This window comes from Pseudahrensia aquimaris (genome assembly GCF_042676045.1).
GTDB lineage: Bacteria > Pseudomonadota > Alphaproteobacteria > Rhizobiales > Rhizobiaceae > Pseudahrensia > Pseudahrensia aquimaris.
On the sequence record NZ_JBHTJV010000010.1, the window covers coordinates 1 to 115,343 of the forward strand.

The 115,343-nt window shown below is 54.8% G+C and carries 99 protein-coding genes and 2 pseudogenes (1 of these 101 running past the window's edge); 49 read left to right on the plus strand and 52 right to left on the minus strand.

All coding sequences use genetic code 11. From position 1 onward, the window contains the following. Positions 1-410 precede the first annotated feature (410 nt). Positions 411-953, plus strand: a complete 543-nt coding sequence (locus tag ACFQ14_RS11830) for a tetratricopeptide repeat protein (protein ID WP_377212962.1) — start codon at positions 411-413, stop codon at positions 951-953. 118 nt (positions 954-1,071) lie between these two features. Here the strand turns inward: ACFQ14_RS11830 and ACFQ14_RS11835 are convergent, their stop codons facing one another. Then, positions 1,072-2,235 carry a S8 family serine peptidase gene (locus tag ACFQ14_RS11835; RefSeq protein ID WP_377212963.1) on the minus strand — a complete coding sequence of 388 codons (1,164 nt, stop codon included), beginning with the start codon at positions 2,233-2,235 and terminating at the stop codon, positions 1,072-1,074. 179 nt (positions 2,236-2,414) lie between these two features. Here ACFQ14_RS11835 and ACFQ14_RS11840 point away from each other — a divergent pair, with 179 nt between their 5' ends. After that, complete coding sequence (locus tag ACFQ14_RS11840) at positions 2,415-2,984, plus strand: hypothetical protein (protein WP_377212964.1); 570 nt, start codon at positions 2,415-2,417, stop codon at positions 2,982-2,984. A gap of 7 nt (positions 2,985-2,991) precedes the next feature. On the opposite strand, the gene ACFQ14_RS11845 is transcribed toward ACFQ14_RS11840, so the two are convergent. After that, positions 2,992-3,525 carry an RNA polymerase sigma factor gene (locus ACFQ14_RS11845; RefSeq protein WP_377212965.1) on the minus strand — a complete coding sequence of 178 codons (534 nt, stop codon included), beginning with the start codon at positions 3,523-3,525 and terminating at the stop codon, positions 2,992-2,994. 178 nt (positions 3,526-3,703) lie between these two features. Between ACFQ14_RS11845 and ACFQ14_RS11850 the strand changes: the two genes are divergently transcribed. The 3 genes from ACFQ14_RS11850 to ACFQ14_RS11860 all read left to right on the plus strand — a co-directional run bounded on the left by ACFQ14_RS11850 (position 3,704) and on the right by ACFQ14_RS11860 (position 7,496). Continuing rightward, positions 3,704-3,850: a hypothetical protein gene (locus ACFQ14_RS11850; protein ID WP_377212966.1), complete on the plus strand. Its 147-nt coding sequence runs from the start codon at positions 3,704-3,706 to the stop codon at positions 3,848-3,850. 72 nt (positions 3,851-3,922) lie between these two features. Beyond that, positions 3,923-5,173, plus strand: a complete 1,251-nt coding sequence (locus tag ACFQ14_RS11855) for a calcium-binding protein (protein WP_377212967.1) — start codon at positions 3,923-3,925, stop codon at positions 5,171-5,173. A gap of 175 nt (positions 5,174-5,348) precedes the next feature. Further along, a complete protein-coding gene (locus ACFQ14_RS11860) occupies positions 5,349-7,496 on the plus strand; it encodes a calcium-binding protein (protein ID WP_377212968.1) in 2,148 nt (715 codons plus the stop codon). Positions 7,497-7,717: 221 nt separating this feature from the next. Here ACFQ14_RS11860 and ACFQ14_RS11865 read toward each other — a convergent pair whose 3' ends face one another. The 8 genes and pseudogenes from ACFQ14_RS11865 to hydA all read right to left on the minus strand — a co-directional run bounded on the left by ACFQ14_RS11865 (position 7,718) and on the right by hydA (position 16,116). Then, positions 7,718-8,431 carry a tyrosine-type recombinase/integrase gene (locus ACFQ14_RS11865; protein ID WP_377213136.1) on the minus strand — a complete coding sequence of 238 codons (714 nt, stop codon included), beginning with the start codon at positions 8,429-8,431 and terminating at the stop codon, positions 7,718-7,720. 21 nt (positions 8,432-8,452) lie between these two features. Beyond that, positions 8,453-8,749, minus strand: a pseudogene (locus ACFQ14_RS11870) (phage integrase central domain-containing protein); the annotation flags it as partial. Between the two features lie 553 nt (positions 8,750-9,302). Further along, positions 9,303-10,145 carry an agmatinase gene (speB, locus tag ACFQ14_RS11875; RefSeq protein ID WP_377212969.1) on the minus strand — a complete coding sequence of 281 codons (843 nt, stop codon included), beginning with the start codon at positions 10,143-10,145 and terminating at the stop codon, positions 9,303-9,305. Next, positions 10,142-11,311, minus strand: coding sequence for a carboxynorspermidine decarboxylase (gene nspC, locus ACFQ14_RS11880; RefSeq protein WP_377212970.1), 1,170 nt, complete (start codon positions 11,309-11,311; stop codon positions 10,142-10,144). The genes speB and nspC overlap by 4 nt, the downstream gene beginning before the upstream one ends. 46 nt (positions 11,312-11,357) lie before the next feature. After that, positions 11,358-12,572 (minus strand): saccharopine dehydrogenase family protein, encoded by a 1,215-nt coding sequence (locus ACFQ14_RS11885; protein WP_377212971.1) that lies wholly within the window; start codon positions 12,570-12,572, stop codon positions 11,358-11,360. Between the two features lie 52 nt (positions 12,573-12,624). Beyond that, positions 12,625-14,514: a biosynthetic arginine decarboxylase gene (gene speA, locus ACFQ14_RS11890; RefSeq protein WP_377212972.1), complete on the minus strand. Its 1,890-nt coding sequence runs from the start codon at positions 14,512-14,514 to the stop codon at positions 12,625-12,627. An 11-nt stretch (positions 14,515-14,525) separates the two neighbouring features. Further along, positions 14,526-14,693 carry a hypothetical protein gene (locus ACFQ14_RS11895; protein WP_377212973.1) on the minus strand — a complete coding sequence of 56 codons (168 nt, stop codon included), beginning with the start codon at positions 14,691-14,693 and terminating at the stop codon, positions 14,526-14,528. Positions 14,694-14,721: 28 nt separating this feature from the next. Beyond that, positions 14,722-16,116: a dihydropyrimidinase gene (hydA, locus tag ACFQ14_RS11900; RefSeq protein ID WP_377212974.1), complete on the minus strand. Its 1,395-nt coding sequence runs from the start codon at positions 16,114-16,116 to the stop codon at positions 14,722-14,724. A gap of 133 nt (positions 16,117-16,249) precedes the next feature. Here hydA and ACFQ14_RS11905 point away from each other — a divergent pair, with 133 nt between their 5' ends. The 3 genes from ACFQ14_RS11905 to ACFQ14_RS11915 are packed head-to-tail and all read left to right on the plus strand — an operon-like array spanning position 16,250 to position 18,614. Then, positions 16,250-16,918 (plus strand): aspartate/glutamate racemase family protein, encoded by a 669-nt coding sequence (locus tag ACFQ14_RS11905; RefSeq protein WP_377212975.1) that lies wholly within the window; start codon positions 16,250-16,252, stop codon positions 16,916-16,918. A 2-nt stretch (positions 16,919-16,920) separates the two neighbouring features. Further along, positions 16,921-17,844: a dihydrodipicolinate synthase family protein gene (locus tag ACFQ14_RS11910; RefSeq protein ID WP_377212976.1), complete on the plus strand. Its 924-nt coding sequence runs from the start codon at positions 16,921-16,923 to the stop codon at positions 17,842-17,844. Next, positions 17,844-18,614, plus strand: coding sequence for an SDR family oxidoreductase (locus ACFQ14_RS11915; RefSeq protein WP_377212977.1), 771 nt, complete (start codon positions 17,844-17,846; stop codon positions 18,612-18,614). Before ACFQ14_RS11910 ends, ACFQ14_RS11915 begins: the two co-directional genes overlap by 1 nt. 76 nt (positions 18,615-18,690) lie before the next feature. Here ACFQ14_RS11915 and ACFQ14_RS11920 read toward each other — a convergent pair whose 3' ends face one another. Both ACFQ14_RS11920 and ACFQ14_RS11925 read right to left on the minus strand, forming a co-directional pair. Further along, on the minus strand, positions 18,691-20,304 hold the full coding sequence (locus ACFQ14_RS11920; protein ID WP_377212978.1) for a calcium-binding protein: 1,614 nt from the start codon (positions 20,302-20,304) through the stop codon (positions 18,691-18,693). 39 nt (positions 20,305-20,343) lie between these two features. After that, positions 20,344-20,994, minus strand: coding sequence for a hypothetical protein (locus ACFQ14_RS11925; RefSeq protein ID WP_377212979.1), 651 nt, complete (start codon positions 20,992-20,994; stop codon positions 20,344-20,346). Between the two features lie 429 nt (positions 20,995-21,423). Between ACFQ14_RS11925 and ACFQ14_RS11930 the strand changes: the two genes are divergently transcribed. Both ACFQ14_RS11930 and ACFQ14_RS11935 read left to right on the plus strand, forming a co-directional pair. Continuing rightward, entirely contained in the window at positions 21,424-23,064 is a 1,641-nt protein-coding gene (locus ACFQ14_RS11930) for an ABC transporter substrate-binding protein (RefSeq protein WP_377212980.1), read from the plus strand. 132 nt (positions 23,065-23,196) lie between these two features. Beyond that, positions 23,197-26,427, plus strand: coding sequence for a bifunctional cytochrome P450/NADPH--P450 reductase (locus ACFQ14_RS11935; protein WP_377212981.1), 3,231 nt, complete (start codon positions 23,197-23,199; stop codon positions 26,425-26,427). A 120-nt stretch (positions 26,428-26,547) separates the two neighbouring features. Here the strand turns inward: ACFQ14_RS11935 and ACFQ14_RS11940 are convergent, their stop codons facing one another. After that, entirely contained in the window at positions 26,548-27,024 is a 477-nt protein-coding gene (locus tag ACFQ14_RS11940) for a phasin family protein (RefSeq protein ID WP_377212982.1), read from the minus strand. Between the two features lie 281 nt (positions 27,025-27,305). Between ACFQ14_RS11940 and ACFQ14_RS11945 the strand changes: the two genes are divergently transcribed. Then, positions 27,306-28,580 carry a DUF445 domain-containing protein gene (locus ACFQ14_RS11945; protein WP_377212983.1) on the plus strand — a complete coding sequence of 425 codons (1,275 nt, stop codon included), beginning with the start codon at positions 27,306-27,308 and terminating at the stop codon, positions 28,578-28,580. Positions 28,581-28,647: 67 nt separating this feature from the next. Continuing rightward, positions 28,648-29,136 (plus strand): phasin family protein, encoded by a 489-nt coding sequence (locus ACFQ14_RS11950; protein WP_377212984.1) that lies wholly within the window; start codon positions 28,648-28,650, stop codon positions 29,134-29,136. A gap of 25 nt (positions 29,137-29,161) precedes the next feature. Here the strand turns inward: ACFQ14_RS11950 and ACFQ14_RS11955 are convergent, their stop codons facing one another. Together ACFQ14_RS11955 and ACFQ14_RS11960 are read right to left on the minus strand one after the other, a co-directional pair. Next, on the minus strand, positions 29,162-29,980 hold the full coding sequence (locus tag ACFQ14_RS11955) for an esterase/lipase family protein (RefSeq protein ID WP_377212985.1): 819 nt from the start codon (positions 29,978-29,980) through the stop codon (positions 29,162-29,164). 151 nt (positions 29,981-30,131) lie between these two features. Further along, positions 30,132-31,565 carry a WS/DGAT/MGAT family O-acyltransferase gene (locus ACFQ14_RS11960; RefSeq protein WP_377212986.1) on the minus strand — a complete coding sequence of 478 codons (1,434 nt, stop codon included), beginning with the start codon at positions 31,563-31,565 and terminating at the stop codon, positions 30,132-30,134. 161 nt (positions 31,566-31,726) lie between these two features. Here ACFQ14_RS11960 and ACFQ14_RS11965 point away from each other — a divergent pair, with 161 nt between their 5' ends. The 6 genes from ACFQ14_RS11965 (at position 31,727) to ACFQ14_RS11990 (ending at position 40,374) form a co-directional block, all read left to right on the plus strand. After that, positions 31,727-33,406, plus strand: coding sequence for a long-chain-fatty-acid--CoA ligase (locus ACFQ14_RS11965; protein WP_377212987.1), 1,680 nt, complete (start codon positions 31,727-31,729; stop codon positions 33,404-33,406). A gap of 29 nt (positions 33,407-33,435) precedes the next feature. Further along, complete coding sequence (locus ACFQ14_RS11970) at positions 33,436-33,915, plus strand: MaoC family dehydratase (RefSeq protein ID WP_377212988.1); 480 nt, start codon at positions 33,436-33,438, stop codon at positions 33,913-33,915. Positions 33,916-33,928: 13 nt separating this feature from the next. After that, positions 33,929-35,641: an alpha/beta fold hydrolase gene (locus tag ACFQ14_RS11975; protein WP_377212989.1), complete on the plus strand. Its 1,713-nt coding sequence runs from the start codon at positions 33,929-33,931 to the stop codon at positions 35,639-35,641. A 61-nt stretch (positions 35,642-35,702) separates the two neighbouring features. Continuing rightward, positions 35,703-36,623: a poly(3-hydroxyalkanoate) depolymerase gene (gene phaZ, locus ACFQ14_RS11980; protein ID WP_377212990.1), complete on the plus strand. Its 921-nt coding sequence runs from the start codon at positions 35,703-35,705 to the stop codon at positions 36,621-36,623. Between the two features lie 156 nt (positions 36,624-36,779). Then, the gene (locus tag ACFQ14_RS11985) at positions 36,780-37,175 is read left to right on the plus strand and encodes a hypothetical protein (RefSeq protein WP_377212991.1); all 396 of its coding nucleotides are present in this window, start codon (positions 36,780-36,782) and stop codon (positions 37,173-37,175) included. A gap of 1 nt (position 37,176) precedes the next feature. Next, positions 37,177-40,374 (plus strand): DUF4132 domain-containing protein, encoded by a 3,198-nt coding sequence (locus ACFQ14_RS11990; RefSeq protein ID WP_377212992.1) that lies wholly within the window; start codon positions 37,177-37,179, stop codon positions 40,372-40,374. Between the two features lie 39 nt (positions 40,375-40,413). On the opposite strand, the gene ACFQ14_RS11995 is transcribed toward ACFQ14_RS11990, so the two are convergent. Continuing rightward, entirely contained in the window at positions 40,414-41,052 is a 639-nt protein-coding gene (locus ACFQ14_RS11995) for a 2-hydroxychromene-2-carboxylate isomerase (protein WP_377212993.1), read from the minus strand. Positions 41,053-41,202: 150 nt separating this feature from the next. On the opposite strand from ACFQ14_RS11995, the gene ACFQ14_RS12000 reads away from it, so the two are divergent. The 3 genes from ACFQ14_RS12000 to ACFQ14_RS12010 are packed head-to-tail and all read left to right on the plus strand — an operon-like array spanning position 41,203 to position 45,375. Next, positions 41,203-41,859: an ABC transporter ATP-binding protein gene (locus tag ACFQ14_RS12000; protein WP_377212994.1), complete on the plus strand. Its 657-nt coding sequence runs from the start codon at positions 41,203-41,205 to the stop codon at positions 41,857-41,859. After that, positions 41,856-44,312, plus strand: coding sequence for an ABC transporter permease (locus tag ACFQ14_RS12005; protein ID WP_377212995.1), 2,457 nt, complete (start codon positions 41,856-41,858; stop codon positions 44,310-44,312). Before ACFQ14_RS12000 ends, ACFQ14_RS12005 begins: the two co-directional genes overlap by 4 nt. Continuing rightward, a complete protein-coding gene (locus ACFQ14_RS12010; protein WP_377212996.1) occupies positions 44,302-45,375 on the plus strand; it encodes a lipocalin-like domain-containing protein in 1,074 nt (357 codons plus the stop codon). Before ACFQ14_RS12005 ends, ACFQ14_RS12010 begins: the two co-directional genes overlap by 11 nt. Before the next feature lie 21 nt (positions 45,376-45,396). Here the strand turns inward: ACFQ14_RS12010 and ACFQ14_RS12015 are convergent, their stop codons facing one another. Next, on the minus strand, positions 45,397-46,317 hold the full coding sequence (locus ACFQ14_RS12015) for a helix-turn-helix domain-containing protein (protein ID WP_377212997.1): 921 nt from the start codon (positions 46,315-46,317) through the stop codon (positions 45,397-45,399). Between the two features lie 140 nt (positions 46,318-46,457). Here ACFQ14_RS12015 and ACFQ14_RS12020 point away from each other — a divergent pair, with 140 nt between their 5' ends. The 10 genes from ACFQ14_RS12020 (at position 46,458) to pobA (ending at position 57,955) form a co-directional block, all read left to right on the plus strand. Then, positions 46,458-47,858, plus strand: coding sequence for an aldehyde dehydrogenase family protein (locus tag ACFQ14_RS12020; RefSeq protein WP_377212998.1), 1,401 nt, complete (start codon positions 46,458-46,460; stop codon positions 47,856-47,858). A 61-nt stretch (positions 47,859-47,919) separates the two neighbouring features. After that, on the plus strand, positions 47,920-49,119 hold the full coding sequence (locus tag ACFQ14_RS12025; protein ID WP_377212999.1) for an amino acid ABC transporter substrate-binding protein: 1,200 nt from the start codon (positions 47,920-47,922) through the stop codon (positions 49,117-49,119). A gap of 55 nt (positions 49,120-49,174) precedes the next feature. Further along, positions 49,175-50,041, plus strand: coding sequence for a branched-chain amino acid ABC transporter permease (locus ACFQ14_RS12030; protein WP_377213000.1), 867 nt, complete (start codon positions 49,175-49,177; stop codon positions 50,039-50,041). Continuing rightward, a complete protein-coding gene (locus ACFQ14_RS12035; RefSeq protein ID WP_377213001.1) occupies positions 50,038-50,970 on the plus strand; it encodes a branched-chain amino acid ABC transporter permease in 933 nt (310 codons plus the stop codon). Before ACFQ14_RS12030 ends, ACFQ14_RS12035 begins: the two co-directional genes overlap by 4 nt. Continuing rightward, complete coding sequence (locus ACFQ14_RS12040; protein ID WP_377213002.1) at positions 50,967-51,698, plus strand: ABC transporter ATP-binding protein; 732 nt, start codon at positions 50,967-50,969, stop codon at positions 51,696-51,698. The genes ACFQ14_RS12035 and ACFQ14_RS12040 overlap by 4 nt, the downstream gene beginning before the upstream one ends. After that, entirely contained in the window at positions 51,691-52,857 is a 1,167-nt protein-coding gene (locus ACFQ14_RS12045) for an ABC transporter ATP-binding protein (protein ID WP_377213003.1), read from the plus strand. The genes ACFQ14_RS12040 and ACFQ14_RS12045 overlap by 8 nt, the downstream gene beginning before the upstream one ends. Positions 52,858-52,868: 11 nt before the next feature. Next, positions 52,869-54,344 (plus strand): aldehyde dehydrogenase family protein, encoded by a 1,476-nt coding sequence (locus ACFQ14_RS12050; RefSeq protein WP_377213004.1) that lies wholly within the window; start codon positions 52,869-52,871, stop codon positions 54,342-54,344. Next, the gene (locus tag ACFQ14_RS12055) at positions 54,344-55,150 is read left to right on the plus strand and encodes a coniferyl-alcohol dehydrogenase (RefSeq protein ID WP_377213005.1); all 807 of its coding nucleotides are present in this window, start codon (positions 54,344-54,346) and stop codon (positions 55,148-55,150) included. Before ACFQ14_RS12050 ends, ACFQ14_RS12055 begins: the two co-directional genes overlap by 1 nt. Positions 55,151-55,161: 11 nt before the next feature. Further along, a complete protein-coding gene (locus ACFQ14_RS12060) occupies positions 55,162-56,730 on the plus strand; it encodes a flotillin family protein (protein WP_377213006.1) in 1,569 nt (522 codons plus the stop codon). A 40-nt stretch (positions 56,731-56,770) separates the two neighbouring features. Beyond that, positions 56,771-57,955 carry a 4-hydroxybenzoate 3-monooxygenase gene (gene pobA, locus ACFQ14_RS12065; protein WP_377213007.1) on the plus strand — a complete coding sequence of 395 codons (1,185 nt, stop codon included), beginning with the start codon at positions 56,771-56,773 and terminating at the stop codon, positions 57,953-57,955. Positions 57,956-58,014: 59 nt separating this feature from the next. On the opposite strand, the gene ACFQ14_RS12070 is transcribed toward pobA, so the two are convergent. From ACFQ14_RS12070 to ACFQ14_RS12105, 8 genes and pseudogenes are all read right to left on the minus strand, one after another. Next, entirely contained in the window at positions 58,015-58,959 is a 945-nt protein-coding gene (locus ACFQ14_RS12070) for an acyl-CoA desaturase (protein WP_377213008.1), read from the minus strand. Continuing rightward, positions 58,952-59,965: an SRPBCC family protein gene (locus ACFQ14_RS12075; protein WP_377213009.1), complete on the minus strand. Its 1,014-nt coding sequence runs from the start codon at positions 59,963-59,965 to the stop codon at positions 58,952-58,954. The genes ACFQ14_RS12070 and ACFQ14_RS12075 overlap by 8 nt, the downstream gene beginning before the upstream one ends. A 150-nt stretch (positions 59,966-60,115) precedes the next feature. Next, positions 60,116-61,063 carry a Gfo/Idh/MocA family oxidoreductase gene (locus ACFQ14_RS12080; RefSeq protein WP_377213010.1) on the minus strand — a complete coding sequence of 316 codons (948 nt, stop codon included), beginning with the start codon at positions 61,061-61,063 and terminating at the stop codon, positions 60,116-60,118. 13 nt (positions 61,064-61,076) lie between these two features. Beyond that, positions 61,077-61,931 carry a class III extradiol dioxygenase subunit beta gene (locus tag ACFQ14_RS12085; protein ID WP_377213011.1) on the minus strand — a complete coding sequence of 285 codons (855 nt, stop codon included), beginning with the start codon at positions 61,929-61,931 and terminating at the stop codon, positions 61,077-61,079. Then, positions 61,931-62,335 carry a protocatechuate 4,5-dioxygenase subunit alpha gene (gene ligA / locus ACFQ14_RS12090; protein ID WP_377213012.1) on the minus strand — a complete coding sequence of 135 codons (405 nt, stop codon included), beginning with the start codon at positions 62,333-62,335 and terminating at the stop codon, positions 61,931-61,933. Before ligA ends, ACFQ14_RS12085 begins: the two co-directional genes overlap by 1 nt. A 21-nt stretch (positions 62,336-62,356) precedes the next feature. After that, positions 62,357-63,244, minus strand: a complete 888-nt coding sequence (locus ACFQ14_RS12095; RefSeq protein WP_377213013.1) for an NAD(P)-dependent oxidoreductase — start codon at positions 63,242-63,244, stop codon at positions 62,357-62,359. Positions 63,245-63,359: 115 nt separating this feature from the next. Beyond that, the gene (locus tag ACFQ14_RS12100) at positions 63,360-64,010 is read right to left on the minus strand and encodes a LysR substrate-binding domain-containing protein (RefSeq protein ID WP_377213137.1); all 651 of its coding nucleotides are present in this window, start codon (positions 64,008-64,010) and stop codon (positions 63,360-63,362) included. 81 nt (positions 64,011-64,091) lie between these two features. After that, positions 64,092-64,577, minus strand: a pseudogene (locus tag ACFQ14_RS12105) (LysR family transcriptional regulator); the annotation flags it as partial. Positions 64,578-64,691: 114 nt separating this feature from the next. Between ACFQ14_RS12105 and ACFQ14_RS12110 the strand changes: the two are divergent. Genes ACFQ14_RS12110 through ACFQ14_RS12125 form a run of 4 tightly spaced genes read left to right on the plus strand, consistent with a single transcriptional unit; the run spans position 64,692 to position 68,091 of the window. Further along, on the plus strand, positions 64,692-65,429 hold the full coding sequence (locus tag ACFQ14_RS12110) for a PIG-L deacetylase family protein (protein WP_377213014.1): 738 nt from the start codon (positions 64,692-64,694) through the stop codon (positions 65,427-65,429). Next, positions 65,426-66,118 carry a 4-carboxy-4-hydroxy-2-oxoadipate aldolase/oxaloacetate decarboxylase gene (gene ligK / locus ACFQ14_RS12115; protein WP_377213015.1) on the plus strand — a complete coding sequence of 231 codons (693 nt, stop codon included), beginning with the start codon at positions 65,426-65,428 and terminating at the stop codon, positions 66,116-66,118. Before ACFQ14_RS12110 ends, ligK begins: the two co-directional genes overlap by 4 nt. A gap of 22 nt (positions 66,119-66,140) precedes the next feature. After that, the gene (locus ACFQ14_RS12120) at positions 66,141-67,199 is read left to right on the plus strand and encodes a 4-oxalomesaconate tautomerase (protein WP_377213016.1); all 1,059 of its coding nucleotides are present in this window, start codon (positions 66,141-66,143) and stop codon (positions 67,197-67,199) included. Positions 67,200-67,203: 4 nt separating this feature from the next. Continuing rightward, complete coding sequence (locus ACFQ14_RS12125; protein WP_377213017.1) at positions 67,204-68,091, plus strand: amidohydrolase family protein; 888 nt, start codon at positions 67,204-67,206, stop codon at positions 68,089-68,091. A gap of 15 nt (positions 68,092-68,106) precedes the next feature. On the opposite strand, the gene ACFQ14_RS12130 is transcribed toward ACFQ14_RS12125, so the two are convergent. Next, positions 68,107-69,075 carry an aldo/keto reductase gene (locus ACFQ14_RS12130; protein ID WP_377213018.1) on the minus strand — a complete coding sequence of 323 codons (969 nt, stop codon included), beginning with the start codon at positions 69,073-69,075 and terminating at the stop codon, positions 68,107-68,109. Positions 69,076-69,366: 291 nt separating this feature from the next. On the opposite strand from ACFQ14_RS12130, the gene ACFQ14_RS12135 reads away from it, so the two are divergent. The 3 genes from ACFQ14_RS12135 (at position 69,367) to ACFQ14_RS12145 (ending at position 76,883) form a co-directional block, all read left to right on the plus strand. After that, complete coding sequence (locus ACFQ14_RS12135; protein WP_377213019.1) at positions 69,367-70,494, plus strand: alpha/beta hydrolase; 1,128 nt, start codon at positions 69,367-69,369, stop codon at positions 70,492-70,494. Positions 70,495-70,671: 177 nt separating this feature from the next. Continuing rightward, a complete protein-coding gene (locus ACFQ14_RS12140; protein WP_377213020.1) occupies positions 70,672-72,600 on the plus strand; it encodes an autotransporter assembly complex protein TamA in 1,929 nt (642 codons plus the stop codon). Further along, positions 72,600-76,883 carry a translocation/assembly module TamB domain-containing protein gene (locus ACFQ14_RS12145; RefSeq protein ID WP_377213021.1) on the plus strand — a complete coding sequence of 1,428 codons (4,284 nt, stop codon included), beginning with the start codon at positions 72,600-72,602 and terminating at the stop codon, positions 76,881-76,883. The genes ACFQ14_RS12140 and ACFQ14_RS12145 overlap by 1 nt, the downstream gene beginning before the upstream one ends. Here ACFQ14_RS12145 and ACFQ14_RS12150 read toward each other — a convergent pair. From ACFQ14_RS12150 to ACFQ14_RS12225, 16 genes are all read right to left on the minus strand, one after another. Beyond that, entirely contained in the window at positions 76,877-77,818 is a 942-nt protein-coding gene (locus tag ACFQ14_RS12150; protein ID WP_377213022.1) for a LysR family transcriptional regulator, read from the minus strand. The two genes, ACFQ14_RS12145 and ACFQ14_RS12150, sit on opposite strands and share 7 nt — an antisense overlap. Positions 77,819-77,840: 22 nt before the next feature. Next, positions 77,841-78,818, minus strand: coding sequence for an SMP-30/gluconolactonase/LRE family protein (locus ACFQ14_RS12155; RefSeq protein ID WP_377213023.1), 978 nt, complete (start codon positions 78,816-78,818; stop codon positions 77,841-77,843). After that, positions 78,815-80,149 (minus strand): NAD(P)H-dependent oxidoreductase, encoded by a 1,335-nt coding sequence (locus ACFQ14_RS12160; RefSeq protein WP_377213024.1) that lies wholly within the window; start codon positions 80,147-80,149, stop codon positions 78,815-78,817. Before ACFQ14_RS12160 ends, ACFQ14_RS12155 begins: the two co-directional genes overlap by 4 nt. After that, positions 80,146-81,876 (minus strand): dihydroxy-acid dehydratase, encoded by a 1,731-nt coding sequence (locus ACFQ14_RS12165; protein ID WP_377213025.1) that lies wholly within the window; start codon positions 81,874-81,876, stop codon positions 80,146-80,148. Before ACFQ14_RS12165 ends, ACFQ14_RS12160 begins: the two co-directional genes overlap by 4 nt. Further along, the gene (locus tag ACFQ14_RS12170) at positions 81,869-82,762 is read right to left on the minus strand and encodes an NAD(P)-dependent oxidoreductase (RefSeq protein ID WP_377213026.1); all 894 of its coding nucleotides are present in this window, start codon (positions 82,760-82,762) and stop codon (positions 81,869-81,871) included. The genes ACFQ14_RS12165 and ACFQ14_RS12170 overlap by 8 nt, the downstream gene beginning before the upstream one ends. After that, complete coding sequence (locus tag ACFQ14_RS12175; protein ID WP_377213027.1) at positions 82,759-84,267, minus strand: tripartite tricarboxylate transporter permease; 1,509 nt, start codon at positions 84,265-84,267, stop codon at positions 82,759-82,761. Before ACFQ14_RS12175 ends, ACFQ14_RS12170 begins: the two co-directional genes overlap by 4 nt. Positions 84,268-84,321: 54 nt before the next feature. Continuing rightward, positions 84,322-84,753, minus strand: coding sequence for a tripartite tricarboxylate transporter TctB family protein (locus tag ACFQ14_RS12180; protein ID WP_377213028.1), 432 nt, complete (start codon positions 84,751-84,753; stop codon positions 84,322-84,324). Further along, positions 84,750-85,742 carry a Bug family tripartite tricarboxylate transporter substrate binding protein gene (locus ACFQ14_RS12185; protein WP_377213029.1) on the minus strand — a complete coding sequence of 331 codons (993 nt, stop codon included), beginning with the start codon at positions 85,740-85,742 and terminating at the stop codon, positions 84,750-84,752. Before ACFQ14_RS12185 ends, ACFQ14_RS12180 begins: the two co-directional genes overlap by 4 nt. Positions 85,743-85,921: 179 nt before the next feature. Next, entirely contained in the window at positions 85,922-86,758 is an 837-nt protein-coding gene (locus ACFQ14_RS12190; RefSeq protein WP_377213030.1) for a DUF1963 domain-containing protein, read from the minus strand. A 12-nt stretch (positions 86,759-86,770) separates the two neighbouring features. After that, positions 86,771-87,961, minus strand: coding sequence for an acyl-CoA dehydrogenase family protein (locus tag ACFQ14_RS12195; protein WP_377213031.1), 1,191 nt, complete (start codon positions 87,959-87,961; stop codon positions 86,771-86,773). A gap of 17 nt (positions 87,962-87,978) precedes the next feature. Continuing rightward, positions 87,979-89,172, minus strand: coding sequence for a CaiB/BaiF CoA transferase family protein (locus ACFQ14_RS12200; RefSeq protein ID WP_377213032.1), 1,194 nt, complete (start codon positions 89,170-89,172; stop codon positions 87,979-87,981). Then, complete coding sequence (locus tag ACFQ14_RS12205; protein WP_377213033.1) at positions 89,169-90,086, minus strand: polysaccharide deacetylase family protein; 918 nt, start codon at positions 90,084-90,086, stop codon at positions 89,169-89,171. Before ACFQ14_RS12205 ends, ACFQ14_RS12200 begins: the two co-directional genes overlap by 4 nt. Positions 90,087-90,122: 36 nt before the next feature. After that, positions 90,123-91,247, minus strand: a complete 1,125-nt coding sequence (locus tag ACFQ14_RS12210) for an ABC transporter ATP-binding protein (RefSeq protein ID WP_377213034.1) — start codon at positions 91,245-91,247, stop codon at positions 90,123-90,125. A gap of 19 nt (positions 91,248-91,266) precedes the next feature. Continuing rightward, positions 91,267-92,154, minus strand: a complete 888-nt coding sequence (locus ACFQ14_RS12215) for an ABC transporter permease (RefSeq protein ID WP_377213035.1) — start codon at positions 92,152-92,154, stop codon at positions 91,267-91,269. Between the two features lie 25 nt (positions 92,155-92,179). Then, positions 92,180-93,091: an ABC transporter permease gene (locus ACFQ14_RS12220; RefSeq protein ID WP_377213036.1), complete on the minus strand. Its 912-nt coding sequence runs from the start codon at positions 93,089-93,091 to the stop codon at positions 92,180-92,182. 14 nt (positions 93,092-93,105) lie between these two features. After that, positions 93,106-94,269, minus strand: a complete 1,164-nt coding sequence (locus ACFQ14_RS12225) for an ABC transporter substrate-binding protein (protein ID WP_377213037.1) — start codon at positions 94,267-94,269, stop codon at positions 93,106-93,108. A 419-nt stretch (positions 94,270-94,688) separates the two neighbouring features. Between ACFQ14_RS12225 and ACFQ14_RS12230 the strand changes: the two genes are divergently transcribed. The 6 genes from ACFQ14_RS12230 to ACFQ14_RS12255 are packed head-to-tail and all read left to right on the plus strand — an operon-like array spanning position 94,689 to position 100,520. Continuing rightward, positions 94,689-96,098: an MmgE/PrpD family protein gene (locus ACFQ14_RS12230; RefSeq protein WP_377213038.1), complete on the plus strand. Its 1,410-nt coding sequence runs from the start codon at positions 94,689-94,691 to the stop codon at positions 96,096-96,098. Further along, complete coding sequence (locus ACFQ14_RS12235) at positions 96,091-96,453, plus strand: cupin domain-containing protein (RefSeq protein ID WP_377213039.1); 363 nt, start codon at positions 96,091-96,093, stop codon at positions 96,451-96,453. Before ACFQ14_RS12230 ends, ACFQ14_RS12235 begins: the two co-directional genes overlap by 8 nt. 20 nt (positions 96,454-96,473) lie before the next feature. After that, positions 96,474-97,253: a short-chain dehydrogenase/reductase gene (locus tag ACFQ14_RS12240; protein WP_377213040.1), complete on the plus strand. Its 780-nt coding sequence runs from the start codon at positions 96,474-96,476 to the stop codon at positions 97,251-97,253. Between the two features lie 28 nt (positions 97,254-97,281). After that, a complete protein-coding gene (locus tag ACFQ14_RS12245; RefSeq protein ID WP_377213041.1) occupies positions 97,282-98,094 on the plus strand; it encodes an enoyl-CoA hydratase in 813 nt (270 codons plus the stop codon). Between the two features lie 4 nt (positions 98,095-98,098). Beyond that, on the plus strand, positions 98,099-98,983 hold the full coding sequence (locus tag ACFQ14_RS12250) for an FAS1-like dehydratase domain-containing protein (RefSeq protein ID WP_377213042.1): 885 nt from the start codon (positions 98,099-98,101) through the stop codon (positions 98,981-98,983). Positions 98,984-98,987: 4 nt separating this feature from the next. Beyond that, the gene (locus ACFQ14_RS12255; protein WP_377213043.1) at positions 98,988-100,520 is read left to right on the plus strand and encodes a malonate--CoA ligase; all 1,533 of its coding nucleotides are present in this window, start codon (positions 98,988-98,990) and stop codon (positions 100,518-100,520) included. Position 100,521: 1 nt separating this feature from the next. Here the strand turns inward: ACFQ14_RS12255 and ACFQ14_RS12260 are convergent, their stop codons facing one another. Next, positions 100,522-101,787 (minus strand): amidase, encoded by a 1,266-nt coding sequence (locus ACFQ14_RS12260; RefSeq protein WP_377213044.1) that lies wholly within the window; start codon positions 101,785-101,787, stop codon positions 100,522-100,524. Beyond that, on the minus strand, positions 101,784-102,470 hold the full coding sequence (locus ACFQ14_RS12265) for a GntR family transcriptional regulator (protein ID WP_377213045.1): 687 nt from the start codon (positions 102,468-102,470) through the stop codon (positions 101,784-101,786). Before ACFQ14_RS12265 ends, ACFQ14_RS12260 begins: the two co-directional genes overlap by 4 nt. A 289-nt stretch (positions 102,471-102,759) precedes the next feature. On the opposite strand from ACFQ14_RS12265, the gene ACFQ14_RS12270 reads away from it, so the two are divergent. Both ACFQ14_RS12270 and ACFQ14_RS12275 read left to right on the plus strand, forming a co-directional pair. Further along, positions 102,760-103,923, plus strand: a complete 1,164-nt coding sequence (locus ACFQ14_RS12270; protein WP_377213046.1) for an amidohydrolase — start codon at positions 102,760-102,762, stop codon at positions 103,921-103,923. After that, positions 103,916-104,815, plus strand: coding sequence for a sugar kinase (locus ACFQ14_RS12275; RefSeq protein WP_377213047.1), 900 nt, complete (start codon positions 103,916-103,918; stop codon positions 104,813-104,815). Before ACFQ14_RS12270 ends, ACFQ14_RS12275 begins: the two co-directional genes overlap by 8 nt. Here ACFQ14_RS12275 and ACFQ14_RS12280 read toward each other — a convergent pair. From ACFQ14_RS12280 to ACFQ14_RS12315, 8 genes are all read right to left on the minus strand, one after another. Beyond that, positions 104,802-105,716 carry a DMT family transporter gene (locus ACFQ14_RS12280; protein ID WP_377213048.1) on the minus strand — a complete coding sequence of 305 codons (915 nt, stop codon included), beginning with the start codon at positions 105,714-105,716 and terminating at the stop codon, positions 104,802-104,804. The genes ACFQ14_RS12275 and ACFQ14_RS12280 overlap by 14 nt on opposite strands. Positions 105,717-105,720: 4 nt before the next feature. After that, complete coding sequence (locus tag ACFQ14_RS12285) at positions 105,721-106,617, minus strand: NAD(P)-dependent oxidoreductase (protein ID WP_377213049.1); 897 nt, start codon at positions 106,615-106,617, stop codon at positions 105,721-105,723. 39 nt (positions 106,618-106,656) lie between these two features. Next, the gene (locus ACFQ14_RS12290) at positions 106,657-107,730 is read right to left on the minus strand and encodes a Gfo/Idh/MocA family protein (RefSeq protein ID WP_377213050.1); all 1,074 of its coding nucleotides are present in this window, start codon (positions 107,728-107,730) and stop codon (positions 106,657-106,659) included. Then, positions 107,731-108,681 carry a phytanoyl-CoA dioxygenase family protein gene (locus tag ACFQ14_RS12295; protein ID WP_377213051.1) on the minus strand — a complete coding sequence of 317 codons (951 nt, stop codon included), beginning with the start codon at positions 108,679-108,681 and terminating at the stop codon, positions 107,731-107,733. An 8-nt stretch (positions 108,682-108,689) separates the two neighbouring features. Beyond that, positions 108,690-110,345 carry a TRAP transporter large permease gene (locus ACFQ14_RS12300; protein WP_377213052.1) on the minus strand — a complete coding sequence of 552 codons (1,656 nt, stop codon included), beginning with the start codon at positions 110,343-110,345 and terminating at the stop codon, positions 108,690-108,692. Positions 110,346-110,355: 10 nt separating this feature from the next. Then, positions 110,356-111,159, minus strand: coding sequence for a TRAP transporter small permease subunit (locus ACFQ14_RS12305; RefSeq protein ID WP_377213053.1), 804 nt, complete (start codon positions 111,157-111,159; stop codon positions 110,356-110,358). An 80-nt stretch (positions 111,160-111,239) separates the two neighbouring features. Next, entirely contained in the window at positions 111,240-112,406 is a 1,167-nt protein-coding gene (locus ACFQ14_RS12310; RefSeq protein WP_377213054.1) for a mandelate racemase/muconate lactonizing enzyme family protein, read from the minus strand. Positions 112,407-112,473: 67 nt separating this feature from the next. Beyond that, positions 112,474-113,502, minus strand: coding sequence for a TRAP transporter substrate-binding protein (locus ACFQ14_RS12315; RefSeq protein WP_377213055.1), 1,029 nt, complete (start codon positions 113,500-113,502; stop codon positions 112,474-112,476). Between the two features lie 277 nt (positions 113,503-113,779). Between ACFQ14_RS12315 and ACFQ14_RS12320 the strand changes: the two genes are divergently transcribed. The 3 genes in view from ACFQ14_RS12320 to ACFQ14_RS12330 are tightly spaced (at most 27 nt apart) and all read left to right on the plus strand, a layout consistent with a single transcriptional unit that may run on beyond the window. After that, a complete protein-coding gene (locus ACFQ14_RS12320) occupies positions 113,780-114,553 on the plus strand; it encodes an SDR family oxidoreductase (RefSeq protein WP_377213056.1) in 774 nt (257 codons plus the stop codon). Between the two features lie 27 nt (positions 114,554-114,580). After that, on the plus strand, positions 114,581-115,051 hold the full coding sequence (locus tag ACFQ14_RS12325) for a gluconokinase (protein WP_377213138.1): 471 nt from the start codon (positions 114,581-114,583) through the stop codon (positions 115,049-115,051). Continuing rightward, positions 115,048-115,343, plus strand: the start of a protein-coding gene (locus ACFQ14_RS12330; protein WP_377213057.1) for an L-idonate 5-dehydrogenase. Its footprint extends 736 nt past the window's final position; 296 of the gene's 1,032 nt are visible here — the first part of the coding sequence; the start codon lies at positions 115,048-115,050; its stop codon lies off the right edge, out of view. Before ACFQ14_RS12325 ends, ACFQ14_RS12330 begins: the two co-directional genes overlap by 4 nt.

Genomic DNA, 115,343 nt, shown 5'->3' on the forward strand with positions numbered 1-115,343 from the left:
CCAATCGTGATAATCTGCATGAGGTGGCTCCTTCATAACAGTGATGAAAACTGCACTATGGCGAATTAGACGCCGCGGTGGAGGAGCCATCCACACCATCCGCTTCCCCCCATACTGTCACCTAGTTGCGCCAAGTCGATGTCTAAGTCTGATGGGAATTGTAACGATCCTATCAGACATCATGAACGGCCGCTCTGAATTCATTTTGAACCCTTCTGTTCCTTCATACGACCAATCTTCGAAGCGGGCGTAGTGCTCGATTTCCGAACTTGGAACATACCACCGCTCGGCCCGCTTTAGATGAATGCTTGCTCCGCCGATGAAGCGTGACGATTTTGTCACTGAGATACTAACGCACCCTCATTGTGAACGAGGCAAGCACTGAAGCTAAGAAACTAAGGAGAACGACTATGAGAATTTTGAATGTTTGCCTCACAGCTCTTGCAGCATCCGCCATTACGTTCAGCAGTTTTGCTGCTGGCTCTGACAGCACCAAACCGCCGACCAAAACCCAGACGACTAAAGTGTGCAAGAAGGGTCAAGTTTGGAACAAAAAAAGAAAGAAGTGTGTCAATCCGCAAAGTGGTATGCTGTCCGATGACGAGGTTTACACCGCTGCACGCGAGCTTGCCTATGACGGACAATTCGACAATGCGCTGAAAGTACTCGCCGTTGCCGCCAATCCGAATGACCCGCGCATCCTGAATTATAAAGGTTTTGCCAACCGCAAGGCAGGACGTGTTGCGGAAGGAATGTCCTATTATCAGGCGGCGTTGAAAATCGACCCAGACTACATTCTTGTTCGATCCTATATGGGACAGGCTTTCATTTCGTCCGGTGATGTTACGAGTGCAAAAAACCAGCTTGCTGAAATCGAAAAACGCGGCGGCAGCGATACCTGGGCCTACGCATCGCTGGCCAAGGCGATCAGCGGAGAAGCGACCGAATACTAAGACGCGAGCGCACCAAGCGCTCTCAAACCAGAGCCCCACAAGCTGGTTGAGCTTGCGGGGCTTTTTTTGTTCTGTGTTAGATTGAGGTGCTCTCGTCGGTGCTGCAGACCCGTTAGGTTCAGCCCAATGTGCAAAGGCTGTCAGCTTGAAGCAAACCGTGGCCGAAAACCTGATCCTTTCCCTGGGAGCCAAGGTCTTCGCTGCCGCTCGATAAGGCTGATGGCGTTGCCCCGCGCATGACGGCGAGACTGGCCGTGACAAACGGGGCGGCGATCGATGTTCCCGACACATACCGTCCGCCGGAGCCGGAAGAAACGAACACATCAACCCCTGGTGCAGCAATGTCGATATGGGCGCCCCGCACCGCTCTACGGTAGGCCCGCTTTTTGGCATCGACTGCTGTTACGGCGATGACTTGAGAGAACGCAGCAGGAAATTGCGGTGGTGCAGTTCGGCCCTGATTGCCCGCAGCTGCAATGAGTATCGCACCTCTGCTATTGGCGTTATTGACGGCGAGATTGAGCAACTTGTTTCGTGGTCCAGCTAACGAGACGTTTATCAGCTTGACGTCTTGTTGGGTTAGCCAGTCAATTGCTTGAACAATGGCGGCCGCGCCAGCTGCATCCTGACCGGTTGTATCCTGTGAAATTACGTTGGCGCTGTAGAGCCTGAGGTTTCGCAGACGCGACGGGTCTGCAAGCACGCTTGCCACATCCGTCCCGTGGCGGCGGCTTTGCTCGCTCCCCGACCCGAAATTACGATTTGTTACGCGCGCTGAAGAAAGGGCGGGGGCGTTCTCATCCACACCGCCGTCGATAATTCCAACAGGCCGCAAAGCAGGGCATCCACCGGCAGGCCATTTCAGCATAGCGTTGGCAAAATTGCGCCGGTTGTTTGCCGGTGGCTCGTTTTGCAAGCGATAAGCGTGGTTCACGCCCACCGTCGATGCTGGGTCCGCAGCTTCCAAAGCTGCAATTGCCTGCGCGCCCGTAACATCATCTGGCAGATCGAAACGTACCATAACCAGGTTTAAGCCGTTCAGAGGGATGTCTTCGCCGGCCGTATAGTTGAGTTCTGCTGCAGCCCGGCGCAGTCTCGCGGTTCCTTCCGCCGTTGCTATGAGTGAGTAGACTCGCCCGTTTTCCTGCAGAGCGGGCGCATTTGAGCCCGATCCAGAATTGCCCACGTCCGCACCCGTACAACCTGACACAACCCCTGACACAACCAATGCCAAACCCAGCGCCAGTTGTGAAACCTGTCGTTTCATGTCCTTACCGATCATGGCCAGCCTCTCTATTCTTGCAGCGTGTTTTTCATTTTGGTCGTATGGAGTCGTAAAAGGGTTCAAATAAATCTTTGAACCCTTTTGCTTCAATTACGTCTAAACCCATGAGAGCGTGGCAGTTGTGGGCAACCGTTTGCAAGGTCATCGTGGAAAAGGGCGATTCTAGAGGTATCGAAATGGATAAAGACGACTTGCTGCTAGCGCATTTTCAGGGGCGGCTTACCACCGATGAAACCAAGAAGTTTCAGGCGTTGGTTGAGAACGATGCGGATTTCGCTGCCGAAGTTGCAGCTCTTTCCGCATCTCGCACTGTGTTCGCCTCTGAACAAGCTGATGGACAGACTGGTGGTTGGAACAAGCTTTCCAGCGCGATTGATGCTGATGCTCGCAAGCCCGCCAACGATAACAAACCGATGCGCCTATCCTTGCTGCAAACCGCCTGCGTGGCGGCAGCGGCTGTCGTGTGCTGGCAGTTTTTCGCATCGCCTTTGTTAACCTCTCAAGAAACGCCCATCACGATGGCGTCGCCGGTTGCAGAAGGGCCGACGCTGCAAGTGGTTTTTGCGGATGGCGCATCGCTCGCACAGGTCAGTGCGGTGTTGTATGAACTTGAGGGCACGATCGTAAACGGCCCTTCAGCGATTGGTGTCTATCGGGTGGAGTTTATCGACGAAAAAGGTCGAGAGGCCGCGCGGGCTGCGCTGCGGCAGCAGCCGAACCTGATCAGTGAAATTCTAAGCGAATAGGCCCAATTCAACGCCTTCCCAAACACCACAGAAGCAGCTTTTTGGCATGGTAGATGCGTGTTTTGATCGTGCCCACTGGCGCGCCCTCGATCTCGCCGATTTCCGCGTAGGACATATCCTCATAGAAGGCGAGGCGGATAGCGGTCAGGTGATCGGGCTTCAACTTGGATAAACAAGTCCGAACGCGCTCGGTGTCTGCAGCCGATATCATGACCGCTTCCGCATCGGGCGTTTCGTCCACGATTTCGGGCACGTCTTCAACAAGGCTCATTCTTGACGATTTGCGCTGGCGGTCGATCAGTTTGTTGCGCGCGATGGCGAAAAGCCAAGTCTTGGCCTTGGATCGTTCGGCGAACTTACTGGCCGAACGCCAAACTTCCAGCATCGCGTCCTGCATCACATCATCAGCCGTCTGAGGATCAGCACCACGCCCTTTCAGAAACGCCAAAAGCGGGCCTTCGTGGCTCTCGAAAAAGACGCGCATCGCGTCTTTGTCACCAGCCGCTATTCGGCCGATCAGGTGCGGATCATCAGTGTGCATCTGGGTTTTGGCAGGACGGGATTTGGTTGGGGCATCTTATTGATAGCCTCTGAATCAAAATCGGGCCAGCCGATTAATTTCGATCAGCATTGATTTTTTTTGAACCTCCGCTTCTCCCACACGACCAAGCATCACAAACGCGGTTCAAAACCGCTTAAAATTGAGCAGGAGAAGCATCATGACAATCAACGTTCCAAAAGTCGCATTCGACCGCCAGCAGGTGAACGCATCTCCTGGGGCCACTAGCAACAGCCAACAGATCACGGAGTTGTCTGATGGCACCTTTGTCATTGTCTGCCGGATCGCGGGTAAGGTGCTTTTTTAGCAATATGATCAGTTTGGAAACACGATCGGGGTCGAAGGGACGCTGGTCACGCCTAATCTTGCGTCAGGAACTGTGCTTGAAATTCAAGCTGTCGAGGACAACAAACTGGTTCTTGCCTACACAGCGACAAACAATACCGTACAGGTGCAATCCTATTCCATTCTGGACGGGGTTGGGGCCACAACCAATGACATCTCGCATGAATTGACGGTCGCAGGTTTTAATGCAGGCAACGTCGCCCCGTCAATCAGCGGGACGACGATAGATGATCTTGCGGTGCATGCGCTTCTTGATGAGGTTGATGAGGGCCCGGCGCGCAGGCTGACGACCTTTACGGAACTTGACACAGCAACGCCGCAAGCCGTTCTGGTCCCCACGAACTTAGACGCTGACAGCTTGCATGACGCGACCTTGTTGGAAAATGGCAATCGCGTGGTCGTACTTGATACAAATGGTCAAGGGGCGTCGTCCGTCGACACAGAGCTGCGGGTTGACATACTGGCACCTGACGGCACCCAAGTGTCGCGGTTCGAAATAGACCCTGAGGGAGGAGAGCTTGTGTCCCAACCGCAGGTGACGGCATTGGTTGGCGGGCGCTTTGTCGTGAGCATGCGGGCCATTGACCCCAATGGCGACCGCGATGTTGTCTATCAGGTTTTTGAGGCCGACGGCACGCCGTTGGATACCCAAACGCGGGTGGTGTTTAATACGCAGGGCGTCATCGATTTCAACGATGAGCCGGAAATACTCGCGCTCGACGATGGTGGCTTTGTCGTTCTTTTTGTCACCGACAATGGCGAAAGCCGCATTCTTGGCCGCCGGTATGATGCCGATGGCGTTGAATTGGGGGATGTCTTTACCGTCGACACCCAGTTCGGCGACGGCATCGGCGTTCCGCAGGCGACGTTGCTGGACGATGGGTTGGTTGCAATCACCTATACCAATGGCGGTAATCTGCAGCTTTCCATCGTCGCGACAGAGGCGCTGGATGTTGTGCTGACGGACGCGGATGAAGCCATCACCGGTACGATTGAGGCGGACATTATTGACGGTGCCGGTGGCGATGACACCATCAATGGCAATGATGGAGACGATATTATCTGCGGCGGGGCGGGCAACGACACCATCACCGGTTCCAGCGGCGCGGACTTTGATGTCGCGATCTATCTGGGTGTGTTTGCTGATTACGACATCACCTTTAACGAAAACGGATCGGTCACCGTGCGCGACATCAATGTGGCCGACGGCGATGAAGGCCGTGATGTGCTCACCAATGTCGAGCAACTCCAGTTCGCAGACACAAAGTTCGATCTTCTGATCTGAGCGCACAAAAGCGGGCCACCGCCTAAGGCGCGGTGGCCCCATCCCGGCTCGCTTATGATGCCTCTCGAAAAAGATCTTCACGTCGGACCAAAAAATTTCTCCAAAAAATGAACCTTTCCAATGCTGGCCCGACCAACCCTTAGAAATCACATCAGATGACACAAGGAAAAGTCCAATGGATCCGATCAATGGCAACAACAACGACAACATTCTAAACGGCACCCCAGAGGATGACATCCTCAACGGGTTGGGCGGCAATGACACGTTGGTGGGCAGCGCAGGCGCCGACGAGATGAATGGCGGCGACGGCTTCGACACGGCGGATTACTCGGGATCAGCAGCAGGGATCGTGGTCGGGACCACGACTGTATCGGGCGGTGATGCCCAAGGCGACACATTGACATCGATTGAACGTATCATCGGCTCCGACTTCGTGGACAGAATTCGGTTTGAACCCGGCACGGTTTTTTCGGAGTTTGACGGAGGCGCGGGCGACGACCGGATTGAAGTGAGGAGTAGTTTCGGCGGGAGTGATAACACCCCCGTGACCATCCTTGGGGGTGCAGGAAACGATAGGATTACGTTCTTCAGAGGTGCCATAAATGATCCAGAACTTGTAGGCTCGATCTTCGATGGGGGCGAAGGCGACCGTGACTCGTTTCAGTTGTTCAGCTCTGGTACCTACGATTTTACCCAAACCGTGATCACAGGTTTCGAGCGGCTCAATTTTGCTGGAAACGTCGACAATTATTTTGTGTCGCTTACCGACGTGCAGATCAGCGAATTCGAATCCGTAGAGACCAGAAGAGCCGGCACGCTTGAGGTCACCATCGAAATGGGTGAACTGGACAGTATCGACCTGACAGGTTTGGGGTTAAACGGCGCGAACGCGACCCCACAGACGTTCTTTATTGTTGGCGATGAAGACGACGAGGTCTTGGTCGGGTCGCGGACCGGGGACCAAATCGAAGGCAACGATGGCGATGACATCATCGACGGCGGCAATGGCCTTGATGTGCTATTCGGCGGCGAGGGCGACGACACCATCACCGGCGGCGCTGGCAACGACATCATCGATGGTGGTGAAGACACCGATACGGCAGTCTTCGCTGGCAACAAAGGCACATTTACCTTCGACCTGAACGCATCGGATGTGTTGAGCGTAACCAGCCTGAACGGCGATGTAGATTTGCTCACAAATATCGAACTCATAGAGTTCGATGACGGAACATTCACAATCGATGAATTGTTCCCATCATCTGTGCCCACAGAAGGTGATGACTTTATCAACGGTAGCGCAGCCGATGATGTCATTGACGCGCTCGGCGGCAATGATGTGGTCAACGGTCTTGCCGGTAATGACATGCTGTTCGGCGGCTTAGGCAACGACACACTGGACGGTGGCGAGGGTGCTGACGAGCTCTACGGTGGCGCGGGCAGAGATGTCCTCATCGGCGGAGAGGGCACAGACACGCTGGTCGGCGGCTCCGGCAACGATAATTACTTCGTCAGCGATGCAAGCGATGTGATCACGGAATTGACGGACGAAGGCTTCGATCAGGTCTTCACCGATCTGGCGAGCTTCACACTCGGTGCCAATCTGGAAAGGCTAAACTTTACCGACACAGGCAACCATACCGGCCGTGGCAACGAGTTGGACAACAGGTTCGCGGGCAATGCCGGGCTGGACAAATTCGTCATTGATGCCGGTGGGGCAGACATTTTCTCCGGCGGTGGGGGCGAAGACTCCTTCGACGCCCGTTCCTCAGCTAACGGAATTGATATCAACCTCGAAACCGGCATACACGGCCGTGATGCCGAAGGTGATACATTCGCCTCCATCGAGAAGTTCTTCGGCTCCAACACGGCAGACGACACGATGATCACCGGTTTAGCTCGCGCCAAGTTCAGCGGGTTCGGCGGAAATGACACCCTTACAGGTGGCTCGTCCATCGACTTCCTTGGCGGTGGTTCTGGCGAGGATGTTCTCAACGGAATGGCTGGTCGAGACACCCTTCAGGGCGATCTGGGCGATGACATCATGACGGGTGGCGATGGTAGGGACCAGTTCCTTTACGTCCGAGCTGCGTTCGGTCAGGACACGATCACCGACTTTCAGGATGAGTTGGACTTCTTCAAGATTTTCACCGGGAACAATCCGACAAATGGCGTGGCGTCGTCACTCGATGACTTCACCATCACCAACAATGGCACAAGCTCGGTCACCCTGTCGCTGGACAGCGACCCGACAAACACCATCACCATCAACGGTGTCAATGGCGACAACGTAATCATCGATGAAGGAGACTTTTTCTTCTTCTAATCCCGGATTGCGAGACGGAAACGACGACCAAACGGCAAGCCGGTGAGGATCTCACCGGCTTGGTGTCAACTAATGAAAACTGAATGGCGGCTTCAAGTGCTGTCAGCCACACAATTAGGTGTTAGCGAACGGCCGCTTACCCAATAGCTGCCAGTTCGACTTTTTTGTTCATATCATGAGCAATTCTGAAGATCTGCTTTCAAGGACCACTGCATTTTCTGTCAGCCGGACTGGCGTCCAACACAGTGATCTGCCCAGTCTGTCATCATGGATCTCCGCTCTTCCAAGAGATCAGTCCTGTGATACGCGGCCTCGGTTGGATTTCGTATGGTATGAGCGATAGCGCGCTCGCACAGCTCTCGAGCAAAGCCTTGTTCTGATGCCCAGTCTCGAAACGATGATCGCATTCCATGGGCGGTGGCCGCGCGGCCAGGAACATCACTGGGCACATCGTGGTCACGCAAGATCTTGGTCAACGTCATATCGCTGATCTGCGAACCGCGTGCTGATGGAAACACCAAGCTATCGTCTTGGTGTTTCTTTCTCCTGTCCAATAGTTCCCATTGCTGTTGCAAGATCGAAATTGCTTGGTGACTTAGAGGTACACGGTGACGTCGATTGGCCTTCATCCGTTCTCGCGGGATGGTCCAAGTGGCGCTGTCGAAATCAATTTCGCTCCAAGTCATGCCGCGAACTTCGCCAGATCGTGCTGCTGTGAGGAGAAGAAACAACAGAGCGCGTTTGCCTAGGCTTGGCAGAAGATGGTTCTGTGGTTTCGACAGCAGAACGTTTTCAACGAACTCGGGAATATTTCTCCAAGGCAGAGCGGGTTGATGCTCGACGCGTTCAGCCTTTCCCGGCTGGGTTGGCAGAAGCGCATCAACAACGGGCAGGGGGCTTGCGATTACATATCCTCGAGCTGCGCACCATTTCATAACTTTGTCACAGCGCTGTCGAACACGGCTGGCGGTTTCCGGCTTTGGCAACCAAATGGGTCGCAAAACATCTGCGAAGTCCGCGGCCGTTAGGCTATCAACCGTCCGCGAACCAATGTGGGGGATGACGTAAGTTCGCAGAGTAGAAATCCATTGGGCGCGATGTTTCGCATTTTTGAACCCTGGCGCAATTTCCAGGAACACCGCTTCAACAGCTTCGGAGAAAGTGGGGCAGGGTGGGCCGGAATGAGACGCACTCGAACTATGCGAGCTGTTGATCTTTCGCTCATCGATCGGATCGAGCCCCCGAGCGATCATCGAGCGCGCTTCTAAGCCAAGAACACGAGCGGCAACGATGGATATTTCGGGATATGTGCCAAGCCCATATCCCTGCGTTTACCGGTCACGGGAGAAACAAACCGGAGGGTCCACTTGCCGTGCCCCTTTCGCTTTGCTGGATGCAACCAGAGGCCACTGACGCCTCCGGCACGCATCGGTTTATCGTCTGGCGAGATGCGCCTCGCTTTGACATCGCTGAGATCCATGATTCTCTCTCACACTCGGGACTAACTGTTTGGGCACATACACCAAACCCACATCCAGCCCCACATTACTCGCGCGATTGGATAGGACGATTTGGAATAGAATGAAACAGGTGCCAAGCAGAAACACTGGAAAACAAAGCTTTCTAGCACATATTTGAGACTAGAGGATATTCTGCGAAATAGGATGAAACATCACAATGGCGGAATGTCTGTCCGCCATTGTGATGTTGTTGATATTGCGAAAAAACTTCGAGTTACAAAATGCGGATCGACTGAATTGCACCGAGTTTTCGAGACACCTTCGGTCTTCACTTTGCATCTCTCGCTTAGCAAAGAGCCATCAGCCGATAGGCGATCTGGGCTGCGGTGAAATCCCAGGCTGGGTTGCCATCGGGTGCCAATTCCACCACGTCCAAACCAACACAGCGACGGCCCTTTAATGCGTGTTCTACCAGATGAAGCGACTGATAATAGCTCAGTCCACCCGGCACAGGTGTGCCAGTTGCAGGCATTTGTGATGGGTCGAGACCATCGACATCGAAACTGACGTAGACGCAACGGGGGAAGTCTTCCGGCAAATCGACAGCATGGAGATTGCCTGTCACCAGCTCTTCGGCGTCCACATGAAACACCTTATTGACGATCCGGCTTTTGGCTTCCTGTTCGCACAGCGCCCGCACGCCAAATTGTGCTAGCCGCACGCCTTGCTCAGCGAGCAAATGCATCACCGAAGCGTGGGAATGGCGCTCGCCCTGATAGGCAATGCGAAGATCAGCGTGCGCGTCTATCTGCACGATGCCGACAGGCTGTCCCAGCGCCCGCATCACGCCCGTCACCGCCCCAAAGCTGAGAGAATGTTCGCCGCCAAGCGTCACGGGAATAGCATCTGCCTTCACCGCCGCTTCCGTGCGCGCTGCCAGACGTTGCATCACGTCAGGCAAGGCGCCCGTGCAATCCACGGCATCTTCGGTGAGGATACCGCGGGCGCAAGGCTCGATGCCCATGCACAGCCGTTCCAACTCGTTTGACGCTTCGATGATCGCATCCGGCCCCTTGGCCGTGCCCGCGCCGTAAGAGACGGTGCGCTCCAGCGGCATTGGTATGACGCGAAACTTCGCATCTGCGCCGCGCTCTTCTACGGTCAGTTCACTGTCCAGAAAAACGCTCACGACAGCCGTTCCTTGAAGTCCTCGTAGCCAAACTGTTTGACAACGCGCAGCGCGTCCGTCTCGCTGTTCCACAACACGATTGAGGGAAGCGCGACGCCGTTGAACGTGTTGGTCTTCACCATCGAATAATGGGCCTGATCGAGAAACGCGAAACGGTCGCCCGCTTTCAGCGCGTTCTTGACCGTGTAGTCACCAATCACGTCGCCTGCCAGACACGACGGCCCGCCAAAACGGTATGTGTGGCCATGCTCCGCCTCGCCCAGCATGGCGGGCCGGTAAGGAGCCTCGATCACGTCGGGCATGTGGCAGGTCGCGGAAATGTCGACGATGGCGAGGTTCACGGAATTCATTGGAAGGTCCAGCACTTCGCCCACCAGAATGCCGGCATCGAGCGCAACCGCTTCGCCGGGTTCAAGATAGACCTCAACGCCATATTTCTCGCGGATGCCATTTAGGAACGCAACCAGCGCGTCGCGATCATAGTCCGACCGTGTGATGTGGTGGCCACCGCCAAAGTTGAGCCATTTCAAGCCGCCGATATAGGGCGCAAGCTGCTCCTCAATGGCCGCCCAAGTGCGCTCCAGCGGCTCAAAACCCTGTTCGCACAGCGTGTGCATGTGCAGGCCGTCGACGCCTTCCATGATGGCGGGCGTCAACTGGCTGACGGGCGAGCCAAGCCGCGAGCACGGCGCGCATGGGTCGTATTTGGGAATCTCGCCCTCGGAATGCTCCGGATTGATGCGCAGCCCGATATGCTTGCCGGCGGCAGCAGCCTTGCCGATAAAACGGTCTTTCTGAGCGGGGCTGTTGAACACGATGTGATCGGAGAGGGCGATGATCTCGTCGATCTCGCTTTCCTTGTATCCGGCGCAGAAAGTTGCGACTTCGCCGCCATATTCCTCTCGCGCCAACCGCGCTTCATACAGCCCGCTGGCGCAAGAGCCGTGCAAATGTTCCCGCACCAGCGGCGCGACCGCAAACATCGAAAACGCCTTCAACGCGCACAGCACTCTCGCGCCTGAGCGTTGCCCGACGTCAGCCAGAATTAGCAAATTGCGCTCGATCGCCTTCTCGTCCACCACGAAAGCGGGCGAAGGAACGCGGTGAAGGTCAAAGCCTTCAAAAGCGCCAGCGTCCCCGGCCTGCGTGGTCATCATCGTTGTCATTGTCTGGTTCCAAACTGCCCGCGCTGGATAGGCCAGCCGCGCTGCATCAAAATTCGACTGGGCCGTTCAGCTCATGCACTTGCCACGGCAGGCCTTGAGTGTTCAGCATGTCCATGAAGTTGTCAGGATCCAGCTGTTCCATGTTCCAAACACCCGGCTCTTTCCACACACCCGTGAGAATCTGCGCCGCGCCGATCATGGCCGGCACGCCCGTTGTGTAGCTAACGGCCTGACTGCCAACCTCGCGGTAGCACTCCTCGTGGTCGCAGATGTTGTAGATGTAAAACGTCTTCTCGCCGGACCCGTCCAAGGCATCACCTGTCGCGATGTCGCCAATGCAAGCCTTGCCCTTCGTCTCCTCGCCCAGGTCGCCCGGATCGGGAAGCAGGGTTTTCAGAAACTGGATTGGGATGATTTCAACGCCGTTGTGCATCACAGGATCGATGCGTGTCATGCCGACATTTTCCAGAACCTTGGCATGGGTGATGTAGGCATCGCCAAATGTCATCCAGAACCGCGCGCGTTCGATTTCGGGGAAGTGCGTGGTCAGGCTTTCCAACTCCTCATGATACATCAGGTACATGTTTTTTGGCCCGATGCCGGGAAAGTCGAACTCCACCTTGTGCGTCATCGCAGGCGATGTTTGCCAATTGCCGCCTTCCCAATGGCGGGCTTCCTGCAACACTTCGCGCAGGTTGATTTCGGGGTTAAAGTTGGTGGCAAAGGTTTGATCGTTTGAACCACCATTGGCGTCCAGAACGTCGATCTGGCGGATGGTCTTCAGCTTGTGCTTCTTCAACCACGTAGCAAAAACGCTCGTCACACCTGGATCAAACCCGGAGCCGAGCACAGCCATCAGCCCGGCTTCCTTGAAACGGTCGCGATAGGCCCATTGCCAATGATACTCGAATTTCGCCTCGTCCTCAGGCTCGTAATTTGCCGTGTCGATATAGTGGCACCCGGCTTCGAGGCAGGCATCCATCAGCACCAGATCTTGATAAGGCAGGGCAAGGTTCACCAGCAATTCCGCGCCCGTTTCTTTGATCAAGGCAACCGTTGCCGCCACGTCCATTGCGTCGAGCGCGGCTGTTTTAATCGTCACGCCCGTGCGCTCCAACACGCTTGCGGCAATCGCATCACATTTCGACTTCGTTCGGCTGGCGAGGGTGATGTCGGTGAAAATCCCGGCGTTCATCGCCATTTTGTGCACTGCTGCGTGGCTCACGCCGCCTGCTCCGACAACAAGAGTTTTTCCCTGCATTTTGCGCTCCTTGGCGTCTGGTTCGTATCAGTTATGTCGGTCGAAAGCCGACTTATTCGTAGTAGGTATAGCCGTTGATTGAATCGCGATACGCGCCCATCAGGGTCTTGCGTTCGCTGGTTTCAACCGATCCATCGGAAATGGCTTCGTCCACCATTTTGCGGAATGCTGCGACACAATCTGATGGATCGTATTCCACATAGGACAAAACTTCTGCAATCGTGTCGCCTTCCTGCTCATGCAGCAGGTCGAAGCCGCCATCATCGCGCAGGTCAATTGTTACAGCGTTCGTATCGCCAAACAAGTTGTGCAGATCGCCCAGTGTTTCCTGATAGGCGCCAATGAAAAACGCGCCCAGATAGTAAGGCTGGTCTTTCGGCAAAGAATGAACGGGCAACGAAGGCGATAAGCCGTCGGCCAGAATGAAACGGTCGAGCTTGCCATCGCTGTCGCAGGTAATGTCCGACAGAATCGCCCGGCGATCTGGCGGAACGTTGAGCATTTGCAGCGGTGCGACCGGATGAATCTGGTCGATGGCCCAAACGTCTGGAAGCGATTGGAACACCGAGAAATTGCAGTGATAGACGTCCGCCACCTGCTCCAATTGCTCTTCCAGTTCGCTCACATCGTCCAGTGTTGCCACCATCTCTTTGATGCGGGCGATGAGCGACAGGTAGATCTGTTCGGCCCTCGCCATCTGGCGCAGATTAACCTGACCCCGGCGGAACAGTGCTCGCAATTCGTCGCGGTAAAATGTGGCATCGTTCCAACACTCCTGCAGCCGATCAGGAACAAGGTAGCCTGAAATGGCTGCCAAGTCGGAAACGAGATGGTTGTCGTCTGGCTGCGGCTCTGGTGCTTCAGGATGGTCATAAAGGGTGCTCTCCAGCACATCAAACAGCAGCATTGCAGACGTTGCTACAACGGCGCGGCCGCTTTCCGTCACCAAAATAGGATGGTCTACCTTCGCCTCGTCCAGCGCGTAGGCGACCGTTTCAACAAGGTTGGAGCAATATTCCTCCACCGTGTAGTTGATCGAATTCTCGTTGGCCCGCTTCTCGCCCGTATAGTCGACACCCAATCCGCCGCCGAGGTCCAAGTGGGTTAGATCAGCGCCTTCGCGGGTAAGCTCAACGAAATAGCGGCAAGCCTCTGCCGCTGCGCGCCGTACGTCGATGATGTCCGGAATCTGGCTGCCCAGATGCGAGTGTTGGAGCTTCAGGCAATGGAGCAGGTCTTCTTCTTTCAGCCGATCAACGACATGCAGCAACTGGTCCGTGTTCATGCCGAACGTCGAGCGGTCGCCGGAGCTTTCCTGCCATTTGCCACCGATCTTGTTGGTCAGTTTCACCCGCACACCGAGCAGCGGCTCAATGCCCAATTCTCTAGTGACCTGCACAACGGTTTCCGCTTCTTTCGGGCTCTCAAGAACGATCACCGTGTTGAAGCCAAGGCGGCGAGAGAGGATAGCGAGCCGCACAAATTCAGCATCTTTCACCCCGTTGCATATGATCAGCGCGTCTTTCGCCAAGCGTTGGGCCAGCGCAATCACCAATTCGGGCTTGGAACCTGCTTCCAGACCAAAATCATAGGGGCGTCCAAACTCAACAATCCGGTCAATCACGTCGGCTTGCTGGTTCACTTTGATCGGGAAAACACCGCGATAGGGCGCCTGGTATCCGGTCTTGTTGATGGCCTCGTTGAAGCTCTCGTTGATGTGACGGATTTCGTTTCCGAGGAACGAATTAACCCGCAGCAAGATCGGCGTCGCGATCCCGCGTTGCTCCAAATTGTTCAAGATTCCCGGCAGACTGACTGCCTTGGACGAAGCCTTGGTGGGATCGCGCAGGGCGATTTCGCCATCAGCAGAAACCGTGATGAGGCCCTTGCCCCAACGGTCAATACCATAAACTTTATCGAAACTGGTAGCGGTGTGGGCCAATGCAACCATCCTCATTTTGGGAAGTAGTCTTTAAAATAGGCGATAAAGCCGATGGGATTACGCTGCCAAAGAAGCGCCGCTTGGTCCTGTCCGACTGAACTGCGCTCCGATACATCCAAACGAGCGCCAACAACAACACTTAATTTGGTCGATGGTTTCAAACGGACAATTTGGCTCATCCGCCATCGCATTGACAACGAGAGATCATCACCGCTGAGCCGCCATTGCAACGCGTTTTCCGCGTCCGGGCGAGCCGATCAAACGACCATCGGTCATGACAACTTCACCTCCTGCGATAGTGGTAACGGGAAAGCCCATGATCGTGGTGCCTTCGTAAGGATTGTAGCCTACATTGTCATGCAGATCGTTCGCACCGTATGTGCGGGTGGCGGTCGGGTTCCAGATCGCTATGTCGGCGTCAAAGCCCACCCCAATACTGCCTTTTTTGCTAAGACCGAACGCTTCTGCTGGCGCGGTTGATGTCCAGTGAACGAAGTCTTGAACGCTGCCACGGCCTCTTGAAACAATTGCATCGAACATCAGCGGCAGGCGTACTTCCAGTCCGGGTTGTCCGTTTGCGATGCGGTTAAATGGGGCGTCAGCTCCGTTGGCGAATTTGCCGGTTTCGTCCATTCGGTAGGGCGCGTGGTCGGACGTTATGAGCTGCAGTGTGCCGTCCGCCAACGCTTCCCAAAGGGCCTCTTGATCGTCAGCGGTTCTCTGCGGGGGTGAGCACATGAACCGCGCCGGGTTTTCCCTCTCAAGAATGTCCACTGTTTGCAGCAGGTAATGAGGGCAAGTCTCAGCCTCGATAGGCACGCCGTTGGCGCGGGCTTTGCGGATGATCTGCGCCCCCTCGCGGGTGGAAACATGAAAGATCATCACCCGTGCCCCTGTGAATTGCGCAAAGCGGCACATTCTATCAATGGCCTCGATTTCTGCCTCGCGGGGGTGGGAAGCTGCGTGATACTTCGGCGCTGTTTTACCCTGTGCCAAAAGCTGGTCCGTCATGTGACGGATCAGACCATCATTCTCGGCGTGGATGCACACGAGTGCCCCTTCGTTGCGGGCGACCGCCATGATGTCGAGGATTGCGTGATCATCCTGTCGAACCTTGTCATATGTCGTGAAAATTTTGATGGAGCGGTGGCCATCCGCGATTAGCTTTGGAATATCTGTCCTGAGGTTTTCGCCGGAAATATCAGCAACAATCATGTGAAAAGCGTAGTCGATCAAAGCGCCTTTCTCAGCGAGTTTGGCGTAGTCCGCTACAACATCGCGCATTCGGTTGCCTGGATGTTGGGCAGCAAAAGAAACCGTGCATGTGGTTCCGCCAAACACGGCTGATCGCGTCGCCGTCTCAAAGGTGTCGGCGTTCATCAGGCCAGCGCCCGAAATCTGCTCGATATGGCAATGGGTATCCACACCACCGGGTAAGACATAGTGGTCGCTGGCATCGATCTGCGAAGGCGCTTTGCCAGCGAGGCTGGGAGCGAGTGCCGCGATTTTACCATTCGAAATGCCAATATCCATGACGCCCATGCCGGAGGCGGCCGCCACGGTGCCGTTGCGGATGATCGTATCGAAACTGTCTTGGGTCATCGGTCCGGTTCTCGTTCGCTGGGCTTTGAAGATGGCATTTGTAAAGGGCTGTGTCATTTTGGAAAGATGCTGGCCGCAGTTGGCTCGCACGCAATAGCGTGGCAAAGGTTTTCAGTGACACAGGAGAGCGGGTATGACGATTTTTGTGGTCAATCCAAACTGCAGCCAGCAAGTAACCGTTGGCATTGACCGTGCCGTTGACCCTATGCGGTCGGCCAGCCCTGTACCCATTGAAACGTGCACGCTTACTGAGGGGCCGCCGGGCATCGAAACGCAGGCGCATGTGGATGGAGTAGTTGCCCTTCTGCTAGCTCATTGCGCGGCGCTGGAGGCTCAGGCTTCGGGCTTCGTAATCGCCTGTTATTCCGACCCTGGCCTTGCTGCGTTGCGAGAGCAATCATCCCATCCAGTGATTGGCATTGCCGAAGCATCGATACTCACTGCAATGATGATGGGGCAAAGGTTCGGCATCATTTCCATTTTGTCCGCCTCAATCCCCCGCCACATGCGCTATGTCGGCGCGATGGGCGTTATGGACCGCTTGGCTGCCGACAGACCCTTGGAGTTGGGTGTTGCAGATTTGGCCAACGAAACGGTCACATGGAAACGCCTCGTTCAAGTTGGCACAAACCTGCGCGATGAAGCGATGGCCAACGTGGTGATCTTGGGATGCGCTGGCATGACAGCTTATCGCGCGAGGCTGGAACAGGAATTGGGCATACCAGTGATAGAGCCGTGTCAGGCAGCCACTGCCATGGCAATCGGACGTGTGGCCTTGCAAAAGGCGCTAGAGGGGAAATGACAATGACAAGACTAACTGAACAGGCCGCTGGCGTTTATGTGATTGCAGTCACGCCTTTCCTTCCCGATGGCGCAATCGATATGGAAAGTTGCGACCGCATGGTCGACTTTTATCTCGATGCCGGTGCCAGTGGACTGACCGTTTTGGGTATGATGGGCGAAGCGCCGAAATTGACGGTGGAGGAATCCGCAGACGTAGTGGGCCGCATTTTGGCACGTGTCAGGGGCCGCGTTCCTGTTGTTGTGGGCGTATCCGCCCCAGGGTTTGCGCAGATTGAAGCGCTAACAAACAGCGTCATGGATTTGGGCGCTGCTGCTGTGATGGTCGCGCCGCCGGGATATTTGAAAACCGACGATGCCATCGTCTCCTATTATCGGCAGATCGCGGAGTTAATCGGCGACGTTCCTTTCGTCCTGCAAGACTTCCCACTCGCCACGAATGTGCAGATTGCGCCAAAGGTGATCGCACAAATCGTCAATGAATTGCCAACCTGTGTTTGCCTGAAACACGAGGACTGGCCAGGCCTGGAGAAGATTTCTTACCTGCGCAAAGAGGGCGTGTTGGATCGCCGCATCTCGATCTTGTGTGGCAATGGCGGGCTTTTCCTGCCCGAAGAAATGGCGCGCGGAGCCAATGGCGCGATGACGGGATTTGCCTATCCCGAAATGATGATTGACGTGGTTAGGCTTTCCCGCGAGGGCAATGCGGAACGCGCACGCGATCTGTTCGATGCTTATCTGCCGCTCGCCCGCTACGAATTACAACCGGGTCTGGGGCTGGCGGTTCGCAAATACACGCTCGCCAAGCGGGGCATCATCGCCCATGACACATTGCGCAAGCCTGGTGCTCAACTGAGTGGCGAGGCGCGCCTCGAAGTTGATCTGTTGATCAAGCGGCAGGAAAAACGATTGAAGGAACTGAACTGATGGATCTCGAACTCACAGGCAAAAGAGCGCTCGTCTTGGGTGCAAGTCGCGGCCTTGGCAAAGCCATCGCGCAAGGGTTGGCTGCGGAAGGCGCAATCGTGTTTGCAGCCGCTCGCAGCGTCGACAAGATCGAAGCGTGGTCCGTTGGTATGGATGGTGTTCATGCGGTGCGGCTTGACCTTAGCAATCTGACTGCCGTGGATAAGACGGTCGATAAGTTGCTGCAAGATGGTGGCGTTGACATAATCGTTAACAATGGTGGCGGTCCACCTCCCGGCACCGCGCAATCAGCTGACCGTGGAGATTGGATTTCGCATTTTGAAGCGATGGCGGCCAACTTATTCCATCTGACAAACCGGCTTCTGCCCGCCATGAAAGAGCGCAAATGGGGGCGGGTGATTTCGATCACCTCTTCGGGCGTAGAGCAGCCGATCCCAAACCTCGCGCTTTCCAATGGAATTCGCTCGGCAATCGTTGGATGGTCTAAGACACTCGCCAACGAAGTCGCAGGCGACGGCATCACCGTCAACGTGGTAATGCCTGGTCGCATTCACACCGAACGGGTGGACGAGTTGGACGCAGCAGCTTCCAAGCGCACCGAGACGCCGGTGGAAGAAGTTGCCAAAAAATCCCGAGCCACGATCCCCGCAGGTCGATACGGAAAGCCTCAGGAATTTGCCGACGTGGTAACGTTCCTCGCTTCCAATCGGGCATCTTATGTCACTGGCTCACGCATCAGGATTGACGGAGGCGCGATCAAGTCAATCTGATCTGGATTGCTCGTTGGCGATGCTTCAGATTGTGCTCAAACGCGGCACTGGTCTGCCTCGACTGATTTCCACGCGTTTAATAAAACAAGAAATCACCCGCATCGATTGTTACATTTGAACCACCGTCACCATTGATCGTAATGGTGTTGTCAGTTGTACCATCGTTGAGAGTGAGCATCACTGACGACGTCCCGTTCCCCGCAATTGTGAAGTCAGAGACTTCATCAGCCACAGCAGAAAACACTCTGAGATAATCGAGACCATCTTGGTAATCAGTGATTGTATCATGGTCGAAACCCGCGAACACGTACTGGAAATAATCGCGATCTGATCCGCCAGTGAGAATGTCATCGCCCGTGAAACCACGAAGACCGTCTCTTGCACCCATGCCGTTAAGAGTGTCGTTCCCGACGCCGCCATCAAGGTAATCGACCGTAGCCCCGCCTGTGAGAATGTCGTCGCCCCGGAAGCCAAAGAACTTTGCGCGCGCCGCGCCCGTCAGCATAACATCGCCTGCGGAGATGCTGTTGGAACCCCAGAACACTTCAATTGATGAGAATGAGTCTCCCGCCGCATCGCCACCATGAGTGCCACTTAGCAAATCGATATTGACACCTTGCGTTCCGGCCCGAGCATCAAAAGTGTCTTGGCCTTGTCCGCCGGAAAACACATCGGCTCCGCCAGCATCAAGAACGAAGATATCATCGCCAGCGTTGCCGTCGAGACGGTTATCCAAAGCATTTCCGGTTGCCGTATGATTGCCGCTGTCTTGGAAAGTCAGGCGTTCGACGTTTTCTGCCAAAGTCCACGATGCCAAACTGTTGGCAAACACGCGGTCATAGCCTTCACCGGCAAGTTCGACCGTCATGTCACCTACGTCATCGACGAAGTACGTATCATTGCCCGCTCCGCCGAACATGGTGTCAGCACCATTTGAGCCAAACATTTCGTCGTCGCCTTCCAGGCCGTAGAGAGTATCATTTGAGGAAGAGCCGACGAGCCGATTGCTTGCGTCGTTGCCAGTGCCAATTCGTGCAGCGCCAGTTAGCTGAAGTTCCTCGAAATGGTCTTCCAAAGTCATGTCAAAAGTCGAAATGACGGAATCGTAGCCTTCGCCTGCCAGTTCGAAAACAACGTCCTGAACAGCATCAACGAAGTAGGTATCGTTACCAAGGCCACCCACCATCATGTCGTAGCCAATACCACCGTCGAGCACGTCATTCCCGGCTCCTCCATCTAGGGAGTCGAAGCCAAGGCCGCCGTATAGGACGTCGTTGCCCGCACCGCCATCAATCGTATCAGCACCGTTGTTGCCGCGCAGAGTATCAGCGCCATTGCCACCATCGATAATGTCGATGCCGTTACCGCCCTCAATCGTGTCGGCACCCTCGCCGCCATCTATAATGTCCAGCCCATCGCCGCCACGGCCCGAGATAAAATCGCGCCCTGCGCTGCCATGAATCTGCGCGATGTTTGCGGACGGATTGTCGAGCAGGAAAATGTCATCACCCAGATTGCCAACCATGATATCAGCACCATCGTAACCCAAGATGATGTCACCAACATTGCTGCCGATCAGAGTGTCCGCACCAAATGTGCCATAAATGCCGACTTCGTCTTGCCCAGCGGTCCAGTTTACAAACTGAAAGCCGGACAGGTCGATGGTCGAACCGAACTGAAAGAACTGCAATTGATTGTCGTAAGCGTCACCGGTGACAGTAGTGGTCAGTCAAAGGTTGTTTCCGTTGGGGCTCAGAGACGCCTCGATGCGCGAATCTAGGGTGCTGTTGTAGATCAGCGCATCGATGTCGGTCACAACAGAGCCATTCAGCGTTAGAAGACGTCCACCGACCAACTCGATCGTGTTGATTTCGCCTGCGCCACCCGAACCATCAGCCGCGCTGCCATGAAATTGACCGCCGTGGCTGGAGTTCATGTTATTGCCGACCACGAAGGTGTCGTTTCCTGCATTGCCAATGTAGATGCCGCTGTTCTCGGGATTGCGGAAAACGTCGTCTCCGGCATTGCCGGTAAAAACTTGCCCATTCAAATTTAGATCGTCGTTCAAACCCGCCGCAGCAAAATTCAGCAGGCTTTGCGAATTCGTACCGAGAAACTCGCCCAATTTTGTCACACCGTCAGCGGCAAACAAGTTCAGCGTGGTGAACGATCCGCCTGTGGGCGTCGTGCCTGAATAGGTAAAATCATTGGCCAAAGAGACGTATTCAACGACGAGCCCTTGGCCCGGCAACCCGTCAAGATTGTACTGGATCGTAAAGCTGCCCGCAGTGGTTGTTAGTACAGTATAAGTGCCACCACGCAGACCGGGAAAAAAGTGATCCGTATCCACGCCGGTGGATGTAAGAATATTGATTGTCATGAATATTTCTCCAATAATTTTCAAAACTGAAAATTGATTATTTTGAAATCGCTGCGCCCGCAGAAAGACTCGTTAGCACGGCCAATACGCAAATACCTAACCAAGCGTAAGTTGACGGAATTTGCGTGGCGAACATCGAAAATTCGGACTGATTGAAAGCCGCTGCAGCGTGGCCGGTCCGGCAATCTCAAGCAACTAACGACAAGTCCAGATGCAAAAATGTTGCAGCGGGGCTGATCCATCCTGGATCGGAGTGCGGCGTTGGGATCGCGCCAAGCGCGGTCTAGCCGACTGGGGCATATTGCCCCGAAAGCGCTGAATTCTCGTCTTGTCCATTGATCGCACGCTCTATCGCCCGTGTAGTGCGTGAACACTTGCCCGAAGCTGCACAGGCTTCGCCCAAATCACCCAACCGGAACTGAGACACTTATGATCTTTGGCAAAACCGTCCACCCAGCCGCTCACGCTTACGCTAGGGAGGTTGAGAGCGGGACGCTGTCACGGCGTGAGTTTTTGACGCGCGCAACCGCTCTTGGTGTAAGCGCTACAGCAGCCTACGGCCTCATCGGCATGGCGCAGCCGGCCAAGGCTGCTGATACCATCAAACCCGGGGGAACGTTGCGAATTGAATCGCTTGTTAAGGGTCTGAAGGATCCGCGCAACTATGACTGGCCACAAATGTCTAATTTCACGCGCGGCTATCTGGAATATCTGGTCGAGTACCAAATAGATGGTACATTCAAGCCGATGCTGCTGGCCGGATGGGAAGTGAACGGCGACGCGACCGAATACACGCTCAAAGTGCGCCCTGGCGTGACGTGGAGCAATGGCGATCCATTCACCGCGGCGGATGTGGCCTTCAACATCACACGCTGGTGCGACAAGAGCGTGGAAGGCAATTCGATGGCCTCGCGAATGAATTCGCTTATCGACGAAGCCACCAAAGCCGCCCGCGCTGGCGCGATTACGGTCGTAGACGATGCAACGGTGAAATTGTCGCTCAACAATCCTGACATTACTTTGATACCCGGTTTTGCGGACTATCCCGCTGCCATCGTCCATCAGAGCTTTAACGGCGATCCGTTGGACAACCCAATCGGCACCGGCCCCTACATGCCTGAAGAATTCGACGTGGGCGTGAAAGCGGTTCTTGTGAAGAACGAAAACCACAAATGGTGGGGCGAGGGCGCTTATCTCGACCGGATCGAGTTCATTGATTTTGGCACCGATCAGGCGAGCATCATTGCCGCTGTAGAGGGTGAGGAGGTCGATATGATTTATGAATCAATTGGTGAATTCATCGTGCTGCTCGACGAGGGCGAGTGGACCAAGTCGGAAGCTGTCACCGCCAACACTGTGGTCATCCGGCCTAATCAGTCAGCGGAAGTTGGCGGCAAAAAAGTTTACGGCGATGCCCGTGTTCGCCGTGCTCTTGCAATGGCTATCGACCCGAAGGTGTTGCTGGAGTTGGGCTTCTCTAACAACGGCAAAGTGGGCGAGAACCACCACGTTTCGCCCATCCACCCCGAATACGCTGAATTGCCAGCGCCAACCTTCGACCCGGCAAGTGCCAAAGCGCTGATGGAAGAGGCAGGCATGGCCGACTATGAACACGACCTGATTTCGATCGACGACACGTGGCGCAAGGATACCTCTGATGCGGCTGCAGGCATGTTGAGAGACGCCGGCATCAAAGTGAAACGCACAGTTCTGCCGGGTGCTACTTTCTGGAACGATTGGACGAAGTATCCACTTTCGACGACCGATTGGGCGCAACGGCCTTTGGGTGTTCAAGTTCTGGCGCTTGCCTATCGCACAGGGGAGGCGTGGAACGAAAGCGCCTTCGCCAATGCCGAATTCGATGGCCTCTTGGCCGAGGCACTCGCGATTGCTGATGCCGACAAGCGCCGCACCGTGATGGCAAAACTGCAAAAAATCATGCAGGACGAAGGCGTGGTGATACAGCCTTACTGGCGTTCGATTTATCGTCACCACAAGCCAAACGTCATTGGTGCGCAGATGCATCCCACTTTTGAAATTAATGTTTCAAAACTGGGACTCGCCGCCTGATCACCGACGTGCCCACCACTCATCGCATGGCCCGCAATATGGTTCGGGCCATGCACTTTTTCTGTGGTGCCGCTCAGCGCACTCATCGGACGCTCTAATCCATTGCCTTGAACGCCCTTGTCTGACTAAACTTTGCTCCTGAAGGAAAACGAAGGGGTAAAGACCATTTCCATCGAACGTATTCCGGCCCCGAAGAAGCAGCCATTCATCGGGAACATGCTCTCAATCGATTCCAATCAGCCGCTTCAGGGGCTGATGGAAATGGCGCGGGAACTCGGTCCCATCATGCGCTTGGATATGATGGGAACGCCCTTGGTCATCGTTTCCGGGGCAGATCTTGTTCACGAATTGTGCGACGAAACCCGTTTCGACAAGGCCGTTCGTGGTTCGTTAAGGCGTGTCCGCGCCATCGGCGGTGACGGCCTGTTTACGGCTGACACTCAAGACAAGAACTGGGAAAAAGCGCATCGAATTCTTCTGCCGACCTTCAGTAGTCAGGCAATGAAAAACTATATGCCCATGATGCAAGACGTTGCCAATCAATTGGTGACGAAATGGGAGCGTATGAACGACGAAGATCAGATCGACGTGGTCCATGACATGACAGCGGTTGCGCTGGATACGATCGGCATCTGCGGTTTCAACTATCGTTTCAATTCCTTCTACCGCAGTGACTATCACCCGTTCATTGATGCACTCAATCGCACGTTGGAAACCTGCATGATGCAGCGTGGCCTGCCGTTTGAGGACACGCTTCTGCGCAAGCGTTTGGCCCAGATGGAAAAAGACGTTGGCTTCATGAACACGTTGGTCGATGACATCATTCGCGAGCGCCGCAAAGGTGTGATCGACACGTCCCAAAAAGACCTGCTGAACTACATGCTGGCCGGCGTCGACAAGCAGACGGGCGAGAGCCTTTCGGATGAAAACATCCGCTATCAGATCAACACTTTCCTTATCGCGGGTCATGAAACGACATCCGGCCTCATGTCGTTCACCCTCTATTATCTGCTCAACAATCCCGATGTATTAGCAAAAGCCTACCGGGAGGTGGACGAAGTCCTAGGGCGTGATATTTCCGCGCCACCAACCATGCAGCAGGTCAATCAGCTCACCTATATCAACCAGATTTTGTCGGAGTGTTTGCGCCTCTGGCCAACGGCACCGGCGCTTGGTCTCTATCCTTACGAAGATGAAGTCATTGGCGGAAAATACAAACTGAAGAAGGGCACATTTGTAACCGTCCTGAGCCTGATGCTCCACCGTGATAAAGCGGTATGGGGAGACGAGCCCGATAAATTTGATCCCGAACACTTCTCGCCCGAAGCCGTAAAAAACCGTCCGATCAACGCTTACAAACCATTTGGCAACGGTCAGCGTGCCTGCATCGGTCGGCAGTTCGCCATGCAGGAAGCCAATTTGATCATCGGCATGATTTTGCAGCGCTTCCAACTGATCGATCACACCAACTACGAATTGAAGATCAAGGAGAGCCTTTCCATCAAGCCGGACGGTTTCATGATGAAAGTGCGGTTGCGCGATGATGTGACCCGCAGCACACTCGTCCCCAGTCAACAGCTTGAGGCTGCCAACGAAAGTGTTGATCTGCAGGCCGCTAAGCGACCCAAGCATGGCACCAAGGCTCTGGTACTTTACGGTTCCAATCTTGGCACCACTGAAGAATTTGCCCGCGACATTGCACGCTCTGCTGATTCAAACGGCTTTGATGTGGAACTGGCAACGCTAGATGAATATGTTGGCAATCTGCCCAAGGATGCTGCGATTATCATAGCGTCGGCGTCCTACAACGGTGCCCCGCCAGACAATGCTGTGCGCTTTGTCGAATGGGTGCAGTCAGCGCAGACCGGGTCGCTGGAAGGCGTTCGATATTGCCTCTTTGGATGCGGTCACTCCGATTGGTCGGCAACCTTCCAGGCAACGCCGCGCATTATAGATGAGAACCTTCGCCGTGCGGGGGCAACACCGATGGGTGAACCGGGCGAAGGGGATGCAAAAGAGGCCATTGAGGACCACTTTCAAACTTGGCTTGACGGCTTGTGGCCTGCCGTTGGGGAGAACCTTGGGCTGGATGTCGACTTCTCAGAAAGGCTTGATTCTGCTCCGCTCTATCAGGTGGAGTTTTTGCAGGAAGTTGCCGAGAATCCTTTGGTCAATCAGATGGGCGCAAGGTTGGTGTCAGTGGTTTCCAATTCTGAACTGCACACGAAGACCGGAAAACATCCATCCGACCGCTCGACCCGCCACATTGAAGTGCGGCTTGCACCCGGCATGAGTTATTCTGCGGGCGACCATTTGAGCGTTGTGCCGAAAAACTCGCCTGACTTGGTGCGTCGCGTTGAGAAGCGGCTTGGTCTTGAAGCCGCCGGGCGCATCAAACTGGCAACGTCCAGCGATACCCAGGCGTCGCTCCCGACCAACACACCCATTCCGCTAAGAACGCTGTTGTTCGATATGATCGAATTGCAAGCTCCCGCAAGCCGCAAAGATGTCGGCCTGCTGGCGCGACACACACAGTGTCCGAAGTCCAAGCCCGCCATCGAGGCATTGGCCGGTGATAGTTACATCGCTGAGGTGCTGAACAAGCGCCGTTCCGTCCTCGACATATTGGAAGAATATCCGGCCTGTGAATTGCCCTTCTCGGCATTTCTCGAAACCTGCCCAAACATGGTCCCACGTTACTATTCGATTTCGTCGTCGCCGAAAGACAAGGCAGACCGCTGCACCGTCACAGTGGCGGTGGTTGATGACGATGCCCGCTCCGGCAATGGACGCTTCAAGGGCACTTGTTCAAACTATCTCGAGGGCATGTCGGAGGGAACGACGTTTTATGCCTCGATCCGTCAACCAAGCGCAGGTTTCACCTTGCCGGATGATCCGACTCTGCCGATCATTATGGTTGGTCCAGGCACCGGCATTGCGCCGTTCCGCGGATTTCTTCAAGAGCGTTCTGCATTGCAAAAGGCTGGTGAGAAGCTGGGACCAGCGCAGATGTTCTTTGGCTGTCGCCATCCCGATCAGGATTTCATCTACCGCGATGAGTTACAGGCTTGGGAGAAAGAGAAAGTGTGTGATCTTCACACTGCGTTTTCTCGCGAAACCAAGAAACGGGTCTATGTTCAAGACGTTTTGCTGGAACAGCGCGATGCAGTTTGGCCATTGATTGAGGCTGGTGCAAAAATTTACGTCTGCGGCGATGGCGGTCATATGGAGCCAGACGTTCGCCGTGCGCTTACCCGCATGTATGCTGAAGAAAAAGACGTGAGCGCGGACGAAGCTGATGCGTGGATCAATGCCATGATGGACAAGGAGCAATATGTGCTTGATGTCTGGGTCTCCAGCTAATCGCACGATTTACCCGATTAAAGGAAAAAACCCCGCCAGAGTGATCTGACGGGGTTTCCTGCTTATTGCCCCACCTATCTGGGAGGAGGGTTGGCGGGGCTTAAGACCTATTGCGCTGCTTTAGGCAGCTTTCTGACCATAGGGCCATGCTTTCATAGCGTTCTCGCGAACCATGTTCACGCTTTCGCCAGCCATATCGCGAACGATTTCAGCAGCGTCACGGGCGCGGCCGATGTTAGCGCTTGTGCTTTCGCGAACGTAATCGGACTGGATGCGAACAGCTTCGGAAACCGATTCAGCGTTAGCCAGTTTCTCGACTGTCGTAAGAGCGTGAGTAACGTTTTCGTGGGTTGCAGCGGCAATGCCACCGAGGATGGAGACGTATCCACCAGCAACGCGGGTCAACGCGGACTCGAGACCAGAATTGAATTTGTTTGTTGTTTCGTAGAAATCATCTGTGCGCTCTTTGGCAGTTGCGGCAGAGCGGCGGACGAATTCGCGGGTGCCTTCAGCAACCTTCGTGGTCACTTTGCTCGCAGCGGAGGCAGCATCTTCGATTTTGACGGCTTCTTCAGTTTTTTTCGTAGTCTTAGTCATGGTTCCATCCTTTAAAAGCTATGGTGTTTTCGTGTTTGCCCCACCCGCTATGGCGTGAGGAACAACCCTTATCTAGGGTAAATTCTTGTGCGATGCAACAAAAATTGACGTTTACGTAAAAATTTGTTTGAGAAAATTAAATAAGTCAATATTTTCAATGGGTTGAATTTTGGATTATTTTGCATGATTTCCCTGTTTGATCAATTCGCTTGCAGTTTATCGAACTGCGAGCCTAGTTTGGCTGTCATTGAACCCTTTGAAATGGCTATTGAGCGCACGTTATGGAGTTAGGCCCGGACGAACAGGCAAAGCTGGCTCAGCTCAAACGCGTGAAGCGTTTGGCGACAGGTGTGCTGATTGCTTGCTTTGTGCTGTTCGTGGCCGCTCGCGCATCATCTGCCGCCTTTCCGCAATGGGCGCCGACGCTGGGCTTCATTGCAGCCTTTGCGGAAGCGGCCACGATCGGCGGACTCGCAGACTGGTACGCGGTTGTGGTCTTGTTCAAGCATCCAGCCGGTCTGAAAATTCCGCACACTGCGATCATCCCGGCAAACCAGCAGCGCATTGCGGATAATCTGGGTCAATTTTTGGAGCGCAATTTTCTCTCTCAAGGTGTGGTGCGGGAAAAACTTCAGCAAATGGACTTTGCTGCTCATATCGTGACTTGGCTTGGAGACCGCGAAAAATCGCAGGAATTGTCGAATTTCGTCGTTCGTCTCGTCCCGGACATTCTAGCGGCCATTGAGGAAAGCGGGTTCAAAACATTTGGGGCCAAGCATATTGGCAAGCAATTGTTGAAGACCGACATCGCCCCGGTTGCGACCAAGCTCATCGATTCATTCGTCAAAGACGGTCGCTATCAAATACTTTTGGACGAAATCATTGATGCGCTTGATGACGTGATGCACGACGAGGCCACTCTAAAGAGCATACAGAAGCGGGTGGCGGAGGAATTGCCAACGCTGCTGTATGTTTTCCAAGCCGATAGCCTCATCATAAAACGCATCGTTAGTGCCAGCGGTGGCTTGCTCAAAGATGTGAAGGAAGATCCCAACCACCCGCTGCGCGAAGAGTTTCAGGAACTCTTCGAAAACTATGTCGAACGCATGAAATCGTCTCGCCGTTTTGGCAGGCGCGTTGAGCGATTAAAGGCCGATCTTCTGGGCAATCCTGAAATCGCGTCTCTTGCCGATGGCGTGTGGAGCGATCTTGGCGCTTACATCGCTAAGGATGCCCAGCGGCAAAACCCGGCCTTGGCCCAACAATTGACAGGGATGTTGGTCGGGTTGGCGCGCCAATTGGAAAAGGACGAGAAGCTGCGGACGACCATCAATGAGGGAATGGTTTCAGCGCTGGATTCCCTCGTAGCGGATCAGAAATCCAATGTCTCAGCCTTTGTTTCCGATCAAGTCCGCTCATGGGATTTCCGCCACCTCGTCACGATTATAGAGGCCAATGTCGGCCGCGACTTGCAGTATATTCGCTTCAACGGGATGATTATCGGCGGTATTGCCGGTCTTATTCTCCACGCACTTGATATCTCGATTTTGTTGTAAACGGCCAAGCGTTTGACTCAAACAAAGATCGGGCTGCAAGATGAGGCAGCTTAAAAGGAGTTGACCCATGAGCGACAAATCTGAAAACGGCGCAGATCTCTTTACAAACGCTTTCAAGAGCTTCGGGCGTAATCTGAAGCTGCCGAGCGTGACCATTGAAGATGTCGTCAATCATCACCGCAAGAATATTCGCGCACTTGAGGCTGCCGCTCAGAATACAACCAAAGGCGCGCAAGCCATCATGAACGAACAGCGCAAGCAACTGGAAAATGCGCTCGCGGACATCACCCACATGGTGCAGGACGCCCGCGATGGCGGTCTGAACAAGGAAAATGCCCGCGATGTTGTTGCCGACCAGGCAGAGTTTGCAAAAAAGGCATTTGAATCCACGATTCAGAACGCCACGAGCATGGGCGAGGTGCTGAGGAATGTCAGCACGGAAAACATGAATGTTCTGAAAACACGCGTTCAAGAGAGCATCGAAGAGATCAAATCAGCGATGGATAGCGGCAAATCAGATGGTGGTGGTGACGAGCCGCCGATCAAGCCGAGCTAGAGCTTAACTTCGACAGCACGGCTGACTATTGAGCCATGCCGAAGGCTTTGGGATAGACCAGCCCTTTAACGCCCTGACGGTCAAACCGTTTCCACTCGTTCTCTTTCAGCGCGAGGCGATCTGCTATTGCATAGACGGCAGCCGGATGGTGACCGAGTCCGCAATGGCTGGAACGCACACGGATGTTCTCCAGATGCTCGCCGCCTTCCTCAACGCAATTGCGCCAAGCACAGATGCCGTCAGACTCTGAATATATGGCTGTCGTCGGCACCGAAGGGGCATCCGAAATATGACCACCCATATGGCTATCACGATCGTCAACCTTATGGCCGCTGGTAAACTGATAGACTTTCCAAGCGTTTGTGGCGCGAGGGTCTCCGGAAAACGGCGAGCCGAGCGTTATCACCTGACGGACGTGATCCGGCATCATTTTTGCCAGTTGGCGCGCATAGATGCCGCCGAGGCTCCAACCAATAACGGAAACTTTGCGGCCATATTTGTCTGCCAATCCGCTTAAGCGGGATTTGAGGCCATCTTCAATGCCCGGCAGGGGGCCGTAATTGCGGCCCATATCCCAACCATAGGTCGGGTAGCCCTTGGCGCTGAGAAACGTTCGCAGGGAGATGGTGGACTTGTCGGAAGTCGCCAGGCCTGGAAGAACAAGCACGGGTTGACCGTCTCCCCGCGGCGCAAGAGCCAGCATGCTGGGGAGTGAGGCCGCAAAGCCGAACAATTCCGGCAAAGCCCTAAGTTCCATAAGCAGCAATTTCTTGCTCGGCGGTGTTTTAGAAATTGGGGTCGTGTCGTCCGACACTCCCGCAGCGTGCGCGGTAGCAGATGTCATAAAGTCCTCCCAGGCCACCAAACGGGCCATTGCCTTTACGAATCTTCAGCCTCCCAACTTAAGATTCTATGACAAAATGATGCATAGATGATGTAATTGCAAACCGTCTGCGATCACAATTTACCACGATGTACCCTTGTTTGGTGCCATCCTAAGTCGCCTGCGCTTTGGCTGCGTCATACAATTCATCGAATGCAGCGACCAGCATGTCAGACAACACGTCGATATCCGGCACCGCTCGACGGCCGCCCGTCATGCCAAAATTCAACCCGTCGAGATAGCTTTGCACCGTGAAGTTGAGGCCAACGCCGTGGGTAACAATCGACACAGGATAAAGTGCTGTGACTTGCGCACCCGCGCAATAAAGAGGAATCGGCGGTCCCATAGTGTTGGAAATGCAGACGTTCACAGCTTGGGGTATGACGTCCGCCAACTGCGTGTCGCCATAAAGCCGCATCAAGCCTGACAACACGTGGGGTGCGCCGATAAAAGTGTAGTCGGTCGGCATGAGCGGATTGACGCTGCTGGCCACATCTTTGCGCTCCGATGAGCGCTTGTAAATTTCCATCAGGCGTCTGACCGGATCGCTTTCCTGCGTTGCCAGTGGCACATTCATGCCTGATACCTGATTGTTCATATCGGTATTGCCTGCCTCGCGGATCGACATGGGAACAAAGGCCACAAGCGGCGTAGAAGGCAGCTTCTTTTTTTCTTTCAGGTAATGGTGCATTGCGCCCGAGCATGTTGCCATTACCACATCATTGAGTTTCGTGCCGGTGAGCTTCCCGATCTCTTTGGCTTTGGAAAGCGGGACTGTACGGGCTGCGTAGGAACGACCTTTGCCCATCGTAATGCTGAAGGGCGTTTTTGGCGCTGTGAGTTGCTGGTCGGCCAGTTGGCGCGGATCGGCTTTCGCCATCTTGGTTGCCATATCCAGCGCTTGTTCCATCGCTTTGGGAATGGCCTCCAGAGCTTTCAATTGTTGGGTAACGGCATTGGTCATCAAATCATGCGCGCCCAAAATCGCACGCTCCGCCATCGTTGGCACGCGGGTAGCCTTACGCTCTTCTGCCGCCTCAACTTCGCGCGGAACTGGGCCAAGATCGTAAAGCGCCTTGGTGATGACCATCCCGGCACCGCCGTCGATGGCGGCGTGGTGGACCTTCGAATACATCGCCGCCCGCTTTTCGCCGTTTGGTCCTTTTTCCAAACCGTCAATGATCGTGAACTGCCACAGCGGTTTTTTGCGATCCAAAGGCTCCGCGTGCATTTCTGCCACCAGCTTTTCCAGCTGTGCTTGGCTGCCGGGCTTCGGTAGTTTCACCGATTGTAGGTGGTAGTCGAGATCCAACTCGCCAGCATCAACCCAACCCGGATGGTCAAGTTCAAAGACGGTGCGGGCCAGCTTTCGGTGGAAAATGGGGATCAGATGAATGCGTGATTCAAAGAACGAGCGGAAGTGCTTGTAGATTGAGCCTTTGAAGCCCTCTGGCATGTCGTAGAGCGTCAAGCCGGCCACATGCATAGGTGTTCGTTTGGTTTCGAAATAGAGAAACGACGCGTCTATACCGCTCAACTGGTCCATTGGTTCACATCCATACTTTTCCTGACCGACAGCAAATTCAAATTTGACGCTTAAAGCAAGGGGTTCGCAAGCAAGGAGTCTTTGTTTGCCTTGGCAAGCTGCCAAAACCCTATATTACTATTAGGTAAGATTTAAGGTCCGCATTGATCTGGGAGGAAGAAATGCAACAAATCTGGCATAAGGAATATCCGGCGGGTGTGGCCACTGATGTGGACGTAAGTCAATACGGGTCTCTGGTAGACTTACTCGAAGAGAGCTTTTCCAAATACCGAAACGACAAAGCCTATGTCCTGATGGACAAGTTTCTCACTTACGGCGAGTTGGATGAAAAATCTGCCGCTATGGGAGCTTATCTACAGAGCTTGGGTCTGGAGCGTGGTGACCGTGTAGCGATCATGCTGCCCAACGTCCTGCAATATCCGGTTGCTTGTGCGGCCATCTTGCGCGCTGGCTTTATCGTGGTGAACGTCAACCCGCTTTATACCGAGCGTGAGCTGGAGCATCAGCTTAATGATTCCGGTGCCAAAGCAATCATTATCCTCGAGAACTTCGCGACAGTTTTGCAACAGGTTGTCGCCCGGACACCCGTGAAGCACACAATCGTTGCGTCGATTGGTGAAATGCTCGGCTTTCCAAAGGGTGCGATTGTCAATTTCGTCCTGCGTAACATTAAGAAAGCGGTTCCCGGTTACTCGCTGCCCGGATCGGTTAAGTTCAAAGACGCATTGGCCAAAGGCGCAGGCAAGACACTGCAAAAAGCACAATTGTCGGGCGATGATGTTGCCGTGCTTCAATATACAGGCGGCACGACCGGCCTTTCGAAGGGCGCAACGCTTCTGCACAGTACGTTGATCGCGGCGCTGCTCGCGTCTGAGCAGTGGCTCAAGCCGGGTTTGCAGCGCAAGCCAATTGAAGGGCAAATGACTTTCATTTGTGCGCTGCCGCTCTATCACGTTTTTGCTTTCGTCTCCTGTTCGTTGCTTGCGACAAAGGCCGGCGGCCTGTGTGTGCTTATTCCCAATCCGCGCGACCTTGATGCGTCGATCAAGGAAATGGCCAAATACCGTTTCCACATCATGCCTGCTGTGAACACATTGTTTAACGGGCTTGCGGCTCACCCGGAATTTGCCAAACTGGACTTCTCGCAATTGCGGATCTCAAACGGTGGCGGCATGGCTGTCACGAAAGCTGTGGCGGAGCGTTGGCTTGAAATTACCGGCTGCGCAATTTGCGAAGGCTACGGCCTGACGGAAACAAGCTCAGGCATCACCTGCAACCCAACCAATACTGACGCCTTCACCGGCACCGTTGGTCTGCCGATGCCGGGTGTCCATGTGAAAATGGTCGACGACGATGGTAATGAAGTTCCCATCGGAGAGCGCGGAGAGATCGCGATCAAAGGCCCACAGGTCATGCGCGATTATTGGCAGCAACCGGAAGCCAGCGAGGCGGCCTTTACAAAAGACGGCTTCTTCCTCTCCGGCGACATCGGCATCATGGAGCCCAACGGCTATGCCCGTATTGTGGACCGTAAGAAGGACATGATTATCGTCTCAGGCTTCAACGTTTTCCCCAACGAGTTGGAAGACGTTGCAGGCTCTTGCCCGGGCGTTCTGGAATGTGCCTGCGTTGGTGTGCCGGACGAGAAATCTGGCGAGGCGATTAAACTATTTGTCGTCAAGAGCGACCCGAACTTGAGCGAAGCCGATGTGCGGGCTTACTGCACAGAGCATCTAACAGGTTACAAAAAACCTAAATACATCGAGTTCCGCGACGAGTTTCCCAAGACGAATGTGGGCAAAATTCTACGCCGCGAATTGCGTGATGAAGCAGCGGCGTAGCTGGCCAGCGGAAACAGGAGTGCTTGATAATGGGTGAAAGAAGATCCTTCGCGCAAATGGCTACGATGAAAGATGCGCCTCTCGGCTCGTCCGATTGGGTCACAGTAGATCAGGACATGATCAACGGTTTTGCTGAATCGACCGGCGACAAGCAGTGGATTCATGTGGATGTGGAGCGCGCCAAAAAGGAAAGTCCTTTCGGCGCGCCTGTCGCCCACGGCTATCTGACCCTATCGCTGTTGGCACCTCTGACCATGAATTTGGATATAGCGCCACACGGAACGGTAGCTGCAGTCAATTATGGCTTGGACAAAGTCCGCTTTATTACACCCGTCACCGTCGGTTCCAAGGTGCGCCTGCATGTTCAACTGGTATCCTTCGAGGATAAAGGCAACGGCCAGTATCTGATGACCACCGATAACACGATGGAAGTTGAGGGTGCAGACAAACCGGCAGTCGCCGCACGAACGCTAGCAATGCTTGTGGCAGGCCCAAAGGCCGTCACATAAGAGGACTTTCGAGATGAGTGATAACGAAGGCAAAAAGAGATCAAGTGTCGCTGAGGACATCGCGCAGAGCGCAGCAGAAGCCACGCTAGCGTTGAACCCGATTGTTGGCATGGCAGGCCGCGATGTCTTGAAGGCGTCCGCCACCGTCATGCGCGCCATGGCGACGCAACCTGAAAAAATGGCCCGCCAATGGCTCGATTTGGCTGGCGAGTTCACGAACATTCTTACCAATTCATCAACCACCGAGCCCGACGCCAAGGACCGTCGCTTTGCCGATAAAGCCTGGCAGAAAAACCCTCTTAACAAGGCGTTGATGCAGTCTTATCTGGCTTGGCAGAAAGCTGTGGCTCAAACCGTTGAAGAAATGGATTTGAGTGAGCGTGAAGCGGCGCAGGCAAGGCTTGTTTCATCAATTTTCACTGACGCGATGGCACCATCAAACATGCTGTGGACCAATCCGACCGCGTTGAAAACGCTGGTCGATACAGGCGGGCTGAGCGCTGTATCGGGTTTGAAGAACTTCTTTGACGATATGACCAAAAACGGTGGCTTGCCTTCGTCTGTGGATGCTTCGAAGTTCAAGGTTGGTGAGAATTTGGCGACCTCACCTGGTCACGTGATCTTCAAGAACGAGGTCTTGGAACTGATCCACTACACGGCGAACACTGAAATGGTTCACCCCAAACCGTTCATGCTGGTGCCGCCGCAGATCAACAAATATTATAGCGTTGATCTAGCACCTGAGAAATCGATGATTCAGTTTTTGTTGAGCCAAGGTATCCAGCCCTATTGCATATCGTGGCGCAACCCGACGGCGGATCAGCGTGATTGGACGCTTGCCACTTATATTGAGGCTCTGGACGAGGCTGTTGAAGCGGCCATGGCCATTACAGGCGAGAAGTCCGTCAACATGATGGGCTCATGTTCCGGGGGCATTACGCTTTCTGCCTATACCGCATGGCTGGCTGCGCAGAACAAATCCAAGAAGATCAATTCGCTTGTACTCGCCGTTTGCGTGCTGAACACGGCTGCTGAATCCGACAGTGATTTTGCAGCGCTTGTCTCGCCCGAAAGCGTCATGCTGGCCAAGCAGGCGTCTGCAACGCGTGGTGTTCTGGACGGTCAGGACATGGCCAAAATGTTCGCGTGGATGCGGCCAAACGATCTGATATGGAATTATTGGGTCAACAATTATCTGCTCGGCAACAAGCCGCCGGCTTTCGATGTTCTCTATTGGAACGCTGATACGACCCGCCTGCCAGCGGGACTGCACGCAGACTTCTTGGACATGATTTTCACCAACCCATTCATGAACCCCAACACGCTTTCGCTGAATGGTCACCCCGTTGATATGACGAAGGTGAAGCACGACACGATGATCATTGCTGGAACGACAGACCACATCACACCTTGGAAAGCGGTGTATGAGACAGCTCGGATATTCGGTGATGATACGCAATTTATCTTGTCGAATTCTGGCCATCTCCAAAGCCTGCTGAATCCGCCCGGAAACCCGAAATCCTGGTATGTTGGTGGGCTTGCTAAATCCGACAGCCCTGACGAATGGGCTGAAACTGCTGTCAAAAAAGAAGGCTCTTGGTGGCTTAAATGGGGCAAGTTTTTGCAGGAGCGTTCTGGCGAACCCGTGAAAGCGCCAAAGCAGCCGGGCAACAAGAAATACCCATCGTTGGGGCCAGCGCCAGGGACGTATATATTCGAAGAGTAGGACGACACGCACGGCGCGAGCGCCGATTTTCAGCATCACTTAAACGCAAGGGGCAAGCGTTATGGTTTCAACAACGGTAGACGGATTTTCACCATCGGTACGCACAAAAGCACGATCGAAAAAGAAGGTGGCGAGTGTGCCTGAGGCTTCACAGTCTGAGTGGGCCGAAGGCTACAGCGACATTGAAGTACGCATGATCAATGTTGACGGTCAACTTCTCAAAGTTGCCACGCGCACGCCCAAGGGCGCTGATCCAAGCTTGCCGCCGCTTTTGATGTTCAACGGAATTGGCGCAAATCTCGAAGTCGGATTTCCTTTCCTCTCGGCGCTGGAAAAGTCGTCCAGCATCATTTTTGACGTCCCCGGAGTTGGTGGCTCGCCTATGCCGAAATTGCCCTACCGTCCGCGCACTCTGGCGCGCATGGCAAAACGCCTGATCGAGATTTTGGGCCACGACAAAGTGGACGTATCAGGGGTCTCATGGGGCGGTGGATTGGCTCAACAATTCACCTATCAATATCCCAAAATGGTGCGTCGCCTGATTTTGTGCGCTACCGCGCCCGGTTGGACAATGGTTCCAGGCAAGCCAAGCGTGTTGTCGAAGATGGGCAACATCAAGCGCTATACAACGCCGGGCTATATGCGCGAAATTGCGGCTGAAATCTACGGCGGAGACTTCCGGGGCGACCGCGAACTGATCGCCCCGCACATCAAGGCGATGAAGCCCGCATCCAACGCCGGATACACGTTGCAATTGCTCGGGATGGCCGGTTGGACCAGCATTCATTGGCTGTGGCGCATTCCGCAAAAGACACTGGTCATGGCCGGCACCGATGATCCGCTCATTCCTGTTGTAAACGCGAAAATGCTGGCACGACTCATTCCAAATGCCGAGTTGGAATTGATCGACAACGGGCACCTTTTCTTGGTCACCAGACCGGAAGAGAGCGCGCTTCGGATCGAAGAATTCCTCAAGGGTTAAGCCCGCGTCTTGTCAATAAAGCGACTGGGTTTGGGAGCGCGGCCTACTGGCTAGACTTTCTTAACGCTGATCCCACTTAGCCGGAACGTGATAACAGTTCCCTTCCCACTCCTATGCATGATGCACGCAATGTTAGCGGATCACGGGAGCGGATGATTGGTGGAGATTGCTAGGATCGAGGTCTTCGATCAACTTTTGGGCGCAAGAAAAGATGCTGTGCCCGTCCCTGCTTTTTCGATGGAAATGGCACAGGCCGAAGTGTCGGTGCGCAATATAATAGAACAGCGCGTTGCTCTTGAATGTGATGCACCACTGCTTGCTATTGATCACGAAGCGGCAGCGCCGCTGATAGAACCGGGCCTTGATTTGAGGCTGAAAGACGCCAAGCCCGATGTTGCCAAGGCCAAAAACATTGCGCTCGAAGCGTTCCGGAATAATGCGTTCTTTTTCATCTGGAATGGCGTGCAGGTGGAAAGTCTTGATGAAAAAGTAAACGTCATGCGGGAAAACGAAGCTATTTTCCTGCGCCTCATTCCCCTTCGGGGAGGATGAGATGTTCGGTCGGTTTTCCAAGGGCACCAGCGTCTTTCAACGGCTAAACAAGCTGTCGATTATCGACCCCGATAAAGGCACGGGCATTGAACTCGTAGATGCCATGCTCAAAGACATGCCGGCACAGGTGGCGCAGCCGTCATTGGACTGGGGTGAAGAACGCAGAGTTCTCTTGAACGAACTCAGAAACAGATTCCACACCCGATGGAGCGCGACGATTGAACAATCGGCACCTGAGATCCGTGGGCAGATTTTTTGGCTGCTGAGCCTGCTTAGCTTCCGAGAATACTCTCAGGGATTGGAACCGCCGCCCCCCAGAATCGATGCGGCGGACATTATCATCCAATCGCTTAATTCCCAATGGCACAGGAACACTTACCTGCGGCTTACCCAACACGACGCACGTTTTCTTTTGCAAACAAAAGAAATGCGCGCGCTGACTGCCCCCAATGAGTTTGCCCCCCATGAGTTGCCAAAATCGGGTGAGCCATTGATTGGCATTGCTGCGTTGCTCATTTGTTCTTTTGAGGCTCCCGTTGATAAAGGCCTGCAGAAGGCGATCAACTCTCTGGCGAAGCCGGGACAATCGTTCCAGTGGCAATACTCTGACGAAGGCCGGGAAAACATCGAAAAGCTGGTCAGGTTGACGGGAGAGGATCCTTCCAATCACCCTTGGGTGCAGGCATGGATGCGCAACGTAGAAGGTATCAAAGAAACCGCCAAAAGCCTTCAGTCTGCGGCGCACAGTTCGACGTTGAGGCCTATCTTCGATAAGGTAGTGGACTATATCGACGGCGAAACACGAAACCAGCCAGCAACGGAAAACGCATACGATGAACTCAAAGAACAGTTCATCCAGCTAGCACCCGCCGAAAAAGGCACGACGTTGTGCGAAGTCATTAGGTTGGTGGCAGTGATCGAAGCACAACGTAAGAAAGGAAATCTCAATAATCACACAGCGCGGTATGCAGAGTTTGATCTCCTGCGCGGCATCATTCGGTTTCTAGAAGACAAATATTTCTTTTGTCGTCAGTGTCGGCGAAAAATTTCATTTTCTGCGGACGAGGCTGTAGAAATCAGCCGAAGGATCGTTCGCACGCATCCTAGTGGCAAGAGGTCTGTTCTTGAGGCTGGCTTGAATAGAACCGCGTTAAAAAAACTTGCCAAAGCGCTGCCGAGAGACGACGATGATTTGCGCCATTTCATCTGCCACGATGTGACAACAGAGGATCATAAGATACTGGCCGATGCGTTTTTGACCGATGAAGATCTGCGTGCAGAAAACGACGAGCGGGTTCAAAAAAGTAAGAGCAAGCAGGGCCGCATTGAGATCTTCGAGCAAGATCTGAAATCCATGAAAGTTGGCGCACGCCCAGCCAAAAAGGATATCGCTCTTTTTCAAGCCTTCATCACTGAAGAGACGCAGCCTTACATTCTGGAAAATCTGTCTTTGATCCATGAAGACGTGAAATCACTTCAGACCGAAAATCTGCACGAACGGATCGTTCGAATCGGCACGGGCAAAATGTCCTACAGTCCGCTGATTTGGGCCAGCAGCTTCCTGCCGTCAGATACCGTTGCCCCGTCACTCGCGGACATAGCGATGGATTGCTACAAGCCAAAGCCTGGTAAAGGCTTGACCAACGAAAGAGCAGGCAATGCTTGCCTCTGGGCGCTTGGAAATCTGCCCAAAGGTGCGGGCGCTCCCTACCTCGCACGCATCTTGGCGCGGACGAAATATCCCAAAGTGCGCAAACTTCTGGAAGCGACCCTAACCGCTACCGCGCATGCTGCCGGCATTTCACGAGCCGATCTTGACGAAACGATAGTCCCTGACCATGGCCTGTTAAGCGCCAAAGCCTTACCAGATTTCGCGCAAGGTCGTTGCGAGCTGACATTTGCCGATGGCAAGGCCAAACTCTCTTGGTTCAACGCAGACGGCAAACCGCTCAAAGCGCCCAATGCGGCCATCAAGGATAAAGATTCTGGTGCCATCAAGCGCGCTCGCATGGTTGTAAAGGAAGCCAATATCGACTTGCTGACCCAAAGCAGGCGGATTGAAGGGCTTTACCTGCAAGAGCGTGTGCTTGCCGCAAAAGACTGGCAGACACGCTACAATGATCACGAAACAGTCGGAGTTTTGTCGCGCAGGCTGGTCTGGCGGGCGCAAGGAGAAGCCGGGCAAAGGACCTTCCTTGCCCCCGATGGCAATGCTATTGACCCTGACGGCAACGCCATTGACCTAACCGACACAAAGATATCGCTTTGGCACCCCACCATGTCTTCAGCTGATGAAATCGCGGCATGGCGCGAACGCATCGTTGCTGATGAAATCATCCAGCCTTTCCGTCAGGTGTTCCGCGAAACCTACGAACTCACTGATGCCGAAAGAGAGACGCAGACATACACGAATCGCTTCGCTGGCCACGTCCTTAAGCAACACCAAACGATAGCATTGGCCCGTGACAATGGATGGGCTTGCTCCCACCGCACGGTTTTTGACACACCCGATGATGAGCCTATGCGCATTCTATTGCCCGCACATGGCCTTCAGGCCGAGTTTTGGAACCAAGGGTTCGGCGGCAAGCAAGGTCCAGCACTTGATTCAGGCAGCCTGAAATTCCTCTCCACCGACCGACTTCAGTTTCACAAACTAGATCCCGACGCTCGTTTCAACCGAGGGGAAAAGGTTGCGCTGGAGGATTTGCCTCCAATGATCTTTTCAGAAATGTTGCGCCACTGCGACCTGTTCACCTCAGTGGCGTCGATTGCGACCGATCCCGAATGGGAAGACAGAGGCGATGATGCCCAGCATCCTGATGCTTGGGCTGCTATTGCCAATGAATACTGGCAACGCGCTGTCTCTGCTGATTTAGGCACGAGCGCAAAGATGCGTCGCGATGTAATCGAAATGGTTCTGCCTAAGTTGACCAGCCTGTCGAAGGTCTGTTCGATTGAAGGTAATGTGCTGACCGTGACCGGCAAAAAACACAACTACGCCATCCACATTGGCTCTGGTGCCGTCTGCTTGATGCCGCAAAGGCGACACATCTGCATCGTTCCAGCGGGCTTGCCATCCACAAACACGATCTATCTCCCCTTTACGGGCGATACGACGCTGAGCCTCATCTTATCAAAAGCGAGGCTTTTAGCTGACGACGACAAGATCACGGATCCCGTAATTTTAGGGCAAATCTAGATCTGTGCGGAAAGTTGTGGCGGCTAGACGCTTGAGCCATCAATTCACCGATGGATTGGTCCAACCGCTTGGTGCAAACGGATTGGCGAGCGCGTGCTCCAAAATCTCCAATCGGTCTTGGCCATAATATGGATCGCCATCCAGAATGTAGGTCGGTGATCCAAAAATATTCCGTTCTTTTGCCCACACGCAATTTTCCTGCAACTTTTGCTGAATTGCTTCTGACTCTGCCACAGCGAGAAGTGCATCGGCATCGTGTCCCAGTGTTAAAGCGATCAAGCGCAGCGCTGCACGATCTGATAAATCTGCATCGTATTGCCAGTGTGCCTGCAAAACCGCGTGGGCCATTGCGTCGACCTGCTCCCCGCTGTCACCGAGCGCTATGATCATTCCTGACGCAAGGCTGTAATCGGCGTCATGGTGGGTGGGTCGAAAATTCACGACGGGAACATGACGATATTGCGCCCAGCGCTCGATCTCGCGCCCGAAGAAATAATCAACATGCGCTTGTGTTCGCGCGCGGAACGGAAGACTGCCTTGCGCCTCGACGACAGGCGATAACAGCACTGGTCGATGAACCAATTGCACGCCATGTCTCGCGCAAATTTCCATAAGCCGCTTCGAGCCGATATAGGCAAAAGCGGAATGAGCGGAATAGACGTATTCAATCCGTTGCATTAAAAAAAACTTTGCCTTGTTTGCCAAGCGACCTTCGCAGTCTGACTCAACCGCAGCTTGCAGAACAGCAAAATTTCACCAACGACTATGCCGCATCTATGCGCTAAAATTTCGCAATGCCCTTTGCGCGATGTGTTGTAAGTTCCGCCAATGCTTCTCACCGTTCGCAATTTGGAAAAAACGTTTGCCACTGCAGACGGGGACATCGCGGTTCTGCGCGGTATCGACCTTGATCTGGCGAATGGTGAAACGCTGGCGCTTACGGGTGAATCTGGCAGCGGCAAAAGCACGCTTCTGCACCTGATAGCAGGGCTGGATGCTGCGACCGCGGGCGATATTTTCTTCCAAGGCCAATCATTACAAGATATGGACGACGCCCGGCGTGCGGAACTGCGGCGTGTATCGGTCGGCATTGTGTTCCAGCAGTTCAATCTCATTCCGTCTTTAAACACTCGCGAGAACCTGCGCTTCTATGCGCGACTCGCTGGTCGTGAAGATGCGGCTTGGAGCAATGAACTCGCTGACAGATTGGGCCTTACACATCACCTCGATCACTATCCCGAACAGCTATCGGGTGGTCAGCAGCAAAGAGTAGCACTTGGCAGAACGCTGGCGGCCAAACCTCAGCTCGTTTTGGCCGATGAGCCGACCGGAAATCTTGATGAAGACACTGCCGACCAGATAATAAGCCTGTTAGCCGAGCTCGTTGCGGAAACCCAAACTGGACTGCTTATGGTCACTCACTCCACGCGCCTTGCGTCACGGTTGGATCGGAGACTGCACTTGAAGGCCGGTCGGATACAATGAGCGCTCAACGCGGCCCACTTTTCCTCGCGTTGATGGCGCTGATGTCCTATTGGCGCAAAAATCGCACGCAATTGTTCGCACTCATCATAGGGCTTTCGATGGCCACCGCCATTTGGTCCGGCGTGCAGGCTATCAACGCGGAGGCTCGTGCAAGTTACGACCGGGCCGAAGCCACATTGAGCGCCCAAGGTCTCGCAACCATCACAGCAAAGTCGGGTGAGCAATTGGTTGTCAAAGATTTCGCCGAGCTTCAACGGGCAGGCTGGCGAACGACGCCTGTTGTGCAGGGTCGGCTGCGCGTCGGAACGAGCCGGATCACCTTGCTCGGAGTCGATCCGCTGACATCAAACTTGGGTGTAAGTGGAAACGACAATGCCGCGCAAAGTCCAGAAACAGATGATTTGCAGCTCATGCTGTCCGCAGACAGTCTCGGTTTTGCGTCCCCTGAGACAATCGAAGCATTGGCAGGGACCACTCTGCCAGATGGCAGGGCATTACCGAAGCTGAGAAGCAATCCCAATCTCGGCTTTGGAATCCTGCTGACCGATATCTCTGTTGCCGCTCGCTTGCTCGACACCGGAGACACCATTTCACGTCTCCGTGTTCTCAGAGCGCCGGAAAACGCTGGCCAAATTTTGGCGGATACCGCGCCTCATCTCCTTTACAATCCACCAACCAAGGGCGCTGACGCTGGCAGGCTGACGGACAGTTTTCACCTGAACCTAACCGCCTTCGGATTTCTGTCATTCGCAGTTGGCCTGTTCATCGTTCATGGCACGATTGGTTTGGCGTTTGAACAAAGGCGCAGCGTTTTCAGAACACTGCGTGCGCTGGGTTTGTCGCTCACCTCGTTGACGACCGCGCTGGTGATCGAACTGACGGCGTTTGCGCTGATTGCTGGAGTGTTGGGCGTTGTGCTTGGTTACGTCATCGCGTCCTTTTTGTTGCCGGACGTCGCGGCAACATTGCGAGGCCTTTATGGTGCGCAGATTGATGGAAGTCTTTCGCTGCGTCCCGAATGGTGGTTGGCGGGGCTGGCAATCGTTTTGATAGGAACGGCCGTCGCCGCCGCTTCCAGTCTTTTCAAACTCCGCAACTTGCCAATTTTGGCCACAGCTCAACCCCGGGCATGGGCCATGCGCTCTGGCATTGAACGACAGGTGCAACTGATTGCGGCGATGGCTTTGTTGTTTCTGGCGGCAGCCTTGGCGTTGTGGGGCAGCGGTCTGGTCGCCGCCTTTTTGCTTTTGGGCTCACTCCTTGTCGGCTTTGCGCTTGCATTGCCCACCTTATTTTCTTTGGCTCTTCGTGTGAGCGAAAAATTTGCTTCCGGCCCGCTGGCGCAATGGTTCTGGGCAGATACGCGACAGCAAGTGCCAGGCCTTTCGCTGGCCCTCATGGCGTTGCTGCTGGCGCTTTCGGCAAATGTCGGGGTTGGAACGATGGTTGGTAGTTTCAGGACCACATTTACGGGTTGGCTAGACCAACGCCTTGCTTCTGAACTCTACGTCACCGCAAAAAATAAAGCGCAGGCCGCAGAAATGCGCGAGTGGCTCGAAGGCAAGGCCGACGCTGTGCTGCCAATTTGGAACACAGAGGCGGAAATCTTGGGGCTGAAAGGCGACATCTATGGCGTGACCGATCACGCAACCTATCGCGACAACTGGCCATTATTGTCTGCATCGCCTGATGTTTGGGATCGTGTGACCACAGGCCAAGCCCTGTTGGTGAACGAACAATTGGCCCGCCGGAAATCGCTTTCAGTGGGAGAAGTTCTACCTTTTGCACCGGGGCAGTCGCTGCCAATTGCAGGGGTGTATTCAGACTACGGCAATCCTTCCGCGCAAGTGATGATCGCCAATGGCCTTCTTGAAGAACTCTTTCCACAAGTTCCTAAACGGCGGTTTGGCATCAGGATAGCGCCGGATATGGCGGATGATTTGGCTGCTGAACTCAAAGAGAAATTCGATTTGGGTGAAATGAATGTCATCCAGCAGGACGCCATAAAGCGGGTCTCACTTCGCATTTTCGAGCGCACATTCTCGGTCACCAGTGCGCTCAATGTCCTTACACTCGCAGTTGCAGGGTTCGCCATTTTGACCAGCTTGCTCACACTATCGTCGATGCGGATGCCCCAACTTGCGCCCGTGTGGGCGCTCGGCATCACGCGCAAGCGCCTGGCTCAACTGGAATTGATACGTGCCCTTGTGTTGGCGTTGTTGACAGTGATCTTCGCTCTACCGGTCGGTCTTTTGCTGGCTTGGGTTTTGCTTTCGGTCGTCAATGTTGAAGCGTTTGGTTGGTTGCTGCCGATGCAACTCTTCCCGCTGGACTGGTTGCGCTTGGCACTTCTTGCAATGGCGGCAGCCGGTCTTGCAGCATTCATTCCCGCGCGACGGCTGGCCCGTATTCAACCAGCAGAACTGATGAAGGTGTTCACCCATGAGCGCTAGATTGATCGCATCACTTCTTTTTTGCCTGTTCGGCTTGTCGACGGTGTTGGCCCAAGGTTTTGGCGGCTTGGGAATAGGGCAAGATGGCTATTCAAAGCCCATAAAGGGCAAAGCCTTCGACTTCCCAAAAGACCACGGACCTCACCCCGATTACCGCATCGAATGGTGGTATGTAACGTCTACTCTCAAGGGCGACGACGGTAACGATTACGGTATCCAGTGGACGCTTTTCCGCTCAGCCTTCGCGCCGCCGAGTGATACATCAACCGTTTCGACTTGGAACAACGGTCAACTTTGGATGGGTCACGCCGCGCTCACCAGCGCGACCTCTCACTTCGTTGCGGAAAGGCGAGCGCGGGGTGGGGTGTCACAGGCTGGCGTTCGCGCTCAACCGTTTTCAGCCTGGATAGATGATTGGGAAATGACGGCTGTATCAGACCAAACAGAAGGAATCTCACAGGTTAAACTCGCCGCCAACGGCGAGGGTTTTTCTTACGATCTCAGACTCGACGCCAATGGCCCTTTGGTGCTTCACGGCGACAAGGGCTATTCTGTCAAATCACCGGACGGGCAGGCGAGCTATTACTTCTCTCAACCCTTTTACCGTGTGAGTGGCGCACTCCGGATCGAGGGCAAATCCATACAGGTTACTGGCGAGGCGTGGTTGGACCGCGAATGGTCGTCCCAACCGCTTTCGGAAACTCAAACGGGTTGGGACTGGGTTTCTCTGAGCTTCGACAGCGGCGAAAAGCTCATGGGCTTTCAAGTGCGCACCAAAGACGGCGCACCATTTACATCCGCTACATGGATAAGCGCTGACGGCACTCCAACCGCCTTTGGCGATGGCGCGTTGAAGATGACGGCGTTGAAAACTGACGAGGTGGCCGGGCGCAGGGTGCCCACTGGCTGGCGCGTGGAACTGCCACAAAAAGATGTGGACGTCGAAATCAGCGCGCTCAATCCAGACAGTTGGATGGCGACGAGTATACCGTATTGGGAAGGCCCGGTTTCCATAAAGGGAACTAAAGCCGGGCGGGGCTATCTGGAAATGACCGGGTATTGAAGCGCAGCACAGCCAGCCAAATCATGGCCAGTCTGCGAAGGTTCGATCGGATTCGGAGTTCTGTCTTTGTGCACGGCCTCTCATCTGTTTTCGGTAGCGGCCGGGTGGCATTCCGGTTTGAGTTTTGAAAAATGCAAAGAATTGGGGTGCGCTGGGGAAGCCCAGATAGTCGGCGATCTGGCCCAGCGTCATTTGTGATTTGGCCAGCAATGTCTCTGCTTCAAATGCAAGACGTTCCTGAATGAGTTTTTTGGGGGCTTTGTTGAGCACGCGGGTACAGATGTCATGCAGATGATCCGACGACACGCCCAGTTCCTGCGCATAGCGCGATACTGGCCAGCGTTCGCGCATGTGTGTCTCCAGACTTTGGCGAAAACTTTCCAGCAAAAGCGCTGACCCCGTTGAAGCATTCTCATCAAAATGGCCTTGAGAAAGATTGCGCCAAATGGACACCAGCACGATGCGTAGATGGGCCTCGATGATGGTGTCCATACCTGCGGACGCTTGCTCCAATTCCCGCAAAATTGCGTTCAGACTGCTGTGAACGATTTGCAGCATGTCCTGCATGTTGGTGAGATTGATGGTCAAACGCCGTGACGACATCAACCGCAAAGACGCAGCCTCCGGCTTATGTCCGATCGAGTTTGATAGAGTGGTCGCGTCCAACACAATCAAAATGCCAGTGCTGCCTGCAGAAGCTCGCAGCCGGGTGTCGGCCTCGACCGGGAGCCAGACGAGGGCAGGGGCGCTAATTGTTTCCTGAGTTTCCGGCGTAATGCGGTCCAGACTCCCAGTTGTCAGCAGCACGCATTGCCAGGACTTGGTTTGAAAGCTGACGAGGCCACCCAAAAATTTTGCCTGAAGCGGACTGATGATCAGCTCTGCAAACACGCTCTGCTGATGCCGTTGATCTGCTGTAGGAGCTATTTTGTCGCTGTTCATTCCCAATTATTCATAGCATTAGCCCAATTTTCAATATTTTTTTCTCCCCGCAACATGATCAGGCTAGGGAAGGCCAACTGAGATCGGCCCGTTGTTCAGTTTGTGTGGAGGTCTTCATGCTGTGCAACATGGGAGGACAAATGCAGCTTTTTGAACGAAGCGCCGTGCCGAACGGCGCGGCATATTCGCTTGATATGAGCGATTGGACGGCCGATGCGGACGCCGCAACGGCACGGGCCGCTGCTGCGTTTTTGGCTTGGTCTCAAATGGTGCCTGTTGAGCGTGCGGCGCATCTTCGTGCTATGGCGGAAAGACTGGGCTCCCGACGACAAGATTTTGTTGATGTTTGCGCCACTGAAGTGGGGGCGTCTGAAAGCTGGACATTGTTCAACGTCAATCTTGCATGCCAGGTGTTGCGGCATGCAGCAACACTAACGCCGCTTCTGGAAGACAAAGTCACCCGCAATGATGAGGCCGGAACGTCTTCCATCGTGCGTCGCCAGGCAACCGGCGTTGTGTTGGGCATAGTGCCGTGGAACGCGCCGATCGTTCTGGGCGTGCGGGCCATTGCTAGCCCGCTTATTTGTGGCAACACGGTCATCATGAAGGGCTCTGAGTTTTGCCCACGAACCCATGAATTGCTGGTGGAAGTCCTCAACTCGGCCGATCTGCCGGAAGGCGTTTTGAACTGCGTAATCGGGGAGGCGCACAATACATCCAAAATTGTGTCTCACTTAATCTCCCACCCATCTGTACGACGTATCAACTTCACCGGATCAACCCGTGTGGGCCGAGACGTAGCGGTGGAAGCCGCCCGACACTTTAAGCCAGCTGTCCTTGAACTCTCCGGCAAAGCGCCGTTGATCGTTCTGGCCGACGCAGACCTTGAAGCAGCCGTCGAAGCGGCGTGCTTCGGAGCCTACTTCAACCAGGGTCAGGTGTGTATGTCGACAGAATGGATCGTTGTGGTTGATGCCATTGCCGATCAATTTGTCAGTCTGCTGGCTCGCCGTGTAAGCCAGATCAAGGCTGCAGACCCAGCTGGTGATGATGCCGAATTGGGGCCAATGATAAGCACGGATGCCGTCATGCGCGTTCGTGGCTTGATTGATGATGCCATTGAAAAAGGTGCAAGCCTGCTCGCCGGTGGCGAGAGTGAAGGTGTCGTGATGCAGCCGGTATTGTTAGACCGCATCGCATCCAACATGCGCATCTTTAGTGAAGAGAGCTTTGGACCCGTCGCCAGCGTGCTGCGGGTGACCGATGCAGAGGAGGCAATATCTCTCGTCAACGGTTCCCGCTTCGGTTTAAGCGCAGCAGTCTTCAGCGAAGACATGGATCAAGCTCACGCCATCGCAGACCGGCTGGAATGCGGAATTGTGCAGATCAATGGTCCAACCGTTCACGACGACCCCGCCATGCCCTTCGGTGGCATGAAGGATAGCGGTTACGGTCGTTTCGGCGGCGAATCCGCCATTGAGGCTTTTACAGAATTGCGCTGGATCGCAACCCACGACACGGGGCGCACGCCACCGCTTTAAACCAAGACTGCGCGGTCTCGGCAGTGCCTATCAATCACGACTTTAACAGGAGGAACTTTCAATGAAACGCAGACATCTCTTAAAAGCCACCGCAGCGCTGGTGCTTTCCAGCGCCGTCATGGCGGGTGCAGCTCTGGCCGATACAATCCGCCTTGGTGCCGTCGCACCGAAGACCGGCCCTCTCGCCGGTGGCGCAACCGTTACCCAGTGGCCGACAATTAAATTATGGGTTGAGCAGACCAACGAGGCCGGTGGCCTGATGGTCGATGGAAAGAAAATGAAGATCGACCTGATCGAATACGACGATCAGACCAATCCCGGCGAAACCATCAAAGCCGTTCAGCGCCTTGCAACGCAGGATGACGCCCATTTTATCGTCGCGCCTTACGGTACGGGTTTGAACCTTGCTGCTGCTCCATTGTTTGATCGCTACGGCTACCCGCAAATCGCGGTTTCCGCCATTACTGACCAACAGGCTGACCTGTCGAAGAAATTTCCGAACATGTTCTTTACGCTAGGAACCACGTCGGCACTGGCTGGCGATGTTGTGAAAGTCTTGAGCGATATGCGCGCTGCGGGTCAGTTGGGCGACAAAATTGCGATGGTCAATGTTGCTGATGCTTTCGGTATTGAATTGGCCACAGCAGCGCGTCCGCTCTTTAAAGAAGCAGGCTTCAACATTGTTTACGACACGTCCTATCCACTGGGCACGCAAGATTTGTCGCCCGTGATTAAAGCGGCTGCGGCCGCTGAACCGGATGCCTTCGTTGCATGGTCTTATCCGCCAGACACGTTCGGTCTGACTGAACAGGCGATTATTGAAGATCTGAAGGTGAAGGCTTTCTACACCGCCGTTGCCACTCCATTCCCGGCCTATGGTGGTCGTTTCGGTGCGGCAGCTGAAGGTGTTCTTGGTGCCGGTGGCGTGAATCCGGAAAGCCCCGCTTTCAAGGAATATGCAGCAGCGCATGAGAAAGTGACCGGCGCAAAGCCCGACTATTGGGCTTCAGCCACGACTTACGCTTCGCTGCAAATTCTTGGTCAAGCCATTGAAGCCGTTGGCCTCGACCGCAAAGCGGTAACCGAGCATCTGAAAGCCAATACGTATGAAACCGTGCTTGGTCCGATCAGTTTTGACGAGAACAATTCAAACCAGGCTTTCTGGACCGTTGGTCAGTGGCAAGGTGGCGTGTTCCGCGGTGTTGCCTCGCGCAACCGTGACGGCGCAGTCCCGGTTATTCTCAAAGACGGCTGGAAGTAACACCAATCCTGTTGGGGGAGCCATCCGGCTTCCCCAATAGCGGGGGGACACGTCCATGGACATCATCATCACCGGAATTTTGTTAGGCGGAACCTATGCGTTGATCGCGATGGGGCTGAATCTGCAATATGGCGTTGCGCGAATTATGAACCTCGCCAACGGTGAAATTCTGGTGGCCGGTGGCTTTATGGCCTTCATAAGTTTCACTGCCGGACAGCTTAGCCCCTTGCTGACCATATTCCTCGTTGCACCGCTAGCCTTCATCGTGAACTGGCTGATCTACCGCATCATGCTGCTGCCGCTGGTGAAACGATCCAAAACGCGTGGCCAGCTTGAGACCGACAGCATTCTCGCGACATTCGGGCTGTCGTTTATCGGCGTGGGCCTGATGCTGGCTTTTTTCGGTGGCGATTATTTTTCATACAGTTATTTGGCTGTTCCCGTCGAAATTTTCAGCAGCACTTATGGGCTGAACCGGGTGGTGTCGTTTCTCATGGCAGCTGCGATTTGCGGCGCGCTCTATATCTGGCTCAACAAAACCCGCACTGGTCTTTCCATTCGCGCTATAGCAACCCAGCCTGCGTCTGCGCGGCTGGTGGCGATTGATGTGATCAAACTGTCTGCCTTCGCCTTTGCCTTGGGTGGCGCCGTCACAGCTGTCGGCGGCGCGCTGATTTCTAGTTATTTGACACTGGATGCGTCGACCGGCGTGGTCTTCACGCTGAAAGCGCTCATTATCGTCATCATGGGTGGCGTGGGCGACGTGCGTGGCACTATCGTTGCGGCACTGCTGCTCGGCATTATCGAGACCGCCGTTGCCACATTGATCGACCCAGGCCTGACGCTTGCTGCCGCCTACATCTTATTCTTGCTGGTTCTGCTTTTCCGCCCGCAAGGCCTGTTCGGAAAGAGCGCCACATGACGCTGACCGCTACAGATCTCCGTAATCTTGTTCTGGTCGCCATTGCTGTCGCCGTCTGCGCCATGCTGCCGTTTTCCGGCTCAGGCTATTGGCTGGGCTTAGGCGTCAACATCGCCATGTTCACGGTGCTGGCAACATCTTGGGCGCTGTTTTCCGGCCCGACTCACTACATCAGCTTGGCCACCGCCGCATTCTTTGGCGTAGGGACGTATGTAACCGGACTCGGGATCGAAACGCTGCCTTTTCCCGCGCTGGTTGCCATCGCAGGCGCAATTGGCGCGTTTCTCGCGGCTATTGTTGGCATGGCAACGCTGCGCCTGTCCGGCGTCTATTTCGTGATCTTCACCCTCGGACTGGCCGAACTCGTGCGCCAAGTTATCACTTGGGTGCAGAACACCAGCGGCCAAAAAGGGCTCTACGTCCTCACTGATCTGGACGAGACAGGCATCTATTGGTGGCTGCTTGGCATGGTAACGCTTGTCTATCTCGTTGGCTGGTTGATCGGTCGTTCCAAACTGGGCTTCGCCGTTCGCATCATCGGTGACGATGAAACGGTTGCCGCGCATGTTGGCATCAACACCGCGCGCACCAAGGTCTTGCTGTTCATGGTGCCGGGCGCAGTGGCCGCTATGACAGGGGCAATCCTTGCACCGCGCTATGTTTATATCGAGCCGTCTTTAGCCTTTGCGCCAATCCTCTCGTTCCAGGTCGTCATCATGGCGCTGCTTGGAGGAACATCGAGACTTTGGGGGCCGCTTGTCGGCGTCATACCGTTCACGCTGTTGCTTGAGGTCATCTCTTCAAACTTCCCCAATCAAACGACGCTGGTTCTCGGCATAGCATTCCTCCTAATCGTCTATTTCATTCCGAAGGGTTTCGTTGGCCTGCTCTCCCGCATAGGCCAAGGCGCGAAAGAGAGGGTGACATGAGCGCTTCCATTCTCTCGCTGCGCGGTGTCACCAAACGCTTTGGCGGACTGGTTGCCGTCAACAGCATGGATTTCGATGTGCGCGAGCATCAGGTCATGGGCCTGATCGGCCCAAACGGTTCGGGCAAATCCACAACGCTGAATCTTATCTCTGGTGCTCTGAAGCTTAACGAAGGCGAGATCAGCCTTCGCGGCACACCCATCTCCAATCTGCCAGCGCAAGATATCGCCCGAAAGGGTGTGAGCCGCACTTTTCAGCTAGTGCGCATGTTGTCTTCTATGACGGTGCGCGAGAATGTTGTGGCAGGCGGAGTTTATGGCCACCGCAAGCGCTGGGGCAGCGAAGCCTTGCGCCATGCCGATAGTCTGTTGGAGCGTGTCGGTCTTTCTGGACAGGGAGGGCTCAGCGTCGGCCAATTGACCTATATCGACACCAAGAGAGTGGAACTCGCACGAACGCTTGCGGGTGATCCGAAAGTCCTGTTGCTGGACGAATGGCTGGCAGGTCTCAACCCGACCGAGCTTCAGATCGGCATAGATCTCATCAAATCCCTTCGTGATGAAGGCCGAACAGTCATCCTTGTGGAGCACGTCATGGATGCGATCCGCTCGCTCTGCGATCAATGCGTGGTCATGGCATCCGGCACCAAAATCGCTGAAGGCACACCGACCGAAGTGCTGTCGGACCGCGAAGTCATCCGCGCTTACCTGGGGGACGACGATGCTTGAACTCGAAAACATTACCGTCCGCTACGGGCAACACCGCGCGTTGGAAGAGGCGAGCGTCAAGGTGAAAGAGGGTGAAATTGTGGTTATCCTCGGCGCTAATGGCGCGGGAAAATCCACTTTGTTGAAAGCAGCAAGCGGCATTTGCGAGGGGTCGGTGAGCGGTTCCGCCCGATTGAACGGCACCGAATTGATTGGCCTGAGCGCCAACAAAATCGTGGATGAGGGATTGGCTCTGGTGCCTGAAGGGCGCGGCGTTTTCCCCGAACTCACAGTGAAAGAAAATCTGACATTGGGCGCTTACTCACAAAGAGCGCGAGACGAGGAAAAGCAAAATCTGGCGCGCGTACAAGAGTTGTTCCCCAAGCTGGCAGATCGCGCCAGCCAGATAGTCGGCACCATGTCCGGCGGCGAACAGCAGATGGTCGCCATTGGGCGCGCCATGATGTCGAACCCTCGTATTTTGACGTTGGATGAGCCGTCGCTAGGCCTCTCGCCGCTCCTGTCGAAAGAGCTGTTCGCCAATCTGGCAAAGGTACGCGATTTGGGTCTTGGCATCTTGCTGGTTGAGCAAAACGCCAAGCAATCGCTGGCCATTGCTGATCGTGGCTATCTGTTGGAAAACGCCCACGTCACCCACGAAGACACAGCCCAGGCTCTGATCAGCGATCCTGCTGTGCAGGCAGCCTATCTGGGCGCGGCTTCCAGCAATGAGAGCCCGCCCACAGCTTCAGAACCTGAAGCCACACCAAAGCTGGAAACGCCCAGCGCATTTCAGGTCAAACCCGCTTCCACACAAACAATGTCGGCGGACACAATTTTGGGCCGCTCAATCAGCGATCTTGTTGACGCAGCAGACGAAGCCAGTCGCCAGAATGTTCTGCGACCCGTTGTGCCAGCCACGAATGGTAAAACGATCGGTGTGCCATCGGACCGCCTTTCGGCTGCGCTCAACGAAATCGAAATGTCAGCCAAACGGGCGCTGGATCGCAAATCGTCTGCCCGGCCATTGCGCACATCACAAAGCGAACGCTTGCAGCCCCAACCCATCGCGTCCTTGCCCGCGAGTGATCAGAAGCCTGTCGTTATTGAAGTCTACCGTGCACCGCGCGTTGAAGTGTATCGCCGTCAGCCCGGCAGCAACGAATTTGAACGAGATTGAGGAGCGAGACGATGTTGGATCGACCGACCACTGCTGCGGAAATCAAAGGCATGTATATTGGCGGACACTGGGTGCCCGGCAGCAGCATGTTTGCCGATATAAACCCGTCAAACGGCCACGTCTGGGCGCATGTTCCTGATGGTGGACGCCAAGAAGCGCGCGCTGCCATTGATGCAGCGCAATCTGCTTTTCCCGCCTGGTCACAGATGCTGTTTCAGGAGCGTGCCGCTATTCTGCTTAAGGCAGCGGACATCTGGGAACGCCGCAAAATGGACTTTGTCACCGCTGTAGTCGCGGAAGGCGGAGGCTGGTTCGGCAAGGGCATGTTTGAGGCAGGCTACGTGCCGGAGGTTTTTCGAGCCGCTGCCGCCATGTGCTACAATTCCATTGGCGAGGTGTTGCCCTCCACCCATGGCAAGGTTTCCATGGCACAGCGCGTCCCCATGGGCGTGATCAGCGTGATCAGCCCGTGGAACATGCCGGGTATTTTGACATCGCGCGGTTTTGCTTTTCCGCTGGCTGCGGGCAACACGATTGTGCTGAAGCCATCGGAGGACACACCTTATACGGGTGGGCTTTTCTTCGCAGAGATCATGGAAGAAGCGGGTATCCCCAAGGGCGTATTCAACGTGGTCACCTGCTCCCGCGAGCGAGTTGGCGAAATGGGCGATGAATTGGTGGAGAACCCACTGGTGAAGGGCGTCTCGTTTACTGGCTCCACCCCGGTGGGTCGTCAGATCGCCGCTAAAGCTGGCGCGCATTTGAAGAAGGCTTGTGTGGAGCTTGGCGGCAAAGACAGTCTGATTGTTCTGGAAGACGCTGACATGGATCGCGCCACTTCCGCCGCCAGCTTCGGCGCTTTCATGCACCAGGGTCAAATCTGCATGAGCGTGGAGAAAGTGCTGGTGCATGAAAGCATCTACCCAGATTTCCTTCGCGAGTTCGTTGCCCGCGCTCAAAAGTTGAAGACGGGCGATACGGCGGACAACGCCAATGTCATCGGTCCTCTCATCAACGACCGACAAGTGGAGCGTGTTAAGTTTCAGATCGAAGACGCGTTAGCGAAGGGCGCAAAGGCCGTTCTCGGCGGACGCGTTTGGGATCGTTTCGTAGAGCCTACCATTCTCACCAATGTCACGCCGGATATGGCCGTTTGGCGCGATGAGACCTTTGGACCGGTCGCTGTCGTCGTACCATTTAAGACGGACGCTGAAGCCATCGCGCTCAACAACGACACTGAATACGGACTAAGTTCCGGCATCATCACTGCAGACGAGAACCGTGCGCTGGAGATGATCCCTAGCCTTCAAACCGGCATGTGTCACGTTAATTGCAGCTCTGTGAACGACGAGCCCCATGTTCCCTTTGGCGGGTCTAAAGCCTCTGGTGTGGGGCGGCATGGGGGCAAGTGGTCGATGGAGACTTTCACTGAAACCAGATGGATCACGCTCGACCGTGGTCATCGTCCTTTCCCTCCGGTGTTCTAATGGCTTGGCAACGCGCACCCTTGTTGAAGGGCAAAACCATCGTCGTCACTGGTTCGGTTTCTGGTATTGGCTTGGAAACGGCCCACCTGTGCACTGCCATGGGCGCCCGCGTTCTGGGCGTGGATGTAACCAAGCGGTTCGATCATGTGGAAGAATTTTACAAGGCCGATCTGACTGATGGGCGCACAATTGATGCGCTGGTGGATGCATTGCCAGATGGTATTGACGGCTTGGCCAACAGCGCGGGCTTGCCGCCCACCGCACCAGCGGAAAAGGTGCTGGCAGTGAACCTGTTTGGACTTAAACATCTCACAACCGGCCTCATCCCGAAGATGAACGATGGTGCGAGCATCGTGAATGTGGCCTCACTCGCAGGTTTCGGCTGGCCCGAGGCCATCGACGTCATCAAGGCAGGCGAAGATGTGCATGTTGATGATACGGCCAGTTTTGCAACACAACATTCAATCACGAACGAAGGCGGGCGCAGTTATTTCTACAGCAAAGAAGCCCTGATCGCTTGGACCATGCAAAACCGCTGGCGCTGGCGCGACCGTGGCATCCGCATGAACAGCGTCAGCCCCGGCCCTGTCGATACACCTATTCTGGGCGACTTTCTCGAAACGCTGGGCGCGCGGGCTGAAGAAGATGCCAAAATCATGGACCGTCCCGGTACGCCTGAAGACATCGCGCCCATCATCGCCTTCCTGCTGTCTGATATGACCACGTGGATACGCGGCACCAACATTCCCGCCGATGGCGGCATGTCCTCTAACATCCTGTGCGAAATGCATGGGCTTTCTTCATAGGAGAAATCGCTATGTCTCTCTTGGCTTGGACCATTCTCATATTAATTGTTCTTGCAGTGTTGGTTGTCATCGCTGCAGCACTTTTTCAACGGGCCACCAACGAGGTCGCTTTGGTGCGAACAGGTGTTGGGGGCCGGCGTGTGATCATTGATGGCGGAACGATTGCGCTGCCATATTTCCACGAAATCACCCGCGTGAATATGCAAACCCTGCGCATGGACGTGGCCCGAACGGGAGAATCCGCGCTCATCACCAAAGACCGCCTGCGGGTGGATGTTGGCGCAGAATTTTACGCCAGCGTCACACCCGATCCAGAAGCTATTACCCGTGCGGCTCAAACCTTGGGCAAGCGCGTGTTTCAACCTGACCAACTCAAGAGTCTGATCGACGGTATGATGATCGATTCTCTTCGTGCAGTTGCTGCCAGGATGACGATGGACGAATTGCACGAAAACCGTAGCGCGTTCGTGTCTGAAGTGCGCGATGCGCTCAAGGACACGCTCAACAAGTACGGGCTGCAATTGGACAGCGTTTCGCTGACCGCGCTCGATCAGACACCGTTCTCTGCACTCGATGAAAACAACGCTTTCAACGCTGTGGGTATGCGCAAATTGGCTGAGGTAATCGCCAAGTCCAAGAAGGAACGCGCCGAGATTGAGGGTGACAGCCAAGTCAGTGTGGCACGGGCGGCGATGGAGTCCGAACGCCGCCGCTTGGAGATTGATCTTGAGCAGCGACGTGCTGAAATTGCACAAACACAGGAAGTCGAGACGCTAATGGCGGCGCAGCTTTCGGAAATCGCAGCTCGTAAGGCCGACAGCGAACGATCCGCAGCGCAAGCCCGTATCGAAATGGAGAAAGATATTGCTTCAGCCGATATTGCCAAGGAACTGGCCATCCGCGAAGCGGAAATTTCCCAAAGTCTTGCGCTGGAAATTGCCGAGCAAGAACGCGCAATTTCGTTTGCCGCAAAATCGCAAGAGGAAAGTCAGGCGCAAGCAAAAGCTGATGGTGCGCGCATAGCAGCCGTAAAGGCCGATGAAGCTGTTCAAACTGCCCGCCAATTGGCGCAGGCTGATCGCCGCAAACAGTTGAGCCTGATCGCTGCCCAAGAGCAAGCCGAAGCTGCAGCCGCAAAAGCGAAGATCACAGCTGCGAGTGATAAATCAACGGCTGCTGATATTGCCGCCGCCAAGCGGGAAGAAGCGGAAGCGATCAAGCTGGTGAAGCTGGCCGAAGTTGAAGCCAACCTTGCACAGATTGAGGCGAACAATGCCCGATCCGAAGCGCAGGTTGCGATGGAGCTTGAATTGGCCCGCTTGGACGCCATGCCGAAGATAGTGAGCGAGATGGTTAAACCGGCAGAGAAGATCAAAGGCATCTCCATCAATCACATCACAGGCATGGGCCGACAGGACGAAGGCGAGACACGTTCGTCATCCTCGCCCGTCAATCAAACGGTTGATGCGATACTCGACATGGCTGTGTCATTGCCCAGTCTCAACAAGTTGGGCGATATGATCAGTAAGAATATGGAAGCCACGATTACCGATAAACCCAAGCCCGACCCGAACAAGTAGTGGTTCGGCCAAACGGTACACCTCAAACATGCGGAATGTTATGAAGTCTAAGAAAACACAGGTTTGCATCATCGGTTCTGGTCCTGCAGGGCTGCTGCTGTCCCAATTGCTGCACAACGAGGGCATTTCCAGCATTATCGTGGACCGCCAATCGCGCTCTCGCATCGAAGAGCGTGTGCGGGCTGGTGTGCTGGAATGGGGTTCGGTGGAGGCTTTGGAAGACGCTGGCATTGGCGAGCGGATGCACCGCGAAGGCTTGCCTCACAGCGGCTTTGATCTCGCCTTTGACGGCGATTTGCATCGCATTGATCTGACAGCCTTGGTCGATAAACGGGTAATGGTTTATGGCCAGACCGAGGTGACGATTGATCTTATCGCGCGGCGTTTGAAGCAGGGGTGCGAGATCATCTTCTCTGCCGAAGAGGTTCAGCCCATCGACGTGAAATCCGATGCGCCGAAGGTGCGCTACACAAAAGACGGCGAGACGGTGGAAATTACTTGTGACTACATCGCAGGCTGCGATGGGTTTCACGGCGTGTCTCGACAGACCATCCCGCAAGACATTCTTAAAACATTCGAGCGGGTCTATCCGTTCGGCTGGATGGGCGTGTTGGTTGAAAAACCGCCCGTGTCTGATGAGTTGATCTACGCCAACCACCAGCGCGGCTTTGCGCTGTGCTCCATGCGCTCACCGACGCGCAGTCGATATTATGTCCAATGCCCGACAACGGACAAAGTAGAGGATTGGTCCGACGCGCGCTTTTGGGATGAGCTTGCGGTGCGCATAGGGCCGCAGGTAGCTGCCAACTTGGAAACGGGCGACAGTTTTGAAAAATCAATCGCACCTTTGCGTAGCTTTGTTGCGGAGCCTATGCGTTTTGGCAATTTGTTCCTCTGCGGAGATGCCGCCCATATTGTGCCACCGACAGGCGCAAAGGGCTTGAACCTCGCCATCGCCGATGTTCGAATTCTATCCCGTGGCTTGATCGAGCACTACAAACGCGCACAAGACGCTTATCTCGAAGCCTATTCACAAACATGTTTGAAACGGGTTTGGAAGGTCGAACGCTTCTCTTGGTATATGTCCACCATGCTGCACCAGTTCCCTGAATTCAGCGGCTTTGAAAAGCGTATGCAGCGTGCGGAGTTTGACTATCTGGCGGGTTCAGAAGCTGCCTCACAAGCACTGGCTGAAAACTATGTTGGCTTGCCCCTCGAGATGTAGTCAGTCGAACGCGCCTATTATCAGGAACGAAGTCTCTGACGCTGAAACAGCAACAAGCATCAAGCCTCTCTATGGTCGTTTGAAGCCAAAGGAGCGACCCGATACAACCCCTCGCGCGCGGGCTGGGTATCGGGCAATTGGACGTTCCAAGCCAGCTTTAGTTTCTCAAAAACACGGATGACGCCAAAGCCAGGATCCATCTGGCCCGGCTCGATTCCCAAACGGGCAGAGTGGGGGAATGCGTGATGATTGCCGTGCCATGCTTCGCCGAATGTGATGAGACCGAGACCTGACAGGTTATACCCTTGAGATGGTAGACCTTTGATGCGCCATATCTGGCTGCCACGGCGATGGGCATAATGACCGACTGCCCAGTGTCCAATGAGCGATACCGAGATGCGCAGACAAATGCCCCAAAGCACAAAGCCGATTCCACCAAGCAAGAAGAGCGGGACCGTCAAAATGAGTTGTTGTGCCATCCACGTTCGTTCCATGAACGCGTAGACGGGGTCGTTCGCCACCTCTTCTTCAATTTGGAAGTGCGGCGGATTGATCAATCGGAATTCACAGCACAATTGCCACCATGCGTCGCGCCAAAAGCCAGCGCCATGGGACGGATGTGGCGGACACAGCGTCTGCCGTTGATGCCAGTCGCGCATGTCGTGCGCGCGAATCATGCCGAAGGGACCTGCCATGCCGACAAGAGTGCCGAGCCAGACCAGTGTGTATTCCAACCATTTTGAGGTCGAGAAACTTCGGTGGATCAGCAGCCGGTGCATTCCCACCGAATGACCAAGGCAGATTGAGAGCGCTGTGAGAGCAACGAATATCAACAAGCCTAAAAGGCTCGGAAACAGGAAAATAGCGGCTATGCCGCCGGTTATGTGGGCTGCAAGCCAGAGCGCTTTCGGCCACACTATGCAGATCACTCCATCCATCGGGTTCGTCTCGCTGCGCGGAAACACACGATCCGTTGCGACCCATTTGGAGTGCCGTTCACCCATCTTTTGCTTCCGTGATGGCCCTCTGAGCGACATCGCGGGCGAGCACGTCCATCGCGAATTTGCCGCTCAAGCTCATCAAGGGTTTGAAAAACCAAGCTGGCGCAAGGTGCCGATTGTAGTCCAGCGATACCTCGAGACGTGAACCATCTCCTTCAGGCGCCAGTGAATATGTTAGTGCGGTAAAGCCGATCCATTGGGCGAAGGGTGTTGTGTCGGAAAGTATGGCAAAACGAACGCGATTTGGCGTGCGTTCAACGACTTGCAGGTTCAAGTATCCTGCCCCTTCGCGCCCTTCAAAACGCACCTGCCGCATTGATCCTAATGCCACCCCTTCGTCAATGGTAACCGCTACCGGCTGAGGAAAAGCACTCAGATATTGGGGGAGACGAAATTTTGGCGATGTAGCAGTCTGAAGTGCTGACCAGACATCGGCTGATGGTGCATTGATCGAACGGATGGCGCTGGTTGTGCCTGATTTCTCAAAGGAAAAACTCTGCCACACGCCTTCCATGCTGGAAACGCCCAGCAGTAAAGCTACGGCTAGAACGCTTCCGACATCAAACAGTCTGGTTTCGCCACCCTTGCCGGTGATCTTTCGATGTGCGGCACGGGCGAGAAAAACAAGCAACTTAATGGCAAAAGCGAGAGCGAAAACCACGCCTAGAAGGACAGCAGCGCAAAAAAGAAAAACTAGGATGCCGCCGAAATCACTGCTCCCCGCAGCTTCCGCTGGCATCGGTGCCAAAACGGTTGCAAGGGTGATGCAGATCATAACGGCCAAAGAAGTCTGAAGGCTTTTGCGAAAAAGTGTATCTGAAAACCCGACAGACAAGCGTCCTGTCACTGCCATATATGACAAATGAACGGCCACAATAACGATCAGCGGTGTTACAAATTGCAAGCCGGTTTGAACGTAAGCGGTGCCCGAGACGTTCCATGCATAGAGCAGAGCAGCGGCGCCGGCCAAAACGTGAACCATAAGTTCAATGGGTGAGCGTGCTATCAACGAGCCCTCGCAATCCTCTCAGGTGCGCCACATAAAGCGGTTACTGCCCGCGCACTAAAACAGGATGACCTGCTCCCGTATAAACACGATAGATGACCATATGCCTCATGGTTCAACTTCCGGTCCTACAGTTTGCCGACACCAATCGGTCTAACTGGCCAGGGATTGCTCGAGACGATCTAATGTGCGCATGGCGTCAAGAACCTCGTGAACCGAACCATTCGGCTCACGCTTCTCTTGGATAGCTGCAATGAATTCGCGGTCAATCAATTCGATGCCGTTGCTCGACACAGCGACATTGCTCAGGTCAATTGGGTTTTCGTATCCGTCAAACAAGTCATCGTAGCGGGCGATATAGGTGCCGTTATCGCAGATATAACGAAAGAACGTGCCCAGTGGCCCATCGTTATTGAACGAGAGCGACAACGTGCAAATCGCCCCTGAAGGCGTTTTCATACCAATCGACATATCCATCGCAATGCCTAGTTCTGGGTGGTGGGGGCCCTCCAGCGCGTAACACTGCGACGCTAATTCTCCAGTCTGATATTGGAACAAATCAACAGTGTGGCAGGCATGGTGCCACAGCAAGTGATCCGTCCAACTGCGCGGCTCGCCTTTGGCATTCATGTTGGATCGGCGGAAGAAAAAGGTCTGAACGTCCATCTGCTGAACGTTCAATTCGCCGGCGTCGATCTTCGCTTTGATCCACTGGTGTGACGGGTTAAAGCGCCGCACTTGCCCGGCCATCGCCAGCACGCCGGTTTCTTTTTGCACCTGACAGATGCGCTCGCTGTCTTCCAGAGAATCCGCCATGGGGATCTCAATCAATACAGGCTTGCCCGCCTTCATGCAGGCGATGGCTTGCTCTGCGTGGATTTGAGTAGGCGTTGCCAAAATCACCGCATCCACATCGTCTTGTGCTAGGCATTCATCCAGCGATGTTGAGGCATGCCCTATACTGCGCTCAGCCGCGAGCGCGTTGATCTTGGATTCAGTTGGCCCCATCACCGAAGTGACCGTGACGCCATCAATGGCCGCCAAGGCATCCAGATGCTTGATTCCGAACGCGCCATAAGCGCCTGCAACACAGATTTTCATGGGTGGCTTGCCTCTAGCTCTTTTTGTTTTCCAAAATGATGTGCCCAACGGCCGTGTTCGACGCAGGTACATGATAGTGGCGGTGAACTTCCGTCACCTCATCATCCAGCGCACCGCGCATGATGTGCCACATGACCATCTCCACCCCTTCCGAACCAGCCTCGCGCAGATATTCAACATGAGGCATTTTCGACAGACCAACAGGGTCGGTCGTTAAGCGATTGAGGAAGTCGGTGTCGAAATCCTGATTGATGAGCCCCGCACGCTTGTATTGAAGCTGGTGGCTCATGCCGCCCGTGCCAAAAATGACGACGTTCAAGTCCTCTTCATAGCTTTCAATAGCACGGCGGATCGCTTTGCCGAGATTGAAGCAGCGGTTACCCGTTGGGGGCGGATATTGAACGACGTTGACGCAAAGCGGGATCACGAGAGCCGGCCATTCATCGTCCACACCGTGTTCGCCGAACATGACGGACAAAGGCACGGTGAGGCCGTGATCGACCTCCATCTCGTTCATAATGGTGATGTCGAATTCATCCAGAATGAGCGACTGCGCGATATGGCTCGACATCTTTTGGTGGTTTTTAACCACCGGCACCGGACGCGGCCCCCAGCCTTCGTCAGCGGGGTGAAATTCCGCCGCGCAACCCAGTGCAAATGTCGGAATACACGAGGCGTCAAAAGCCGTGCAGTGGTCATTGTAGACCAGAAAGACAACATCGGGATTGGCCTTCTTCATCCATTCGCGCGACTTCTCGAAACCATCAAAGCAGGGCTCCCAATAAGCGTCTTTGGTGTTGCCGGTATCCATCGCCACGCCAATGGCGGGCACGTGGGAACAGCCCACGCCTGCGGTTATTCTAGCCATCAGCTTTCTCCCTTTTCATCCCATTCGCTCTGGTAACGATTGCCCTCTGGTGAGCGCCCTCCATCAAGCATCATTTTTCGGTATTTCTCCTGGCCCATGCCGGTCATGATTCCGGCCAACTGCTGAAAGTTGATCCCGTCATTGGCGGCCAGCTTGCTGGTGTAATAAATGTTGCCACCGAGCGCGAGCATGCCATTCCAGTCACGATCCAGAACCGCTTGGCGTTGCTCCGCAGTCATTGGAAACTTGTCCAGATAGGCCGCTTCGTCCGAGTTGAACTCGTCGCGATTCTTCTGAAGGCGCATGGAAATGCAAAATTGGTTCAGGTGATAGCCTTCCCGGCTCGCGTCGGCATCAAATACGTATGTTCCTGGAATATCGTCATAGTCTTTTCTCGTGCCCATCGGCTTCGCCTTTCCGTTCACTCAAATCGATTTCATCGCCAAACCGGCGTCGATTGCATCGGACAATGCGCCCAGATCATCAGTTCCGATAGCCGCTGCATCAAGTCCGAGCTCGCCAACTTCTCTTTGTCGCAGGACAGTTCCCGCAGTTGAATGCGGCGAGATTCCCAAGTCGCGAAGCGTTTGCGCTACCTCTTCCATTTCCGCTGCTCTTCGGATTCCGTGGGTCACGGTCCGTTCGATCATATAGGGTGCGCGGTGCGCCCAGTCGAAGCCGGGGAAACTGGCTTCTAAGGACGTGATAATGTCGTCTTCAATGCCCGCCTTTCGTGCCGCAAGGAAACATTCAAGCGTTAACGCCTCCAAGCCTTTGATCATCACAGAGCGGATCATTTTGCGTGTGGAAGCAGCGCCGATTTCGTCTCCAGCGACCTCGGCGTTCATGCCCAAAGATGCCATCATTTCGCGCGCCACATGTGCTGATGGCCCGGCAAGCAAGCAGGGCGATTTGTGCAAACGCGGATGAACTGGCGTCATCACGGCAACATCCACATATCGTCCGCCCGCTTGAGCGATCAGCTTTGCCGAACGGCGTTTGGATTTTGGCGAACAACTGTTGCAATCAAGAAAGAGGATGTTGTCCAGGTTTTCACTGGCAAGCTGAGAGGCTGCGATCTCCGCTTGATCCGCCGTTACCAGAGAGAAGATCACATCAACATCTTTGCAAATCTGCGACGCTGTATCCAAACCCCGTACGTTGAGACGCGCGTAGTCGGCTTTTTTGGCAGCGTCAGTCTTTATGTCGAACGCTTTGATCGCCAATCCAGGTTCAGCTTCGCGCAGCCCGAGCGCAAATGCCTGAGCGGCTTCACCAAATCCCAAGAAGGCAATTTTTACGTCTGAATTCATAAGAAGTAACGTTTCCCAATTTCCATTGACCCTAGCACTGTAGGCTCTCTTGCGACCAATTCATTTGGGTCGATCAGTATTGAAAAAAGCTATTTAGCCTTCAGTCTGCTGTCTATCAGGATGATGAGGTTGCGCTAAATTTCTTCAAAAACTCAATGAAACGTTGCTGTGTTTCCGTTGGTCTCCAGCCGATGCGATAGGTTAGTCCAATATCGCGAATGTGCCCTTCGAGGGGAATATCCAGTGCGGTGATGGTCCCAAGTCTCTCATCGACGCCTATTTGATGGCGGGATACGACCGAAATATAGTTTCCTTGCGAGAGCAGTCCGCGCAGCAAAATCATCGAGGAAGACACCACCCGGACCGGGGTTTGATCAAGTTCTTGAATGTGCAGCGTGTTGAACAAGTATTGCCCTGCCGGTGTTTCTTTCGGCGGTGCAATCCACGGGTAATTGAGTGTTTCTTTCAAAGTGGGATTGCGCTTATTCGCTAACGGATGGCTGGGATGGGCAACGATGGCCAGCGCATCGCGAAACAGCAATTTTTGCTCCACATCGTCTGCGGAAAGCGGATAACGCAGTGCGCCAATTAAACAATCAATATCTCCTTCTCGCAGCGAGCGCAGCAGTTCGGGATAGCGCCCATCGACCACACGAACTTGCAAGCGAGGGGCGCTTTCGACCATGGCGTGAACGGCCTGTGGAACGATGGTTGTTCGAGCCAGAGGCAGGCTGCCGAGCACGAAGGTTCCGCGATCTTCGCCCAATTCGCGGCTGATTTCCTCCATGCCTTGCCGAATTTCAGCTTGTGCGAGTTTCGCTCCCAAAACGAGAGTCTCGGCTGCTTTGGTCAGCATGATGCCCGAGGGACTTGCTGTGAAAAGCGGGATCCCAGCGATTTCTTCAAGACTACGCGCTGCCCGGTGTATCGTGGGTTGTGACAGGCCCAGGTTACGGGCCGCAACCGAAAAACTGCCGGCATTGGCAATCGCGATCAGATTGCGCAATTGTGCTGCCGTTATCGAACGATCAAAGGTTGTTTGGCGTTTGTTGTTCTCCCCGCTGGTCCGCAATGCTGACCGCGCTGAATTCTCCAGATGCAGCAGAGCCTGTCCTGCCCGTCGCTTGAATGCTGCACCACTGGGTGTGAGTGAGAATTGGTCGCGACGCCGAACGAGCAGGGGAGAGTGAAGATACTCCTCCAATCGGGATATTGCCTGCGTGGCAGCTGGCTGGGAGAGGTGGCAGCGTTTTGCGGCCACCGAGACAGAACCGCTATCAGCGGCTTCAATGAAAACTCTCATGTGCCGGATGTTTGGAAAACCGTTGAGCATTTCACTTTCCTATAGCGTAACCTTATATTGGGTATCTATTTCCAAATAGGCAATCGTGGGACTGAAGCACTAAATTCACATCTCCAGACTTCAACCGCGATGGAAGCTTCAACCATGTCCGACAAAAAGACCGCCCTCGTAATAAGCGCTCACTCAGCAGACTTCGTCTGGCGGGCAGGTGGCGCAATCGCGCTGCATCAGGAAAAGGGTTACGAGGTCACTGTCGTGTGCCTCTCCTACGGCGAGCGCGGCGAAAGCGCGAAGTTGTGGAAGCAAGAGGGCATGACGCTGGAAAAGGTGAAAACCGAGCGTCGCAAAGAAGCCGAAAACGCCGCAGGTGCTTTGGGCGTGAATGACATTCGGTTTTTTGATGTAGGGGATTACCCGCTTGATCTTGGTCGCGAAACGCAGGACCGAATGGTGGATGTAATCCGCGAAGTCCAGCCCAAATTCATGATGTCTCATTCCAAGTGGGACCCCTACAACACCGACCACATGGAAACCACACAGTTTGCCTTGCAATGCCGTATGATCGCGCAGGCATGGGGTCACAATCCGGGGCAAAAGGTACTTGGCGCGCCGCAGCTTTATCTTTTCGAGCCGCACCAGACGGAGCAGATGGAATGGAAACCCAGCGTGTTTCTCGATATTACGGATGTGTGGGAAAAGAAATGGGCCGCCATCCAGTGTATGCAGGGCCAGGAGCACTTGTGGAATTTCTACAAAAACGTTGCTGAAAACCGTGGCAATCATTTCCGCCGCAATTCAGGTGGGCAGGCGGGCGGGCGCGCGGCAAAATATGCCGAGGGCTTTCAGACAATTTTTCCCCGCACCGTGGATGAACTGGAATGAGCTACGCACCGGGAACAACTGGCATTGTCGTCCAGAATATTGAGCGAGCGGACCAAAGCGTGATTGATGGCTTGGCGGAATGCGGCGTAGCAACGGTGCACGAAGCGCAGGGTCGCAAGGGTCTACTGGCTGACTATCTGCGGCCCATCTATCCTGGCGCGCGCATTGCAGGGTCTGCTGTGACCATTCTCGCGCCACCCTGCGACAACTGGATGATCCACGTTGCTATCGAGCAATTGAAAGAGGGTGATGTGCTTTTGCTCGGCACGATCACACCGTCCAACGCGGGTTATTTTGGCGATCTGCTCGCGACTTCGGCCATGACCCGCGGTTGCCGTGGCCTGATTATCGACGGCGGCGTGCGCGATGTTCGCGACCTTGAGGAAATGGGTTTCCCTGTATGGTCGAAAGCCATTCACGGGCAGGGGACGATCAAGGAGACGCTGGGCTCCGTCAACATTCCCGTTGTCTGCGCCGATGAACTGGTAAACCCCGGTGATGTGGTCGTGGCCGACGATGACGGTGTTTGCATTGTGCGCCGCGAAGAGGCTGCCGATGTGCTGGAAAAGGCGCGGGCGCGGGAGGCCAATGAGGCCAGCAAACGGGCACGTTTCGAAGCTGGTGAGCTTGGCTTGGACATCTACGACATGCGCGGAAGGCTGGCCGAAAAAGGCCTGAAATACGTCTGATGCAAAAATGGGCTAACCCATCATGAGTGGCGTTCGGTGCATGTGGATGCGCGGCGGCACGTCGAAGGGCGGCTATTTCCTTGCTGACGATTTGCCTTCAGACGCAACCCAACGCGATGCCATGCTGCTTGACATTATGGGCTCGCCCGATGTTCGGCAAATCGATGGCATGGGTAGCGCTGATCCTTTGACGTCCAAAGTTGCGGTGGTTCGGAAATCTGATCGCGATGACGTTGATGTGGACTATCTGTTTTTACAGGTCTTCGTCGACCAGCCAATCGTTACTGATGCTCAAAACTGCGGGAATATTCTTGCAGGCGTAGGGCCGTTTGCCATTGAACGCGGTCTGGTGGCAGCCCAAGACGATGAGACTTCTGTTTCAATCTACATGGAAAACACCGGCCAAATAGCCGTGGCAAAGGTGGAGACGCCTGCAGGTAGAGTGACCTATCGCGGAGATGCGATGATTGATGGCGTGCCGAAAGGCTCTGCGGCTGTACCGATAGTGTTCAAGGATACGGCCGGTTCTTCGTGCGGCGCGTTGCTGCCTTCGGGGAACGCCCGCGACGTCGTGGAGGGCGTTTCAGTTACCATGATTGATAACGGCATGCCGTGCGTTGTGATGCGAGCCGAAGACCTGGGCATTGCGGGTGAAGAAGCACCGGAGGCCTTGGAAGCGGATACTGTCCTGCGCGAAAAACTGGAGTCCATCCGCCTCGCTTGCGGGCCTTTGATGAATTTGGGTGATGTGAGCCAAAAGTCAGTGCCAAAGATGACGATGGTAAGCGCCCCAAAAAACGGCGGCGCAATCTCGACCCGTACATTCATTCCACACCGTTGTCACAAGACGATCGGCGTTCTTGGGGCGGTCAGCGTTGCAACCGCTTGTCTGATTGAGGGCACAACAGCCTACGATCTCGCCAGCCGGGGCGAAGGCAGGTATCGCAGCTTGTCAGTTGAACATCCCACTGGAGAAATGACCGTGGTGGCGACTTTGGACGACGCTGAAAATGTAAGCGAGGCCGCGATTTTGCGCACGGCTCGCAAGTTGATGGATGGAGAGGTTTTCCCCCATGAGTGACCACATGACTGAGCAGAAAATGGACGCGGATTGGCTCGAATTTCACCCAAACCCGAAGAAGCCCGACTTCGTGCTGCCCGAGGGTGCGGTTGACGCGCACTGCCACGTTTTTGGGCCATCACCTGAATTTCCCTACGCACCAGAACGCAAATACACACCATGCAATGCAGGCAAAGACAAGCTCTTTGCCCTGCGCGATCATCTGGGCTTTTCGCGCAATGTCATCGTGCAAGCGACCTGCCACGGCAAAGATAACAGCGCGATGGTGGATGCTTGTCGCACAGCCGGTGATCTTGCACGTGGCGTCGCCAGCGTAGGCGCTGATATCAGCAAGGATGAACTGGCGGACATGCACGAAGCGGGTGTGCGCGGTGTGCGGTTTAACTTCGTAAAGCGGCTGGTTGATGCAACGCCGCGCGAAGTCTTCATCGAGATTGCGCAGAAAATTCAGACCTTCGGTTGGTCCATCGTCGTCTACTTCGAAGCGGCCGATCTGGAGGATCTAGAACCCTTTCTCAAACAATTACCGGGCATCATCGTTGTCGATCATATGGGCCGCCCCGATGTGACCAAGGGCGTCGATCATCCCGATTTTGAGCGATTCATCGGGCTTATGGACGAAAACGAAAACATCTGGACCAAGGTAACATGCCCCGAACGACTGACTGTGGCAGGCCCGCCCTATGATGATGTAGTTCCCTATTATCGGGCTATCGTGGAGCGGTTTGAGGATCGGGTTTTGTGGGGCACTGACTGGCCCCATCCCAACATGAAGTCTCACATGCCCGATGACGGTGTTCTGGTTGATTATATCCCCAGAATTGCACCAACGCATACGCAACAGCAAAAGCTGCTTGTGGCTAATCCCATGCGGCTGTATTGGGCGGACTAACGGCCGGTCTTTACACTAGCAATATCGCTCTGGCCCTATCCACTGTGCCTGTGAATAGCGGTCGCCATGCGCCCAACCGATTGGCAGCGTGACCTCAACAGCTTTGATTTCCTCGTCCGTCAGCGGCCGATCAACGCCTTCGAGAAACTCTTTGAAATGCTCAACCGAGCGCGTGCCTGGGATAGGAATGATGTGCTCGCCTTTGGCCAAAACCCACGCGATGGCCAATCCGGCAGCAGAGATGTTCATGTCTGACGCCAGCGCTTGAAACGCACTAATCGCTGTTATGTTTGCGCTGTAATTGGGCTCCATAAACCGTGGATTATTGACCAAAAACGGAAGGTCTTGAACCGCTTCATAGCTTAACGGATTGTCCGTCAGTAAAGAACGCCCCACAGGCGAAAACGCGACTAAGGCCGCGCCCAGCTCTTTGCAGGTTTGAACCAATCCCATTTCCGGTGAGCGGGTGGAAAGCGAGTATTCCGATTGCACGGCCGCAACCGGGTGAACGGCATGAGCGCGGCGCAGTGATGAGGGTGCAATTTCGGAATAGCCAATCGCTTTGGTTTTGCCAGATTTTACCAAACCCGCCAGCGTCGCCGTCACTTCCTCGATTGGAATGTCCGGATTGCGGCGATGGACATAAAACAACTCGACCGCCTCAATGCCCATGCGTTGCAGACTCTTTTCCAGTTCGGATGTAAGATGCTCAGCGCTGTTGTCAAAAAAGCGTCCGGTCCCATCCGGCTTGGAGGAAATCGACGCTTTGGTGGCAATCTTGAAGTGATCTTTCGCGCTGGGATTTGCCTTCAGATAGGTGCCGATTACAGTCTCGGAGGTTCCCATGCCATAGACGTTTGCGGTGTCGATATGATCCACTCCCGCTTGCATTGCCGCGTCAAGAATTGCGTGGCTGTTTGCCTCATCCGTTGGTCCGTAGAAATTGGCAAACGACATCGCACCTATTCCGATAGGATGGATCAAGGGGCCATTTTTTCCCAGGCGTCTTGGCTTCATCTTGCTTGTGTCCTTCAGCGCAAAGCGTAACGGAAAAAACATAGCTCAAGACTGTGCGAAAGTGACCGGGCATTAGCGCTCCATTCACACTGTATTTTGATTCCGAATACGCCTTGATGCCGCCATAGTTCAGGCGCGTGGCTCGTGCGATTGTGGTGTGACTCTGGCGACGGCCTCTGCAATACTAGAGATTGAGCCGATAGCTCTCATTCACAATACCGACGGTGTTTCTTCGATCAAAAAGGTTTTGTCTTCGCCATGCGTGCGCTGCTCGTTTTCCTCACGGCCCTTGCTTTGGCTTCCTGCGCCAAAAACGAGGTCATTATGCCATTGGCAGTTGAGGACAGTCGGTTTGCGGACGTTGAAAAAATACACGTCGCAACCCTGCGCGCGCCTTCTGCGCAAGCATTGTCAGTTTTTTCCGGCGACCGCTCTGATGGCCTCAATTTTGCAGAGATGAATGTATCGATCCCGAAAAACCGCGAGCCCGGCACGATCGTCTATCCCCGCGCTGTGGCGAACGTAAAAGAGCAGTTTGCTTCTACGGGCTACGTCACGAACAAAAGTGAAGAACAGTTCGTTGCCTCCATTCGCGCAGAATTGGCCAAGAAACCAGCCGATGAACGTGTGTTGTTCGTTTTCGTGCATGGCTACAACACAAACTTCGCATCTGGTGTGTTCCGTCAGGCACAGATGTTCAAGGACTTCAAGTTTTCCGGCGTCGCGGTGAATTTCTCTTGGGCTTCGGCGGGCAAAACAGGCTTGTATCTATACGATCGGGACAGCGCTCAATTGGCTCGCAGTGGCCTTCGCCGCACGTTGCAATTGCTAGCCAAGACGAATGCGACAAACATCACGCTGGTCGGCCATTCAATGGGTGCATTCGTAACGATGGAGACGCTGCGCGAGATTGGTATTCGCAAAGAAACCCATTTGCTGAAGCGCATCGACACACTGATTTTGGCTTCGCCGGATATCGATCAACGGGTCTTTCGCGATCAATTGTCCAATATCAATCCACTACCGCAACCTTTCGTGATCTTCGTATCGAAAAATGACCGTGCCCTTCAGGCATCCGAGGCGTTGCGTGGTGGTAACGCGCGAGTTGGTAAGGGCGAAAACATCGAGGAACTGCGCGAAGCCGGTATTACCGTGATTGACTTGAGCAATCTTTCGGACGGTCAAGACGCAACCAATCATACGACATTTGCTACCTCGCAAACTCTATTCAAAATGACGGAGTCTGGCGCATTCAGTCGCGATGCCTTGTTGGGCGCTCGCAAGCCTGACACGGCGTTAAAACCAATCGGCGACGGTTTGGGTGCGGTTACAGACCTCGCAGCCGCCATAATCTATCTGCCGGCGAAGGTCGTTGGCGTGCGCTAGCGCAACCTTTGCACGGATGATGCGTTCGTCTTTGTGCTAAGTGCGGGATAATATGCGCGGCAACATAACTTAGACACTGTTTAAGCATGGAAATGAGATTGAGTTGAGGGGTCTAGCAACATCAACGATGATGACCCTACCACATATGTTTACGCGTTGGCCCGAGACAATCCGATTTTGAGCAATAGATGGAAATTTCGACCTGCCCATTTGGGTTTTGCTGTGCTGCTGGGCACAGTTGCGCTGCCGCATCCGGCGTTGGCGCTGGAACTTTTTGGCTATTGCTTGATCGGCAAATGCGAAAGCCAAGCGAATGATGCTGTGGAATTCATTGACCCTCGGTTTTATTCGCTCACTTTCGACGTGGATCCAGATACCCCTGAGAAGGTGCAAGACGCGGTCAAATCATCGTCTCAACTCTGGTTGGGTCGCGATGCAGCAGTCGCCGGAGAAGCGGGGATTATTGCCCGCTCAAAGGGAGACTACCGCCGCATCCTCGCAGCGCTTTATGACAGCGGTTATTATGGCGGCACGATCTCTATTACCGTCAATGGTCGGGAAGCTGCAGATTTACCCGCATTCCAAGAGCTACCCACATCTTCCAACATCGCCGTAACGGTTGAAGCGGGACCAGTTTATCGCTTCTCCAGTGCGGCGGTTGAAAACCGTGCGCCTGAAAATCCTAATCCCGATGACAAGACAATTGATCTGGACGAAACCGGCTACATCGTAGGCGAAGAGGCTAAAGCGGCCTCCATCCGCAAGGCAGGTCGATTGTTCGTCGAGGAATGGCGGCAGCAAGGATATGCTAAGGCCGAAATCGCGGAGCGGGTCGCGACAGCCGTGCATCCGGACAAAGAACTCAATGTCCGCATGCGGATGGCACCCGGTCGACGCGCGTCCTACGGCGATATCACGGTAAGTGGCACAGAGCGGATGGATCCGGACTTTGTGGCCTATATGATTGGTGTAGAGCCCGGCGCGGAATTCGATCCCGATGACCTGGAACGTGCACGTAAGCGGTTGGATCGTCTTGGCGTGTTTTCCAGTCGCAGAATTGAGGAGGCTGCTGAGATCAGCGCTTCCGGACTTTTGCCTCTCAGCGTTATCGTCAACGAACAAAAGCTGCGGCGCATCGGTTTGGGCGCCACTCTGTCCAGTGTAGATGGCATCGGCATTCAAGGATATTGGCTGCATCGCAACCTTTTTGGCAAAGCCGAAAGCCTGCGCTTGGAAGCCAACATTGGTGGTCTCGGCGCAACATTCCAACCCGATGAATTCGACTATTCTTTGGGGGCAACTTTCACAAAACCCGGCTTTTACAATCCGGACACCGATCTCATCTCCAATATCTTTGCCAAGCGAGATTTCAACGAAACCTTCGATGAGACATCCGCTGGCGCATCATTGGGCTTTAAATCGTACTATTCAGACAAGATCACATTGTCGGCTAGCGGCTTTGCGAGCTACGGCAAGTTTGACGACGCGTTCGGAGATCGACGCTTCCTGACGGCAGGCTTTCAGAGCGATATCGTTTACGACGGCCGCGATAGCAAGTTGGATCCAACCGAAGGGTTCTACGCACGCTTTGACGCGCGCCCGTTCTACGAATGGGAATTCGGCAACCCAGCCGCTCGCTTCGAAGCGGAAGCCCGAACTTATTACGATCTCTCGGATGATGGCCGCACCGTTTTGGCTGGTCGCGTTCTCGCAGGCTCAATTGTCGGACAAAGCATTTCTGAAACACCGCCGGACCTTTTGTTCACAGCTGGTGGTGGCAATTCTGTCCGGGGTTACAGCCATAAATCAATCGGTATCGAGCAGGCTGATGGCGATATTAGCGGAGGGCGTTCAGTGCTGGAAACCTCTTTGGAACTGCGTAGAAAGTTCACTGAAACGCTGGGCGCGGTCGCCTTTTTGGATGCCGGAATTGTGGGTGAAGATGCTTTCACCGACTTCTCCAACGATGTGAAATTGGGTGTTGGCGTAGGCTTAAGATACTATACTGGCCTTGGCCCTATTCGACTTGATGTGGCTATGCCGCTTGACCCCGGCAAAGACGATGCTGGTTTCGCGATTTACGCTGGCATCGGGCAGGCATTTTGATGACGACCAACTTCACCCATTTTCTGTTAGCTTTGATCTTCGTGGTCGCCTCCTCTTTTGCTGCGTTTGCGCAAACCGAAGAGGAGAAATCTACGGTCATCAGCTATGTTGAAACTCAACTTTCCGCGCCCAATCGCAAAATTAGTCTCAATGGTCTGAAGGGCGCCTTGTCATCCAACGTTGAGCTAGACTCCATTACGATTTCCGACCAGCGCGGTGTTTGGTTGAAAATTACCAATCCCAAACTGGTCTGGAATCGCTCCGCGCTCTTCCGTGGAAAGCTGGACATCGAGAGCCTGACGGCAGATCGTATCGAGTACTATCGAAAGGCCGATGTCGACGAGAGCCTTCCTTCGCCAGAAGCTTCGTCGTTTGAGCTGCCTCAGCTGCCGGTTGCGGTGGCAATCGATAAGATAGACGTGCCGTTGATTAAGATTGAGCAGTCTGTGTTTGGCCTCGCGGCGGAAGTCTCCGTTTCGGGAAAGGTTGCGCTGGACGATGGCGAGCTTGACTTAGCGGTGTTGGTCAATCGACTGGATGGCCCTCGCGGTCGCTTGAATGCCAATACGAAATACGTTTCCAGCACCCAAACGCTAACACTTGATCTTGATCTGGATGAGCCCGAAAATGGCGTCATCGCGAACCTGCTTGAATTGAAAGACCGCCCACCGGTTTCACTGAAAGTGGTTGGCAACGCCCCAATTTCGGATCTGGTGGTCAGCCTTGCATTCGATGTGACCCAAAAGCGTATCCTAAGCGGTCAATTGAAACTGCAAAAAATCGGCGAAGACTACGAAGCTGTTTCACAACTTTCCGGCCCCATAGCTTCAATCATGTCGCAGGAAGCCGCTTCGCTCTTAGGTGAAGAAAGCCGAGTTAATGCTCGAGCATTGTTTGCTCAATCGGGAGAAATAAGCCTGGAGCAGTTCTCATTGAAAAGCGGTTCGATCCTTCTCAATGCAACAGGAAAACGTCTCGCGGATGGTTTCGTCAGCGCCTTTAACGTCGATGCGCGATTGGCATCGCAGGGACAAGCAAGGGTTTTGCTGCCAACAAAAGATGCCCAGACCTCAGTTGGATCAGCAGCGATCACGTTGAACTATGATGCAGAACGAAACAGTGCGTGGAGCGGCAAGCTCAAGATTAGCAGTTTTCAAAAAGATGACATTCAAATCGAAACCGTCTCTCTTGATGCTGGAGGCACAGTCACTGGCCTCGATCAAACGGCACGCAGTGTCAGTTTCACACTCGATGGTTTGCTAGACGGATTTCAAGCTGCCGATCCAGCGCTCAACAGCGCCGTTGGATCGGCGGTGCGGCTTGCAGGTTCTGGCCAATGGCGCAGCGATGCACCGCTGGAACTACAAGGCCTGCGTATCAGCGGAGACACGTTCCAGTTGGTCTCCACAGGCAGTTTCGCTGAGCGGGCGTTTAACGGTTCGGTTGAATTGCAAGCCCGACGGCTTGCCGCGTTTTCCGCCTTGGTAGAGCGTGACTTGAGCGGCGGTATATCTCTGCGAACTGACGGTAAAGTCTGGCCAATCAGCGGCGCTTTCGATCTCCGCATCAACGGAACAGCCAGTGCTCTCGCCATTGGCGAAGCTCAAATTGACAGACTGCTTGCTGGTGAAACGACATTATCCGGTGGCATCGCCAGAGACGAAGAAGGCTTAAACTTCCGCAATTTGCGCATAGCCAACAGCGAATTTCAAACCGAACTGAAAGGCCGTTTTGGCAACGAAACGTCCAGCATACAAGCGGACGCAAGGCTGCGCGACTTAGCGACCATCACCCCTCGTGGCTCGGGTGAAGTGGCGCTATTGGCACGACTGACTGGTACTAAAAAGCCATTTACCGCGCAGATGCAGGCAACGATGGAGAAGGGCACTTTATCGGGTCGAATGGTTGAGGGCTTATCACTAGCGTTTGAAGGCGAGACCGACTTGGAAACCGTAATTGGTGCCCTTTCATCGTCGGGCTCGCTTGATAGAAAGCCAATCGTCTTGAGAGGTGAAATCGACGCTGGACCGGAAATCGCAAAGATTGAAGACATGAATTTAAGGGTTGGTGACAGCCAGCTTTCAGGCGGGTTGTTGCGCAACGAATTTGGACTCTACGATGCCACTTTGAAGATCGACGCAGGCGACATCAGCGATCTTGCCGCCCTTATAACACTCAACGCGGGTGGTTCTGTCAGAGGGAATATTCAACTCGCAGCTGCCGACGGAAAGCAATCTGGCGAAGCCGATTTGCGCGTGCAGGGTTTTCGCTACGACGGTGCAAGCGTTGCCGATGCCAAAATAGACGCGGTCTTTAAAGACCTGTTCGGAATACCTGCCGCAGACGGCACCATTTCGGCTCAAAATATCTCCGTGTCTGGCGTCAACATCGCCGAGCTTGATGGAACCGTTGCTACATCCGGCGAAACCACGCGTTTCGATATCAATGCAGCAATGAGGCAAAACGCAGCCAGGGTTTCCGCAGCAGGCACTGTAAGTCAGGCCAACAACACCCAAACTATTGCGTTGGAGCGACTGTCAGTAACGTCGAATATCACCGATGCTAGCTTGCTCGCTCCTACCCAAATCGTTGTACGCAATGGTATCGTGCAGTTGGGTGAAGCGAATATCGGTGTCGGCAGTGGTTCGATATTGCTCACTGGACGCGCTGGTTCCCAACTCGCGTTGAGCGCAGATATTCGCAATGTGCCTTTGTCGATCATCAATGCGATCAGACCTGAAACCCGCGCAGCAGGAACACTTTCAGGACAGGTGAATGTGTCAGGCTCCTCGAGCAATCCAAGCGCGCAGTTTGACTTCTCAGGATCTGACATCACAGTGGCGCAGATAGCAGATGCGGGTGTCTCGCCCTTGTCGTTCTCTGCAGTAGGAAGCTACGTCAACAAGGCAATTCGTTTCGACAATGCGCGTGCCCGCAACGGCCAGGATATCAGCTTGAGCGCTAGTGGTAGACTGCCCTTGTCTGGCGATGGGATGGGCCTAACGGTAGATGGAACGTTCCCACTAGCCTTGGCCGAGCGTGCAATCGCAGAGCGGGGCGCAAGCATAAGCGGCACCGGGAAGATCAGCGTTTTCGTAACTGGTTCGCTTCAAGAGCCGGTGGCAAGAGGCTTCATCGAAGCGCGCGGCGCAACGCTGACCGATCCTCTATCGAATTTACGCGTTACAGACATCAACATCCGGGGCGGCATAAGTGGCGATACAGTAACGCTGAGCGAGGCGCGTGGACAATTGGCATCAGGCGGCAGCGTTTCAGCGCGGGGGGATATTGGCCTAGGGCGCGGGTTGCCAGCCAACATCCGCATTGAGCTCAACCGGGCAAAATACACCGACGGACAGACTTTCACGACGACGGCAGATGGCACGCTGACATTATCTGGTGATTTGGCTGCGAACCCATCTCTTGAGGGGACAATCAATCTGATCGAGAGTGAGATTGTGGTGCCAGAGTCGTTCATACAAGACCGTGAACTGCTTGACGTGCGCCACGTGCGGGTGTCTGCTGGCGTGCGCCGGACGCTCGAGCGAGTTAAACGCACAGCACCGGTGGCAAAGCCATCGTCTCGCCCCAGTATTTTGCAGCTTGACCTGACCATCAACGCTCCCAACCGCATTTTTGTGCGCGGTCGCGGACTGGATGCGGAACTGGGAGGGCGTGTTCGGATTGCTGGGTCTGCTGTAAACATCCGTCCCATCGGCAGCTTTCAGCTCTTGCGCGGGCGTTTGTCGATTTTGGGCCAACGCATTGACCTTGATGAAGGCACCATCACACTAGCGGGCGATCTTGATCCACTGCTTGATCTCGTTGCGCGCACTGAGGCAGGCGATGTGACTGCGTTTATCAAGCTCGAAGGTCGGGCTTCCCAATTGGAAGTCACGTTCACATCATCGCCAGAACTGCCGCAAGACGAAGTGCTTGCGCTCATCATTTTTGGACGCGGTTTGGGTGATTTGTCACCTGCGCAAATCGTCAGATTAGCGTCAATTGCCGGAGAACTTACCGGCGGTAACAGCCCTGGTTTGGTGGAAGAAATTCGTCGTGGCACGGGTTTAGACAATCTCGATATCGTTCAGGATTCCGACGGAAACGCGGCCGTAAGAGCAGGGAAATACATCTCTGACAAAGTTTACCTCGGGGTGCAGGCTGGAAAGAACACCGAAGCGACAATCAATCTGGATATCACTGATAACGTCAAGGTGCGCGGTGCTCTCAGCAGCACGGGCGAAAGCAATATCGGCGTATTTTTGGAAAAGAACTACTGATTGCCAATACCCGTATCCGAGACTCCATCGCTACCATTTTCAGACCCCTGCTTGTCATCACAGAGCATATCCAGCAACAGCTGTGCTTGGGCCGACAGCAGATTTCTGTCACGAAATGCAATGCGCAATTGCCGTGTAGCCCAAGGCTCTGCGATATCGACCATCTTTAGCGCAGACCCCGCTAGATAAGGCTCGACGACGCCCCTGGGTAGAATTGCGATACCAAGCCGCGCCTCAACCATTCTCCGGACGCCGTCAAAGCTCATCACCTCTACAATGGTGCGCAGGCGCTTGCCGTTCTTTAACGCGCTGTTTTCCAAATGCGCCTGAATTGAACTGCCCGACTGGAGCCCCACAAAGTTATCATCCATGAGGTCCGTGAGCTTTAACGAGCCTCGTATCGCAAGCCGATGATCTGCTGGAGCGCAGACGACCAAAGTGTCTGTTCGATAGACTAAGGTTTCTAAACCGCTTGCGTCGGTGAAGCCGGAATACAGCCCAAGATCTACCGTCCCGGAGCGCACGCGCTCAATGATTTCAGGGCTGTTGAGTTCAACCAGTTGAATTCGGATCTCGGGGTAGTGCGAGACAAAGCCAGCAAGATCTTCGGGTAGAAATTGGGTGATGGATGATGGGTTGGCTGCGATACGGATAGCGCCCCGCATGCCGCTTGCGTGACTGCCCATTTCAGCATTCAACAGCTCAACCGATTGCCGTATGCGCAGTGCGTGTACCAGAAGATCTTCGCCCGCTGCCGTCAGCGAAACACCACGTCTTTGCCTATGCAGCAGCTTTGCGCCAACAAGTTTCTCCATATCAGAAATTCGCTTGCTGGCCGCTGATGCCACGATGCTGTGGCGTTGCGCTGCGTCGGCAATATTGCCCGTCTCGCTAATCGAGATGAACAGGTCAAGCGAGAAGAGGTCATGGCGCATGCGCGTTTATAATCTGCGGACGCTAAAATGCCTCTCCATAAATTGGCACATCCACATTCCAGTGAACAGGCGGACGCCCCGAAACCGGCGCTTCGAAAACAGGCAGCTTGTTGTCGAGCAAGTTGCCGCAGACAATCTGGTCGAGCGTCTCGTTGCGATAGGCAAGGCTGGCAATGTTTTTCAGCTTCTTGGTCGGTGAGGTATCAAGCTGCGGGCGGCCCATGTCTCCAGCGTCAAAAACAGCCTCCACATCGTCCACCCAAGCATCATCGCGCTCGCCGACGATAACTTCTTGGCTGCCATCGGGCGCGACGCGGATCAACTCGCTTGAAATAATGCATGCCGCCAGCACAGCGCCTTCGCTGTCAATCTCAATTCCGTCCACGAACGCCCCTCGGGGCATTGTGGCGTAAAGCTCAACTTTCCCATGCACGCCTTTCTCATCAAGTCGAATTCGGCTGATGCGTTGGCCCATCGTCTCGGCCACGTAAAGCCAGCCGCCTTCATAATCGAGGCGACATTCATTTGTATAAGCCAGATTTTCGACGACAACTTTCATTTCACCATTCTCGATCACCGCGACATAGCCGTTGGCCGTCTGGCGGTTGTATGCAAGGCTGCGGGGGGAAAATGTGGAGGAAACTGTGATCCAGACTTTGCCCAAATCATCGACGGTTACGAAGTTCACTGGCGGAGATTGATCGGTTTTTGAGCAAGGATGGAGGAGGCGGACGCCGTCAGCATCAAGCTCCAACAGTCCGCCAGCGTCCGAGATATTGGCAACGAGGAAGCTGCCATCATCACGCAGCGCTATGCCGTTTGCCAAAATGGGCAGTCCACCAATTTCCGTGGGTTGAGCTAGCGCATATTGACTGCCATCAGCACAAATTCGAGCCACGCCAAAGCGCTTGTGTGAGCAAAATATATCACCAGCCTTTGTGGTCAAAACACATTCTGGCCGTTCCATTCTGTGGCCGACATAGCTGATTGATCGGGTCATATCGACAACTCCACTTCCTTGCGCAGTTTGTAAGCATCAGTCGTCGTGTCCGCTTCCACATCCTCCCACGTCACGGGTTGGCCTTCAGCCACATTGCGTACCAACTTCACGTTGTGGGCCAGGCCGAGAGGCAGATATCCGCCAGCGACTGACTTCTTGGCTGGGCGCAAGCCACCGGAGACAGTGTATCCACCTTCGCCATCCAACATTTCGCCGGCCTTTAAGTCGCGTTTTGAAATCGCCGCAACATCGCCACGGAACTCGGTGGCAACGCCTGTTGCCTCGCCGCGAATGCCGATGGAAGCGACCGAAATCGGAAGCTCCAGCCCAATGAGGTGCCAACGCTTGTAGTTCACCATGTAGCGGCCTGACGGGTCCGTGACGACTTTGTATTCTTCGAAACAGTTTTTCAGATAGTCCGTATCACCCTCAAAGCAGACCCAAACGCCTTTGCGGATGTCGTGTTCAATCTGGGTGCCGTCTTCGCGCAGACACGAGATCACCTCCACCATACCCTTGTTATCCAGCACACCACCTTCGCTGCGCGGACGGGCGAGCGTCGGCACATCGTCGATAGAACCGGGCGGGAATACCAAGCCTTCCTCAGGCACATCAAGGCCACAACAATTCGCAATCGCAGCGCTTTCGATAGCTGGTTTGGAGCCATCAAGAAAAGCGTTGAACATTTTCGGATTAAGCCGCCCACGTTCCGCTTGTTCCTGAGTTAGCCCCCAAAAATCCCAGATCGTGTCGGGTGTGGACTGTCTGTAGTGCGGCAGCCATTTGTGGCCACGCCCCGCAGCCACAACAGAGAACCCGCAGGCGCGCGCCCAGTCCACAAGATCGGCGGCCAACGCCGGTTGATCGCCATAGGCCATTGAATAAATCACGCCAGCTTCCCGCGCCTTCGTGCCGAAGCCCGGGCCGCAGAAAGCATCCGCCTCCACGGTGACATTGATTACGTGTTTCCTCTGTTTGAAAGCGCCCAGAATGTGGGTCACTGCGGCAATCGGATTGCCTGTGCACTCAATGATGATGTCGATTGCGGGATGGCTGACCAGTGCCTCCCAATCGTCCCCCACATGAGTAGCGCCGTTCTTTGCCGCATCATCAAGAGATCTGGCCGAGTAGCGCTGCTTGTCCCAACCGACGAGGTCGAGATTGGACTTTGCCGTATCCGGTTGCAGATCGCAGATACCAACCACATGAATGCCGCGCTGGCGTTCGGCTTGAGCAAGGAACATCGTGCCAAACTTACCTGCACCGATCATGCCAACGCGGATAGGGTTGCCGTCGCTTTCGCGCTGGGCGAGTAGGGTGGCAAGGTTCATGTCTCATCCTCTCGGGTAAGGCCCGTCCAACGGGCGGTGGATTCATGCTGTAGGAAATCGAAGTCGCAGCCCTCGGGTGCTTGTGTGACGCTGCGAGCGTAAAGTCCGCGATAGCCGCGTGGAGGCGGTGCTGGCTTGGCATGTGCCTCAAGGCGCCGCGCGATTTCTGCGTCATCTACCAAAAGTTCGATACGTTTTTCGCTTACAGAAAGGCGAATACGATCTCCGTTTTCCACGATAGCCAGCGGCCCGCCAGCAGCCGTCTCTGGTGCGATGTGCAGAACAATGGAGCCAAAGGCGGTGCCGGACATGCGGGCATCGGAAATGCGGACAATGTCTTTGACACCCTGTTTTGCCAGTTTTTTAGGAATAGGCAGATAACCGGCTTCCGGCATTCCCGATGCAATGGGACCAGCATTTTTCAGCACCATGATATCGTCTTCAGTGATATCTAAATCAGTGTTGTCGATACGCTGTGACAGGTCTTCGAGGCTTTCGAAAACGACAGCTCGGCCTTCGGTTTCAAACAGGCTCTCGGTCGCTGCGGCGCGTTTGAAGATCGCTCCTTGCGGCGCGATGTTGCCTGAAAGTGCGATCAGACCGCCTTGTGGCGAGACGGGATCGTTAAAGGCCCGGATAACGTTACGGTCCACCCAGTCGAGCGGTTCTTCCAAACGCTCTTCTAGCGTTTGTCCAAGAACATCGACCGTGTCTAGATGCAGAAGTGGCTTCAGCTCGCGCAGCAACGCGCCAACGCCGCCAGCGGCGTGAAAGTCTTCCAGATAACCTTTCCCAACGGGTTTGAGATCGACCAGCACAGGTGTTTCATCGCTGATCGCGTTCAGTTGATCGTCACCAATTCGAATGCCGCGCCGTCCGGCGACTGCCGCCAAATGGATGACAGCATTGGTTGATCCAGATACGGCCATCAAAACACGCATGGCGTTTTCGACGGATTTTTGCGTGATGATTTCTGAAGGCAAAACAGGATGTGTGAGCATCCTGACCGCTGCTGTTCCAGAGGCTTCCGCCCCAACCAAGCGATCTGCGTGGACCGCCGGTATAGCGGCTGTTCCCGGCAGCGACATGCCGAGAACTTCTGCGATGATCGCCATGGTCGACGCAGTGCCCATTACAGCGCACGTTCCCGCGGTGGCTGCCAATCGACCTTCCACGATATCAATCTCTTCTTGGTCCACTTCGCCTGCACGAAACTTGCCCCAGAACCGGCGGCAATCGGTGCAGGCGCCGAGCCGTTCGCCGCGATGATGGCCAGTAGACATAGGGCCAGTGACCAGCTGGATTGCAGGAATGTTCGCGGACGCAGCACCCATCAACTGCGCAGGCACGGTCTTATCGCAGCCACCGATCAGGACAACAGCATCCATAGGCTGCGCGCGCACCATCTCTTCCGTGTCCATCGCCATCAGGTTGCGGTAGACCATTGATGTCGGGTTTAAGAAAACCTCACCCAAGGATGTCGTTGGGAACGCACGCGGCAATGCGCCCGCCGCCAGCACGCCTCGGCTGACGGCTTCAACAAGCTCCGGCATGGTGCGGTGGCAATTGTTGAAGCCCGATGGGGTCATGGCGATACCGATCACCGGCTTGTCCAGCATTTCGCGCGACAGCCCCATCGAGCGGGCAAACGAACGGCGCAGATAAACTGCGAAGTCGCGGTCGCCATAATTGGTCAGCCCGCGTTTGAACCCGTGATCTTCAGCCATCTTTGTGATCCTTTGCGCGAAAGCGCGTGCCCAGCAGTTCCTCAAAAACCAAAATCATCGCTCCCTTGTCTTTGTTCCCATGCCCTTGGGCCAATGCCTGCTGGTAGGTCGCTGTAGCAGCCGCCAGAACAGGGGCGGGGAAGCCATTTTGTGCGGTTAGTTCCGCGCCTGCGATGAGGTCTTTGTAAGCGGCCTCCATCGGATAGCCCTTGTCAAATGTGCCCTGCAGAATGTTGGGCGCGAAGAATTCCGATGCGTAAGAGCGCCCCGTGCCGGAATTGACGATCTCAGTCACCTGCTCAGGGTCAAGACCTAGCTTTGGGGCAATGGGAAGTATTTCGGCCAAAGCAGCGATGTTGATATCGAACAGCAATTGGTTGAACAGCTTTGCCAATTGTCCGGCGCCCACTGGGCCGACATGGAGGATTTTTGAGGCCATCGTCTCCAGTGTGTGACGATGCTTTTCAAGCAAAGCCTGATCACCGCCAACCATCATCGTTAAAGTGCCATCTTCGGCGCGTTTCTGCATGCCTGAAACTGGAGAATCGAGAAATCCAATACCCAACTTGGCGAGCCTTTCGCCCACCCGCACGGTTGATGCGTGGGAGGTTGTTGAAGTGTCAATGACGATTGCGCCAGCTGACAGATGGCCTGCCAGCCCGCCTTCGCCGAACAGAACAGATTCCACCACCTTGCCATTTGGCAAACAACAAATCACCGCGCCGCAATCGGCGAACGCGGAGAACTCGGACACGGTGTTTAGCCCGTCAATCTGACCGCCCTTGCGGTCCAGCGCGGTGAGGTTCACCTGCTTGGCCATGCGGCGTGCCATCGGTAGCCCCATTTGCCCTAGACCGACAAAGCCCCAATGTATGGCTCCGCTCATCCTTCCAGCATCCGCATACGCTTGCCATCGCGCTTTGCGAGCCAGACTGACAAGATCAAAAAGCCAAGCGTAAGAATGTAGAGAACGATTGAAATCGGGCTGCTGAAGAAGATGGTCCAGTCGCCGTCAGAGATCGACAGTGAGCGGCGTAGATTTCGCTCCATGTCGCCGCCCAGCAACAGGCCAAGAACCATTGGCACAAGTGAGAAATCGAGTTTGCGCAAAATATAACCCAATACGCCGAAGCCGATCATGACTTGCAGATCGAAGGTTGAATTCGAGATTGAAAACACCCCCACGAAACTCACCGCAGCGACGATTGGCATCAGCGCCCAAGTCGGCACCGCCATCAATCGCGCAAATATGCCGATTAGGGGCAGGTTGAGCAGAAGCAGCATGACGTTGGCCATATAGAGCGAGGCGACAAGGCCCCAGACAAGCTCTGGCTGGCGTTCAAACAGCAGCGGGCCGGGCTGCACGTTGAGCGAGATCAACATGGCGAGCATCACAGCCGTTGTGCCGGAACCGGGGACGCCAAGCGACAACATAGGGATGAGCGCACCGCCAGATGCGGCGTTGTTGCCAGCTTCAGGCGCAGCAACGCCGCGCGGGTCGCCTTTGCCGAATGTATCATCTTGGTTCGACTTCTGCTTTTCCATTGAATAGGACATTACCGCCCCAAGCGATGCGCCCGCCCCGGGCAGAACACCGGCGACAAAGCCAATCACTGAGCCCCGCGCCATAGCCCATGAGGTGGAAAAGACGACACGGAAATCTGGCATCCAACTTTTAATGCGAACGGCATCGGGCCGGTTTTTGATCGTCTGCTCCAGCAAAATCAAAATCTCGGAAATAGCGAAGAGGCCGACCAGAGCGACAATGGGTTCGATGCCGTCAAACAGATGATAGTTGCCACCCGTATACCGCGGCACCCCGGAAATGGGGTCGATACCCACGGCGGCGATCATGAGACCGATCATTGCCGATAAAAGGGTCTTGCGCGGGTCCACGCCTGCTACGCCGCCGATTGTCGCAAAGGCGAGAATATAAAGCGCGAAGTAATCGGCCGGTCCGAAGTGAATTGCAGCTCGCGCCAGCAGCGGCGCAAACAGCGATAAGCCGATAATGGCAACTGTTGCGCCTACAAAAGAGGCGACGCCGGAGATTGCCAATGCGTTCGCGGCTTGTCCCTGCTGGGCCATAGGATAACCGTCAAGCGTGGTCATCACCGCCGGTTCGTCGCCGGGGATATTCAGCAAGATTGACGATATTCGCCCACCATACATGCAGCCAAAATATACGGCTGACAGCAGGATCAATGATGATGTTGCATCAAGGCCAAACGCAAAGGTGAGCGGGATGAGAATTGCCACGCCGTTCACCGGCCCAAGGCCCGGCATTGCACCGATGACTGTTCCGGCCAGACAGCCAAACATCAAGAGGGAAAGGTTCAAAGGCGTCAGCGCTACGCCGAAGCCAACACCCAAAAGGGAAAGCGTTTCCATGACAGCGAATGATCCCCAGAGTTCCTCTACTTCAACGCAGAACTGCGCTGCAGACTATTTGAACCAAGCGCCCAGAAAGGCGAGCGGTAGCCCTAGAATTTGGTCGAACAGCACCCATAGCGAAAGCGACATGACCGCACCAAGCAATAGCGCTTTTTTTGGCGGACCGCCGAGAACGGCCGCAAGCGCACTGATCAAACCGAACGTTGCGATTGGAAAGCCAAGCGGTTTCAGCAGCATCGAATAAGCGATTAAGACTGCCAACGCTCCCACTTGTTGCGCGATGCGTCTTGGCTCGGGCCAAGTGACTTCACCCGATGGAAAGATGACCATTGAAGCGGCAAGCAACATGGTGGGAATGCCCACCAGAAGCGGAAAGATCGTTGGCCCAAGCGGATCACCGAACGACGTCGTGTAGCTCTGTCCTACCCAAGCGAAAAACGCCGCGACCAAAAAGATCGCGGCGCCTCCAAGTCGTATGCTCATTTAAGCACGCCGATGTCGCGGGAAATGTCGGCGGTGACTTTTTCCTGCTCGCGGACATAGGCTTCGAAATCCGCTCCGCCGCGCCACACGGGCACTAGGCCAAAATCGGTAGCCGCTTTCTGCCATTGGGGCGAATCGTAGAGGGTTTTCAGCTTGGTGACCCACTCATTATAATCCTCGTCAGAAACTTTGCCGCCAGTGTAAAGGCCGCGCCAGTTATAGCCCGTCACGTTGATGCCAAGCGACTTGGCCGTTGGCACATCCGCAAATGCCGGAATTGGCTCGTCCGAAAGCGCAGCCAGCAACCTGATGTCACCAGACTCAACAAAGCCGGCAATCTCGGAAATGTCGGTAGAGACAACATCAACCTGTCCGCCAATCATCTGAGTGACAGCGTCTGTGCCCCCATCAAATTGCACCCAGCGAAGATCACCGAGTTTTTCCAGACCGGCTTCGCGGGCAACCATCAAAAGGCGGATATGGTCCCAGCCACCAACGGAGGATGAACCTGCTGTGACGAGCGAGCCAGGTTCAGCCGCCATCTTCTTGTTGAGATCGTCTAGCGTCTTGATGGGGCTGTCGGCCTTAACGGCAATCACACCAACATCAGCACCGAGCATAGCAAGATAGCGCATAGCATCCAGTGGCGCGGGGTATCGACCTTGCGCGATCTGCGTGATGCCGACCGTAGATGTAGCCACAATCAGATCGGCGTCATCGGGGCGTTCAGCGTTGACCATAGCATAGGTTACTGCGCCCACACCGCCTGGCATGTTCGTTGTTTGCACATTGCCCTCAACCAGTTTCAGTTCGGTCAAAATCCGGCCAATGGTGCGGCAGGTAAAGTCCCAACCGCCTCCAGGGTTTGACGGAGCAATGCACTCAGTTGCCTGAGCCGGGGTCGTAATGGTTGCCGTTGCGCTGAACGCGGAAAGTGCGAGCGCGGCAGCGGCGAGTTTCAAGGTAAATCTACGAGCGAGATACATCATAATTCCTCCCAGAATTGTTTTCTCAAAAGCCAGAGTGATGGACTTTCGTCACATTTAGTAGCGGTATTTCGAGAGCAATGCCATCACGTATTGCGATGGCTGAAAGCAAAATTGCGATGACAGCTTGCATTGCGCACGGTTTTGAAGAACCGCGCGTTGTCTACCCGGGATTTGCCAAGCTAGAAAAAGTCACAACGCATAGTCCAGCTTCCGTTCTGTTTGTTGCGAAACAGATAGATTGACCCGCCATCCCCAAAGCCGATGTTTCCCTTCTGTGTGGAATCGATCTGCAGCACAAAGTCCTCTTCCGAATCCGCTCCCCGCCATTGCGAACCATGAATCCACGTAGGCCAACCGCCGATCTTGACCGGATGAATGGCTTGCAGCTCGCTCGCGTGAACATAAACTGGGTTGTCAAAGAACCACCGCGATGTATCAAACCAAGCCACCCGGCTCGGTACCAAGTGGGAGAAATCTTCCCCTGATGGCTGTTGCGGTACGGGTTCATTCCAACGGACTGGAAAAGTCGGAATGGCGTTATTTTCGCGATATCCCGGACCCAACGGTACAAGTTCATCCAACGAAGAAAACGTGGAAACGACGAAATCCTCCCCTTCAACAGGATGGAAGATATTTCCATCCAGATCGAGCCAAAGCGTCAACAGAGCAATGTTTTCCAAGCCCGGCACTGCCGTGCCGATTTCATCCATCCGTACTTGCAGAATTGGCTGCATGGGCTTGCGGTTTTTGCCTTGCGGCACTTCGTCTTCCGCGCTTCCCAAGGCACAACCGCCCCACCAACTTGCGTGTCTGTTTGACGGATCGGGACGCACACCACCAAGTTCGCCAAATACGGCTGGCCTCAGAGCCTCATGCAGCGCGCGGTTTGCAGTTGCCGCTTCCGTGGGGCTTGGCGACACTTTGGTTTTCGGCACACGCCCCATCGCATTGAGGGCCCGACCGCGCAGGTGTTTAAGCCAGCTCGTGCGAAGTGGAGGAATGTTTGAAGCGGCCATTCAGTTTTGTCTTTAATAGCTGCGCGGCAGTTCCAGAACGTGCTGGCCCAAATATCCCAAAATCATGTTTTTCGATATGGGAGCAGTCTGATAAAGCCGTGCCTCGCGCCACTTGCGCTCGATGCCGTATTCGCGGGCAAAAGCGAAGCCGCCATAGACTTGCATGCACGTTTCGGCTGCGGCCCACGAAGCGTCTGCCGCCAGCAATTTGGCCATGTTAGCCTCGGCCGCTGCGCGGTGGCCGCCCTCAAACAAGGCGGCGGCTTTGGTGACCATCAGTTCGGCTGCTTGCGCCTGCGCATAGGCCTGAGCGATCGGAAACTGAATGCCTTGGTTGGCGCCAATGGGCTTGCCAAATACAACGCGGTCGGTGGCGTATTCCACGGCTTTGCGGATGAAGAATTTGGCGTCGCCAATGCACTCGTAAGCGATGAGAATGCGCTCGGCGTTCATGGAGTCGACGATGTATTTGAAGCCCTTGCCTTCTTCACCCACCAAAGTATCTGCTGGAATTTCGAGATTCTCGAAAAACACTTCGCATGTGTTGTGATTGATCATCGCGTCGATTTTTGAAAGCGACAAACCGTTGCCTTTGGCTTCGTTCATGTCGAGCAAAAATGTCGATAGCCCGTCTGAACGACGGGTTACATCAGCGGTTGGCGTGGTACGGGCGAGAAGCAGCATGAGGTCGCTCTCGAACGCGCGGCTGGTCCAGACTTTCTGCCCGTTGATAACGTAATTTCCCGCCGCGTTCTTCTCTGCGCGGGTTTTCAACTGAGTCGTGTCACTGCCTGTGGTTGGCTCTGTTACGCCGAACGCTTGCAGCCGGATCTCGCCGCTGGCGATACCCGGCAGGTATTTCTGCTTCTGCTCGTCAGAGCCGTATTTGAGCACAGTGCCCATAGTGTACATCTGCGCGTGACAAGCGGCGGCGTTGCAGCCCCGTTCGTGAATGGTTTCCAAAACAGCACCCGCAGCGGAAAGCGGCAGGCCAGAGCCCCCGTACTCTTCGGGTATCAAGGCGCCGAGAAAGCCTGACTCGGTGAGCGTGCGCACGAAGTCGTGCGGATAGCTGTCGTCTTTATCCAGTTTCAGCCAATATTCATTGGGGAAGTCTTCGCAAAGTCGCGCCACGCCTTCGCGAATGTCGGCCCAAGGCTGACCAGCGGGCAGAGTGATTTCGTCGATGTCTATCGGCTGCATAATACTATCCTGTTTGGTTAGATAACGTTGCGGGCCCGTAGGTCTGCGATGCGATCTGCATCAAGCCCTAGCTCGGCCAGAATGTCGTTTGTATGTTCGCCGGCATCCGGCACGGAGCTGACGATTTTCGAAGGCGTACGTGAAAGGTCTATCGGCAGGGCCACCAGATCAACGTCTCCACGAACTGGATCGTTGACCGCTTGCGCCATGCCTAGGTGCTGAACCTGCGGGTCGGCAAAGACTTCGTCCATGCGGTAAATCGGCCCGACAGGAACACTGTGCTGGTCGAGCAGTTCGATCCACTGCGCGCTGGTTTTGGTTTTGAAGATCGGGCGAAGAATATTCCAGATCTGGGCGCGGTTTTCAGTCCGGCCCGACATGGTGGAATAGGCTTCTTTTTCCTTCAGGTCTGGCCGATCAATTGCATCACAGAATGCCTGCCATTGGCCATCGCCACCGACGCCTAAGTTGATGTGACCGTCGCTTGTTCCCACCACACCCATTGGCGTGACGGTAGGATGATCGTTGCCGCCTTGGGCTGGCACGTCGCCGTCAACAAGATAGCGTGCAGCCTGGAAATCCATCATGGCGATTTGCGATTGCAGCAGAGACGTTTGCACCCATTGACCTTTGCCAGACGTAGTTCGTTCCGTCAGTGCGATTAAAATACCTGTTGCTGCGAATATCCCCGATGATAGGTCCGCGATTGCTGTGCCAGCACGTAACGGTGCCTCGCCGGGAAAACCCGTTACACCCATAAGCCCGCCCATGCCCTGCGCGATCTGGTCAAAACCGGCGCGACCGGCAGCCGGGCCGGTTTGTCCAAAGCCGGAAATGGAGGCAAGCACGATGCGCTTGTTCACGGCACTCAGCGCTTCGTAGTCGATGCCAAGGCGGGTTTTTACATCTGGGCGGAAATTCTCCACCACGACGTCCGCGCCTTTGACGAGTTCGAGAAATAAGGCGCGTCCGTCTTCATCTTTCAAATTGAGCGTAAGCGAGCGCTTGTTGCGATGCAGGTTGAGCATGTCATAGCCATGCCTGTCGCCGCTAATGCCTGCGTTTTTATCAAGCCCTTCCGGCGCGTCTATTTTGATAATGTCGGCACCGAAATCCCCCAACACGCGGCAGCAAGCAGGCCCGGCACGCACGCGTGTGAGGTCTAGAACCTTCAGCCCGCGAAGCGCGGTGGAACCTTGTGGAGCGCTCATGTGGGAAAGCCGTCATTGTAGGCAGCAACTTCTGCGCCATCGGTGCCATCGGCTTGGATAAACCAATCGCCCATCGTGCTGGACGTGACAAAAACCGTGTCGTCACGCGCCATCAAAATATCAAGCGCTTTCTCAAAATAATGAGCGATGTGCGGCACGCCGATAATGTGCGGGTGCAGCGCGAGCGTCAGCACACGCGGGTTGGTTTCCATCTCGCGTTCGAAAACAGCAAGCGTTGCTTCGAGCCGCTTAAGAAATTCGTCGCAGGAGCCGTTCTGGATGGCGTAGACCGGCACGTCGTTCAACTCGAACGTGTATGGCAGCCCAACCATAGGCCCGTGTTTGGTTCGCAGCCAGACCGGCAGATCGTCCACGGCCCAATCGTGCAGGAAGTCGATTTTGTGCGCTTTTAGAATATCCACCGTATCCAGCGTCTCGGCCACGCCCGGCCCAAGCCAAGCACGAACCCGCTTACCATCCGCTTGTTGCAGGCGGTCCAGCGTCTTGCGGATGACACTGGCTTCGTCGTCTACCTGTTTCAACGTCTGTTGGAACCAACCGTGTCCCACGAGTTCCCAATTGGCATCGATGATGGCGTCCATCAATGATGGATAAACATCTGCCGCTTGCGCGTTCATCAGTGCAGAAGCTGGGAGCGATCTTTCTGCCAGCATTTTCATGATGCGGGGCATTCCGACCCGCATACCGTATTCTACCCAAGAATAATTCGGCACGTCTGGTGGCGTAGCCGCCGCCCCGTGGGGTGCCGGAATAATTCCGCGCGGCATAGGCCGGTCGAACGGCCAATACTCGACGTTCATAGCCAAATGAACCATCAACGGCTTGCCACCGAGCGGTTCAAGGCGGCGGCGCTGCGATGCCATCTGATAGGGGACGCGAGGATTAGGCCACATGCGTGAACCTCTCTTGTTGGTCTTTTGATTTACGCATCAGGCCGTATGCAGTCGCAGATCTTGTGGATTCCACGAGGCAACGACTGGTGTGCCCGCCTCAGGAACGGAATCCATATCTTCCACAACGCGAGACACAACTTCGCCGCCGCCCTCCAGTTGCGCGAGATGCGATGTCGTCAGACCCAGATAAACCGCTTCCCGATAGCTAGCCGGTAAGAACGAGCCTGCCTTCGGTTCATTTTTCGATTTGGATTTCGGTTTAGCAATGCTTAGCTTCACCAGCTCAGACCGCACCGAAAGCGAAACCGATTGGCCAACGTTGACGCTGTCGTCATCGCTGTCGGCAATGACCGTTATTCCCGCCACATCAACGGAAACCTTGTTCTTCGTCACCTTCGTTACGGTGCCATCAAAAATGTTGTTCTCTCCCACAAAGCTGGCGGTGAAGCGCTTGCGTGGCGCGCGATAGACGTCTTTGGCGGGGCCAACTTCCACCAACTTCCCGTTTGCGATCAGCGCGATACGGTCTGCCACCGTCATCGCTTCTTCCTGATTGTGGGTCACGTGAATGAAGGTCATGCCCAACTTGTGTTGGAGATGTTTGAGTTCCAGACACATATCTTTGCGCAACTGTGCGTCCAGCGCTGCAAGTGGCTCATCTAGCAGCAATACATCGCGCTCCAACACCATCGCACGGGCAAGCTGCACGCGCTGTTGTTGCCCGCCGGAAAGTTCATGCGGTTTGCGCTCGGAATAACCGTTGAGCCCCACCATTTCCAAAGCTGCCATGCTTTTCTCGTGGCGCTCGTTCTTTCCAATGCCAGCAATCTTCAGCCCATAGCCAACATTGTTCAGCACATTCATGTGGGGGAACAATGCATACGATTGAAAGACCATTGAAGTTGGCCGCTTGTCGGGCGGCAGATGGCCAACGTCTTCTCCGTGCAGCAGCACTTGGCCCTTTGTTGCGCGGTGAAAGCCACCAATGGTTCGCAACAGGGTTGTTTTTCCTCCGCCGCTGGGTCCAAGCAGAGCGAAATATTCGCCGGACGCAATCGAAAGATTGACGTCGGTCAGAGCAACCACGTCACCATAATGCTTGGCAAGGCCGCGCACTTCCACTGCGGGTGGTGTGCCGTTTTGTGTGCCCCTGACGGTCATTTCAAGTTCCCCTTAGCGCTTATGTGGCTGGCGCTGGTTCGGCCACTTCGCGCGACTGTTTTGCCAGCATTTCTGCGCGGATCATGGTGTAGACGATAATGCTTCCGATCACGGCGATCGCAACGAAACTGACGAAGGCGGACATCGCGTAGGACTGTTCCGACATGCCGGTATTCAGCATTTGCGAAATCAAGACGGTGGTGAATGTATCAAACCCGCCCTTCAGCAAACTCGTGCGGGTGTATTCGTTGAAGCACAGGATGATTGTGAAGGATGCGGCGCTGAACACGCCTGCGCGGATTTGCGGAAATTCGATATCCCAAAACGCCTGCCAGGCGGTTGCCCCGCAAGCGCGAGCCGCTTCCGTCTGTTCGCGGTTATAGCGGCCCATCGTGATCAGGATCACGATAAAAGAATAGGGAATCGTGTAAATGATCAAACCGACGAGCGCGGTGAGAAACCCGAGATCAAACCAGGTATCGAAGACCGATGTACCCAGCATGTCGCCCAAAGCCTGAAACACAAGGTTCGCATTTTTGAAAAAGACAAGCAGTGCGGAACCCAGAATATCGGGTGCAACAAAAAGAGGTGCCAGCAATAGAAACACCGGCAGCACCTTGTTGCTCGATGCCTTGTAATATTTGGCGGCCAGCAGAGCGAAGGGCACGCCGATGATGGTCGTGGTGACAGCCAGCGTCATGGTCCAGCCCAGCGCGCCCATCAGCAGTTTGTCAGAGAAGATCAGGCCATACCATTGCACCGTGAACTCATAGCTGTTGGCTCCGAAGCCATTCAGGTTGAACGAGATATACATGACGTAAAACACCGGACTCATCAGCGTGAACACGACGAGTAAGAGGTAAGACCACTTGAGGCGATGGAGCCATGGGTTTGAATAATCGTCCAATGAACTGGTCCGTTTTGCTGAGCGTTTAGTTGATTGGCGAGAGAATTTTAGTCAGGTCAAAAAGACGGTGGCCGATATAAAGTAGCCCCATCAGGGTCGTCATCATGATGCCACTCACGGCCATAGCAAGCGGGAAGTCCAAGGCTGCGATTGCCTGCGTTGCAATAAGCCCTGCATTAACCGCACCCGCGCCGCCCAATATGTTTGGCAGAAGAGCAACCCCCAAACCGTTAACGAAAATGAAGACACAACCCGCAAAAATACCTGGTGCTGCAAGCGGTAATATCACGTCAATAAAGCGGCGAACTGTCCCCGCGCCGAGATCGTCACAGACCTCAAAAATGTATTTCGGAACCGCCTCCATGGCGAGAAAGCCGGAAAATACAATGAACGGCAGAAACGACATAACCTCGCCAATGATGACCCCTGTATGGGTGTAAAGCAGTGCCGTGATTGGCTCATTGATCAGACCAAGACTTTCAAGCGTGCTGTTGACCAACCCGTTGCGCTGCAAGACAGGCCGCAGGGCAAACACGCGGATGATTTCAGACACCATGAAGGGAAGGATAAACAACAAGACCACTCGGTGCTGGGCCGCTTGCGGAACGGATTTTCGCAGGAATACGGCTATCGGAAAGCCGAGAACGAAGCAGATCACCACGGAAATCAACGAATAGTACATCGACGACAGGAAGTTATTCAGCCGTGCGGAAAAGAAAAAATTTTCATAAGCCAGCAGCGAAAAGCCGGGCTCCATCCAAAACATCGTGCGCTCAAAGACGCTGAACACAACGGTCAGAGCCATTGGCAGCGCGAAGAAAACCACCATAAAAATAATGGGTAATCGGAAAGCCCATTTGCTTAGGCTCTCCATCACGTCGAAGCGACTGCCGCCGAAGGTTTTTTCTCCGGCGGCGCTGATTGAGGATGGCTTCATCGAAGTCGGGCCGATCAGGCGGCCTGGACCCGTGCCCACCAATCCTGATAGGCGCGGATGTTGGTTGGGAACACATTCTGCCAAGAGTTGCCCGGTGTTTCGCTGCGCGCCTTCTTGCGCTCAAGACGCACGGCCAGTTGTGCCTTCGTCTCTGCGTCAAAGTCAGCCGGATTGGCTTCAATATACTCGCTCACGCCCGTCATCTGTGGCGTGAAACCGAGGCCCGCCAAAGTGCGTGCCCCGAACCAAGGCGATAGGTACACGTTAGCCAGTGCGTTAAAAGCATCTTCCATGCCACGCTCTTTACCACCCTTGGTCAGCATCAAAACGTTGTTCCAGGACTGGTGCCCCTCTTTCATCGTGCCGTAACGAATATCCTGGCCATTCTTGCGGGCTGCGAAGATCTGGATGACTTCCCAGCAAGAAGAGACGAGCACCTCTTCAGAAGACAGCAGGTCGGACCCGTTCTGAACACCATCCCAGAACGTGCGGAAATGACCTTTTTTCTTCAGGTCGATCAGGAACTCGCAAACCCCTTTCACTTCCGCTTCCGACATATCGGACGGGTTCTCGATGTCCTGTTTGCCGGACTGCTTCAGATAAATCGCCGTATTCGTTAGTGTTGGGCCAAAGTCGTTTTGCATAGCAGCACGACCGCGGAACTGACTGTCAAAAAGGGCTTCCCATGATGTCAGTTCTTCGCCGATCTTCTCGTAGTTGAACGCCAGACTATCCGCATTGGAAATGTAGGGAATGGCGACAACTTTCCCTTCGTGGCGAATTGTGTCAGCAGCACTCGCGCCTTCTTTATAGCGCGGCTCAATGTTCGCCCAGTTTGGGATCTTTGACGTGTCAATTTCAACGATCGCGCCTTGTGAGGCCAGTGCATCTTCCATGCCTCCGCCATTGTCTGTCATGGCATCGTAAAGCTTGTTACCGTCACCCACGACCATTTTTTGAATGGACTCATCGGCCCGCGCGCTTTTCGCGATGTTGGCGATTGGAATGCCGGCCTGAGCCTCCATTGCCGTCCAGTCTTTTGCACCCACCTTCGCGATGCCCGGTGCCCAGACCTTGAGGGGATCGGCAGCGAAAGCGTTAACAGGCAGCCCAGCGGCCACGGCTGCAGAACCCATGAGTGCCAGCAATTGTCGGCGGTTAAATTCTGTCTGGTTCATTTTCTGTCTCACTTTCTGGTTGGACTTAACTTGTCGGCGGGCTGGAATATGGTCAGTTGTTTGGAGCAGCTCACTTTGTCGCGTCGTTATAAGTTCTACATCACAGCACAGGCGTGCTCCGCGTGACATTGCAAAATTTGTGCACGAAAAATTCGATTGTCACAATTGCCTTTCAACGAATTTCAACAATGTGTTTCTCGCGTTTCAACAAAATAGACAGCTAAGCAAATGAAAATAAAAAATAATCATGGTTAAGTGTCAAAATGCCGCGACCATAATGGTTCTCATGACGTTAGCGCTTGTGCGAGATAATGGACACAAAATGGCGCGTCCTGTATGGACTACCAAACGCTCCAGCAACAAGCAATCAGCCCGTTGGTGATTAAAATCGGCTGGTTGAAAATCGGAAATTCATGAAAATGACGGCAGCTTTTGTCCAAATGTTGGATACCACAGCGTCCTTAAGCGGCGAGCTGGTTGGCTGGTGTGAAAGATCCATTGATGCCGCTGATCGGGCGCGCGCTTCACTCCATTTGCTTGATTGGCTTGGCTGCGCACTCGCGGCTCAAGCCGAGCCGATGGCGGGCAAATTGAACAAATGGTCTTCGGTCCAACACGCATCGGGAAGAGCATTCGCAATTGGCTTTGGACCAGTGGGCGCAGAACAGGCAGCCTTCGCCAATGGTGGTTTGGGCAATTTGCTGGAGATGGACGACCTGCACCGCTCGTCAATTTTACACGCGGGAGACGTCGTGGTGCCTGCTGTTCTGGCGATGGGGCAAGCTCGTCAATCCAACCCTAAAAACCTGCTCGATGCGCTGGTTGTCGGTTACGAAGTTGCGCTTCGTATCGGTGCAGCTGCAGCCAGTGGTGGCTATTCATCATGGTATAATTCCGCAACATGCGGTGTTTTTGGTGCCGCCATGGGCGCTGCGCACGTCATCGGATTGGACCGGAATGCCCGCATGAACGCTCTCGGCCAAGCCGGCATGCAGGCATCTGGCGTGTGGCAATGCAGATTGGAGGCGACCGACAGCAAGCAGCTTGCAACGGCTCACGCAGCACGGGCGGGGGTCACATCCGTCACGCTGGCCGAAGCTGGTTGCGCTGGCGCTAGTGAAATTCTTGAAGGCCCGATGGGCTTTTTCAAGACCTACTATCCAGATGCGAACACAGCTTTGTTGTTGAGCACGGAAAACACGTCTTGGCTGCTTCATGATGTTAGCTTCAAGCCTTGGCCTTCCTGCCGCCACACCCACCCAATCATCCATCTTGGTCTGCAAATGCGGGAACGCTTGATTGGTGCCTCAATCCAAAAAATAAAAATCAAGACTTACCAGGCCGGTCAGTCCTTTTGCGATAACGCGCACCCAAAGAGCGATCACGAAGCACGGTTCAGTCTCCAGCATTGCCTTGCAGTTGCCCTGGTGCGCGGCGCGCCCACTTTGAGTGACTTTGGCGTTGCCGCCCGTGAGAACGCTCAATTGGCTGCAATGCGCAGTCGCATTGAGGTAGGGACAGATGAGGCGTTGAGCGCTGCCTTTCCTCATTCGATGGGTGGAGCGCTTTCGATCACACTTGATGATGGGTCAATGATTGAAGCCAGCACCGAGCACGCTTTGGGCGACCCACTTTTGCCGCTGAGTGCTGAGCAATTGCGCGAAAAGTTCACAGCAAATGCAGTCTGGGGCGGAGTGGCCGAGAAGCAAGCCGAGGCACTTATTCAAGCGATAGACGATTTGCCAAACGCGCAAGACCTAATCGCACTGAATGCTGCCGTTGCTGCAACCTTCAAATCAAACATCCAGTCAGGAGCATCCCATGAGTGATATTGCCGATATCAAACCGCCGATCCCCTTCGGTCCCGTCGATTTAGACGCCGGGTGGGAGCAAGTCCCTGGCGGCGCTCCCGGCGTGCAACAAAAGATGCTGTCGGGTCTTTTGGAAGAAGACGTCATGCGCGGGGTTCGCACCCGCTTGATCCGCTTTCTCCCCGGCACAGTCGCGCCTGATCAGTTCCTTCATGACTATTGGGAAGAGGTTTATCTGATAGATGGCACTTTGGTTGCTGCTGGCGAGACCTTCACAGCACCATGCTACGCTTGCCGTCCACCGGGAACTCCCCACGGTCCGTTCAGCTCTCCGAGTGGCTGCGTCTTTTTCGAAATTCAATATTACGTCTGATCGACAGAGAGGGTCCGAGCATGGATCTGCAATTGAAAGGCAAGCGCGTTCTTGTCACTGGCGCGTCCAAGGGTATCGGCCTTGCTGTCGCGAAAGCGTTTGCTGAAGAGGGTGCGCAACTGACACTTGTTGCACGCTCAGCTGACGCCTTGGCTGCGGCCGAGAAACAGGTGGTCGAACATGGTGGTAAAAGCGTAACGAGCCACGCCCTAGATCTTTCCACAAATGAAGGCCGCGAGGCGTTGTTCAAGGCCCAACCCGACATCGACGTAGTGGTGAACAATGCCGGCGCCATCAAGCCCGGTCGATTGGCCGACCTCGAAATGCAGGATTGGCATGAGGGCTGGAGCTTGAAGGTTTTCGGATACATCCATTTGTGCAAGCTCTATTCCGCAGCAATGGCCAAGCGCGGCAGTGGCACAATCATCAACATCATTGGCATGGGCGGTCGCGCTGTGCGCCCAAACTATATCTGTGGCGCTGCTGGCAATGCGGCTCTGATTGGCTTCACCAATGCTTTAGGTGCGGAGACGCCAGCGTCTGGTGTTCGCGTTTTTGGTATTAATCCTTCGCCCACTTTGACGGACCGCATGACAACGATGTTCAGAAAGAGGGCCGCTGAAGAATTGGGCGATGAAGCTCTTTGGGAGCAGTTAATTGACCCCAAAGCCTTTCCCTTCGGTCGCCCCAAACATCCAGATGAAGTCGCCGCACTGTGCGCCATGCTGGCCTCACCGCGCGTGGAATATCTGTCCGGTACCGTAATTGATATTGACGGGGGCGGCCAATGGAACGCGTAGACGCAATAAGTCTTGGCTGCGAGGGCGCATGACGAGCATGCAACCGACAGATTTTGCAGATGGTCGCCTTAAGGCCGATCGCGATGGTGCTATCGGGCGCATCATCTTCAACAATCCTGACCGCATGAACGCGATGGCGCTTGCAATGTGGGACGGTTTGAAAGACGCGCTCGCGATGTTTGAAAACGACGATACGATCCGCGTTGTCGTCCTGTCTGGCGCAGGGGACAAAGCCTTTGTTTCCGGCGCTGACATCTCGGAGTTTGACGCATTGCGCTCCACCCCAGCAGGAGTCGAAAACTACAACGCTCGTTCCGAGGCTGCAGATGCAGCGCTCTACAATTTTCCCAAACCGACGATTGCTGAAATCAAGGGTTATTGCGTTGGCGGTGGCATGGGCTTGGCGGTCGCGTGCGATCTGCGGGTCTGCGCAGACGACACCCGCATGGGCATTACAGCGGGCAAGCTGGGCTTGGGATACGGCTACGATGGCGTGAGAAAACTGGTCAGCCTTCTCGGCCCCGCTGTGGCGGCTGAAATTCTCTGCACAGCAAAGCTCTTCACCGCTGAGGAAGCGCTGATGAAAGGTATGGTCAGCGAAGTTGTTGCCCGCGCCGATCTTCGCGCATCGGTTGACGCATTAGCCCAACGCATAGCGGCGAATGCTCCCCTCTCATTGGAAGCAGCAAAGGCGGCCATTCGCACCATTTCCATCCCTGAAAATGGAATTGGCCGCGAGGGAATAGACGCGCTCACGGCTGCCTGTTTTGCAAGCGAAGACTATGCTGAGGGCCGCGCGGCTTTTGCGCAAAAACGTAAACCTGAATTCAAGCGGCGGTAGATCCATGACATCATCATCACCCGAACTGACGCTGGATATGGGCCAACTGCGAAAGTGGATTGGGCGCACAGAGACTGTTGAAGACCATATCGACGCCCGTCCGGCGCGCTTGATGGAAGCAACCTTAGACCGCGAGCCATCGGCCAGCATCGGTGATCCCGTGCCTCCATTTTGGCACTATCTCTATTTCAATGCTGAGGTGCCAGCATCACGCCTTAAGGAGGACGGGCACGAAAAACTGGGTCGCTTTCTACCGCCAATCGATCTGCCGCGCCGCATGTGGGCTGGCGGTCGCGTGACCATCCACAAACCTTTGCGTATCGGTCAGCAAGCGACAAAGACATCCATTATTCGCGATGTTATCGCTAAGGAAGGGCGAAGTGGTTCGCTCTGTTTCGTCACTGTGGAGCACACCTTTGAGGCTGACGGAGAGCATTGCTTCACCGAAGTTCAAGACATCGTCTACCGCGAAATGCCAACCAGCGACAGTACGCCTAAGCAGGGAACCCCAGCGCCTCGTGGCGCCGATGCCAGCCGAGTGATCGTTACCGACCCTGTGATGCTCTTTCGATATTCTGCGCTCATATTCTACGGTCACCGCATTCACTATGACGCCGACTACACCCGAGATGTTGAGGGCTACCCCGGCCTCGTTGTTCACGGTCCGCTCAGCGTTGCATTGCTTAGCGATTTCGGTGTTGAGCATACAGCCAACCGCACACTGCGTTCGTTTGATATTCGTGCGCACAGCCCGATGTTCTGCGGTGATTCCATACATCTGGAAATGAAGAACGAAGGCGATAGCGTCAAAACATGGGCGCGTGGTGACGATGGCACATTGTGCATGGCCGTCTCTCTTAATTTTGATTCTGAAAAAGAAGGCATCTAAGCCCGTGGCAAACCCTCTTTATGACGCGCTGCTCGCGTCCGCCCAAAACGATGACAACATCTTTCTGCATCTGCCTGACGGCTCAACTGTTTCTTACGCACAATTCAATAAGGATACCGCCAAGGCGGCCAATCTCCTGAAAGACATTGGTTTGGTCGCGGGCGACAGGCTGGCTTTACAGGTTGAAAAATCCCAATCGGCTCTTTCCATCTATGCAGCTTGTTTGATGAGTGGCGTGGTTTTCCTTCCTCTGAACACGGCCTACACCGCACAAGAAATCAGCTATTTCCTCAATGACGCCACCCCGTGTCTGTTTGTCTGCGACCCTGCCTCCTTTAAGGCTTATGAGCCTTTGGCGAAGGCGATTGGGGCAGAGTGTCTTACCTTGAGTGGAAAGGGAGAAGGTACTTTTCAAAAGCGTGTGCAGACGATGGGCGACCACTTCGTTGCAGCCGAACGGGATAGTGATGATGTCGCTGCTCTTCTCTACACATCCGGCACAACCGGCCGCTCAAAAGGCGCGATGCTGACTCACAACAACTTGCTCTCAAACGCCCAGGCATTGTGCGATCTTTGGCGCATCACGAAAGACGACACACTGCTGCACGCACTGCCGATCTTTCACGCCCATGGCCTTTTCGTCGCGCTTAACACGACCTTGCTGGCACGTGCCAAGATGATTTTCTTACCCGGCTTTTCGATTGATCTGGTCTTGGATGCTTTGCCCAAGGCTAGCACGATGATGGGCGTGCCAACTTTCTACACACGCCTGTTGGATGAGCCACGTTTTTCGGCTGATCTCGTGTCCAACATGCGCCTTTTCGTTTCTGGCAGTGCACCACTTCTGGCGGAGACCCATGAAGCGTTTGAGCAACGCACCGGCCACCGCATTCTGGAACGCTACGGCATGACCGAGACATCCATGAACACATCAAATCCTTATGAGGGAGAGCGTCGCGCAGGCACAGTGGGTTTTCCGCTGCCTGGTGTGCATGTGCGCATCACCGATGGCGCACAAGGTGCCGAAGTGGCCGAAGGCGAAATCGGCATGGTGGAGGTCAAAGGCCCCAACGTATTCAAAGGATATTGGAACATGCCTGAAAAAACTCGAGAAGAATTGCGCCCAAATGGTTATCTCATCACGGGCGATCTCGGTCGCATTGACGAAGATGGCTATCTGCACATTGTTGGTCGCAACAAAGATCTCGTGATTTCTGGTGGGTACAACGTCTATCCCAAAGAAGTGGAATTGGTGATCGACAAAGAGGATTGGGTGCGTGAATCCGCCGTTTTTGGCGTGCCGCATCCAGATTTCGGCGAGGCGGTTGTTGCGGTCACAGTCGTGGAAGCAAACGCCAGCAGCGACAAAGAAGGTTTGAAAACCCGGCTCTCCGGCCAACTGGCAAACTACAAGCGCCCTAAAGCTGTTTTCGAGGTCGATGAATTGCCCCGCAATTCTATGGGCAAAGTTCAAAAAAATGTCCTGCGAAACACCTATGCAGACCTGTTCGCCAAGCCGGAAGCGGTCGGCATGTAATTCACACTCGTCTCGCCAATTGCGCTTCCAGCGCAACCGCGCAGTCTATCAAATGCCAGTCGGACCATTTCGGTCCCATCAATTGAACCGAAGCAGGTCGCTCGTTTGCTCTCAGTGACACAGGCACGGCAATTGCAGGGAAACCGGCTGCATTGGCGGGTGCTGTGAAGTCTGCAAGGTTTGGTGGCGCACTTGTAAACGCGGGTATGGCTCGCTGTGGCGTCGTTGGAGTTAGCAGAAAATCCACGGTGTGAAACGCGTGTTGAAAGCCAGCGCTGGCTCGCCTCATTTCGCCCACAGCAGCAGCAAGTTTTGGCGCTGGCACAGAACGCCCGTATTCCAGCATTTTGCGGGTGCTCTCGGAAAACGCTTCTTTTTTCTGAAGGTCTTTGGCCAAAGCCAGTGCGGCTTCTGCTTCAAGATAAAGAAAACTAGCTTTCCGCAGTGCCGATGGCGACCAGTGAGGAACGGTAACAGGAACGATCTGAAAACCGCAATCTTTCAAAGTCGATCTGGCAAGTGCCAGAGCTGAAAGCGTAGCTTCTTCGCAGTCTACTGCTTCAATGTTACTTGGCACCCCAATTCGAATTGTCTTTGGCAGCGCTCGTCCTTGCAAGTCATCCGGAGCAGACAACGTGTTTGGATCATCAGGATCAGGTGCAACAAGTATGTCGAACACCGATTTGAGGTGAGATGCTGTTGCTGCCATTGGACCAACGGTATCCAGACTTGGAGCAAGCGGCACGATGCCCGACATCCCGATCAAACCGTGCGTCGGCTTTAGCCCAACAATCCCACACCACGATGCAGGGTTGCGAATGGAGCCAAGCGTGTCCGTGCCCAACGCCAGATCCACAACGCCGCTTGCAACCGCTGCCGCGCTCCCCCCAGAGCTGCCACCGGTGCTGTAGCCTTGCGCCGATGGATTGTCGGTGCGGCCGAAATGAGGGTTTTCCGTCACACCACCAAGCGCCGCTTCGTCCATGTTAAGTCCGGGCACTAAACTAGCGCCATGCTCTAACATCTGCCGGACGACATGAGCGTGCTCATCGCATTGTTCATTATGACGGTGGCCCATGCCGGCCTTCCGGGCATAACCTTCAACGGCGATGTTGTCCTTCACCCCAATGCACAGACTGGACAGCGCACCTTCATTTGATGATTCAACAACAGCAGGTTTTGGTAATCCCGTATCGCCAAAGATGTTGAACTTTTTTTGAGCCGCACGCAGCCGATCTTCCAACTTCGGTAATGCCAGATCGCTCATTTTGATGCAGGCTCGTCTTTAGCATCGTCCTGCGCCTTACCCGCCGCCGTTTGCGCAGCGCGAATATGGGTTCGCATAGCCGAACCCGCCCATTCCGGAGACTTCGCGCGGATGGCATCGGCGATTTCGCGGTGGTGGCCTGCGCTACGGATCAGTTCTTCCTCGCTGTAGCGGCGATAGGTGCGCACGACCATTCCAACGTCAAACGCCATCGTCATCAACGCGCTAAGGCGCGGAGAGCGGGCGGCCTGTGCGATGGTGCGGTGAAAGGCTTCATTGGCCTCGGTGATGCGTGCATATTCGTCTTCGTTTTTGGGCGGTGTGAGGCTGGCGATCTCCTCACTGTATTGCGTGATCAGCGCGACCTCTTCGTCGGTCGCCAGCATGGCTGCCCGCTCGCAGGCGTAGCTCTCCAACATCTGGCGGATGTCAAAGGCTTGCTTCATCTCGTCTTCAGGGAAACGTGCAACGCGGGTAGTGTATCCGCTTTGACGCACGATAAACCCTTCATGAGTCAAGCGGCGGATGGCATCCCGCACCGGCGTTCGGCTCAGGCCAAGGACGCGCGAAAGCCGCTCTTCCGTCAAGCGTTCGCCTTCAGCCAGTGCACCGCTAACGATGTCTGAACGTATCGAACGATAAGCGTATTCAGCGGCTGCGAGTTTGTTGGGCTGCGAAGGCACTAACTCTCCCGTGTCCAATGTTCTGGATCAATTATTAGAACGCGCGTGGAATGCCGCAACGCTATCTGCATAAGTATCCCAATTTTCTTTCGCTGCGTCCATTGGGGTGAATATCAATTCGAATAAACAAAGCCATAATACATCTATGGCGGTGCCTAAGAAGGGAGAGCAGCCGTCGATATAGCCGGTTGATCGTGCTTGGAAATTCTCACACAGCACCTATGGCATGGCGCATACTTCTGTCATGATCGTAGCAATGAGTTAAGCCGGACCGGCTTGGAGAACGGCCATGAAAACCGAACGCCACTTTGCGGCCATGCGAGATTGGCGCCATGATTTCCACCGCCACCCCGAACTTGGCTTTAAAGAGCATCGCACCAGCGCAGAGGTTGCGCGCCTTTTGGAAACATTTGGCCTTGATGTGACCACCGGCATAGGCGGCACTGGCGTTATTGGTGTTCTGCAAAAGGGGAACGCAACACGCAGCATCGGCCTTCGGGCTGACATGGACGCACTGCCCATCACTGAAAAAAATGTGTTTGATCACCGTTCCGCTTCAGCCGGCAAGATGCACGCCTGCGGGCACGATGGTCATACCGCGATGTTGCTTGGCGCTGCACGTCATTTGGCCGAGGATAGTGATTTCAGCGGACGTGTTGTGTTCATTTTTCAACCAGCTGAAGAGCATGGAAAGGGCGGCCCCGCCATGTTGGCCGATGGCGTGTTTGACCGCTTTGACGTCGACGACGTTTATGGAATGCATAACATGCCGGGCCTGCCTGTGGGCAGTTTCGCGTTGCGTCAGGGGGTGATGATGGCGAGCGAGGCGCTGTTTGAGATCAACATAGAAGGGCAGGGCGGCCACGCTGCCATGCCCCATCACGGCGCAGACGCTTTGGTCATCGGTGCGGAAATCGTCATGGCGTTGCAAACCATCGTTTCGCGTAAGCTAGATCCCGGATTGAACGGCGTCGTATCGGTTACCGATTTCACCACGGACGGCCAGCGCAATATCTTACCAGGTCACGCCCGCCTGACAGGCGATGCGCGTGCACTTTCTGTGACCGCCAACGAGCGCATCGAAGAAGCGATGCGGCAGATCGTTGACGGCATTTGCGCGGCTCATGGGGTGACAGGGAATGTATCTTACGAGACGGTTTTCGAGGTGCTGGAAAACTCACTGGTTCCTTTTGAAAAGGCAGTATCCGCGGCGCGCACATTAGTTGAGGCGGATAACGTGAATTCCGACGCCCCGCCTTTGTTGGGATCAGAAGACTTCGCCCATTTCGCCAAAGCGCGTCCCGGCTGTTTCATTTTGGCAGGCAATGGCACCCACGGCCCACATGCCAAGCCGCTCCACTCCGCTGACTATGATTTTAACGACGACCTCCTCGTTCCCGGTTCGTCATTCTGGGTGCAGTTGGTTGAGCAGGAGTTGATGGCCGATGGCTGAACCGCTTGATCTTCTGGCTATTGGCGAGGTGATGGCAGAAATTCGCCAAGACGCTGATGTTGGATTTCAAGTTGGGTTCGCTGGCGATACATACAACACCGCAGTCTATTGCGCCCGTGCAAGAGGTCGGGCTGGTTCGGTGGCCTATTTCAGCCGCGTGGGCACAGACCCTTTGTCCGAACAATTCATGAAGCAGGCAGAAGCTGAAGATCTCGACACGCGCTATATAACATCAATCGAAGAACGTCCCATTGGCATTTACGCCGTCGCTACAGATGCAACTGGCGAGCGCAGCTTCTCCTATTGGCGCGACAGTTCAGCAGCCCGCACGCTCTTTGCTGAAGCGGATGAAAATTTGCCTGTTGCTCGCATCACCTATTTGTCGGGCATCACGCTGGCGATCATGGAGCCGTCTGCCCGACGACGGCTAATGGACAAGCTCGCTAAGCTTTCATCGACAGGCGAAACACAGGTGGCCTTTGATTCCAACTATCGCCCGAAGCTGTGGGAAAACGCAGATGTCGCTCGCGATGTCATGGATGAAATGTGGGCGCTGACCGATATCGCGCTACCTTCCGTGGATGATGAAATGGCCCTGTTCGGTGACAGCAGCGAGGGTGATGTGGTCAAACGGTTCGCCAGTCGTGCTTGGAAAGCCTGCGCCATAAAGCGCGGCGTTCAAGGCCCGATCTCACCCACTTTGCCGCAACGCGATACGCCGCGATTCACGCCCGCACCCAAAGTCGTGGACACCACCGCCGCTGGAGACAGCTTCAATGCGGGATATTTGGCCGCCTTCCTTGATGGAGAGACAGAACAAGCCTGCATGCTTGCAGGCCACGCTCTTGCAAAACTGGTCGTTGCCAGCCCCGGCGCTATTATTGCGCGTTAAATGGCTTCGCCCGTTCTCGAGCCCAAATTACCAAGCCTGCAATGGTGATGATAATCGCTCCCAAGATTGTCCAACGATCCGGTAGGTGATCGAACAGAAAATAGCTCCAGATCGTCAAATAGATAATGAACGAGTAGGAGTAGGGCGAAAGCGTGCTGGCGGTCGCGAAGCGGAAGGCGTTTGTGAGCAATTGGTGTCCGGCCCAGCCCCAGAAGCCAAGGCTGAACAACAGCACCCATTGCGCGCCGGTCTCGGGGTTTGTCCATGTCCACACGGCAAAAGGAGCAAGCGCCACAACGCCAACAAGGCCGGTGAAAAACTGCATCATATTGGTGGAGACTTCACCCGCCAGTCTGCGTGTTAAAATCGAGTAGAGGGCAAAACTGAGCGCTGACAGCACAGACGCGATGGCGGCTGGGTGAAATCCTTCGTCAAACGGCCGCACGGCAAACAGAATGCCGACAAAGCCCAGCATGATCGCTCCCCAACGCCACACCCCAACACGCTCACCAAGCAGTGGCCAAGATAGAACGCAAACCCAAATCGGTGCAGAGAACAGAATCGTCGATGTGAGCGTGAGCGGGAGGTAGTGCAGAGCGAAAAAGTTCAGCACTGTGGAAAGCATCAACAACAAGCTGCGCAATGCCACTAAGCCCAGTTGCCGTCCGCCCAAGCCGCCACCGTTCAACGCCTCGCGCCCCACAAGCGTGGTTGAAATGATGAAGTGGCCGAAATAGCGCATAAATGACAATTGCAGCGCTGGAATACCTGCAATCGCCAGCCACTTCACACTCGTATCAATGAACGAGAACATCAAATATGCCATCAGCATTAGCGCAATACCGAACGCCGCTCGGTCTTCGCGCTTTGCGGGCTGAATGCTGGTGGCTGGAGCGGGCAAACCGCTATTTCTTCGCAATAGCAAACATTTCGGCAAAGAAGTCGACCATTTCAGACACCATCGCCTCTCCTTTGCCTTGCGCTACAGCAAGGCCAAGCGCTTGCTTTGGCGCGACCGACATGAGGCTTGTCACACCAGCGTCGTCCGCCATTGTAGAATAGTAGCCAACGTCCTTGCGGGCGTTCTTGATGGCAAAGGCCAGCTGGGCTGGATCGCCGTCCACCGCATAGCCTTTGACGAAATCCATCATACCGGAGCGCAACGGCCCGGCAGCCATGACATTGTAGAGTGTCTCGCGCTCCACTCCTGCCGTGTCTGCCATAGCGAAAGCCTCCGACATGGTGGTAGCGACAGCCATGCCAAAGAAATTATTGATGAGCTTTACGGTGTGCCCCGCTCCGAGCGGGCCGAGGTGGAAGATGTTTTCGCCAAGATCTTCCAAGACGGGCTTCACTTTCTCAAATGTTTCAGGATCACCCGCACCCATAATATTGAGCAAACCGTCGATCGCGTGGGCTGGAGTTCTGCCAAGAGGTGCATCCATGAAGCCAGCGCCCTTCTCGATAGCTAACGCTCCGAGCATGCGTGTCGAGGCGGGTAGCGATGTACCGAAATCGATAACAGTCTTGCCCTTGGACAATCCGGCCAATACGCCATCATCACCCATCATTCGCGCTTCCACGCTGGCGGAAGTATCCATGCACAACATGATGATATCGCTGGATTCCGCGATTTCGCGGGCGGTCTTAACCTCGGTTGCGCCACGGGTAATGGCTGCATCCACGTTGGTGCGACTACGGTTTGCCATCACGGTCAGCAAATAGCCCTTGGCCTGCAAGCGTTGCACCATAGCGTCGCCCATTAGGCCGAGGCCGATGAAGCCGATTGTCGGTTTGGTCATCTAAAATATCCCTTTGCTCAATTCTGTATGTTCAGGTGTTTATGCCGTCGCTTTCAGGTGGACCGTATTTCCACTCTGGGCTGCTTCGAGAATGGCCTCGGTTACGCGAATGTTCTGCAAGCCCTCGTCGGCGGACACAAGTGGCGCAACACTGCCTGAAATGATATCGCAGAAGTGATCCAATTGTGCAGCCAAAGCGATTTCGCCGTCCAACGCGAGCGACTTACCAACGCTTCTGGGCAAAATCATCTCGCCCCAGTGACCATCCTTCCCGCTGTCATGCGACCAAAATTGCAATGACGGGAACGATAGCGTGCCGAGGCTCGCAAACAACCGCAGGCCGTCCTGGCCCGTGGCGGCGATGTTGGGGTTTTCGCCCGATGCACCTTCGAAATGCCAAGGCGAAGGCGTTGCATCACTGACGAGAACTGTTGCCAAGCCCCCACTTTCAAAGCGAAGCACAATCGCGGCACAGTCTTCCACTGCTGCGCCCCGCGCTTGATTTGCGGTCATCGCAGAAACGCTTGCCACATCGCCAAGAAAATACCGCAGCAAGTCGATTTCGTGAATGAGATTAATCCAAACTGGCCCACCACCTGCCTGCTGACGCCAAGGACCAGCTTCAAAATAATCGTTGGGTTTGCGCAGGCACCACGTAACTTGCCCAGCCAAAACAACGCCCAGTTTTCCTTCACGCACCAATTTGTGCGTTAGGCGACTTGCCTCGTGATGGCGACGGTGATGGCCCACAAGAACGGGGACACCGCTGCTAGAAGACGCATTCGCCAGAGCGGAGGCGTCTTCGGCGCTGGAGGCCAACGGCTTTTCGATAAGGCAGGGGATATTTTGCTCGATGGCAGCAAGTCCGATATCCCTGTGCGTCGCGTTGGGAGTGGCGATGATCACACCGTCGACTAAAGTGCCGCTGCCAAGCAATTCGTCAATTGTGCTGAAGAAGGGCGATTCAAGTTCGCCTGTTAGTGCACGAGCACTGTCTGACGAATCCACCAAGGCACAGAGTTCCGCTCGCTGACTGCTCTTCACCAATCGTGCGTGACGCTCGCCGATCAAACCCGCGCCGATGACGGCAATTTTGGTTTTTTGACCTAACATTCAAGCGCAGGCCGGGGAATCGCCCCAGCGGTGAATATCAATATGGGGGGATTTTGCGAGGCGGGTTCGCGCAGCGTCCCATAGCGCGCGCCATTTATCGCTGGAGCGCAATTCGCTGACTGGTGCTGAGCGGCTGCGGGCCACGAATTCAGGAAAGTGCGATCGGCCGGTCGGTTGGCCTGTGACGTTGTAGCGAAGGTCGAACGACCAGCGAAAATCATCAGTCGTGTTCACCAGCGACGCGTGCGGCGTGAGCGGGTGAAAAATGACCACGCCGCCCGATTTAACCGGCAACGGCAGAGCACGCGATATGTCAATCTCGCCCGGCGCAATAGAAGTCTGCGACTTTGGGCAATGAACTTTCATCGTCTCATCAGCAGTTTTCGGAATCACCTGCAGGCATCCGTTGTCGACCGTTGCATCGGTGATGGCACACCACACGGTAATCATCTGAGTGGCATCGGCTTCTTCCAGAGCAACAGCGCGATCTTGATGCCAATCGGTAGCGGTAATGTGAGCGCGAATCTCTTCATCCAGCAATCTTGCGGCTGGTGGTTTGATGCGCACATGTTGAATGGGGTTGGAGGTGATCTCCGGCCCAATCAAGGATTCTACAACGTCAAGCAACCGGGCATTTGTCACCATGTTGAACACAGCAGGCCCAAAATGCATCGGGGTATCGGCTGCAATACGGTCGCCGGGCAGCGATATGTCCATTGGTTGAAACCAGTCGCAGCCGGCCTCATAAGCGATGCGCAGCTTATCCGTGAAACCAAGCCCAACAGGGGGCGCGGGCAGCAATCCTTGGGCGAACCAGTCGTCGTAGAGCGTGTTCATGAGTGCCGCATATTCCGCCCGCACCGGATTCAGCACCCTCTCCTGATCGAGCACATCATCCACGACCAGATAGCCATGAGCGTTGAAGAACTCGATCTGTGCAGGCTCAAGCATGGCTTACCTTACAAGAACACTGTGGTTATTTCCGGTGCGAACAAAATCAGCATCAGAATGAAAAGCTGCATCGCGATGAAGGGCAGGAAGCCTCGGAAAATATCCGGCAGCGTGATGTGCGGTGGCGCGACTGATTTCAGATAGAAGGCGGCTGGTCCAAAAGGCGGTGACAGAAAACTGACCTGCATGTTCACGCAGAACAGAATTCCAAACCACACGCGAACCATCGTGCTGGAATCTAATTGGCCAACAAGCCCAATCTCTTCAATCGGCAATTGCAGGACGATGGGCAGGAACACCGGCATGACCAGCAGAACGATGCCTGTCCAGTCCATGAAAGCGCCAAGGAACAGGAAGATCACCATCATCACTAGCAACACGCCCATGGTTGGCAGATCGTAGCCAACAATGAGATTGGCCACGTAAGTCGGCCCACCTGCGATTGTGTAGGCTCCGGCCAGCGCGGTAGCGCCGAACGTCACCCAGATAATGGTGCCGGTGGATTTGAACGTCCGCATGGACGCTTCGCGCAACAGGTTGAACGAAAATTCGCCGCGAATAACGATCAGAAACAGAACAGCGAGCGAGCCCATGGCTGCCGCTTCGGTGATGCCTGTGATGCCGCCGTAGATGGAGCCCAGCACGACAAACACCACCATCATCGGAGCGACCATGCCTTTGCCGCGCGCCCATGCTTCCTTTGTGGTGTCCCATCCGACATACCAAAGCAGATGAATTCCGCACAGCGCCATGACGCCGACGAATGTCCACAAAGTGTTCATGCCAACACCGGCGGTTTCGTCGTCAATCATCTTCGGATTGATCATCGCGCCACCCTGAAGGTAACCCCAGCGCGCGACGATAATTGCGGCAGCGACACCGATCAGAAGTACGATCAACGTGGAACCGTAAAGCGCCTTTTCGCTGCTGTTCATGTCGCCTTCCTGTGGCTCCGGCAGAGGTGCGAGTTCCGGATTCATGCGGGTACGGACAAGGATATAGATTATGTAGCACGTCGCCAGCATGAAGCCCGGCAGAAACGCCGCTTTGAACAAGGCGTGGATCGAAGTCTCCGTAATAAGACCGTAGAAGATCAAAACAATCGATGGCGGGATCATGGTGCCGAGCGAGCCAGAGGCGCAAATCGTGCCAATGGCGAGGTTTTGATCATAGCCCAAACGCAACATTTGAGGCAGGGCGATCAGGCCCAAAAGAACCACCTCGCCGCCGATAATGCCTGACATGGCGGCCATAACGATGGCCATGAGCGCGGTCACCACGGCGATGCCGCCCCTGGTGCGGTTCATCCATTGTGAAAGCGAGGCATACATATCGCGGGCGATGCCGGAGCGTTCCAGCAATGTTGCCATGAAGATAAACAGGGGCACAGAAATCAGCACGTAGTTCGTCGTGATGCCATAAAGGCGCTGCGCCAGAATGTTCATCGGGCCGGAGCCGAAACTGCGCGTCAGCGTGCCGGAACCCATCGTCCACGCGTCAAAGGCAAGGCCGTAGACAAAGGGATCCGTGATCAGCGTCGGCTCAAAGCGCAGCACCATCACCACCACAGCGAGGAAGCCCGAAGCGAAGCCAAGCGGCATGCCGATGGCCAGCAGCACAAGCATGCCAATGAGCAAGATGCCCGAGATATACGAAATATCCATAATGCCGCCCCTATACCGTTGGCTTCGGCGGATTGCCGGTGAGGGTTTGATCGGGCATCGCACCCACTTGGGCACGCAATATTTCGGCCTCTTCCTCAATTTCGTCGATTTCAGCCACCGGCGCAGGCGTTCGGTTGAAGTCGCGCACCAGGCCCACAACCACGATTGCAACCGAGACGGCCAAGAAAACCGCAATACCCACCAGCCATCGTGTCGGCACGAGCAAATTCTCAGGCGGTGAGATAAAGAGCGAATTTACCGTCCATGCAGCAAGGCCAATCACTGTTGCGGTAACGAGAACATCAAACGCCTTGCGCACCCAAGGTGCCGCTGGCCAATCGCGCAGCAGGTTGGACGTAGCCTGCAGAGCGAGAAACAACATCATCACCAGAACGAGCGGTTTGATGGTGGCTGGAAGCGGTGGATCATATGCCGTGCCCAGCTTTTCAAACCGGATGAACTTCACCGCAGCCTCGCCAAAGCCACCCCAAACGACCGCAAAGGCGAAGATGCAGACGCACAGTGTCGAAATCACATCAAACGTGCGGCGCAGCCAGAGGGGCGCGATGTCATAGATGATGAAAATGCGAATGTGGCTGCGCTGCTGCATGGCATACAGGCCGGCCGAGAGGTAGATGCCGCCTGCTACCCACAGAGACATTTCATTCACCCATAGCGTTGGCGAGGCGAAGAAATAGCGCAGCACCACTTCGTATAAGATGATGAGAACGATGAAGAAGGGCAGCCACATCGTAATCCTGCTGAAACTCCATGTCAGCAGATCGAGCGGCCCGTTGCGTTCGTGTTCAACCATGTCTTTCCTCCCCTGCTTGCCAGTGTTCACCGCTAATTGCTGTGCGACAAGCAAATTTTGCCCTTTTGCCCTATCTTGTCTCAGGCAACCTTATAGTCCGCGATAAAATCCGGGTCCGGCACAACGCCAATACCAGGGCCATTCGGAATGGCGACGGTGCCGTTGTTTGCTTTGACCTGCTTTTGAATGGCGAGCGGCTCTGTCAGCATTTCGTCGCGGAATTTGTTGTCCGTCGTGTCGAATTCCAGCATCGGCTCCACCGGAAACAGCCCTCCGGGCATTGGCTCCATCGCTGCAAGCAATTGCAGATTGGTAGCAACCGCAATTGCCGAGCCCCATACGTGGTTTACCGCTGGCGTGAACCGTGCCTGCGCCTGTGCCATTACCTTCAAATATTCGGAAATCCCGCCCAGCGCACATACTTCCGGTTGCGCAATGTCGAGACAATCGGCGTTAAGAAGATCCCGCCAGCCATAGCGGGTGAATTCCGCTTCGCCGCCAGCGATCCGAGTGTGTAGTTTTGATCGCAAAAGGCGATAGCCATCCCGGTCTTCGGGAGCCACCGGCTCTTCGAACCAATAGGCGTCAAGTTCATCCAGCGCTCTTCCAACAACCAGCGCCTCGTCGACGCTGTAGCAATGGTTGGCATCCACCATGAAGGGGAAGTCGTCACCGACGCCGCGCCGAACGGCTTGCGCCAGCTTCACATCGTCCTTCGCGCCCAATCCAACCTTCATCTTAGTTGCAACAAATCCCATGTCTTTGATTGCTGCCGCTTCATCTTTGAAACGTGCAACGTGGGAAGGCGTGTCTTCACGCTTTAGCATCATGCCGTAGCCATAGACGGGAACGCGGTCGCGAAATTGCCCGCCGATCAATTTGCAAATTGGTAGATCCGCCGCTTTGCCCGCGATATCCCACAGCGCGATGTCCACGCCGGAAAGCGCCTGTATCGGCATACCCTTTTGGCCGTGGTCACGCAGCAAGTTGTAGACTTTGTGCCAGATCACGCTGCGGTCGAGCGGGTCGTGGCCAATCACCATCGGCGCAATCACTTGCTCAACGATTACCTTGTTGGCGAGAGCCACGTTGCCTGGCCCAAAACACTCTCCCCAACCGACAATTCCTTCATGGGTACGAACTTCCACCAGATGTGCTGAGCGTTTGGCGTAATATTGCTGAGAATATCCGAGTTCTTCGGGCATGTCGTACTGCAGGACATGGCTGACAATCTCGGTGATTTTCATCGCAACAATCCAACGCCGGATACAAAACGGGCGCCTGATTTCCCAGGCGCCCGTCCATCAGATCGGCTTATTCTTTGACGATGCCGAGTTGCTTGAGATAAGCGACGTGGCTTTCCACCAGCGCCTTGGCTTCAGGCGTAGTGGCAAATTCGGGCCACGTTGCCTGCGCTGCCGCGCGGAATGTTGCGAGATCTTCAGGCGACCATTGTGAAATCGTAACGCCCTCTGCCGTCAGTTTAGCAACCGCTTCAGCATTGCGTTTTTCAAAGATCAAAGCCGATTTCAGCGCGATATCGGAAACGGCTGTTTCCATGATCGCACGGTGGTGTTCCGGCATGGCGTCCCACACGGCTTTATTGCACGCGAGGTGGTCAGACGGCATGGAATGGAAGCCTGGATAGTTCGCATACTTAGCGATGTCATAAAGGCCCAGGCCCACGTTGTTTGCGATGTTGGAAGCATCCGCACCATCAATGATACCAGATTCCAGCGCCGTAAAGATTTCGGTGAAGTCCATCACGATTGGCGTTGCGCCAAGTTTTTCAAAAATCTTCGTTTCCATGCCGGGGGGCGAACGGAATTTCCAGTCCTTCAAGTCTTCAATGCCAGCAATTCTCTTGGTGGAGGCAAAGCTTTCCTGACCGTAGACGATCCAGCCAACAAGCTGCATGCCGTATTTGTTGTAGAGCGATTGTGCCGCTTCGCGACCACCGCCGTAGTAGAGCCATGAGAGCTGCTGAGCAGGGGTTTCGTAGCCGCCCATGATGTCGCCAACGAACTGGAACGCAGGGTTCTTACCGGTCTGATAACCGCCGCCCGTCGCGTCGCAATCAAGAATACCTGTTGCGGCAGCGTCGAATGTTTCCACCGACTTCACTACGGAAGAAGAGTAGAACGGTTCGATGTCGATTTCGCCATTCGACATTTTTTCAACGTTCTCAAAAAGTTCCGTGAGCAATTTGCCAGATGTTGTTTCAGGCGCGTAGTGCGTCTGGATGCGCAGTTTGGTTGTGGCCTGCGCATAAGCGCTTGTTCCAGCGGCAAGTGCAACGGCGGTGCCCAACAGCGCAGCCGAAATGGTTTTCAAAAGTTTCATGGTTTTCCTCCCAGAAAACGACACCGAAATGGCATCGCTAGAATATTAAACGGTTTTGCGCCGCGCCCTCTAAAAGACTGTCGACAGATCGAACCTGCGCCGTTTTCATCAAGTCCGTTGGGTCAAAAGCTAACAAGGGTGCAATGACCTGACAACCGACATTCAAGCATTTATCGTCCCATAGTCCAAAGAAAATGACACTTCGGATTGTAATGATACCGATCATACGGCAGCTTGCGGGCAATACCGAAAACTCTCCAGACGGAATGTTCTGCCCATGACCGCCATTGAATCTCTCTTCAGTCTGAAGGGCAAACGCGCGTTGATCACCGGTTCCAGCCAAGGCATCGGTTTCGCCCTTGCCCGCGGTCTGGCTTCTGCCGGGGCAGAAATCATCCTGAACGGTCGTAACGAAGCAAGGTTGGAAGCGTCAGCTGGCAAACTGCGCGACGAAGGCGCAATTGCGCGCACAGCACCCTTTGACGTCACCGACAGCAAGGCGGTGAAAGGCGGCATCGACGCGATTGAGGCATCAATCGGAGCGATCGATATTCTGGTCAACAATGCCGGCATGCAAAACCGTCAATCGCTAGAAGATTTCTCAGATGAAGATTGGCATCAGCTAATGCAGACCAATCTCGACAGCGTGTTTTTCGTCTCCAAGCACGTCGCCAAACATATGATTCCGCGCAAGGCTGGCAAGATCATCAACATTTGCTCGGTGCAGTCGAAAATTGGCCGTCCAACCATAGCAGCCTACACAGCATCCAAGGGCGCGGTCGCGATGTTGACGAAAGGAATGTGCATCGACTGGGCGCAGCACAACATTCAGATCAACGGCCTCGCACCCGGTTATTTCAAAACCGAGCTCACCGAAGCCCTCGTGAACAATCCAGAGTTTACCGCTTGGCTGACTGGCCGCACGCCCGCGCGGCGCTGGGGCGATGTGGAGGAACTTCAAGGCGCCTGCATTTTCCTCGCATCCCCCGCATCCAGCTTCACCAATGGCCATATAATGTATGTCGATGGTGGTGTAACGACCACGCTTTAGGAGCAAGTGGTGGAGCGTATCATCGTCATGGGCGTCACATCATGCGGCAAGTCCACCATTGGTGCGGCGCTTGGCGAAAGACTGAAGCTGTCTTTCCTTGATGGGGATACGCTGCATCCAGCCTCCAACATTGAAAAAATGAGCAAGGGCGTGCCGCTGACTGACGAAGACCGCTGGCCGTGGCTGGAAGCGGTGGGAGAGGCTTTCGCTAACCGTCAGATAATCGCGTGTTCTGCGCTCAAACGTTCTTACCGCGACTGCATCCGCGCAAAGGCTGGTGGAGATGTCTTATTCATCCATTTGGAAGGCACCCGCGATCTGCTGGCCAAACGCATGTTGGCCCGCAAAGGCCACTTCATGCCGCCAGCGCTGCTAGACAGCCAATTGGCGACGCTGGAGCCATTGGAGCCAGACGAAAACCACATCGTCGTTTCCATCGATGCGTCTACCGATACCATTATCGAAACCATCGCGACCCAAATGAAAGCTGCACCATGAAAGCAATCGTCATCCACGCCGCTCACGATTTGAAAATCGAGGACCAAGAAGCGGCAGTTCCCGCCGACGGTGAAGTTGCTGTTGCCATCGGCTCCGGCGGCATTTGCGGTTCTGACCTTCACTATTATCACCAAGGCGGTTTCGGCACGGTGCGGTTGAAAGAGCCAATGATTCTTGGTCACGAAGTTGCAGGCACGATAACCGCTCTTGGCGCAGGTGTGTCCGCCTTGGCGGTGGGAGATCGTGTTGCGGTCTCGCCGAGCTGCCCCTGCGGGTCTTGTAAATATTGCGA

Bases quoted from the DNA above. Each gene is read 5' to 3' on its own strand.
- ACFQ14_RS12290 (WP_377213050.1), bottom strand. From the start codon at position 107,730: ATGTTAGGTCAAAAAACCAAAATTGCCGTCATCGGCGCGGGTTTGATC.
- ACFQ14_RS12000 (WP_377212994.1), top strand. From the start codon at position 41,203: ATGCTTCTCACCGTTCGCAATTTGGAAAAAACGTTTGCCACTGCAGAC.
- ACFQ14_RS12235 (WP_377213039.1), top strand. From the start codon at position 96,091: ATGAGTGATATTGCCGATATCAAACCGCCGATCCCCTTCGGTCCCGTC.
- ACFQ14_RS12025 (WP_377212999.1), top strand. From the start codon at position 47,920: ATGAAACGCAGACATCTCTTAAAAGCCACCGCAGCGCTGGTGCTTTCC.
- ACFQ14_RS11975 (WP_377212989.1), top strand. From the start codon at position 33,929: ATGAGTGATAACGAAGGCAAAAAGAGATCAAGTGTCGCTGAGGACATC.
- ligK (WP_377213015.1), top strand. From the start codon at position 65,426: ATGAGCTACGCACCGGGAACAACTGGCATTGTCGTCCAGAATATTGAG.
- ACFQ14_RS11885 (WP_377212971.1), bottom strand. From the start codon at position 12,572: ATGCAGGGAAAAACTCTTGTTGTCGGAGCAGGCGGCGTGAGCCACGCA.
- phaZ (WP_377212990.1), top strand. From the start codon at position 35,703: ATGGTTTCAACAACGGTAGACGGATTTTCACCATCGGTACGCACAAAA.
- ACFQ14_RS11945 (WP_377212983.1), top strand. From the start codon at position 27,306: ATGGAGTTAGGCCCGGACGAACAGGCAAAGCTGGCTCAGCTCAAACGC.
- ACFQ14_RS12175 (WP_377213027.1), bottom strand. From the start codon at position 84,267: ATGGAAACGCTTTCCCTTTTGGGTGTTGGCTTCGGCGTAGCGCTGACG.
- ACFQ14_RS12180 (WP_377213028.1), bottom strand. From the start codon at position 84,753: ATGAGCATACGACTTGGAGGCGCCGCGATCTTTTTGGTCGCGGCGTTT.
- ACFQ14_RS11930 (WP_377212980.1), top strand. From the start codon at position 21,424: ATGATCTTTGGCAAAACCGTCCACCCAGCCGCTCACGCTTACGCTAGG.
- ACFQ14_RS12295 (WP_377213051.1), bottom strand. From the start codon at position 108,681: ATGCTTGAGCCTGCACAGATCGAGTTCTTCAACGCTCATGGCTATCTG.
- ACFQ14_RS11835 (WP_377212963.1), bottom strand. From the start codon at position 2,235: ATGATCGGTAAGGACATGAAACGACAGGTTTCACAACTGGCGCTGGGT.
- ACFQ14_RS12145 (WP_377213021.1), top strand. From the start codon at position 72,600: ATGACGACCAACTTCACCCATTTTCTGTTAGCTTTGATCTTCGTGGTC.
- ACFQ14_RS12050 (WP_377213004.1), top strand. From the start codon at position 52,869: ATGTTGGATCGACCGACCACTGCTGCGGAAATCAAAGGCATGTATATT.
- ACFQ14_RS12200 (WP_377213032.1), bottom strand. From the start codon at position 89,172: ATGAGCGCTCCACAAGGTTCCACCGCGCTTCGCGGGCTGAAGGTTCTA.
- ACFQ14_RS12305 (WP_377213053.1), bottom strand. From the start codon at position 111,159: ATGGTTGAACACGAACGCAACGGGCCGCTCGATCTGCTGACATGGAGT.
- hydA (WP_377212974.1), bottom strand. From the start codon at position 16,116: ATGACCCAAGACAGTTTCGATACGATCATCCGCAACGGCACCGTGGCG.
- ACFQ14_RS11960 (WP_377212986.1), bottom strand. From the start codon at position 31,565: ATGGACCAGTTGAGCGGTATAGACGCGTCGTTTCTCTATTTCGAAACC.
- ACFQ14_RS11925 (WP_377212979.1), bottom strand. From the start codon at position 20,994: ATGACAATCAATATTCTTACATCCACCGGCGTGGATACGGATCACTTT.
- ACFQ14_RS12125 (WP_377213017.1), top strand. From the start codon at position 67,204: ATGACTGAGCAGAAAATGGACGCGGATTGGCTCGAATTTCACCCAAAC.
- ACFQ14_RS12300 (WP_377213052.1), bottom strand. From the start codon at position 110,345: ATGGATATTTCGTATATCTCGGGCATCTTGCTCATTGGCATGCTTGTG.
- ACFQ14_RS11970 (WP_377212988.1), top strand. From the start codon at position 33,436: ATGGGTGAAAGAAGATCCTTCGCGCAAATGGCTACGATGAAAGATGCG.
- ACFQ14_RS12015 (WP_377212997.1), bottom strand. From the start codon at position 46,317: ATGAACAGCGACAAAATAGCTCCTACAGCAGATCAACGGCATCAGCAG.
- ACFQ14_RS12320 (WP_377213056.1), top strand. From the start codon at position 113,780: ATGACCGCCATTGAATCTCTCTTCAGTCTGAAGGGCAAACGCGCGTTG.
- ACFQ14_RS11895 (WP_377212973.1), bottom strand. From the start codon at position 14,693: ATGAGCCAAATTGTCCGTTTGAAACCATCGACCAAATTAAGTGTTGTT.
- ACFQ14_RS12060 (WP_377213006.1), top strand. From the start codon at position 55,162: ATGTCTCTCTTGGCTTGGACCATTCTCATATTAATTGTTCTTGCAGTG.
- ACFQ14_RS12210 (WP_377213034.1), bottom strand. From the start codon at position 91,247: ATGACCGTCAGGGGCACACAAAACGGCACACCACCCGCAGTGGAAGTG.
- ACFQ14_RS11865 (WP_377213136.1), bottom strand. From the start codon at position 8,431: ATGAAATGGTGCGCAGCTCGAGGATATGTAATCGCAAGCCCCCTGCCC.
- ACFQ14_RS12030 (WP_377213000.1), top strand. From the start codon at position 49,175: ATGGACATCATCATCACCGGAATTTTGTTAGGCGGAACCTATGCGTTG.
- ACFQ14_RS12220 (WP_377213036.1), bottom strand. From the start codon at position 93,091: ATGAAGCCATCCTCAATCAGCGCCGCCGGAGAAAAAACCTTCGGCGGC.
- ACFQ14_RS12020 (WP_377212998.1), top strand. From the start codon at position 46,458: ATGCAGCTTTTTGAACGAAGCGCCGTGCCGAACGGCGCGGCATATTCG.
- ACFQ14_RS12225 (WP_377213037.1), bottom strand. From the start codon at position 94,269: ATGAACCAGACAGAATTTAACCGCCGACAATTGCTGGCACTCATGGGT.
- nspC (WP_377212970.1), bottom strand. From the start codon at position 11,311: ATGACAACGATGATGACCACGCAGGCCGGGGACGCTGGCGCTTTTGAA.
- ACFQ14_RS11990 (WP_377212992.1), top strand. From the start codon at position 37,177: ATGTTCGGTCGGTTTTCCAAGGGCACCAGCGTCTTTCAACGGCTAAAC.
- ACFQ14_RS12035 (WP_377213001.1), top strand. From the start codon at position 50,038: ATGACGCTGACCGCTACAGATCTCCGTAATCTTGTTCTGGTCGCCATT.
- ACFQ14_RS12055 (WP_377213005.1), top strand. From the start codon at position 54,344: ATGGCTTGGCAACGCGCACCCTTGTTGAAGGGCAAAACCATCGTCGTC.
- ACFQ14_RS11955 (WP_377212985.1), bottom strand. From the start codon at position 29,980: ATGACATCTGCTACCGCGCACGCTGCGGGAGTGTCGGACGACACGACC.
- ACFQ14_RS12325 (WP_377213138.1), top strand. From the start codon at position 114,581: ATGGGCGTCACATCATGCGGCAAGTCCACCATTGGTGCGGCGCTTGGC.
- ACFQ14_RS12275 (WP_377213047.1), top strand. From the start codon at position 103,916: ATGGCTGAACCGCTTGATCTTCTGGCTATTGGCGAGGTGATGGCAGAA.
- ACFQ14_RS11940 (WP_377212982.1), bottom strand. From the start codon at position 27,024: ATGACTAAGACTACGAAAAAAACTGAAGAAGCCGTCAAAATCGAAGAT.
- ACFQ14_RS11950 (WP_377212984.1), top strand. From the start codon at position 28,648: ATGAGCGACAAATCTGAAAACGGCGCAGATCTCTTTACAAACGCTTTC.
- ACFQ14_RS12205 (WP_377213033.1), bottom strand. From the start codon at position 90,086: ATGTGGCCTAATCCTCGCGTCCCCTATCAGATGGCATCGCAGCGCCGC.
- ACFQ14_RS11965 (WP_377212987.1), top strand. From the start codon at position 31,727: ATGCAACAAATCTGGCATAAGGAATATCCGGCGGGTGTGGCCACTGAT.
- ACFQ14_RS11860 (WP_377212968.1), top strand. From the start codon at position 5,349: ATGGATCCGATCAATGGCAACAACAACGACAACATTCTAAACGGCACC.
- ACFQ14_RS12240 (WP_377213040.1), top strand. From the start codon at position 96,474: ATGGATCTGCAATTGAAAGGCAAGCGCGTTCTTGTCACTGGCGCGTCC.
- ligA (WP_377213012.1), bottom strand. From the start codon at position 62,335: ATGGGCACGAGAAAAGACTATGACGATATTCCAGGAACATACGTATTT.
- ACFQ14_RS12245 (WP_377213041.1), top strand. From the start codon at position 97,282: ATGACGAGCATGCAACCGACAGATTTTGCAGATGGTCGCCTTAAGGCC.
- ACFQ14_RS12310 (WP_377213054.1), bottom strand. From the start codon at position 112,406: ATGAAAATCACCGAGATTGTCAGCCATGTCCTGCAGTACGACATGCCC.
- ACFQ14_RS12120 (WP_377213016.1), top strand. From the start codon at position 66,141: ATGAGTGGCGTTCGGTGCATGTGGATGCGCGGCGGCACGTCGAAGGGC.
- ACFQ14_RS11830 (WP_377212962.1), top strand. From the start codon at position 411: ATGAGAATTTTGAATGTTTGCCTCACAGCTCTTGCAGCATCCGCCATT.
- ACFQ14_RS12155 (WP_377213023.1), bottom strand. From the start codon at position 78,818: ATGACCCGATCAATCAGCTATGTCGGCCACAGAATGGAACGGCCAGAA.
- ACFQ14_RS12170 (WP_377213026.1), bottom strand. From the start codon at position 82,762: ATGAGCGGAGCCATACATTGGGGCTTTGTCGGTCTAGGGCAAATGGGG.
- ACFQ14_RS11905 (WP_377212975.1), top strand. From the start codon at position 16,250: ATGACGATTTTTGTGGTCAATCCAAACTGCAGCCAGCAAGTAACCGTT.
- ACFQ14_RS12230 (WP_377213038.1), top strand. From the start codon at position 94,689: ATGACGGCAGCTTTTGTCCAAATGTTGGATACCACAGCGTCCTTAAGC.
- ACFQ14_RS12010 (WP_377212996.1), top strand. From the start codon at position 44,302: ATGAGCGCTAGATTGATCGCATCACTTCTTTTTTGCCTGTTCGGCTTG.
- ACFQ14_RS12250 (WP_377213042.1), top strand. From the start codon at position 98,099: ATGACATCATCATCACCCGAACTGACGCTGGATATGGGCCAACTGCGA.
- ACFQ14_RS12270 (WP_377213046.1), top strand. From the start codon at position 102,760: ATGAAAACCGAACGCCACTTTGCGGCCATGCGAGATTGGCGCCATGAT.
- ACFQ14_RS12150 (WP_377213022.1), bottom strand. From the start codon at position 77,818: ATGCGCCATGACCTCTTCTCGCTTGACCTGTTCATCTCGATTAGCGAG.
- ACFQ14_RS11995 (WP_377212993.1), bottom strand. From the start codon at position 41,052: ATGCAACGGATTGAATACGTCTATTCCGCTCATTCCGCTTTTGCCTAT.
- ACFQ14_RS11850 (WP_377212966.1), top strand. From the start codon at position 3,704: ATGACAATCAACGTTCCAAAAGTCGCATTCGACCGCCAGCAGGTGAAC.
- ACFQ14_RS12085 (WP_377213011.1), bottom strand. From the start codon at position 61,931: ATGGCTAGAATAACCGCAGGCGTGGGCTGTTCCCACGTGCCCGCCATT.
- ACFQ14_RS12070 (WP_377213008.1), bottom strand. From the start codon at position 58,959: ATGGGTGAACGGCACTCCAAATGGGTCGCAACGGATCGTGTGTTTCCG.
- ACFQ14_RS12095 (WP_377213013.1), bottom strand. From the start codon at position 63,244: ATGAATTCAGACGTAAAAATTGCCTTCTTGGGATTTGGTGAAGCCGCT.
- ACFQ14_RS12165 (WP_377213025.1), bottom strand. From the start codon at position 81,876: ATGGCTGAAGATCACGGGTTCAAACGCGGGCTGACCAATTATGGCGAC.
- ACFQ14_RS12005 (WP_377212995.1), top strand. From the start codon at position 41,856: ATGAGCGCTCAACGCGGCCCACTTTTCCTCGCGTTGATGGCGCTGATG.
- ACFQ14_RS12080 (WP_377213010.1), bottom strand. From the start codon at position 61,063: ATGAAAATCTGTGTTGCAGGCGCTTATGGCGCGTTCGGAATCAAGCAT.
- ACFQ14_RS12285 (WP_377213049.1), bottom strand. From the start codon at position 106,617: ATGACCAAACCGACAATCGGCTTCATCGGCCTCGGCCTAATGGGCGAC.
- ACFQ14_RS11910 (WP_377212976.1), top strand. From the start codon at position 16,921: ATGACAAGACTAACTGAACAGGCCGCTGGCGTTTATGTGATTGCAGTC.
- ACFQ14_RS12185 (WP_377213029.1), bottom strand. From the start codon at position 85,742: ATGATGTATCTCGCTCGTAGATTTACCTTGAAACTCGCCGCTGCCGCG.
- ACFQ14_RS11915 (WP_377212977.1), top strand. From the start codon at position 17,844: ATGGATCTCGAACTCACAGGCAAAAGAGCGCTCGTCTTGGGTGCAAGT.
- ACFQ14_RS12195 (WP_377213031.1), bottom strand. From the start codon at position 87,961: ATGCAGCCGATAGACATCGACGAAATCACTCTGCCCGCTGGTCAGCCT.
- ACFQ14_RS11845 (WP_377212965.1), bottom strand. From the start codon at position 3,525: ATGCACACTGATGATCCGCACCTGATCGGCCGAATAGCGGCTGGTGAC.
- ACFQ14_RS12160 (WP_377213024.1), bottom strand. From the start codon at position 80,149: ATGAACCTTGCCACCCTACTCGCCCAGCGCGAAAGCGACGGCAACCCT.
- ACFQ14_RS12110 (WP_377213014.1), top strand. From the start codon at position 64,692: ATGTCCGACAAAAAGACCGCCCTCGTAATAAGCGCTCACTCAGCAGAC.
- ACFQ14_RS12190 (WP_377213030.1), bottom strand. From the start codon at position 86,758: ATGGCCGCTTCAAACATTCCTCCACTTCGCACGAGCTGGCTTAAACAC.
- ACFQ14_RS11840 (WP_377212964.1), top strand. From the start codon at position 2,415: ATGGATAAAGACGACTTGCTGCTAGCGCATTTTCAGGGGCGGCTTACC.
- ACFQ14_RS12260 (WP_377213044.1), bottom strand. From the start codon at position 101,787: ATGAGCGATCTGGCATTACCGAAGTTGGAAGATCGGCTGCGTGCGGCT.
- ACFQ14_RS12135 (WP_377213019.1), top strand. From the start codon at position 69,367: ATGCGTGCGCTGCTCGTTTTCCTCACGGCCCTTGCTTTGGCTTCCTGC.
- pobA (WP_377213007.1), top strand. From the start codon at position 56,771: ATGAAGTCTAAGAAAACACAGGTTTGCATCATCGGTTCTGGTCCTGCA.
- ACFQ14_RS12045 (WP_377213003.1), top strand. From the start codon at position 51,691: ATGCTTGAACTCGAAAACATTACCGTCCGCTACGGGCAACACCGCGCG.
- ACFQ14_RS12315 (WP_377213055.1), bottom strand. From the start codon at position 113,502: ATGAAACTTTTGAAAACCATTTCGGCTGCGCTGTTGGGCACCGCCGTT.
- ACFQ14_RS12040 (WP_377213002.1), top strand. From the start codon at position 50,967: ATGAGCGCTTCCATTCTCTCGCTGCGCGGTGTCACCAAACGCTTTGGC.